General features: G+C 70.3%; 108 protein-coding genes and 1 pseudogene (2 of these 109 cut by a window edge). 52 read left to right on the forward strand and 57 right to left on the reverse strand.

Features of this window, described 5'->3' with window-relative positions; translation table 11 throughout:
* The 7 genes from ccrA to pssA all read left to right on the forward strand — a co-directional run.
* On the forward strand, positions 1 to 57 hold the end of the coding sequence (ccrA, locus tag QOM21_RS07745) for a crotonyl-CoA carboxylase/reductase (RefSeq protein WP_407549003.1). The gene continues 1,281 nt to the left of window position 1, outside the view; the window shows 57 of its 1,338 coding nt (coding positions 1,282-1,338); its start codon lies beyond the left edge, outside the window; its stop codon occupies positions 55 to 57.
* A 31-nt stretch (positions 58 to 88) separates the two neighbouring features.
* A complete protein-coding gene (locus QOM21_RS07750; RefSeq protein WP_407549004.1) occupies positions 89 to 2,101 on the forward strand; it encodes a protein meaA in 2,013 nt (670 codons plus the stop codon).
* A complete protein-coding gene (locus QOM21_RS07755; RefSeq protein WP_407549005.1) occupies positions 2,098 to 3,063 on the forward strand; it encodes an HpcH/HpaI aldolase/citrate lyase family protein in 966 nt (321 codons plus the stop codon). Before QOM21_RS07750 ends, QOM21_RS07755 begins: the two co-directional genes overlap by 4 nt.
* Positions 3,064 to 3,068: 5 nt before the next feature.
* Entirely contained in the window at positions 3,069 to 3,593 is a 525-nt protein-coding gene (locus QOM21_RS07760) for a MaoC family dehydratase (RefSeq protein ID WP_407555604.1), read from the forward strand.
* Between the two features lie 2 nt (positions 3,594 to 3,595).
* The gene (locus tag QOM21_RS07765; RefSeq protein ID WP_393891777.1) at positions 3,596 to 4,801 is read left to right on the forward strand and encodes an acyl-CoA dehydrogenase family protein; all 1,206 of its coding nucleotides are present in this window, start codon (positions 3,596 to 3,598) and stop codon (positions 4,799 to 4,801) included.
* 170 nt (positions 4,802 to 4,971) lie between these two features.
* Entirely contained in the window at positions 4,972 to 5,619 is a 648-nt protein-coding gene (locus QOM21_RS07770; protein WP_407549006.1) for a phosphatidylserine decarboxylase, read from the forward strand.
* Complete coding sequence (gene pssA / locus QOM21_RS07775) at positions 5,606 to 6,451, forward strand: CDP-diacylglycerol--serine O-phosphatidyltransferase (RefSeq protein ID WP_393891778.1); 846 nt, start codon at positions 5,606 to 5,608, stop codon at positions 6,449 to 6,451. Before QOM21_RS07770 ends, pssA begins: the two co-directional genes overlap by 14 nt.
* Positions 6,452 to 6,759: 308 nt before the next feature.
* Here pssA and QOM21_RS07780 read toward each other — a convergent pair whose 3' ends face one another.
* Positions 6,760 to 7,884, reverse strand: coding sequence for a glycerate kinase (locus tag QOM21_RS07780; protein ID WP_407555605.1), 1,125 nt, complete (start codon positions 7,882 to 7,884; stop codon positions 6,760 to 6,762).
* Positions 7,885 to 8,068: 184 nt separating this feature from the next.
* Between QOM21_RS07780 and QOM21_RS07785 the strand changes: the two genes are divergently transcribed.
* A complete protein-coding gene (locus tag QOM21_RS07785; protein ID WP_407549007.1) occupies positions 8,069 to 8,581 on the forward strand; it encodes an NUDIX domain-containing protein in 513 nt (170 codons plus the stop codon).
* A 90-nt stretch (positions 8,582 to 8,671) separates the two neighbouring features.
* Here QOM21_RS07785 and QOM21_RS07790 read toward each other — a convergent pair whose 3' ends face one another.
* From QOM21_RS07790 to QOM21_RS07805, 4 genes are all read right to left on the reverse strand, one after another.
* Positions 8,672 to 9,280 (reverse strand): methylated-DNA--[protein]-cysteine S-methyltransferase, encoded by a 609-nt coding sequence (locus QOM21_RS07790; protein ID WP_407549008.1) that lies wholly within the window; start codon positions 9,278 to 9,280, stop codon positions 8,672 to 8,674.
* Positions 9,281 to 9,291: 11 nt separating this feature from the next.
* Positions 9,292 to 10,764 (reverse strand): AlkA N-terminal domain-containing protein, encoded by a 1,473-nt coding sequence (locus tag QOM21_RS07795; protein WP_407549009.1) that lies wholly within the window; start codon positions 10,762 to 10,764, stop codon positions 9,292 to 9,294.
* A gap of 104 nt (positions 10,765 to 10,868) precedes the next feature.
* Entirely contained in the window at positions 10,869 to 11,831 is a 963-nt protein-coding gene (gene pip, locus QOM21_RS07800; protein WP_407549010.1) for a prolyl aminopeptidase, read from the reverse strand.
* An 81-nt stretch (positions 11,832 to 11,912) separates the two neighbouring features.
* Positions 11,913 to 12,431, reverse strand: a complete 519-nt coding sequence (locus QOM21_RS07805; protein ID WP_407549011.1) for a GNAT family N-acetyltransferase — start codon at positions 12,429 to 12,431, stop codon at positions 11,913 to 11,915.
* 197 nt (positions 12,432 to 12,628) lie between these two features.
* Here QOM21_RS07805 and QOM21_RS07810 point away from each other — a divergent pair, with 197 nt between their 5' ends.
* From QOM21_RS07810 to QOM21_RS07835, 6 genes are all read left to right on the forward strand, one after another.
* Positions 12,629 to 12,853, forward strand: a complete 225-nt coding sequence (locus tag QOM21_RS07810; protein ID WP_407549012.1) for a hypothetical protein — start codon at positions 12,629 to 12,631, stop codon at positions 12,851 to 12,853.
* A gap of 316 nt (positions 12,854 to 13,169) precedes the next feature.
* A complete protein-coding gene (locus QOM21_RS07815) occupies positions 13,170 to 13,397 on the forward strand; it encodes a ferredoxin family protein (RefSeq protein ID WP_393891784.1) in 228 nt (75 codons plus the stop codon).
* Between the two features lie 14 nt (positions 13,398 to 13,411).
* On the forward strand, positions 13,412 to 14,806 hold the full coding sequence (locus tag QOM21_RS07820) for an ABC transporter substrate-binding protein (protein WP_407549013.1): 1,395 nt from the start codon (positions 13,412 to 13,414) through the stop codon (positions 14,804 to 14,806).
* The gene (locus tag QOM21_RS07825; RefSeq protein WP_407549014.1) at positions 14,803 to 15,732 is read left to right on the forward strand and encodes an ABC transporter permease; all 930 of its coding nucleotides are present in this window, start codon (positions 14,803 to 14,805) and stop codon (positions 15,730 to 15,732) included. Before QOM21_RS07820 ends, QOM21_RS07825 begins: the two co-directional genes overlap by 4 nt.
* Positions 15,729 to 16,511 carry an ABC transporter ATP-binding protein gene (locus QOM21_RS07830; protein ID WP_407549015.1) on the forward strand — a complete coding sequence of 261 codons (783 nt, stop codon included), beginning with the start codon at positions 15,729 to 15,731 and terminating at the stop codon, positions 16,509 to 16,511. Before QOM21_RS07825 ends, QOM21_RS07830 begins: the two co-directional genes overlap by 4 nt.
* 235 nt (positions 16,512 to 16,746) lie before the next feature.
* A complete protein-coding gene (locus QOM21_RS07835) occupies positions 16,747 to 19,503 on the forward strand; it encodes a fumarate reductase/succinate dehydrogenase flavoprotein subunit (RefSeq protein ID WP_407549016.1) in 2,757 nt (918 codons plus the stop codon).
* Positions 19,504 to 19,561: 58 nt separating this feature from the next.
* Here the strand turns inward: QOM21_RS07835 and QOM21_RS07840 are convergent, their stop codons facing one another.
* From QOM21_RS07840 to QOM21_RS07860, 5 genes are all read right to left on the reverse strand, one after another.
* On the reverse strand, positions 19,562 to 19,774 hold the full coding sequence (locus QOM21_RS07840) for a hypothetical protein (protein WP_407549017.1): 213 nt from the start codon (positions 19,772 to 19,774) through the stop codon (positions 19,562 to 19,564).
* A gap of 162 nt (positions 19,775 to 19,936) precedes the next feature.
* Positions 19,937 to 20,476: an O-acetyl-ADP-ribose deacetylase gene (locus tag QOM21_RS07845; RefSeq protein ID WP_407549018.1), complete on the reverse strand. Its 540-nt coding sequence runs from the start codon at positions 20,474 to 20,476 to the stop codon at positions 19,937 to 19,939.
* 76 nt (positions 20,477 to 20,552) lie between these two features.
* The gene (locus tag QOM21_RS07850) at positions 20,553 to 21,974 is read right to left on the reverse strand and encodes a phytoene desaturase family protein (protein ID WP_407549019.1); all 1,422 of its coding nucleotides are present in this window, start codon (positions 21,972 to 21,974) and stop codon (positions 20,553 to 20,555) included.
* 40 nt (positions 21,975 to 22,014) lie between these two features.
* Positions 22,015 to 22,944, reverse strand: coding sequence for an inositol monophosphatase family protein (locus QOM21_RS07855; protein WP_407549020.1), 930 nt, complete (start codon positions 22,942 to 22,944; stop codon positions 22,015 to 22,017).
* 150 nt (positions 22,945 to 23,094) lie between these two features.
* Positions 23,095 to 24,933: a gamma-glutamyltransferase family protein gene (locus QOM21_RS07860; RefSeq protein WP_407549021.1), complete on the reverse strand. Its 1,839-nt coding sequence runs from the start codon at positions 24,931 to 24,933 to the stop codon at positions 23,095 to 23,097.
* A gap of 341 nt (positions 24,934 to 25,274) precedes the next feature.
* On the opposite strand from QOM21_RS07860, the gene QOM21_RS07865 reads away from it, so the two are divergent.
* Complete coding sequence (locus QOM21_RS07865; RefSeq protein WP_407549022.1) at positions 25,275 to 26,045, forward strand: SIR2 family NAD-dependent protein deacylase; 771 nt, start codon at positions 25,275 to 25,277, stop codon at positions 26,043 to 26,045.
* 107 nt (positions 26,046 to 26,152) lie between these two features.
* On the opposite strand, the gene QOM21_RS07870 is transcribed toward QOM21_RS07865, so the two are convergent.
* From QOM21_RS07870 to hydA, 3 genes are all read right to left on the reverse strand, one after another.
* Positions 26,153 to 27,727 (reverse strand): NCS1 family nucleobase:cation symporter-1, encoded by a 1,575-nt coding sequence (locus tag QOM21_RS07870; protein WP_407549023.1) that lies wholly within the window; start codon positions 27,725 to 27,727, stop codon positions 26,153 to 26,155.
* Between the two features lie 123 nt (positions 27,728 to 27,850).
* Entirely contained in the window at positions 27,851 to 28,852 is a 1,002-nt protein-coding gene (locus tag QOM21_RS07875) for a TIGR03842 family LLM class F420-dependent oxidoreductase (protein ID WP_407549024.1), read from the reverse strand.
* An 11-nt stretch (positions 28,853 to 28,863) separates the two neighbouring features.
* Complete coding sequence (hydA, locus tag QOM21_RS07880; protein WP_407549025.1) at positions 28,864 to 30,270, reverse strand: dihydropyrimidinase; 1,407 nt, start codon at positions 30,268 to 30,270, stop codon at positions 28,864 to 28,866.
* A gap of 505 nt (positions 30,271 to 30,775) precedes the next feature.
* On the opposite strand from hydA, the gene QOM21_RS07885 reads away from it, so the two are divergent.
* A complete protein-coding gene (locus QOM21_RS07885; protein ID WP_407549026.1) occupies positions 30,776 to 31,660 on the forward strand; it encodes an ABC transporter substrate-binding protein in 885 nt (294 codons plus the stop codon).
* Between the two features lie 112 nt (positions 31,661 to 31,772).
* On the opposite strand, the gene QOM21_RS07890 is transcribed toward QOM21_RS07885, so the two are convergent.
* The 3 genes from QOM21_RS07890 to QOM21_RS07900 all read right to left on the reverse strand — a co-directional run bounded on the left by QOM21_RS07890 (position 31,773) and on the right by QOM21_RS07900 (position 35,537).
* Complete coding sequence (locus QOM21_RS07890) at positions 31,773 to 33,086, reverse strand: aspartate aminotransferase family protein (RefSeq protein WP_407549027.1); 1,314 nt, start codon at positions 33,084 to 33,086, stop codon at positions 31,773 to 31,775.
* Positions 33,083 to 33,925, reverse strand: coding sequence for a nitrilase-related carbon-nitrogen hydrolase (locus tag QOM21_RS07895; RefSeq protein WP_407549028.1), 843 nt, complete (start codon positions 33,923 to 33,925; stop codon positions 33,083 to 33,085). The genes QOM21_RS07890 and QOM21_RS07895 overlap by 4 nt, the downstream gene beginning before the upstream one ends.
* A 127-nt stretch (positions 33,926 to 34,052) precedes the next feature.
* A complete protein-coding gene (locus QOM21_RS07900) occupies positions 34,053 to 35,537 on the reverse strand; it encodes a hypothetical protein (RefSeq protein WP_407549029.1) in 1,485 nt (494 codons plus the stop codon).
* A 157-nt stretch (positions 35,538 to 35,694) separates the two neighbouring features.
* On the opposite strand from QOM21_RS07900, the gene QOM21_RS07905 reads away from it, so the two are divergent.
* Together QOM21_RS07905 and QOM21_RS07910 are read left to right on the forward strand one after the other, a co-directional pair.
* Entirely contained in the window at positions 35,695 to 36,126 is a 432-nt protein-coding gene (locus tag QOM21_RS07905; RefSeq protein ID WP_407549030.1) for a MarR family winged helix-turn-helix transcriptional regulator, read from the forward strand.
* 100 nt (positions 36,127 to 36,226) lie between these two features.
* Complete coding sequence (locus QOM21_RS07910) at positions 36,227 to 36,787, forward strand: isochorismatase family protein (protein ID WP_407549031.1); 561 nt, start codon at positions 36,227 to 36,229, stop codon at positions 36,785 to 36,787.
* A 56-nt stretch (positions 36,788 to 36,843) separates the two neighbouring features.
* Here QOM21_RS07910 and QOM21_RS07915 read toward each other — a convergent pair whose 3' ends face one another.
* Positions 36,844 to 38,307, reverse strand: coding sequence for an amidase (locus tag QOM21_RS07915; protein ID WP_407549032.1), 1,464 nt, complete (start codon positions 38,305 to 38,307; stop codon positions 36,844 to 36,846).
* Between the two features lie 149 nt (positions 38,308 to 38,456).
* Positions 38,457 to 40,289, reverse strand: a complete 1,833-nt coding sequence (gene ggt, locus QOM21_RS07920; protein ID WP_407549033.1) for a gamma-glutamyltransferase — start codon at positions 40,287 to 40,289, stop codon at positions 38,457 to 38,459.
* 210 nt (positions 40,290 to 40,499) lie between these two features.
* Here ggt and QOM21_RS07925 point away from each other — a divergent pair, with 210 nt between their 5' ends.
* Positions 40,500 to 41,243 carry a hypothetical protein gene (locus QOM21_RS07925; protein WP_407549034.1) on the forward strand — a complete coding sequence of 248 codons (744 nt, stop codon included), beginning with the start codon at positions 40,500 to 40,502 and terminating at the stop codon, positions 41,241 to 41,243.
* 193 nt (positions 41,244 to 41,436) lie between these two features.
* The gene (locus tag QOM21_RS07930) at positions 41,437 to 41,754 is read left to right on the forward strand and encodes an STAS domain-containing protein (RefSeq protein WP_407549035.1); all 318 of its coding nucleotides are present in this window, start codon (positions 41,437 to 41,439) and stop codon (positions 41,752 to 41,754) included.
* 350 nt (positions 41,755 to 42,104) lie between these two features.
* Here QOM21_RS07930 and QOM21_RS07935 read toward each other — a convergent pair whose 3' ends face one another.
* Positions 42,105 to 42,842, reverse strand: coding sequence for an SDR family NAD(P)-dependent oxidoreductase (locus QOM21_RS07935; protein ID WP_407549036.1), 738 nt, complete (start codon positions 42,840 to 42,842; stop codon positions 42,105 to 42,107).
* A 399-nt stretch (positions 42,843 to 43,241) separates the two neighbouring features.
* On the opposite strand from QOM21_RS07935, the gene QOM21_RS07940 reads away from it, so the two are divergent.
* Positions 43,242 to 45,533 (forward strand): MMPL family transporter, encoded by a 2,292-nt coding sequence (locus QOM21_RS07940; protein ID WP_407549037.1) that lies wholly within the window; start codon positions 43,242 to 43,244, stop codon positions 45,531 to 45,533.
* Between the two features lie 82 nt (positions 45,534 to 45,615).
* Complete coding sequence (gene ligD / locus QOM21_RS07945) at positions 45,616 to 46,587, forward strand: non-homologous end-joining DNA ligase (protein ID WP_407549038.1); 972 nt, start codon at positions 45,616 to 45,618, stop codon at positions 46,585 to 46,587.
* A gap of 93 nt (positions 46,588 to 46,680) precedes the next feature.
* Here ligD and QOM21_RS07950 read toward each other — a convergent pair whose 3' ends face one another.
* Positions 46,681 to 47,682, reverse strand: a complete 1,002-nt coding sequence (locus QOM21_RS07950) for a hypothetical protein (RefSeq protein ID WP_407549039.1) — start codon at positions 47,680 to 47,682, stop codon at positions 46,681 to 46,683.
* Positions 47,683 to 47,946: 264 nt separating this feature from the next.
* Here QOM21_RS07950 and QOM21_RS07955 point away from each other — a divergent pair, with 264 nt between their 5' ends.
* Together QOM21_RS07955 and QOM21_RS07960 are read left to right on the forward strand one after the other, a co-directional pair.
* A complete protein-coding gene (locus QOM21_RS07955; RefSeq protein ID WP_407549040.1) occupies positions 47,947 to 48,984 on the forward strand; it encodes a glutathione S-transferase family protein in 1,038 nt (345 codons plus the stop codon).
* A gap of 180 nt (positions 48,985 to 49,164) precedes the next feature.
* Positions 49,165 to 49,464 (forward strand): hypothetical protein, encoded by a 300-nt coding sequence (locus QOM21_RS07960; protein WP_407549041.1) that lies wholly within the window; start codon positions 49,165 to 49,167, stop codon positions 49,462 to 49,464.
* Between the two features lie 208 nt (positions 49,465 to 49,672).
* Here the strand turns inward: QOM21_RS07960 and QOM21_RS07965 are convergent, their stop codons facing one another.
* Genes QOM21_RS07965 through QOM21_RS07975 form a run of 3 tightly spaced genes read right to left on the reverse strand, consistent with a single transcriptional unit; the run spans position 49,673 to position 50,730 of the window.
* Positions 49,673 to 49,933 carry a DUF4235 domain-containing protein gene (locus tag QOM21_RS07965; protein WP_407549042.1) on the reverse strand — a complete coding sequence of 87 codons (261 nt, stop codon included), beginning with the start codon at positions 49,931 to 49,933 and terminating at the stop codon, positions 49,673 to 49,675.
* A 3-nt stretch (positions 49,934 to 49,936) separates the two neighbouring features.
* Positions 49,937 to 50,314 (reverse strand): DUF3618 domain-containing protein, encoded by a 378-nt coding sequence (locus QOM21_RS07970; RefSeq protein WP_407549043.1) that lies wholly within the window; start codon positions 50,312 to 50,314, stop codon positions 49,937 to 49,939.
* Positions 50,311 to 50,730, reverse strand: a complete 420-nt coding sequence (locus QOM21_RS07975; protein ID WP_407549044.1) for a phage holin family protein — start codon at positions 50,728 to 50,730, stop codon at positions 50,311 to 50,313. The genes QOM21_RS07970 and QOM21_RS07975 overlap by 4 nt, the downstream gene beginning before the upstream one ends.
* Positions 50,731 to 51,328: 598 nt before the next feature.
* On the opposite strand from QOM21_RS07975, the gene QOM21_RS07980 reads away from it, so the two are divergent.
* The gene (locus QOM21_RS07980) at positions 51,329 to 51,718 is read left to right on the forward strand and encodes a DUF2267 domain-containing protein (protein ID WP_407555606.1); all 390 of its coding nucleotides are present in this window, start codon (positions 51,329 to 51,331) and stop codon (positions 51,716 to 51,718) included.
* A 93-nt stretch (positions 51,719 to 51,811) separates the two neighbouring features.
* Here the strand turns inward: QOM21_RS07980 and QOM21_RS07985 are convergent, their stop codons facing one another.
* The gene (locus QOM21_RS07985) at positions 51,812 to 52,627 is read right to left on the reverse strand and encodes a class I SAM-dependent methyltransferase (protein WP_407549045.1); all 816 of its coding nucleotides are present in this window, start codon (positions 52,625 to 52,627) and stop codon (positions 51,812 to 51,814) included.
* Positions 52,628 to 52,929: 302 nt separating this feature from the next.
* On the opposite strand from QOM21_RS07985, the gene QOM21_RS07990 reads away from it, so the two are divergent.
* Positions 52,930 to 54,534 (forward strand): alpha/beta fold hydrolase, encoded by a 1,605-nt coding sequence (locus QOM21_RS07990; RefSeq protein ID WP_407549046.1) that lies wholly within the window; start codon positions 52,930 to 52,932, stop codon positions 54,532 to 54,534.
* 76 nt (positions 54,535 to 54,610) lie between these two features.
* Here QOM21_RS07990 and QOM21_RS07995 read toward each other — a convergent pair whose 3' ends face one another.
* The 5 genes from QOM21_RS07995 to QOM21_RS08015 all read right to left on the reverse strand — a co-directional run bounded on the left by QOM21_RS07995 (position 54,611) and on the right by QOM21_RS08015 (position 58,477).
* Entirely contained in the window at positions 54,611 to 55,477 is an 867-nt protein-coding gene (locus QOM21_RS07995; RefSeq protein ID WP_407549047.1) for an amino acid ABC transporter permease, read from the reverse strand.
* On the reverse strand, positions 55,474 to 56,118 hold the full coding sequence (locus QOM21_RS08000; RefSeq protein ID WP_407549048.1) for an amino acid ABC transporter permease: 645 nt from the start codon (positions 56,116 to 56,118) through the stop codon (positions 55,474 to 55,476). Before QOM21_RS08000 ends, QOM21_RS07995 begins: the two co-directional genes overlap by 4 nt.
* 18 nt (positions 56,119 to 56,136) lie before the next feature.
* Positions 56,137 to 57,069: a glutamate ABC transporter substrate-binding protein gene (locus QOM21_RS08005; RefSeq protein WP_407549049.1), complete on the reverse strand. Its 933-nt coding sequence runs from the start codon at positions 57,067 to 57,069 to the stop codon at positions 56,137 to 56,139.
* A gap of 14 nt (positions 57,070 to 57,083) precedes the next feature.
* On the reverse strand, positions 57,084 to 57,827 hold the full coding sequence (locus QOM21_RS08010) for an amino acid ABC transporter ATP-binding protein (protein WP_407549050.1): 744 nt from the start codon (positions 57,825 to 57,827) through the stop codon (positions 57,084 to 57,086).
* A gap of 209 nt (positions 57,828 to 58,036) precedes the next feature.
* Entirely contained in the window at positions 58,037 to 58,477 is a 441-nt protein-coding gene (locus QOM21_RS08015) for a DUF6278 family protein (protein WP_407549051.1), read from the reverse strand.
* Between the two features lie 214 nt (positions 58,478 to 58,691).
* Here QOM21_RS08015 and QOM21_RS08020 point away from each other — a divergent pair, with 214 nt between their 5' ends.
* Positions 58,692 to 60,509, forward strand: a complete 1,818-nt coding sequence (locus QOM21_RS08020) for an SGNH/GDSL hydrolase family protein (RefSeq protein ID WP_407549052.1) — start codon at positions 58,692 to 58,694, stop codon at positions 60,507 to 60,509.
* Between the two features lie 74 nt (positions 60,510 to 60,583).
* Here the strand turns inward: QOM21_RS08020 and QOM21_RS08025 are convergent, their stop codons facing one another.
* The 3 genes from QOM21_RS08025 to QOM21_RS08035 form a co-directional block, all read right to left on the reverse strand.
* Complete coding sequence (locus QOM21_RS08025; RefSeq protein ID WP_407549053.1) at positions 60,584 to 61,000, reverse strand: VOC family protein; 417 nt, start codon at positions 60,998 to 61,000, stop codon at positions 60,584 to 60,586.
* Between the two features lie 443 nt (positions 61,001 to 61,443).
* The gene (locus tag QOM21_RS08030; protein ID WP_407549054.1) at positions 61,444 to 62,223 is read right to left on the reverse strand and encodes an exodeoxyribonuclease III; all 780 of its coding nucleotides are present in this window, start codon (positions 62,221 to 62,223) and stop codon (positions 61,444 to 61,446) included.
* 29 nt (positions 62,224 to 62,252) lie between these two features.
* Positions 62,253 to 62,891 (reverse strand): MBL fold metallo-hydrolase, encoded by a 639-nt coding sequence (locus tag QOM21_RS08035; RefSeq protein ID WP_407549055.1) that lies wholly within the window; start codon positions 62,889 to 62,891, stop codon positions 62,253 to 62,255.
* Between the two features lie 174 nt (positions 62,892 to 63,065).
* Between QOM21_RS08035 and QOM21_RS08040 the strand changes: the two genes are divergently transcribed.
* A complete protein-coding gene (locus tag QOM21_RS08040; protein WP_407549056.1) occupies positions 63,066 to 63,443 on the forward strand; it encodes an antibiotic biosynthesis monooxygenase family protein in 378 nt (125 codons plus the stop codon).
* A 14-nt stretch (positions 63,444 to 63,457) separates the two neighbouring features.
* On the opposite strand, the gene pcaC is transcribed toward QOM21_RS08040, so the two are convergent.
* The gene (gene pcaC, locus QOM21_RS08045; protein ID WP_407549057.1) at positions 63,458 to 64,741 is read right to left on the reverse strand and encodes a 4-carboxymuconolactone decarboxylase; all 1,284 of its coding nucleotides are present in this window, start codon (positions 64,739 to 64,741) and stop codon (positions 63,458 to 63,460) included.
* A gap of 163 nt (positions 64,742 to 64,904) precedes the next feature.
* Between pcaC and QOM21_RS08050 the strand changes: the two genes are divergently transcribed.
* From QOM21_RS08050 to QOM21_RS08090, 9 genes are all read left to right on the forward strand, one after another.
* Positions 64,905 to 65,627 carry a DUF317 domain-containing protein gene (locus QOM21_RS08050; RefSeq protein ID WP_407549058.1) on the forward strand — a complete coding sequence of 241 codons (723 nt, stop codon included), beginning with the start codon at positions 64,905 to 64,907 and terminating at the stop codon, positions 65,625 to 65,627.
* A 28-nt stretch (positions 65,628 to 65,655) separates the two neighbouring features.
* Complete coding sequence (locus QOM21_RS08055) at positions 65,656 to 66,003, forward strand: hypothetical protein (RefSeq protein ID WP_407549059.1); 348 nt, start codon at positions 65,656 to 65,658, stop codon at positions 66,001 to 66,003.
* On the forward strand, positions 66,003 to 66,809 hold the full coding sequence (locus tag QOM21_RS08060; protein ID WP_407549060.1) for a DUF317 domain-containing protein: 807 nt from the start codon (positions 66,003 to 66,005) through the stop codon (positions 66,807 to 66,809). Before QOM21_RS08055 ends, QOM21_RS08060 begins: the two co-directional genes overlap by 1 nt.
* Positions 66,810 to 66,878: 69 nt before the next feature.
* Positions 66,879 to 67,460 (forward strand): hypothetical protein, encoded by a 582-nt coding sequence (locus QOM21_RS08065; protein ID WP_407549061.1) that lies wholly within the window; start codon positions 66,879 to 66,881, stop codon positions 67,458 to 67,460.
* 163 nt (positions 67,461 to 67,623) lie between these two features.
* Complete coding sequence (locus QOM21_RS08070; RefSeq protein WP_407549062.1) at positions 67,624 to 69,420, forward strand: type IV secretory system conjugative DNA transfer family protein; 1,797 nt, start codon at positions 67,624 to 67,626, stop codon at positions 69,418 to 69,420.
* A gap of 55 nt (positions 69,421 to 69,475) precedes the next feature.
* Entirely contained in the window at positions 69,476 to 70,084 is a 609-nt protein-coding gene (locus tag QOM21_RS08075) for a hypothetical protein (protein ID WP_407549063.1), read from the forward strand.
* Positions 70,085 to 70,137: 53 nt separating this feature from the next.
* Positions 70,138 to 70,458, forward strand: coding sequence for a hypothetical protein (locus tag QOM21_RS08080; protein ID WP_407549064.1), 321 nt, complete (start codon positions 70,138 to 70,140; stop codon positions 70,456 to 70,458).
* Positions 70,455 to 70,751 carry a hypothetical protein gene (locus QOM21_RS08085; protein ID WP_407549065.1) on the forward strand — a complete coding sequence of 99 codons (297 nt, stop codon included), beginning with the start codon at positions 70,455 to 70,457 and terminating at the stop codon, positions 70,749 to 70,751. Before QOM21_RS08080 ends, QOM21_RS08085 begins: the two co-directional genes overlap by 4 nt.
* Before the next feature lie 72 nt (positions 70,752 to 70,823).
* Positions 70,824 to 71,405 carry a DUF317 domain-containing protein gene (locus tag QOM21_RS08090; protein ID WP_407549066.1) on the forward strand — a complete coding sequence of 194 codons (582 nt, stop codon included), beginning with the start codon at positions 70,824 to 70,826 and terminating at the stop codon, positions 71,403 to 71,405.
* Between the two features lie 146 nt (positions 71,406 to 71,551).
* On the opposite strand, the gene QOM21_RS08095 is transcribed toward QOM21_RS08090, so the two are convergent.
* Positions 71,552 to 72,010, reverse strand: coding sequence for a hypothetical protein (locus QOM21_RS08095; protein ID WP_407549067.1), 459 nt, complete (start codon positions 72,008 to 72,010; stop codon positions 71,552 to 71,554).
* 949 nt (positions 72,011 to 72,959) lie between these two features.
* Between QOM21_RS08095 and QOM21_RS08100 the strand changes: the two genes are divergently transcribed.
* The 7 genes from QOM21_RS08100 (at position 72,960) to QOM21_RS08130 (ending at position 78,379) form a co-directional block, all read left to right on the forward strand.
* A complete protein-coding gene (locus tag QOM21_RS08100) occupies positions 72,960 to 73,220 on the forward strand; it encodes a hypothetical protein (protein ID WP_407549068.1) in 261 nt (86 codons plus the stop codon).
* 173 nt (positions 73,221 to 73,393) lie between these two features.
* Entirely contained in the window at positions 73,394 to 73,795 is a 402-nt protein-coding gene (locus QOM21_RS08105) for a hypothetical protein (RefSeq protein WP_407549069.1), read from the forward strand.
* Positions 73,796 to 73,831: 36 nt separating this feature from the next.
* On the forward strand, positions 73,832 to 74,629 hold the full coding sequence (trpA, locus tag QOM21_RS08110) for a tryptophan synthase subunit alpha (protein WP_407555607.1): 798 nt from the start codon (positions 73,832 to 73,834) through the stop codon (positions 74,627 to 74,629).
* Entirely contained in the window at positions 74,622 to 75,089 is a 468-nt protein-coding gene (locus QOM21_RS08115; RefSeq protein ID WP_407549070.1) for a hypothetical protein, read from the forward strand. The genes trpA and QOM21_RS08115 overlap by 8 nt, the downstream gene beginning before the upstream one ends.
* Before the next feature lie 67 nt (positions 75,090 to 75,156).
* Complete coding sequence (locus QOM21_RS08120) at positions 75,157 to 76,047, forward strand: hypothetical protein (protein ID WP_407555608.1); 891 nt, start codon at positions 75,157 to 75,159, stop codon at positions 76,045 to 76,047.
* A complete protein-coding gene (locus QOM21_RS08125; RefSeq protein WP_407549071.1) occupies positions 76,044 to 77,273 on the forward strand; it encodes a DNA cytosine methyltransferase in 1,230 nt (409 codons plus the stop codon). The genes QOM21_RS08120 and QOM21_RS08125 overlap by 4 nt, the downstream gene beginning before the upstream one ends.
* Complete coding sequence (locus QOM21_RS08130) at positions 77,273 to 78,379, forward strand: DnaB-like helicase N-terminal domain-containing protein (protein ID WP_407549072.1); 1,107 nt, start codon at positions 77,273 to 77,275, stop codon at positions 78,377 to 78,379. The genes QOM21_RS08125 and QOM21_RS08130 overlap by 1 nt, the downstream gene beginning before the upstream one ends.
* 181 nt (positions 78,380 to 78,560) lie before the next feature.
* On the opposite strand, the gene QOM21_RS08135 is transcribed toward QOM21_RS08130, so the two are convergent.
* The 4 genes from QOM21_RS08135 to QOM21_RS08150 all read right to left on the reverse strand — a co-directional run bounded on the left by QOM21_RS08135 (position 78,561) and on the right by QOM21_RS08150 (position 81,245).
* Entirely contained in the window at positions 78,561 to 79,106 is a 546-nt protein-coding gene (locus tag QOM21_RS08135) for a GNAT family N-acetyltransferase (protein ID WP_407549073.1), read from the reverse strand.
* Between the two features lie 40 nt (positions 79,107 to 79,146).
* Positions 79,147 to 79,365, reverse strand: coding sequence for a hypothetical protein (locus QOM21_RS08140; protein WP_407549074.1), 219 nt, complete (start codon positions 79,363 to 79,365; stop codon positions 79,147 to 79,149).
* Positions 79,366 to 79,703: 338 nt separating this feature from the next.
* Positions 79,704 to 80,156 (reverse strand): hypothetical protein, encoded by a 453-nt coding sequence (locus tag QOM21_RS08145; protein ID WP_407549075.1) that lies wholly within the window; start codon positions 80,154 to 80,156, stop codon positions 79,704 to 79,706.
* Between the two features lie 201 nt (positions 80,157 to 80,357).
* Positions 80,358 to 81,245: a transporter gene (locus QOM21_RS08150; protein ID WP_407549076.1), complete on the reverse strand. Its 888-nt coding sequence runs from the start codon at positions 81,243 to 81,245 to the stop codon at positions 80,358 to 80,360.
* Between the two features lie 2,049 nt (positions 81,246 to 83,294).
* On the opposite strand from QOM21_RS08150, the gene QOM21_RS08155 reads away from it, so the two are divergent.
* Entirely contained in the window at positions 83,295 to 83,531 is a 237-nt protein-coding gene (locus QOM21_RS08155) for a DUF397 domain-containing protein (protein WP_407549077.1), read from the forward strand.
* 86 nt (positions 83,532 to 83,617) lie between these two features.
* On the forward strand, positions 83,618 to 84,568 hold the full coding sequence (locus tag QOM21_RS08160) for a helix-turn-helix domain-containing protein (protein ID WP_407549078.1): 951 nt from the start codon (positions 83,618 to 83,620) through the stop codon (positions 84,566 to 84,568).
* An 8-nt stretch (positions 84,569 to 84,576) separates the two neighbouring features.
* Here the strand turns inward: QOM21_RS08160 and QOM21_RS08165 are convergent, their stop codons facing one another.
* From QOM21_RS08165 to QOM21_RS08175, 3 genes are all read right to left on the reverse strand, one after another.
* Entirely contained in the window at positions 84,577 to 85,419 is an 843-nt protein-coding gene (locus QOM21_RS08165; protein ID WP_407549079.1) for an SAM-dependent methyltransferase, read from the reverse strand.
* Positions 85,420 to 85,578: 159 nt separating this feature from the next.
* A complete protein-coding gene (locus tag QOM21_RS08170; protein WP_407549080.1) occupies positions 85,579 to 86,055 on the reverse strand; it encodes a hypothetical protein in 477 nt (158 codons plus the stop codon).
* Positions 86,056 to 86,244: 189 nt separating this feature from the next.
* Entirely contained in the window at positions 86,245 to 86,517 is a 273-nt protein-coding gene (locus tag QOM21_RS08175) for a hypothetical protein (protein WP_407549081.1), read from the reverse strand.
* Positions 86,518 to 87,581: 1,064 nt separating this feature from the next.
* Here QOM21_RS08175 and QOM21_RS08180 point away from each other — a divergent pair.
* The 3 genes from QOM21_RS08180 (at position 87,582) to QOM21_RS08190 (ending at position 89,647) form a co-directional block, all read left to right on the forward strand.
* The gene (locus QOM21_RS08180; protein ID WP_407549082.1) at positions 87,582 to 87,785 is read left to right on the forward strand and encodes a hypothetical protein; all 204 of its coding nucleotides are present in this window, start codon (positions 87,582 to 87,584) and stop codon (positions 87,783 to 87,785) included.
* Positions 87,786 to 88,103: 318 nt separating this feature from the next.
* Complete coding sequence (locus tag QOM21_RS08185; RefSeq protein ID WP_407549083.1) at positions 88,104 to 88,760, forward strand: HNH endonuclease family protein; 657 nt, start codon at positions 88,104 to 88,106, stop codon at positions 88,758 to 88,760.
* 245 nt (positions 88,761 to 89,005) lie between these two features.
* Positions 89,006 to 89,647 carry a DUF1524 domain-containing protein gene (locus QOM21_RS08190; RefSeq protein ID WP_407549084.1) on the forward strand — a complete coding sequence of 214 codons (642 nt, stop codon included), beginning with the start codon at positions 89,006 to 89,008 and terminating at the stop codon, positions 89,645 to 89,647.
* A 663-nt stretch (positions 89,648 to 90,310) separates the two neighbouring features.
* Here the strand turns inward: QOM21_RS08190 and QOM21_RS08195 are convergent.
* Positions 90,311 to 90,856, reverse strand: coding sequence for a hypothetical protein (locus QOM21_RS08195; RefSeq protein WP_407549085.1), 546 nt, complete (start codon positions 90,854 to 90,856; stop codon positions 90,311 to 90,313).
* A 493-nt stretch (positions 90,857 to 91,349) separates the two neighbouring features.
* On the opposite strand from QOM21_RS08195, the gene QOM21_RS08200 reads away from it, so the two are divergent.
* Both QOM21_RS08200 and QOM21_RS08205 read left to right on the forward strand, forming a co-directional pair.
* Positions 91,350 to 92,006, forward strand: coding sequence for an HNH endonuclease family protein (locus QOM21_RS08200; RefSeq protein ID WP_407549086.1), 657 nt, complete (start codon positions 91,350 to 91,352; stop codon positions 92,004 to 92,006).
* A gap of 298 nt (positions 92,007 to 92,304) precedes the next feature.
* Positions 92,305 to 92,472 (forward strand): hypothetical protein, encoded by a 168-nt coding sequence (locus tag QOM21_RS08205; RefSeq protein ID WP_407549087.1) that lies wholly within the window; start codon positions 92,305 to 92,307, stop codon positions 92,470 to 92,472.
* Between the two features lie 63 nt (positions 92,473 to 92,535).
* On the opposite strand, the gene QOM21_RS08210 is transcribed toward QOM21_RS08205, so the two are convergent.
* The 15 genes and pseudogenes from QOM21_RS08210 to QOM21_RS08280 all read right to left on the reverse strand — a co-directional run bounded on the left by QOM21_RS08210 (position 92,536) and on the right by QOM21_RS08280 (position 111,220).
* Positions 92,536 to 93,114: a hypothetical protein gene (locus QOM21_RS08210; protein WP_407549088.1), complete on the reverse strand. Its 579-nt coding sequence runs from the start codon at positions 93,112 to 93,114 to the stop codon at positions 92,536 to 92,538.
* A 216-nt stretch (positions 93,115 to 93,330) separates the two neighbouring features.
* Positions 93,331 to 93,987, reverse strand: a complete 657-nt coding sequence (locus QOM21_RS08215) for a DCL family protein (protein WP_407549089.1) — start codon at positions 93,985 to 93,987, stop codon at positions 93,331 to 93,333.
* A gap of 263 nt (positions 93,988 to 94,250) precedes the next feature.
* Positions 94,251 to 95,711 (reverse strand): hypothetical protein, encoded by a 1,461-nt coding sequence (locus tag QOM21_RS08220; protein ID WP_407549090.1) that lies wholly within the window; start codon positions 95,709 to 95,711, stop codon positions 94,251 to 94,253.
* A gap of 804 nt (positions 95,712 to 96,515) precedes the next feature.
* Positions 96,516 to 96,851 carry a tyrosine-type recombinase/integrase gene (locus QOM21_RS08225; protein WP_407555609.1) on the reverse strand — a complete coding sequence of 112 codons (336 nt, stop codon included), beginning with the start codon at positions 96,849 to 96,851 and terminating at the stop codon, positions 96,516 to 96,518.
* Positions 96,840 to 97,001 (reverse strand): annotated as a pseudogene (locus tag QOM21_RS08230) (transcriptional regulator); the annotation flags it as partial. The gene QOM21_RS08225 and the pseudogene QOM21_RS08230, both read right to left, overlap by 12 nt.
* A 518-nt stretch (positions 97,002 to 97,519) precedes the next feature.
* Positions 97,520 to 98,371: an immunity 49 family protein gene (locus QOM21_RS08235; protein ID WP_407549091.1), complete on the reverse strand. Its 852-nt coding sequence runs from the start codon at positions 98,369 to 98,371 to the stop codon at positions 97,520 to 97,522.
* Positions 98,372 to 98,382: 11 nt separating this feature from the next.
* On the reverse strand, positions 98,383 to 101,196 hold the full coding sequence (locus tag QOM21_RS08240; RefSeq protein WP_407549092.1) for a hypothetical protein: 2,814 nt from the start codon (positions 101,194 to 101,196) through the stop codon (positions 98,383 to 98,385).
* Positions 101,193 to 101,627 (reverse strand): DUF6507 family protein, encoded by a 435-nt coding sequence (locus tag QOM21_RS08245; RefSeq protein ID WP_407549093.1) that lies wholly within the window; start codon positions 101,625 to 101,627, stop codon positions 101,193 to 101,195. The genes QOM21_RS08240 and QOM21_RS08245 overlap by 4 nt, the downstream gene beginning before the upstream one ends.
* A 120-nt stretch (positions 101,628 to 101,747) precedes the next feature.
* Positions 101,748 to 102,059 carry a pore-forming ESAT-6 family protein gene (locus QOM21_RS08250; protein WP_407549094.1) on the reverse strand — a complete coding sequence of 104 codons (312 nt, stop codon included), beginning with the start codon at positions 102,057 to 102,059 and terminating at the stop codon, positions 101,748 to 101,750.
* A gap of 46 nt (positions 102,060 to 102,105) precedes the next feature.
* Complete coding sequence (locus tag QOM21_RS08255; protein ID WP_407549095.1) at positions 102,106 to 102,438, reverse strand: hypothetical protein; 333 nt, start codon at positions 102,436 to 102,438, stop codon at positions 102,106 to 102,108.
* A 197-nt stretch (positions 102,439 to 102,635) separates the two neighbouring features.
* Positions 102,636 to 104,054: a DUF6177 family protein gene (locus tag QOM21_RS08260; protein WP_407549096.1), complete on the reverse strand. Its 1,419-nt coding sequence runs from the start codon at positions 104,052 to 104,054 to the stop codon at positions 102,636 to 102,638.
* A 102-nt stretch (positions 104,055 to 104,156) separates the two neighbouring features.
* The gene (gene eccCa / locus QOM21_RS08265; protein WP_407549097.1) at positions 104,157 to 108,131 is read right to left on the reverse strand and encodes a type VII secretion protein EccCa; all 3,975 of its coding nucleotides are present in this window, start codon (positions 108,129 to 108,131) and stop codon (positions 104,157 to 104,159) included.
* A gap of 39 nt (positions 108,132 to 108,170) precedes the next feature.
* On the reverse strand, positions 108,171 to 109,364 hold the full coding sequence (locus QOM21_RS08270; RefSeq protein WP_407549098.1) for a MinD/ParA family protein: 1,194 nt from the start codon (positions 109,362 to 109,364) through the stop codon (positions 108,171 to 108,173).
* A gap of 56 nt (positions 109,365 to 109,420) precedes the next feature.
* Positions 109,421 to 110,776, reverse strand: a complete 1,356-nt coding sequence (gene eccD / locus QOM21_RS08275; protein WP_407549099.1) for a type VII secretion integral membrane protein EccD — start codon at positions 110,774 to 110,776, stop codon at positions 109,421 to 109,423.
* Between the two features lie 165 nt (positions 110,777 to 110,941).
* Positions 110,942 to 111,220: a hypothetical protein gene (locus QOM21_RS08280; RefSeq protein WP_407549100.1), complete on the reverse strand. Its 279-nt coding sequence runs from the start codon at positions 111,218 to 111,220 to the stop codon at positions 110,942 to 110,944.
* A 1,578-nt stretch (positions 111,221 to 112,798) separates the two neighbouring features.
* On the opposite strand from QOM21_RS08280, the gene casA reads away from it, so the two are divergent.
* On the forward strand, positions 112,799 to 114,215 hold the 5' portion of the coding sequence (gene casA / locus QOM21_RS08285; protein WP_407549101.1) for a type I-E CRISPR-associated protein Cse1/CasA. Its footprint extends 3,251 nt past the window's final position; only the first 1,417 of its 4,668 coding nucleotides appear in the window; it begins with the start codon at positions 112,799 to 112,801; the stop codon falls past the right edge of the window.

Raw genomic sequence — 114,215 nt, forward strand, 5'->3', positions numbered from 1 at the left:
GACGAGGAGATGCGCGCCAAGCACCTCGACGCCATCAACCGGTTCCGGAACGTCTGAAGCGTCTGAACCACGAAGATACGGGTCGCAAATGACTGAGCGTCAGAAGGATCGTCCGTGGCTGATGCGGACGTACGCCGGACACTCCACCGCCGAGGCGTCCAACGAGCTGTACCGGCGCAACCTCGCCAAGGGCCAGACCGGTCTGTCGGTCGCGTTCGATCTTCCGACGCAGACCGGTTACGACCCCGACCACATTCTCGCCCGCGGCGAGGTCGGCCGGGTCGGGGTTCCGGTGTCCCATCTCGGTGACATGCGGCGGCTGTTCCAGGACATCCCGCTGGACCAGATGAACACCTCGATGACCATCAACGCCACGGCCATGTGGCTGCTGGCGATGTACGAGGTGGTGGCCGAGGAGCAGGGCGCCGACATCTCCAAGCTGTCGGGGACGACGCAGAACGACATCGTCAAGGAGTACCTGTCGCGGGGGACGCACGTCTTCCCGCCGGGCCCCAGCCTGCGCCTGACCACCGACATGATCACGTACACGGTGGCCCACATCCCCAAGTGGAACCCGATCAACATCTGCAGCTACCACCTGCAGGAAGCGGGCGCCACGCCGGTCCAGGAGATCGCGTACGCGATGAGCACCGCGATCGCGGTGCTGGACGCGGTACGCGACTCCGGGCAGGTGCCGGCGGAGAAGTTCGGCGATGTCGTCGCCCGGATCTCCTTCTTCGTCAACGCCGGCGTCCGCTTCGTCGAGGAGATGTGCAAGATGCGCGCCTTCGGCCGCATCTGGGACCGCATCACGCGTGAGCGCTACGGCATCGAGAACGACAAGCAGCGCCGCTTCCGCTACGGCGTGCAGGTCAACTCGCTCGGCCTGACAGAGGCGCAGCCGGAGAACAACGTCCAGCGCATCGTGCTGGAGATGCTCGCCGTCACGCTCTCCAAGGACGCCCGCGCCCGCGCCGTCCAGCTCCCCGCCTGGAACGAGGCGCTGGGACTGCCGCGGCCGTGGGACCAGCAGTGGTCGCTGCGCATCCAGCAGGTGCTGGCCCATGAGAGCGACCTGCTGGAGTACGAGGACATCTTCGCCGGCTCGCACGTCATCGAGGCCAAGGTCGACGCCCTGGTCGACGAGTGCCTGACCGAGATCGAGCGGATCCAGGAGATGGGCGGCGCGATGGCCGCCGTGGAGTCCGGCTACCTCAAGTCGCAGCTGGTCTCCGCGCACGCCGAGCGGCGGGCCAGGATCGAGGCCGGCGAGGAGAAGATCGTCGGCGTCAACTGCTACGAGTCGACCGAGCCCAACCCGCTCACCGCGGACCTCGACACCGCGATCATGACCGTCGACCCCGCCAACGAGGCGCGCGTCGTCAAGGCCCTGCACGACTGGCGGGACAACCGCGACGAGGCACGCGCCCAGGAGGCGCTGTCGACGCTCAAGAAGACCGCGGCGGGCGACGGCAACCTCTTCGCGGCCACCCTGGAGTGCGCCCGCGCCGGCGTCACGACCGGCGAGTGGGCCTGGGCGCTGCGGGACGTGTTCGGCGAGTTCCGGGCCCCCACGGGCGTCTCCAGCGCGCCGGTGGCGGTCGCCGCCGAGACGGGCACCCCGCTCGCGGCCGTCCGCGAGAAGGTCGCCAGGACCGCCGAGGACCTCGGCAGCGGCAAGCTGCGCCTGCTGGTCGGCAAGCCCGGCCTGGACGGGCACAGCAACGGCGCCGAGCAGATCGCCGTACGGGCCCGTGACGCGGGCTTCGAGGTGATCTACCAAGGCATCCGGCTCACGCCGGAGCAGATCGTCTCGGCGGCGGTCGCCGAGGACGTGCACTGCGTCGGGCTGTCGATCCTCTCCGGCTCGCACGCCGAGCTGGTGCCGGACGTACTGGCCCGGCTGCACCGCACCGGCGTCGACGACATGCCGGTCATCGTCGGCGGGATCATCCCGTCCGCCGACGCCACCGCCCTCCGCGAAGCCGGAGTCGCGGCGGTATTCACACCCAAGGACTTCGGTATCACGGAGATCATCGGCCGTATCGTCGACGAGATCCGGAAGGCGAACAAGCTCGACCCCCTGGAGGTCCCCGCATGAGCACCCCCGTCAACCGTCTGCGCCCGCGCCGCTCCTGCCTCGCGGTCCCCGGCAGCAACCCCCGTTTCCTGGAGAAGGCCCAGGGCCTGCCGGCCGACCAGGTCTTCCTGGACCTGGAGGACGCCTGCGCGCCGCTCGCCAAGGAAGGCGCCCGCCACACCATCGTGGACGCGCTGAACAACGGTGACTGGACCGGCAAGACGCGGGTCGTGCGGGTCAACGACTGGACCACGCACTGGACGTACCGGGACGTCATCACGGTCGTCGAGGGCGCGGGCCCCAACCTCGACTGCATCATGCTGCCGAAGGTCCAGGACGCCCAGCAGATCGTCGCGCTCGACCTGCTGCTGACGCAGATCGAGAAGACCATGGGCTTCGAGGTCGGCAAGATCGGCATCGAGGCGCAGATCGAGAACGCCAAGGGCCTGGTGAACGTCGACGCGATCGCCGGCGCCTCGCCGCGCCTGGAGACCATCATCTTCGGCCCGGCCGACTTCATGGCCTCCATCAACATGAAGTCCCTGGTGGTCGGCGAGCAGCCGCCCGGCTACGGCGCCGACGCCTACCACTACATTCTGATGCGCATTCTGATGGCCGCCCGCACCTACGATCTGCAGGCTATCGATGGCCCCTACCTTCAGATCAAGAATGTTGACGGGTACCGCGAGGTCGCCGGCCGCGCCGCCGCGCTCGGCTTCGACGGCAAGTGGGTGCTGCACCCCGGCCAGGTCGACGCCGCGAACGAGGTCTTCTCCCCCTCCCAGGAGGACTACGACCACGCCGAGCTGATCCTGGACGCCTACGAGTGGCACACCTCCGAGGCGGGCGGCGCCAAGGGTTCGGCGATGCTCGGCGACGAGATGATCGACGAGGCGAGCCGCAAGATGGCGCTGGTCATCTCCGGCAAGGGCCGGGCCGCCGGCATGACCCGCACGTCCAAGTTCGAGGCCCCGGAGGCGTGAGCGCGATGCAGTTCGGCCGTACCTACGAAGAGTTCACCGTCGGCGATGTCTACAAGCACTGGCCGGGGAAAACCGTCACGGAATACGACGACCACCTCTTCTGTCTGCTGACGATGAACCATCACCCGCTGCACATGGACAGCAACTACGCGGAGAAGACCACCGACTTCGGAAAGAATGTCGTGGTCGGCAATTACATCTACTCCCTGCTGCTGGGCATGTCGGTGCCGGACGTCTCCGGAAAGGCCATCGCCAACCTGGAGATCGAGTCCCTCAAGCACGTCGCGCCGACCTTCCACGGCGACACGATCTACGGCGAGACGACGGTGCTGGACAAGACGCCGTCGAAGTCCAAGACGGACCGCGGCATCGTGTACGTCGAGACCAAGGGCTACAAGCAGGACGGCACCCTGGTCTGCGTCTTCCGGCGCAAGGTGATGGTCCCCACCGAGACCTACATCAAGGAGCGCGGCGGCGAGCAGCCCGGCCGCCCCGAGCTGCAGGCCCCTCCGGCAAAGAAGGAGAAGTAGCGATGAGCCGTCTTTCGCAGACCGAGGGCCTGACCGACATTCAGCGGGAAATCCTCTCCACCGTCCGCGATTTCGTGGACAAGGAGATCATTCCGGTCGCCACGGAGCTGGAGCACCGGGACGAGTACCCCACGCAGATCGTCGAGGGCCTCAAGGAACTCGGTGTCTTCGGCCTGATGATTCCCGAGGAGTACGGCGGCCTCGGGGAGTCCCTGCTCACCTACGCGCTGACGGTCGAGGAGATCGCGCGCGGCTGGATGAGCGTCTCGGGCATCATCAACACCCACTTCATCGTGGCGTACATGCTCAAGCAGCACGGCACGCAGGAGCAGAAGGACCACTTCCTGCCGAAGATGGCGGCGGGCGAAATCCGCGGCGCCTTCTCGATGTCGGAGCCGGCACTGGGCTCGGACGTCTCGGCGATTTCCTCCAAGGGCGTGCGGGACGGCGACGAGTACGTCCTCAACGGCCAGAAGATGTGGCTCACCAACGGTGGCACGTCCACCCTCGTCGCGGTGCTGTGCAAGACGGACGAGGGCCACCCGGAGGGCACCGCGCCGCACAAGTCGATGACGACCTTCCTGGTGGAGAAGGAGCCGGGCTTCGGCGAGGTGCGGCCCGGCCTGACCATTCCGGGCAAGATCGACAAGATGGGCTACAAGGGGGTCGACACCACCGAGCTGATCATGGACGGCCTGCGGATCCCGGCCGACCGGGTGCTCGGCGGCGAGACCGGACGTGGCTTCTATCACATGATGGACGGCGTCGAGGTCGGCCGCGTGAATGTGGCCGCGCGCGGCTGCGGTGTCGCGCAGCGCGCCTTCGAGCTGGGGGTTTCCTACGCCCAGCAGCGACACACCTTCGGCAAGCCCATCGCCCAGCATCAGGCCATCCAGTTCAAACTGGCCGAAATGGCCACAAAGGTCGAAGCGGCCCATGCAATGATGGTGAACGCCGCTCGCAAGAAGGACTCGGGTCAGCGCAACGACCTCGAGGCGGGCATGGCGAAGTACCTGGCCTCCGAGTACTGCAAGGAGGTCGTCGAAGACGCCTTCCGCATCCACGGCGGCTACGGCTTCTCCAAGGAGTACGAGATCGAGCGTCTCTACCGCGAGGCCCCGATGCTCCTGATCGGTGAAGGTACCGCCGAGATCCAGAAAATGATCATTGGTCGCCGGCTACTGGAGGAGTACCGAATCCAGGGGTGAACGCCCTGTTTGGGGCGCTTTCGTCTTGACGAAGATCACACCCCGTCATCGTTCTTCGGCCATGGATTGGCTCTGGCTCTTGGCCAGTTGCCGCCCGCAACCGATAGCATCCCCGGAAAGCCGCCGTCCCCCGTACCCCTACGCGGCATCCTCCGCTACGAAGGTCATCCATGCCCCACAGCCAATCCTCTGCACAACGCGGTCGTGTCCGCCTCGCGCGCGGAGCGTCGCCGTGGCTCCTGCCGACCGTCGCCACGGCAGCGGTCAGCCTCGCCCGGTCCCGCCGGTCGGGCCGCTGGGCTGCTGTCGCCGTGCCCACCACCGCGCTGGCGGCGGGCATGCTGTGGTTCTTCCGCGACCCGGAGCGGGAGATCGCTCAGGGCCGCGTCATCTCCCCGGCCGACGGCGTGGTGCAGAGCATCATGCCGTGGAAGGACGGACGCACCCGCGTCGCGATCTTCATGAGCCCGTTGAACGTGCATGTCAACCGCGCGCCGCTGGCCGGCACGGTGACGTCCGTGGAGCACATCCCCGGTGGATTCGTTCCGGCGTTCAACAAGGAGAGCGAGAACAACGAGCGGGTCGTCTGGCACTTCGACACCGAGCTCGGCGACATCGAGATGGTGCAGATCGCCGGCGCGGTCGCGCGCCGCATCGTCCCGTACGTGCCCCAGGGCACCAAGGTCGAGCAGGGCGACCGCATCGGCTTGATCCGCTTCGGCTCGCGGGTCGACGTCTACCTCCCGGAGGGCGTCGAGGCCGCGGTCGAGGTCGGCCAGACCACCACCGCGGGGGTGACTCGTCTTGACCGTGATTGATCCCGAGACGCAGGCGGGCTGGGCACCCGAGACCGAGGAAGAGGACGACATGCCGCTGTCCACGCGGCTGTCAATAGCGGACACCCTCACCCTCGGCAACGCGATCTGCGGCTTCATGGCCGTGTACTTCACGACCACCGGCGTCCTCATCCCGCACCTGACGGGGACCGAGGACGGCGGCATGGCCCGGCACAGCGCGGCCATGGCCGTGATCCTGATGCTGCTCGCTTCGGTGTTCGACCTCTTCGACGGACTGGTGGCCCGCAAGCTGCGCAGCTCCGCGATGGGGGCCGAGCTGGACAACCTCTCCGACCTGATCAGCTTCGGCCTCGCACCCGCCTACTTCGTCGTGACCTGGGGCATGGTCGCCCAGGACGCGCACCAGCGGGTGTCGGTGGTCGCGGCGGTCGTGGTGCTGCTGGCGGTGGTGCTGCGGCTCGCGCGGTTCTCCTGCGTCACGCTGCGCGACGGAATCTTCCAGGGCATGCCGAGTCCGTTCGGCGCCCTGACCGTCGTCGCCATCGTGCTGCTGGAGCTGCCGTTCCTGCCGACGCTGCTGGCGATCATCGGGGTGGCCTGGCTGATGGTGAGCCGGGTCGAGTACCCCAAGCCGCGGGGGCGGCTCGCGGTGGCGATGCTCAGCTGGATCGTGCTCAGCATGGGCATGCTCGCTGCCTGGGCGCTGGACGCCCCCGGCGGCCAGCTGCTGCTGCAGACCGGCTGCGCCCTGCAGGTGGTGATGGGCGCGATGATCCCGCTGTTCGCCACTGCCCGGCGGGTCAACACCTTCCGCGACAACCGTCGCGAGGCGCGTGCCGCGCAGCTTCCGTAGCGCACACGCACCACAACGCCGAGAGCCCCGAGCGCATCCGCGCTCGGGGCTCTCGCGTTTCATTCAGGATCCTGTGGGCCTGTGGCAGCCCGTGTGTGGGCGGAGAGGGCCTTGTGGGGCCCTGAGCCGTGTGCGGGGCTGCGCGAGCCTCTGCGGGCGCCTGGAGAGGCCCGCGCAGGCAAGTCCCTGAAGGCTTCTCCCGGCCGAGGAGTTCGGGGAGGCCGGTGCCCGGCTCTTCCCGTCCACAAGGAGCAGGGAGGGCCGGTGCCGGGCGAAGGCGCCCGGTGCCGGCCCTCCCTGCCGCTCGCTCAGAGCAGGAAGTCGCGGGCCAGGCTCTCCGCCGCCCGCTCCAGCAGCGGGCCGGCCTCGGCCATGCAGCGCGCGGGGTCGGGCTCCAGCTCCGTCAGCGCGTAGGCGCGCCGGATGCCTGCCGCGACCAGCGCGTCCTGGGACAGCGCGAGCCGGCCGCAGACCGCGACCACGTCGATGCCCGCGGCCCGCGCGGCGGCGGCCACCCCCGCGGGCGCCTTGCCGTGCAGCGTCTGCTGGTCGAGCGAGCCCTCGCCGGTGATGACGAAGGTGGCGCGGGCCAGGGCGGGCGCGAAGCCCAGCACATCGAGCATGACGTCGATACCCGGGCGGAACGCCGCGTCGAGGCCGACCAGCGCGCCGTACCCGATACCGCCCGCCGCGCCCGCTCCGGGCGCCAGGGCGTGCTCCGCGGCCTTGGTGCCGACGGCGCGCTCCAGTACCTCGGCGTAGTGCGCGAGGGCGGCGTCCAGCGCCGCGACGTCCTCCTCGCTCGCGCCCTTCTGCGGGCCGTAGACCGCGGGCGCGCCCTTCGGGCCGGTGAGCGGGTTGTCGACGTCGCTGGCGAGCACGATCTCGGTGTGCTCCAGCCGGGGGTCGAGGCCCGACAGATCCGCCGTGGCGAGATCCTTGAGCGGGCCGCCGCCGGGCGCCACCGGCACGCCGTCCGCGTCCAGGAACCGGGCGCCGAGCGCCGCGAGCATCCCCGCGCCGCCATCGGTCGTGGCGCTGCCGCCGACGCCGAAGACGATCGAGGTCGCGCCCGCGTCGAGCGCCGCGAGGAGCAGCTCGCCGGTGCCGAACGTGGTCGCCGTGAGGGGGGCGAAGACGCCCTCCGGGAGGTGTTGCAGTCCGGATGCCTCCGCCATCTCCACCACCGCGGTGCCGTCGGCGCGCAGCGCGAAGGTGGCCGTCACCGGACTTCCGGTGGGGCCGGTGACCCGGGCCTGGTGCCGGGTGAAGCCGGCCGCCAGCGCCGCGGCGACCGTGCCGTCGCCGCCGTCCGCGACCGGGATGGCCGCCACGTCCAACGTGGGGATCACGCGTCGCAGACCGGCCGTGACGTGCTCGGCGACCTCGACGGCCGTGAGCGAACCCTTGAACTTGTCCGCGGCGATCAGCACATGTGCTGTGTTGGTCCTTGCTGCGTCCGCCACCGTGTTTCCCCTTGCTTTCGAACTGGCAGTCGCGCCGCTGTGACCTTATCCGGGTTGCGGCCCGGCGAACAGGGCACACCGGTCCCGGGCGAGGTCGGACGCGTCCTCGTGCGCGCTCGAAGATCCGTCGGACACGCTCTAGGCTCGCGCCGTGACGACCTTGGATTACGCCACTTACCTCGCCGGACTGCCCCGTGTGCTCGCGGGTGCGGGCGCCGTCTTCCGGGATGCGGAGGGCCGCATCCTGCTGGTGGAGCCCAACTATCGCGACACCTGGCTCGTGCCGGGCGGGACCGTCGAGTCGGACGCCGGGGAGTCGCCCCGGCAGGCCGCCCGCCGCGAGACCGCCGAGGAGATCGGCCTGGACGTCGAGCTGGGCGCGCTGCTCACCGTCGACTGGGTCCGGGGGGAGGGCCGGCCGCCGCTGGTGTCGTACCTCTTCGACGGTGGGGTGCTGGACGCGGACCGGCTCGCCGCCGTCCGGCTCCAGGAGGAGGAGCTGCTGTCCTGGCGGCTGGTGCACTTCGACGAGGCGCAGACCCTCGTGAGCGCGCAGATGGCGCTGCGCCTCGGTGTCGCCCTCAAGGTCCTCGCGGAGGGCGGCGGCCCCGCGGAGCTGGAGGACGGCGTGCCGCCCGCGGGTGCTTCCGGCGCGTCGGCGTGAGGTGCGCTGTTCCGCGGCCGCTGCGCGCAGGGGCCGCGGAGCCCTTTCGCCGCGGGGCGTAACGCGGCTCGGGCTCCCGGCTGCCCGGCCTCAGCCGCAGGTCTCCGCGGGGAACAGGCCACTGTCCTCGCGCTCGAAGTCGAGCAGGCGGCGCTTGCGGTCCAGGCCGCCGCCGTAACCGGTGAGGCTGCCGTTGGCGCCGACGACGCGGTGGCAGGGGACGATGATCCCCACCGGGTTGCGTCCGTTGGCCAGCCCTACCGCGCGGGCTGCCGACGGGGCGCCGAGACGTGCGGCGAGCTGTCCGTAGCTGAGCGTCTCGCCGTACGGGATGGTGCACAGGGCCGCCCAGACGCGCCGCTGGAACGGGGTGCCGCGCAGCGCCAGGGGCAGGTCGAAGGTGGTCAACTCACCGCGGAAATATGCCGTGAGCTGGGCGATGGTCGCGGCGTAGGGCTCCTCGCGGGGGTCCGCGGGGAGACCGAAGTTCTCCTGGGGCGGGCGGTGGCGCTGGTCGGTCATGTAGAGGCCGGTGAGGGCGGAGCCTTCGGCGACGAGGGTCAGCGGGCCCACCGGTGTGTCGTCCACGACGGTGTGGGTGCGGGCCTGATCGCCTGCGCTCCGATCGGGGTCCTCGGGGCGATGGGATGGCTCGGGGTGCCCGTCGAGGTCGGAGTGCCGGGGCATGGGAAGGGTCATGGCAGCGGGTCTCAGTTCGTGGGGAGACGGTTGATGGGGTGGTCGTCCGTGGCCCAGAGGTACTGGACGGCGTAGGCACGCCAGGGACTCCAGATCGCGGAGTGCTTGACGAGGGCCGCGGGGGTGTCGGGCAGACCGAGCCGTGCGGCGGCGCGGCGCAGACCGAGGTCGGTGGGGGTGAAGGCGTCGGGATCGCCGAGGGCGCGCATCGCGATGCATTCGACGGTCCACGGCCCGACGCCCGGCAGCTCCGCGAGCCGGGCGCGGGCCTCCTCCCGGTCACTGCCCACACCGAGGTGCAGGCCGCCGGAGGCCAGGCCCGCGATGACGCCGGTGAGCGTGGCGCGGCGGGTGCGGGGCATGGCCAGGGACTCCGGATCCAGCTCGGCGAGTGCCGCGGCGGACGGGAAGAGGTGGCTGAGGCCGCCGCTCGCGTCGTCGATCCTCTCGCCGTGGGCGAGGACCAGCCGGGCCGCGTGGGTGCGGGCGGCCGCGGTGGAGACCTGCTGGCCGAGGACGGCGCGGACCGCGAACTCGTCGGCGTCGACGGTGCGCGGGACGCGCCGGCCCGGCGCCTTGTTGACGAGCGGGGCCAGCTGCGGATCCTCGCGCAGCAGCCCGTCGACGGCCTCCGGGTCCGCGTCGAGGTCGAGCATCCGGCGGCAGCGGGCGATGGCGCCCGCCAGGTCGCGCAGATCGGTGAGGGACAGCCGGCAGTCGATGTGGTCGGGGCGGGGCGAGAGGGCGACGATGCCGTGGCCGTAGGGCAGCGCCAGGGTGCGGCGGTAGGCGCCGTCCCGCCACTCCTCGACGCCGGGGACTGCGGTGGCCGCGAGATGCCCGAAGAGGTTGTCGGGGTTCAGCGGCTGTCGAAAGGGGAGCCGCAGTGCGAGCGTGCCGGGGGCGGCGGTGCGCGGGCCGGGCCTGGCCCGCTCGCGCAGCGCGGTCGGGGCGAGCGCGAAGACCTCGCGCACGGTCTCGTTGAAGGTACGGATGCTGGCGAAGCCGGCGGCGAAGGCGATTTCGGCCATCGGCAGTGCGGTGGTTTCCACCAGCAGCCGGGCGGTCTGGGCGCGCTGGGCGCGGGCCAGGGCGAGTGGTCCCGCGCCGAGTTCGGCGAGGAGCTGGCGCTCTATCTGGCGGGGGCTGTAGCCGAGCCTGCCGGCCAGGCCCGGGACGCCCTCGCGGTCGACGACACCGTCCGCGATCAGCCGCATGGCGCGGGCGACGAGGTCGGCCCGCTCGTCCCACTGCGGCGAGCCGGGGCTGGCGTCCGGGCGGCAGCGCTTGCAGGCACGGAACCCGGCCTGCTGGGCGGCGGCGGCGCTCGGGTAGAAGCTCATGTTCTCGGGCTTGGGCGGCACCACCGGGCAGCTGGGGCGGCAGTAGATACGGGTCGTGAGCACGGCGGTGTAGAACCAGCCGTCGAAGCGGGCGTCCTTGGACTGCACGGCGCGCACGCAGCGCTCGGTGTCGGTGTGCATGACCTCAGGATTCCTCAGTCGCCACCTCTCCGGCTGGCGAGAATCCGACATCGAGGTCGCGGTGCCGGAGACCGGACGCACCCGCCCCCGGGGCGCCCGGCGGGTCAGGTCCCGGCATACCGGTCGAGCGCCGCGATCACCTGCGCCTGCGTGGTGTCGCTCCCCTTGTGCCCGGCGTCGTCGAGGACGATCAGCCGGGCGTCGGGCCAGGCCCGGGACAGCTCCCAGGCGGTGCCGAGGGGGCCGGCCATGTCCTGACGGCCGTGGATGAGCATTCCGGGGATGCCGGCGAGCCGCCCGGCGCCGCGCAGCAGGGCGCCTTCCTCCAGCCATGCGCCGTGGGAGAAGTAGTGCGAGCAGATCCGGACCAGCGCCATCCGGGCCGCGGACGGCCGGTCGCCGTACGGATGGGCGCTGCCGGACGGCTCCAGGGAGAGGACCGCGTCCTCCCAGGCGCACCAGTCGGCGGTCGCCCGCTCCCGGACGGCGGGGTCGGGGTCGGCCACCAGGCGGGCGTACGCCCCGAGGAGGTCGCCGTCGCGGGGCGCGCCGCGGGCGCCGGCGGCGAAGCGCTCCCACTCCTCGGGGAAGAACCGGCCGACGCCCCGGTAGAGCCAGTCGATCTCCGAGCGCCGGGTCGTCGTGACGCCGGGGATGACGATCTCCGACACGCGGTGCGGGTGGCGCTCCGCGTACGCCAGGAGCAGGGTCGAACCCCACGAACCGCCGAACAGCAGCCAGCGTTCGATACCGAGGTGCTCCCGCAGCCGCTCCATGTCGGCGAGCAGATGGCCGGTGGTGTTGTACCGCATGTCGGTGGCCGGGTCGCTCGCGTGCGGGGTGCTCCGTCCGCAGCCTCGTTGGTCGAACAGGACGGTGCGGTAGCGGCCGGGGTCGAAGTGCCGGCGTGCGCCGGCCGTGCAGCCGGACCCCGGTCCGCCGTGGACGACCAGGGCGGGCTTGCCGCCGGGATTGCCGCAGACCTCCCAGTACACGAGGTTGCCGTCGCCGACGTCGAGCATCCCCGTGTCGTACGGCTCGATCGCCGGATAGCGCTGCTCGGTCACCTTCGCTTCTCCTCCCGCTCAACGGACCGGTCGACCGCTGACGTCCCGGCGCCGGCTGCCGACCCCGCTCCGCCGATGTGCCTACCGCTGACCACTGGTATCGAACAACAGCCAGACGTCCGGAGGAAGTTCGGGGTGGCCGAGGACCGGACGCCGTTCCTCGTGCCAGGCCGGGCCGACGGCCGCGGTGGCTACCTTCCGCCAGAACGGCGCGGCCGCCGGGTTGTCCTCCTGAAAGGCGATCGCCCAGGGGCCGGGCTGCCGGCGCAGCAGTTCCAGGGCGGCCCGATGCCCGACCCGGCGCCGGCGCAGGGCCCGGACGACGAAGAACGCGCTGAGGGAGGTGGCGGCGTCGAGGCGCCGGGTCAGCGCGAATCCGGCGAGCCGGGAGCCGTGGTGGATGAGGTGGGCGGCGCGGCCCGGCCCGGTGAAGAACAGGGGCAGCTCGCCGACGTGGAACCGGCCGTCGGCGTACGGCCCGGTCCCTCGGAATTCGGACAGGTCATGGCGCTCCAACTGCGCCAGCCGTTCCACCACGGGCTGCAGGTCGCCGGTGGCGGCGCGAACGGTGACCTCGGCGGAGTCCTCGACGGCGTTCACCCTGCCATCGTGACAGCCGTGCAGCTGGTTCGGCCGCTGCCCGCGCACCGCCGCGGTGGCCCGCCCGATGCGGCGCAAGTGGCAGATCTTGCCGTCGGCACGGCAAAGCAGCAGGTCAAAGGGGTGACCGGGGAACGTCAGGTGGCGCAACACTTCAGCAACACCATGTGCGCCCTCGCGTCGGTATGGTCCACCGCATGCCAGCCGAACGCATCCGCCAGCACACGAGCCAGGTCCCGGCCACCCGCCGTGGCCGGCTCCGCGCCGACCGCGCCCGGCAGCTCGCCGACCCGGCGCCGCGCGGGCGCCTGGCCGGGTGTACCGGCAGCCGGCCGCCGTACGGCTGTCCCGACGCGGGCGCGCAGCAGGGACCCTGCCGACCTGCCCGCAGGCTCGAACTCCGCACTCCCCCAAGGCCGTAGGGACAAGCGAGCAACCCGCAAGGGGCCGGGAGAGGGGTCGGGAGAGCAGGGCCCCGGTAGGGGGACCGCAGTACCACCCGGGAACGCGCCGATTCGCACCCGAGTCCTGCCGACGAAGCGCGCCCGCCGATGGTGGACAGCGCGCTGCTTTCGCCCTGTCCGCTCCCGACTCACCGCCGGTCCGCCGGTCTTCGCCGCACCCGCCGCCGCTCCGGATTGCTCCGGACCGCTCCGGACTGTTCCGCCCTGTTGTGCCCCGCTGCGCCCACTCGCAGCACTCTCATCCGCCCACCCGCACCGTGTTCTGGAGACCGCCATGCCTCTCGCACCCCAACGCGCCGACGTGCCCGTGACCATCGACGAGTCCAAGTGCATCGACGGCTGCACGCTCTGCGTCGACATGTGTCCGCTCGACTCGCTCGCCATCGACCCGGCAAGCGACAAGGCGTACATGCACGTCGACGAGTGCTGGTACTGCGGCCCGTGCGCCGCCCGCTGCCCGACCGGCGCGGTCACGGTCAACATGCCCTACCTGTTGCGATGAAAGGTCTCCCGCTCATGCTGCCGCCCCCGTCCGCGCCCCCGCGGGCCGGCCGCCCGGCCCGCCGTGCCGCGCTCGCCGCCGCCCTGTCCACGGCCCTGCTGTCCTCGCTGACCGCCTGTGGCACCGCAGCGGACGCCTCGGACGGCAACACGGTGACCGTGACCGTCGGCTACCAGTCCAAGACCATCAACACCGTCACCGCCGGCACCCTGCTGCGCTCCCTCGGCTCCTTCGAACGCGAGCTGCGCGCCCAGGGCCGCCGCGACGGCAAGACGTACAAGGTCGTCTGGCAGGACTACGCCACCGGTGCGCCGATCACGGCGCAGATGGTCGCGGGGAAGGTCGACATCGGTTCGATGGGCGACTTCCCGCTGCTGCTCAACGCGGCCCGCGGCAAGCAGCTGGACTCCCCCACCAGGCTGATCTCCACCACCGGCTACAACCTGCGCGGCGCGCTCAACACCGTCGTCACCGCGCCCGGCTCCCGGCTGCGCTCGCTCGCGGACCTGCGCGGCAAGAAGGTCTCCACCAGCGTCGGTTCGGCCGCCGACGGCACCCTCGTACGGGCTCTCCAGCAGGCCGGGATCGACCCCGAGCGCGGTATCCACAAGCTCAACCAGCAGCCGGCGGTGGGTGCTTCGGCCCTGCAGTCGGGCAGCGCGGACGCCCTCTCGCAGTTCGTGGCCTGGCCGGGCCTGCTCGCCTTCCAGGGCAAGGCGAAGGCGCTGTACGACGGTGGCGCGCTGAAGCTGCCCACGTTCCACGGCGTCACCGTGCGCGACGCGTTCGCCGACCAGCGGCCTGCCGTGGTCAAGGCGTTCCTGACGGCGCAGCGTGCGGCGACGCGGTATCTGCAGGACCATCCCGTCGATGCCGCCCAGCGGGTGGCGAAGTCCACCGGACTGCCGCCCGAGGTGGTCTACCTCTACAACGGCGCGGGCGGCATCGCGACCTTCGACCCCACCCTCAAGCCGGCCCTCGTCGCGGCCCTGAAGAAGGACGTCGCGGTGCTCCGGGCGGCCAAGCTGACCGGCCCCGTCGACGTGGACGCGTTCGTCGACGACCAGTACGTCAAGCAGTCGTACGGCAGCGGCTACGCCAAGGCGCGGCGCTCCACCGCCCATCCGTCGGCGCACGAGGTGTGGTTGCGCGGCGAGGACCGGACGCACTCCTTCGCCTCGCCGGCGGACCTGCTGCGGTTCGCCGCCGCGCACCCGGGCCGGGTCCGGGCCGCGTACGTCGCCGACGCGACGACCGGCACCCGCTGGTTCGCGAACCGGTCGGTCTGGGTCCGCGACGGCGAGCGGCTTCTGCCCTTCGCCACCGGTGCGGCCGCCCGGCACTGGGTGGAGGGCCATCCGGGCGCCCGCACCGTCACTTACGCCGCCGCGCTGGAGCGTGCCGAGTGAGCGCCCCGGCCGAGCAGGCGGCACCCGTGGCGGGTGCCCCGAAGACCGGCGCTCCGGCCCGGAACGGGCGGCGCAGGCCCTGGGGCCGCCACGCCCGCCGCGCCGCCTCGATCCTCACCGCACTGGCCCTGTGGCAGCTACTCACACACTTCGGTGTCAACGGGTGGCTGCGCTTCTCGCAGCTGCCGACCGTCACCGAGACCGCCCACGAGTTCGGCCTGCGGCTCGCCCGTGCCACCTACTGGCAGGACCTCACCGACAGCCTCACACGCATCCTCAGCGGCTTCGCCCTCGCGGCGGCCCTCGGCATCGCCGTCGGCACCGCCGTCGCCCGGTCGCCGCTCGCCGCCGATCTGCTCGGCCCGCTGCTCGAAGTCCTGCGCCCCATACCGGCGATCGCGCTGGTGCCGGTCGCGATCCTGCTCTTCCCCGGCAATGAGCAGGGCATCGTCTTCATCACCTTCGCCGCCGCGTTCTTCCCGGTCACCGTCTCCACCCGGCACGCCGTACGGGCCCTGACGCCGGTCTGGGAGGAAGCGGTGCGCACCATGGGCGGCGGGCGGTGGCGCGTCCTGTGGTCGGTGGTGCTGCCCGGTGCTCTGCCCGGCATCCTCGGCGGACTCTCGGTGGGCATCGGCGTCGCCTGGATCTGTGTGATCTCCGCCGAGATGATCTCCGGCGAGTACGGCGTGGGCTACCGCACCTGGCAGGACTACACGATCGTCGACTATCCGGGCGTCTTCGTCGGCATGGCCACCATCGGTCTGCTCGGCTGGCTCACCTCCACGGCGGTGGAGGTGCTGGGCCGCCGGGTGACCCGCTGGCTGCCGCGCACCACCGCCGCCCGTCCCGAGCCGTCCACCGGCAGCGCCCGGTGGCGGCCCGGCCGCGCCGCCCCTACCCGTGGAGAGCGAGCACCGTCGTGACCAGTACCGACGTCACCACTTCCGTCCCCTCCCCGGCGCCGGTCCGCGGCGTGCGGCTGACGCTCCGTGACGCCGCACTCGGCCGCCCCGGCAGTCCCGTACTGCGCGGCCTGGACCTCGATGTCGCCCCCGGCGAGATCCTGACCGTCGTCGGACCGTCCGGCTGCGGCAAGTCCACCCTGCTGCGGACCCTCGCCGGTCTGCTGCCGCCGCTCGGCGGGCAGGTCGGGCAGGAGGGGGAGCCGATCGACCGGCCCGCCGCCGACCGGGCGCTGGTCTTCCAGGAGGACGCGCTGCTGCCCTGGCGCAGCCTGCGGGCCAACGTCGTCCTGCCGCTGGCCATCCGGGGCGTACCGCGCGCGGAGCGCCGTGCGCGGGCGGACGACTGGCTGGGGCGGGTAGGGCTCGCCGAGCACGCCGGCCGGCTGCCGCACCAAGTATCCGGCGGTCAGCGGCAACGCGCGCAGCTCGCCCGCGCCCTGGCGGGGGATCCGCGTGCCGTCCTGATGGACGAGCCGTTCGGCGCCCTCGACGCGCAAACCCGCGCCGGGATGCAGGAGTTGCTGGTGTCGGTGCTGCGCGGCACGCACTCCACCGTCGTCTTCGTCACCCATGACGTGGACGAGGCGCTGTTCCTCGGCGACCGGGTCGCGCTGCTCGGCACCGGGCGGATGCGGGCGGTCCCCCGGCCACGGGAGCGCGCCGCACACCGTGACGCCGCGACGGTCGCGCTGCGCCGCGAGATCCTCGCCTCGCTCGGCGACCGTACGACGGACTGAACGGCGCACCCGACCGGCGCGCCACGGACGCCCCCACCGGCATGCCCGCCGGCACCGGCCTCGGCCGCCTCGCGGCCGGGCCGGTGGACGGTACGGCCCCTGCCCCGCCACCGACCTGCCCCCTTGACGGCCCGTCAACGGCTCACCACCTCCGCCACCCGGCTCCCGCGCCCGTCAACGGGCCGGCTCGTCACTCCCCCTGACCGGCGTGACACGGCAACTGAAAGGCACCGCCATGGAGATCCCCGCCCTCGAAAGCGCCGAGGAACTGTCCTGTGACGTCCTCGTCATCGGCGGTGGCACCGCCGGCACCATGGCGGCCCTCACCGCCGCCGAACACGGCTCGTCCGTACTGCTGTTGGAGAAGGCACACGTCCGCCACTCCGGCGCGCTGGCCATGGGCATGGACGGCGTCAACAACGCGGTCATCCCCGGCCGTGCCGAGCCGGACGACTACGTCGCGGAGATCACCCGCGCCAACGACGGCATCGTCGACCAGTCCACCGTCCGGCAGACCGCGACCCGCGGCTTCGCGATGGTGCAGCGGCTGGAGTCGTACGGCGTGAAGTTCGAGAAGGACGAGCACGGCGAGTACGCGGTGCGCCAGGTGCACCGCTCCGGGTCGTACGTCCTGCCCATGCCCGAGGGCAAGGACGTCAAGAAGGTCCTCTACCGGCAGCTGCGCCGCCGCGAGATGCGCGAGCGGATCCGCATCGAGAACCGCGTCATGCCGGTACGGGTGCTGACCGCCGGCGGCCGGGCGGTGGGCGCGGCGGGATTCAACACCCGCACCGGACAGTTCGTCACCGTCCGCGCGGGCGCGGTGATCCTCGCGACCGGCGCCTGCGGACGGCTCGGCCTGCCCGCCAGCGGATACCTCTACGGCACCTACGAGAACCCCACGAACGCCGGCGACGGCTACGCCATGGCCTACCACGCGGGGGCCGATCTCACCGGCATCGAGTGCTTCCAGATCAACCCGCTGATCAAGGACTACAACGGCCCGGCCTGCGCCTACGTCGCCAATCCCTTCGGCGGCTACCAGGTCAACCGGCACGGCGAGCGGTTCGTCGACTCCGACTACTGGTCGGGCCGGATGATGGCCGAGTTCGCCGCCGAGGTCGCCTCCGAACGCGGCCCGGTCTACCTCAAGCTCAGCCACCTCCCGGAGGAATCCGTCGCGGCTCTCGAAGGGATCCTGCACACCACCGAACGCCCCACCCGGGGCACGTTCCACTCCGGGCGCGGGCACGACTACCGCACCCACGACATCGAGATGCACATCTCCGAGATCGGGCTGTGCGGCGGGCATTCGGCCTCCGGCGTACGCGTCGACGAGCACGCCCGCACCACGGTGCCCGGTCTGTACGCGGCGGGCGACCTGGCCTGCGTGCCGCACAACTACATGATCGGCGCCTTCGTCTTCGGTGACCTGGCGGGCGCCGACGCGGCCCGGTGCACGCCGTACGAGGGCGCGTTGCCCGCCGGCCAGCTGCGCGCCGCCCACGAGCTGATCTACCGTCCGCTGCGCCACCCCGACGGCCCGCCGCAGCCGCAGGTCGAGTACAAGCTCCGCCGCTTCGTCAACGACTACGTCGCACCGCCCAAGAGCGGCGCCCGGCTGTCGCTCGCCGTCGAGCACTTCGAGCGGATGCGGGACGACATCGACGGCATGGGCGCCCGCACACCGCACGAGCTGATGCGGTGCGCCGAGGTCAGCTTCATCCGCGACTGCGCCGAGATGGCCGCGCGGTCGTCCCTGGCACGTACCGAGTCCCGCTGGGGCCTCTACCACGAGCGCACCGACCACCCGCACAGCGACGACACCGACTGGCTGCACCACCTGGACCTGCGCAAGTCGGCGTCAGGAGCCATGGAGTTCACCGCGCGGCCGGTCGATCCCTACCTCGTCCCGGTCGAGGAGTACACCCCGGTGGGCGGCGCCGCCCGTTTCATCGGCGAGGTCCACCCCGAACAGGTCGCCACCGCCGGGCGCCGCGACATCCCTCCGGTGGGATCCGGCGCGCGGACGCCCGGCGATTCCGGCACAGCGGCGCCGGGCGGCGACGCGGGACCTCCGGCAGGCGCGGACGGCGAGATCGAGGCGGCGCACGTCCCCGGCCGCTCGCCGCGCATCCTGGAGCTGCTCGCCCTCACCGAGGAGCAGCCCGGTCTCGCGGCGCTGCGCGGCTACCTCGACGACGCCGACCCGGCGGTCCGCCGGGCCGCCGTCGCCGCACTGACCGAGAGCCTCCCGGACGGCACAGGGCCGGTGCTGGCCGCGCTCCTCGCCGACGCCGATCCGGCGGTCCGCGCAGCCGCCGCCGCGTCCCTGCGGGAGCTGGTGGAGGTGCTGCCGGCGGAGGCGGCGCTGCGCGAACCGCTCGCCGCCGCCCTCGGCCGGGACGACCCGCGCGTCAGCTCGGCGGCTCTTGAGGTGCTGCGCGCCCTGCGCCTCGGCGACGCGGCCCTCTTCACGACCGCGCTCGACGACCCCGCCGTGGAGGTGCGCGTCCAGGCCGTGCGCGCCCTGGTCTCCGTCGACGCGGCCGGCGCCCTGGCCCGCGCAGCCGCCGACCCCGCACGCGAGGTACGGGTGGCCGTGGCCCACGGTCTTGGCACCCTCGGCGGGCCGGAGGGGCTGAAGGATCTGGTGGGCGACGGCGACATCCTCGTACGGGCCGCGGCCCTCACCGCCCTGGCGACCACCGGCTGCCCGCCGCCCTTCGACGCGGCCGCGGTGACCGCGCTCGGCGACCCGGCCTGGCAGGTCCGCACGGGTGCGGCCACCGCCCTGGCGGCCGCGGACGCCGACCCGGCCGTGCCCGCGCTGCTGTCCGCGCTGACGGACCGGCACGCCGACGTGCGCAAGGCCGCGGTACGCGCCCTCGCGGCCCACGCCGGGCGGCCGGGCGTGCGCGAGGCCCTCGCGGGGATGGCGTCCGACGCGGACGCGGACGTCCGCGCCTACGCGCTGCGGGCGGCCGGCTGACGGATGCGGGGCGGGGCCGTGTGGGGCGGGGCGGAGCGAGCGGTTCGCCCACGCCCCGTCACCTGGCCGTGCCCTTCCCCAGGTTGCCGCTGATGGTTTCCAGCTGGGCCCGGATGCCGGTCAGCTCGCGCAGCATCTCCCGCTGGTGGAGCGCCTGGGCGATCTGCGTCAGCGCCGCCGCCTTCGCCCCCGGGTCCGTGATCTTGGCCGCCAGTTCCTTGGCGTCGTCGAGCAACTCGCTGGTCTCCGCGCTCCAGTGCTGTTCGGACATGTCGCTCTCCTGCCGTTGCGGATCTTCGGCCCGTTGCGGATCTTCTGCGTCACCTCTGCCCACCCCTTGGGCCGCGGAACCACGACGGGGCCCCGCCCCTTGGATTCGGACCGCATCGGACCAGGGCGCCACGGCGCGGGCCGGCGAGGGACACGTCCGGCGTCAGCGCACCTGCGTGGCGAAAGCCGCGTACGCGCGCTCGTCGAAGAGGACGAAGCGCACCTCCTCCACCGCCGTCCTCGCGGCCCGCACGGTTTCCACCGCGATCCGGGCGGCGTCGTCCAGCGGCCAGCCGTAGATGCCCGCGGAGATGGCGGGGAAGGCGACGGTGCGGGCGCTCAGCTTGTCGGCGACGCGTAGCGACTCGCGGTAGCAGGAGGCCAGCAGGTCGCTGCGGTCCTCGGAGGCCGCGTACACCGGGCCCACGGTGTGGATCACCCAGCGGGCCGGGAGCCGGCCGGCGGTGGTGGCGACGGCCGCGCCGGTGGCCAGGCCGCGGCCGTAGTGGGAGGCGCGCAGGGCACGGCAGGCGGCGAGGATCTCGGGACCGCCGCGGCGGTGGATCGCGCCGTCCACTCCCCCGCCGCCCAGGAGGGAGGAGTTGGCGGCGTTGACCACGGCGTCCACGGTCTGTTCGGTGATGTCACCCTGGACGAGGGTGAGGGCGACGGCGGAGTCGTGACCGGAGTCGGAGGCGCTCATGTGCCGAGCCTAGGGCGTGTCCCGCGGAGTTGCCGGTGGACGACGCGGGCCGGGCCGACGACCCGGCCCGCCGCGTCTACCGGCCCGCCGCACGCAGGCGGCGCCACACCGCCTTGGCGGCGTGGTGCCCCGACATGCCATGGACCCCGGGGCCGGGCGGTACGGCCTGCGAGCAGAGGAACACGGCGGGGTGGGCGGTCTCGTAGGGGACCCGGGTCAGCTTGGGCCGGACGAGCAGGCGCAGGCCGGCCGCGGAGCCGGTGGCGGTGTCGCCGCCGACGTAGTTGGCGTTGCGGGAGGCGAGTTGGGGCGGCCCGGCGACCGCGCGGGCCAGGACGAGGTCGCGGAAGCCCGGGGCGAAGCGCTCGATCTGCCGCTCGACGACGGCCGTGGCGTCGCCTTCCCAGCCGTTGGGGACATGGCCGTAGGCCCAGAAGACGTGCTTGCCCTCGGGGGCGCGGGTGGCGTCGGTCAGGCTGGGCTGAGCGGTGATCAGGAACGGCACGGACGGGTCCCGGCCCTGGGTGGCGGCGTCCAGCGCGGCGCCGATCTCCCCGCTGGTGGGGCCGATGTGGACGGTGCCGGCCCGGTGGGCGTCCTTCGCCGTCCACGGCACGGGACCCGAAAGCGCGTAGTCGATCTTGAAGACACTGGCGCCGTACTGCACGTCGCGGTAGGCGTTGCCCAGGCCGGCGATCCTGGCGAGGGCGGTCGGCGAGGTGTCGAAGACATAGGCGCGGGCCGGCGGCAGATCGTCGAGCCGCTTGACCTCGAAGTCGGTGTGCACCACACCGCCGTGGGCGCGCAGCAGACCGGCGAGCGCGTCGGAGATGGCCTGGGAGCCGCCGCGCGGGATCGGCCAGCCGTGCGAGTGCGCGGCGAGCGCGAACATCAGGGCGATGCCGGAGGTGCCGAGACCGCCGAGCGGAGCCATGGAGTGCGCCGCGAGGCCGGCCAGCAGGCCGCGCGCCTTCTCGTCGTGGAAGCGGCGGTTGAGGAGCGGGACCGGCTGCATCGCGACCAGCCCGAAGCGGGCGTAGGTCAGCGGGTCGCCGGGGAGGCCGAGCCACTGGGTGCGCAGGAAGTCGCGCGCCATGGCGTCCCACTTGCCGATGAACGGCGCGACGAGCCTGCGGTAGGTCCCGGCGTCGCGCGGGCCGAAGGACATCGCGGTCTCGCCCACCGACCGGCTCAGTATGGCGGCCGTGCCGTCCGGGAACGGGTGGGCCATCGGGAGGTCGGGCTGCAGCCACTCCAGGCCGTAGCGCTCCAGCGGCATGGTGGCGAAGGCGGGCGAGCCCAGCCCGAGCGGGTGCACGGCCGAGCAGGGGTCGTGGCGGAAACCGGGGAGGGTCAGCTCCTCGGTGCGGGCTCCGCCGCCGATGGTGTCGCGGGCCTCGAAGACTTCGACGGACATTCCGCGGCGGGCCAGTTCGACCGCCGCCGTCAGCCCGTTGGGCCCCGCCCCGATCACCACGGCATCGAGCATCCTCGGCACCTGCGCCACTCCCCTCACGTCCGGCCCTCGCCGTCGAGGGTCAGTTGGCGGCTGCCAGCAGTCCGAGGATACGCCGCGCGGTCTCCTCGTCCCTCGCCGCGGTGAAGGGCAGCGCGTTGTCGCCCTCGATGCGGAACGGCTCACCGGCGACCGTGCCGCTCGCGCCGCCGGCCTCGTGCACCAGGAGCAGCCCGGCGGCGTGGTCCCAGCAGTTCTCCCAGCTGAAGGCGGTGGCGTCGATCTCGCCGCGGGCGACGTGCAGATACTCCAGGCCGGCCGAACCGCAGGGGCGCGGGGCGATGCCGCCGGTGTCCAGGGCGGCGAGCACCCGCTTCTGGTCGTCGTCGGTGAAGTCGTAGTGGGAGATGGCCACATCGAGGACCGCGCCGGAGGCGGCGGTGCCGGTGCGCAGCGGGACGCCGTTCAGCTCGGCGCCGGCGCCGAGGCGGGCGATGGCCATCAACTCCAGTGCGGGGGCGTACGTCCACGAGGCCAGCACCTCACCGCGGTGGGCGAGGGCGACCAGCGTCGCGAAGCCGGGGTCGCCGTGGACGAACTGGCGGGTGCCGTCGACGGGGTCGACGATCCAGACCGGGGCGTCGCCGTGCAGCGCCTGGAGGACGGTGGGGTCGGCGTGGACCGACTCCTCGCCGACGACCAGGGAACCGGGGAGCAGAGCGGTCAGCGCGGCGGTGAGGTGCTCCTCCGCCAGCCGGTCGGCGCTGGTGACCAGGTCATGCGGGCCGTTCTTCTCGACGATGTCGTCGGCGGCGAGCCGCCGGAAGCGCGGCATGATCTCGTCGGCCGCGGCCCGGCGGATCGCGGTCTCCACGGCGGCGAAATCGAGCGCCGAAAGGTCGGGGGCGGCGGACCGGGGAACGGCGGGACCGGCGGCGGTCGGGGTGACGGCGGCCACATCGGCGGTATTCGCGGTTTCTCCCGAAGGTTGGGTACGAAGTGCATCGATCATGTATCCATCGAACCACGCCCCACTGACACGAGGGCTGGACGGCAGGTGAACTCCGGATGCCGCGGACGGCACGGCCGGACGCCGCCGGGGCCCGCAGGGCGGGGCGTGCCACCGACCGCCCCGGCCCCCTTTACCCGCTTCCGTTCCTGGTCAGCGCCCCACCGCGTACCCCTGCATGCCCCGCGGATTCGCCCCGGCGGAGAGCACGCCCGTCTCCGGATCCCTCAGCACGGCGCACAGCCGCCCTTCCGACCAGGCGTCACCGACCGTCACGAGGTGACCACGCCGGCGCAGCGCCTCGATGGCCGGCACGCCGATGCGGGACTCCACGGTGACGCTGCCGGGCCGCATGGCGCGGGGGAAGAAGGAGCCGGGGAAGGAGTCGTTGTGCCAGTTCGGGGCGTCGATGGCGCCTTGCAGGTCGAGGCCGCCGCGGACCTCGCGGCGGAGTACGGCGGCCAGGAAGAAGTGCACCTGCCACTGGTCCTGCTGGTCGCCGCCGGGTGTGCCGAAGGCCATGACCGGGATCCCGTCACGCAGCGCGAGGGAGGGTGTGAGGGTGGTGCGGGGGCGGCGCCCAGGGGTGAGGGAGTTCGGCAGCCCGTCCTCCAGCCAGGCCATCTGCAGCCGGGTGCCGAGAGGGAAGCCCAGGGCCGGGATGACCGGGTTGGACTGGAGCCAGCCGCCGGAGGGCGTCGCGGAGACGAGGTTGCCCCAGCGGTCCACGACGTCGATGTGGCAGGTGTCACCGCGGGTGGCGCCGTCCCGGTCGATCTCAGGGGCCACCTCGGAGGGCACGCCGCGGGCGACGGTCGGCTCCCCCGCCCCGCTGCCGGCGGCCCCCGTGGCGTCGAACGCGTCCTCGCCCGCCGCGACCGCCAGCGCGTGCTTGCTCAGCCTGGGGGTACGGCCGTCGGGGCTGCCCGGCCGCAGCGCGTACGAGGCGCGCTCACCGATAAGGGCTCGGCGGGCGGCGTTGTAGTCGGCGCCGAGCAGGGTGTCGAGCGGCACGTCGTCGGCGTCGCCGTACCAGGCCTCGCGGTCGGCCATCGCGAGCTTGGTGCCCTCGATCAGCAGATGGACGTAGTCGGGGCTGCCGTACTCGGGCAACTCATCGGGCAGCAGGGCGAGTTGCTGGAGGAAGGACGGGCCCTGGGACCAGCCGCCGGCCTTGGCGACGGTCCAGCCGTTCCAGTCGTGGGTGACGGGCTCCTCGTAGGTGGCGGAGAAGGCGGCCAGGTCGTCGCCGGAGAGGGTGCCCGCGTGGCGTTCCCCCGAGGTGTCCTTGGCCGGCCGGGCGGCGAAGTCGGCGAGGGCCTCGCCGATGAAGCCCTCGCGCCATACCCGGCGGGCGGCGTCGATCTGCGCCTCACGGGCCGCCGAAGCCGCCTCCGCCTCGGCGATCAGCCGGCGCCAGGTCGCGGCCATCGGCCGGTTCCTCAGCAGGCCGCCCGGGGCGACGGACCTGCCACCCGGGAGGTAGATCTCCGCGGAGGTGGTCCACTCCGTCTCGAACAGCTCGCGGACCGTCTCGACCGTCTCACCGATGCGTTCGACGGCGGGGTGCCCGTGCTCGGCGTAGCCGATCGCGTACCGCAGCACCTCGGCGAGGGTCTTGGTGCCGTGGTCGCGCAGCAGCAGCATCCAGGCGTCGAAGGCGCCGGGCACGGCGGCGGCGAGCGGCCCGGTGCCGGGGACGAGGTCCAGGCCGAGTGCCGTGTAGTGCGCCACGCTCGCCCCGGCCGGGGCCGGGCCCTGGCCGCACAGCACCCGCACCGGTCCGCCGACCGGTGCCAGGATGATCGGCACCTCGCCCGCCGGCCCGTTCAGATGCGGCTCCACGACGTGCAGCACGAACCCCGCGGCGACCGCGGCGTCGTAGGCGTTGCCGCCGTCCTCCAGGACGGCCATCGCGGACTGGGACGCCAGCCAGTGCGTCGTGGAGGCCATCCCGAAGGTGCCTTGGAGAGTCGGGCGGGTGGTGAACACGGGGCTCCTCGTTCTGTGTGCGGGCGGGCGGGTCGGGCGGTCACCGTGCGCGGGGGCGGTCGCGGAGAGCGGCGGGGAGGGTGGCCGTCGGGCCGCCCGCACCCCCGTCGGCCACCTCCCCGGGACGGCCGGATCGTATGCACGCCGACGAGTCGCTGACGCCCTGCACCGGGCCCGGCGCCGTGGTTCGGCGGTGGGCACCTCCCCGAAGATCCGCCCGGCGTCGGACGGTGGACCCGCCGCAACCGGCCCCGCCGCTCCCCCCTCCCGGGCGTCCACGACACCGAGGAGCGAGCAGAAGTGACAGGACGGCAGGCGCACCGGCTGCGTACGCTCGCGGCATGACCGGCACCGACCCGACTCCCGACCAGCCGTCGTCCCCGCAGCCGTCCCACCGCCCGCTGGTGGCGATCCTGAGCGGGGCGGGCATCTCCACCGACTCCGGGATCCCCGACTACCGCGGCCCGAACGGGGTGTGGCGCCGGGACCCGGAGGCGGAGAAGCTCGTCACCTACGACGCGTACATGGCCGATCCGGAGATCCGCCGCCGCTCCTGGCGGATGCGGCAGGACAGCCCGGCGTTCCGGGCGCGGCCGAACGCCGGCCACGAGGCCGTCGCCCGGCTGGAGCGGTCCGGGACGCCGGTGCGTGTCCTCACCCAGAACGTCGACGGGCTGCACCAGCTGGCGGGGGTGCCCCCGCGCAAGGTCCTGGAGCTGCACGGCACCATCCGTGCCGTGACCTGTACCCGCTGCCATGCCCGGTCCTCGATGGAGGAGGCGCTGGCCCGGGTGGCGGCGGGCGATCCCGACCCCGCGTGCCTGGTGTGCGGCGGCATCCTGAAGTCGGCGACGGTGATGTTCGGCGAGCATCTCGACCCGCAGGTGCTGGGCACGGCGCTGGGCGTGGCGAAGGCCGCCGATGTATTCCTGGCGGTCGGCACGACGCTCCAGGTGCAGCCCGCGGCCTCCCTGGCCGGGGTGGCGGCCGAGCACGGCGCCCGGCTGATCATCATCAACGCCGAGCCGACGCCGTACGACGCACTCGCCGACGAGGTGGTCCGCGAGCCGATCGGCAGCGCGCTCCCGGAGCTGCTGGCGGACCTCGCCTGACGCGGCCCGCCCGGCTCCGTCGCCCGGCACGGCGGCGCGGCGGTACGGCGGCGTGACCCGCCGCACCGCCGCGCCCGTTGCGGGCGCGGGCGTGTGCGCCGGGCGGCTCAGTGCGGCCCGGCGGTCCGCGTGGCCGGCCTGCGGTGGGCGCGCGCCGTGGGCAGCATCAGCAGGGTGTAGAGGAGCAGCGAGGCGGTCAGCCCCACGGCCCAGCCGTAGTCGGCGAGCGGCTTGAGGACGGGGACGAGCCCGTCGGCCGGGAAAGGCCCCTTCCCCGGCTGGGAGTACGAGCCGCCGACGGCGAGCAGCCCGCCGACGCCGAAGGCGGCAACCGCCCGCCAGTTCCAGCCGTGCGCGTACCAGTAGCGGCCGTCGGGCCGGTAGAGGTCGGCGAGGTCGAGCAGGGTGCGGCGGACGATCCAGTAGTCGGCGATGAGGATGCCGGCGACGGCGCCGAGCAGACCGCCGACCACACCGAGCCACAGGAAGATGTACAGCTCGGGGGTGGCGGTGAGCTTCCACGGAAGGATGAGGACGCCGACGACGCCGGTGATCAGGGCGCCCCGGCGGAAGGTGAGGAAGCGCGGGGCGAGATGGGCGAGGTCGTAGGCGGGCGAGACGACGTTGGCCGCGATGTTCACCGAGATCGTCGCGATGAGGACGGTCACCAGTGCGAAGACCAGGCCGAAGACGTTGTCGGTCTTGCCGGCCAGGGCGACCGGGTCCCAGATCGGGGCGCCGTAGACGGCCTGCGAGCCGGAGGTGACGAAGACCGACAGCAGCGCGAAGGCGGTCATGGTGGTGGGCAGGCCGAGCGTCTGGCCCCAGATCTGGGCCCGCTGCCCGGCGCCGAAGCGGGTGAAGTCCGGGATGTTGAGGGAGAGCGTCGCCCAGAAGCCGATCATGCCCATCAGGGACGGGAAGAAGACCGGCCAGAAGTCGCGGTCCCAGCCGAGGGTGCCGGGCTGATCCAGGAGCGGGCCGAGGCCGCCGGCCTTGCCGGCCATCCAGATCAGCAGCACCACGGCGCCGATGAGGACGAAGGGGGCCGCCCAGTTCTCGAAGCGCCGGAGGGTCTCCATCCCCCGGTGGATGATGGCGAGTTCGAGGGCCCAGAAGGCGAGGAAGCAGAGCCACAGTGTCCACGGGTAGCCACCGATGACCGCCGCGTCGGCCCAGCTCCCGCCGGTTATCTTGCCCAGCAGGATGTAGATGCCCTGACCGCCGATCCAGGTCTGGATGCCGAACCAGCAGCAGGCGACCGCCGCCCGGATCAGTGCCGGGAGGTTGGCGCCGCGCAGTCCGAACGACGCACGGGCCAGAACGGGGAACGGTATGCCGTACTTCGGCCCGGCGTGGCCGGTGAGCAGCATCGGCCCGAGGACGACGACATTGGCCAGCGCGATCGTGAAGACGGCCTGCTTCCAGTCCATGCCGAGCGCGACCAGGCCGGAGGCGAGCGTCCAGGACGGGATGTTGTGGGCCATCCCGATCCAGAGGGCCGCGAAGTTGTAGGTGGTCCAGCGGCGTTCGGCCAGGGGCACCGGGCGCAGGTCGGCGTTGACGTACCGGCCGTGCGGCTCGATCGCGCCGGGCGACGGCTCGACGCGGCCGTCCGCGGTGCGCGGGTGGGTGGACGGCTCGGGGACTTCCGGCGGGACGGGTGGCGAGGTGGCGGTCATGCGGAGACCTTTCGTCCGGACACGGGCCGCCGGCCGCCGGGCGCGGCGGCCCTGCGCGCGACGGCCGGGGTCTCCCCGGCCACCGCGGCGCAGTTCCGCAACTGCCCCCGGTCCAGCGCCTGTTCAGTCGGCGAGTGCGGGAATGATCCGTTCTCCGTACGCGTCGAGGGTGGATTCCTTGGCGTCGTGCATGGCGTAGACCGCGAACTGGTCCACGCCCAGATCCTTCAGCGCCCGGAGCTTGTCGATGTGCGCCTCGGGCGGGCCCAGCAGGCAGAACCGGTCGATGATCGCGTCCGGGACGAAGGCGGTGTCCGGGTTGCCCGCCCTGCCGTGGTGGGAGTAGTCGTAGCCCGCGCGGGCCTTGATGTAGTCGGTCAGCTCCTCGGGCACCATGCCGGAGTGCTCGCCGTAGCGGCTGACGAGATCGGCGACGTGGTTGCCGACCATCCCGCCGAACCAGCGGCACTGCTCGCGGGCGTGCGCGAGATCGTCGCCGACGTAGGCGGGCGCGGCCACGCAGATGGTGACGTCGGCGGGGTCGCGTCCGGCGTCCGCGGCGGCCTTGCGGACCGCTTTGATCATCCATTCGGTGAGGAAGGGGTCGGCGAGCTGGAGGATGAAGCCGTCCGCCAGCCGGCCGGTCATCTCCAGGGCCTTGGGGCCGTAGGCGCCCATCCAGACCGGCAGTTTGCCGTCCTTGATCCAGGGGATCCGGATCCGGTGCCCGCCCACCTCCGCCTCCCGGCCCTCGGCCAGGTCGCGGATGACGCCGATCGCCTCGCCGAGCCGGGCGAGGGTGTTCGGTGGCCGGCCGGCCACCCGCATCGCGGAGTCGCCACGCCCGATGCCGCAGACGGTGCGGTTGCCGTACATCTCGTTGAGGGTGGCGAAGGTGGAGGCGGTGACCTCCGGGGCCCGGGTGGAGGGGTTGGTGACCATGGGGCCGACGATCAGGCGCTCGGTGTGTTCCAGGATGCGGCTGTAGATGACGAACGGCTCCTGCCACAGCACCACCGAGTCGAAGGTCCAGCCGTAGCGGAAGCCGTTACGCTCGGCGCGGCGCATCAGGGAGACGACAGCGGATGCGGGCGGGTCGGCCTGCAGGACAACTCCGAAGTCCACGGCGGCGCTCCTTAGATGAGGTACTGGCAGGTGCCGCGCGGGATGTACTGCCCGTGTCCCGCGCGCCCGGCGAACTCTCGGCGGTCGATGACGAGTTCACCGCGTGAGAGGACCGACTCGACCTGTCCGGTGAGGTGCTTGCCCTCGTAGGCGGAGTAGTCGACGTTCATGTGATGGGTGTCGACGGAGAGGGTCTGTTCGGCCGTGGGGTCGTAGATGACGATGTCGGCGTCGGTGCCGGGGGCGATGGTGCCCTTCTTCGGATAGAGGCCGAACATCCGGGCCGGGGTGGCGCAGGCGATCTCGATCCAGCGGCGGCGGCTGATCCGGCCCTCCACCACGCCCTGGTGGAGGAGGTCCATGCGGTGCTCCACGCCGGGCATACCGTTGGGGATCTTGGAGAAGTCTCCGCGGCCGAGTTCCTTCTGCCCCTGGAAGCAGAAGGGGCAGTGGTCGGTGGAGACGACCTGGAGGTCGTTGGTACGCAGTCCCCGCCACAGCGCCGCCTGGTGCTCCCGGGGCCGCAGCGGCGTGCTGCACACGTACTTGGCGCCCTCGAAGTCCGGTTCCGCGAGATTGTCCGTCGACAGGAACAGGTACTGCGGGCAGGTCTCGCCGAAGACGTTCAGCCCCTTGTCCCGGGCCTGGGCGATCTCCGCGAGGGCTTCCTCCGCGGAGACGTGCACGACGTACAGCGGCGCGTCGGCGACCCGCGCCAGCTGGATCGTGCGGTGGGTGGCCTCGGCCTCCAGCAGCACTCGCCGGACCTCGCCGTGGTAGCGCGGATCGGTCTTGCCCGCGGCCAGCGCCTGTTCGACGAGCACGTCGATGGCGATGCCGTTCTCGGCATGCATCATGATCAGCCCGCCGTTTCCCGCGGCGCGTTGCATCGCGCGCAGGATCTGGCCGTCGTCGCTGTAGAAGACGCCGGGGTAGGCGGTGAACAGCTTGAAGGACGTGACGCCCTCGGCGACGAGCAGGTCCATCTCCTTGAGCGTGTGCTCGTTCACGTCGGAGAGGATCATGTGGAAGCCGTAGTCGATGGCGCACTGCGCGTCCGACTTGGCGTGCCAGAGATCCAGGCCCTCACGCAGCGCCTGGCCGCGGGACTGGACGGCGAAGTCGACGAGGGTGGTCGTACCGCCCCACGCCGCGGCCCGGGTGCCGGTCTCGAAGGTGTCCGAGGAGAACGTCCCGCCGAAGGGGAAGTCGAGGTGGGTGTGGGCGTCGACGCCGCCCGGGATGACGTATCTGCCCGTGGCGTCGATGTGGCGGTCCGCGGACTCCCGCCAGCTCTCGGCCGCCGCGCTGCCCTCGGCCGCGAGGGCGGCGACCCGGCCGTCCTCCACCAGGACGTCGGCGTGGACCTCGTCGGCGGCGGTGATGACCAGACCACCGCTGATGACCGTACGGCTCACAATCCCTGCTCCCTTCCACACGAGCAACATCGGCGGCACCGGGAGGCGAAGCTCGACGCGCACCATCCCCTCGGCATGCCTGCTCCGCTGACGCCGCGCCACAACCGGTCTACACCCGTAGATTCCGGTCGAGAAGGAGACCGTAGAAGCATGTCACCCACGGTGGCAATACCGTGACCGTTAATCAGCGGAGACGTTCGTGTTGCCCGGATGATCGGCTGGACGGTTGAACCGCGCGCGGGGCGGGACGTGCCGGCCGGGCGCCCCCGGGCCGTCCGCGGAGGGGTGCGAGGGCGCCGCACTGGGCAGGTAATCGCCGAAGCCGGCCGAGCCCTCGACGGGAGCGGGGATCGACGGACGGCACCGGCGGGCGCGAGTGGCGCCGCACCACCGGGCCCACGGCCGCGCGACGGGGGCCGGCGCCGGCAGCACGGACCGAGCCGGCCGACGGCGCCGGGGAGGTCTTCGGGACGAGGACCACAGGACGTCAGAGAGGCGACACGTCATGGAGCAGAGCACACCGTGGGAGTTCTCCGACGACCGCGGGCGCCTGGCGGTGGCCGGCGAGCGACCGTTACGGATCGTGGCGTACATACAGGCGGGGGCGACGCTGTGGGACCACGGCATCCGCCCCGTGGGGCTGTTCGGGTCCCAGCACGACGGCGCCGCCCCCGATCCCGCCAAGGGCGGAGAGCTGCCGCTGGCGGAGATCCCCTACCTCGGATCGGGCGGCGCGCTGCATCCGGACACCCTGCTGGAGGCGGAACCCGACCTCGTGGTGGCCGTCACCTACGACGGCGACCAGGTCTACGGGCTGGAGCAGAAGACCGCGCTGGAGCTGGAGACGCATGTCCCGGTGGCCTGCGTCGCGGTGGGCCCGGGGCGCGGGCTCGCCGAGGTGCGCGAGCGGTTCGCCGCGCTCGCCGGCTCCCTGGGGCAGGGTGAACCGATGCCGGTGGCAAGGGAGTTGGACGCGTCGGAGGACGACCTCCGGCAGGTCTGCGCAGGCCCGGTGCGGCCGCGGGTGGTGGCACTCTCCCCCGCGGGCCCGGATCGCGTGCACCTGGCAAGGCCCGGCGCCTGGCCGGACCTGCGGGCGCTCACCGAGCACGGCGTCGGCCTGGTGGAGCCGGCGGCCGGGTCGGGCGCGAACTGGTCCACGGTCGGCTGGGCGGAGGCCGCGGCGATGGACCCCGACATCGTGCTGATGGACGTCCGGGTCAACGCCGCCCGCCCCGAGCAGCTGCGGACCGACGCGCACTGGAGGGCGATCGAGGCCAGGGCCCGGGTCCTGCCGTGGAACCCCGAGGCACCGTGCAGCCGGCGCGCGCACACCCGGTTCTTCACCCTGGTGGCGGAGACCGTGCGGGAAGCGGCCGGCACGGCGTGAGACCGCCGGCGGTCCCTGGCGGGCCGTCAGCCGACGGTTCGTGGGACGGTTCCCGGCCGCGGCCGCGGCCAGGACAACTCCCTCGCCCCGGCCGCGGTCACGCCCCGCACCGCTACGACGCGGTCGACTTCACCTGCGCCTCCTGCAACGCCTCGGCGAGCAGCTCCGCGCCCTCCTCGGCCTCGGCGACGTTCAGCGACATCGGGGGCGCGATCCGGAGCGACGCCCCGCCCTGACCGCCCTTGCCGATGAGCAGGCCGCGCTCCCTGGCTGCCTCCAGCGCCAGGTTCGCCGCCTCCGGCGACCGCTCGTCGGTGCCCGGCCGGACCATCTCGACGCCGATCATCAGACCCCGGCCGCGCACCTCCCGTACGACGTCGAGCCGGGCGGTGATCGCCCGCAGTCGTTCGATGAGGAGGCCGCCGACCCGCCGGGCGTTGCCCTGCAGGTCGTGCTCCAGGAGGTAGTTGAGGTTGGCGAGGCCGGCGGCCATGGTGACCGGGCTGCCGCCGAAGGTCGAGATGGAGTTCGCGCTGAGCGAGTCCATCACCTCGGCGCGGGCCACCACGCCGCCGATGGACATGCCGTTGCCGATGCCCTTCGCGAAGGTCAGCAGGTCGGGCGGGCCGTTGTCGGCGTGCGCCTGCCAGCCCCAGAAGTGCTCACCGGTGCGGCCCCAGCCGGTCTGCACCTCGTCGCTGATCCATAGGATGCCGCGCCGGGCGAGGACCTCGCGGAACGCCGCGTAGAGGCCGTCCGGCGGCGCGGTGAACCCGCCGACCCCCTGGATCGGTTCGGCGATCAGCGCGGCCACACCGCCCGCGGTCTGGTCGAGCATGTCCTCCAGGTCCGCGACGCAGGCGGCGATGTACTCGCCGTCGCCCAGGTGCGCGTACGGGCCGCGGCTGCGCACCCCGCCGTGGACGTAGAGCGTCTGCAGCGGCGAGAGGCTGGTCGGGGACCAACTGGCGTTGCCCGTGATGCCGATGGAGGAGAACGACCTGCCGTGATAGCTGTTGCGCATCGCCAGGATCTGGTTGGAGCGGCGGTGCGTGGTGGCCAGCAGCAGGGCCGCGTCGTTGGCCTCCGTACCGGAGGTGGTGAAGAAGACGCGGGCGTCGGGGATCCCGGAGAGCGCGGCGATCCGCTCCGCCAGGTCCACCATGGGGCGCGAGAGGTAGAGCGTCGAGGTGTGGATGATGCGGCCGGCCTGTTCGCTGACCGCCTTGGTGACCTCGGGCAGCGCGTGCGCCGTCATGGTGGTGAGGATGCCGCCGAAGAAGTCGAGGTAGCGGTTGCCCTCGGCGTCCCAGACGTAGCGGCCCTCGCCGTGGGTGATCTCCAGGGGCCGCTCGTAGTAGAGGCTGAGCCAGGAGGGCAGCACGGCGCGGTGCCTGCTGTGCAGGGTCGGGGAGTCGTGCGTCACGGCTGCACCAGTCCTTCGTACGCGTCGGGGCGGCGATCGCGGTAGAACGCCCATTGCCTGCGCACCTCGTCGATCAGCGAGAAGTCGAGGTCGCGGACGATCAGCTCCTCCTTGGAGTCGCTGGCCACCTCGCCGACGAACTGACCGCGCGGGTCGACGAAGTAGCTGCTCCCGTAGAAGTCGTTGTCGCCGTACTCCTCCACACCGACCCGGTTGATCGCCGCGATGAAGTATTCGTTGGCGACCGCGGCGGCGGGCTGCTCCAGCTGCCACAGATAGGCCGACAGACCGCGGGAGGTGGCGGAGGGGTTGTAGACGAGCTGGGCGCCGTTGAGACCCAACTGGCGCCAGCCCTCGGGGAAATGGCGGTCGTAGCAGATGTAGACGCCGACCTTGCCGACGGCGGTGTCGAAGACCGGCCAGCCGGCGTTCCCCGGCTTGAAGTAGAACTTCTCCCAGAAGCCCTTGACCTGCGGGATGTGGTGTTTGCGGTACGTCCCGAGGACGGTGCCGTCGGCGTCGATGACGGCCGCGGTGTTGTAGTAGAAGCCGGCCTGCTCGATCTCGAAGACCGGGACCACGATCACCATGCCGGTCTCCCGGGCGAGGTCCTGCATCCTGCGTACGGTCGGCCCGTCCGGCACCGGCTCGGCCCAGCGGTAGTGCTCCGGATCCTGCACCTGGCAGAAGTACGGAGCGTTGAAGACCTCTTGGAAGCCGATCACCTTCGCGCCCTGCGCGGCCGCCGCCCGGGCGTACTCCTCGTGCTTCGCGATCATCGATTCGGTGTCGCCGGTCCAGGTCGCCTGGACCAGTGCGGCACGCACAACATCGGCCATGAGCTGCTCCTTTGTCGGTGCGTCAGCCTGCAGGCCACGCGGGTCTACGCGTGTGGAGGTGACCGTAAGCCCCGTCACGCACGGTGGCAAGACCATCTCTCGCTGCGGCGCGTCCGCGGTGGCGCGGTCAGGCGGGGCCGTCGTGACCCGTCGCGCGCAGCGCGTGCGCGATATCGCTGTGCCGGTGCGGCGAGACGTCGGTGGCCGCGTCCAGGAGCAGGGGCCCGAGTGTGTCGGGGGCGACCGCGGCCATGGCGGCGGACTCCTCGGGCGTACGGGCACGGACGAGCGCGGCGAGCAGTTCGCGGGCCTGTGCCGTGCGGTTCCGTGCCAGCAGTTCCAGCGCAGCCCTGCCCACCTCGGCGACGGGGCGGGCCACCCCTTGCCGGAGCAGCTTCGCGCTGTCCTCCGTGCGGCCCGCGCCGGCCAGCGCGTCGGCTGCGGCGGCGAGCCCGTCGGGCGGCAGGCACGCCGCTTCCCAGAGCAGGGTGGGCACGTCGGAGCCGAGGCCGGCGCGCTCCAGTTCGCCGATGAGGTGCGGGAGTTCGCGGGCCGGGCGGTTCGCGGCGGCGCACAGTTCGGCGTGCGCGAGGCCGCCGTCGCCGGCCGCGCGCAGGTGCGCGAGGCGCGCCACGGCGTCGGCGGCGGCCCGGTGCGCGACGGGATCGACGACGGCGGGGGCGGCATCCTCGGCCGGGGGGACATCGTCGTAGGCACCGGCGAACCGGGCTCCGCGCGGGGTGGCGGCAGCGGGCACGCCCTGCCGGTCATCCGCCGCGTCCGGCGCCGGTACCGGCGGGGTGAACGGGCCGATGGCCGGGAGCAGCGGCGCGGCGTCCGCCGCATCCGCCGCATCCTCGGTCGGCTCCAGCCCCGCAAAGCGTGCGCCACGAGGCCGTCCTGCCCCCTTGCCCTTGGGGGGCTTCTTCCCCTTGCCCTTGGCCTTGGTCCGCGCGCCCCGCTCGGGCGCCTGCTGCGGTGCGGCCTCCACGGCGGCGCCCGCGGAAGCCGCCACGGCGGTCTCCGCTGCCGCGACCGGCCCCACCGCCCGCAGCGGAGCCGGGAACTCCGTCGGCAGGGCCGTAGCGTCCGTCGTCTCCGCCTCGGCCCTGCCGAGCGCCTCCAGCCGGGCGCCGAGCTCGCGGACCCGCACGCCCGCGCGGGTGCAGTCGTCCTCGGCCCAGGCCAGTTCCTCGGCCAGCCGCTCGCCTTCCGGCGTACCCGTCGCCGCCCACACCGCTCCCTGGAGTTCGCGGGCGCGGAGGGCCGCCTGCTGGTGCTCGGCCCGCATGATGTCCAGCCGCTCGCGCAGCGCGTACCGGCCGCCCGGCGTGGCGTCATGGTCCGCGACCGCCCGTGCGTGCAGCTGCCGGGCCCTCGGTACCGCGTCCCCCAGGGGCTGGTCGCCACGCGGCCCGGCAAGGTCGTGCAGCATCGACTCCACCACGTCCCACGGGGGCACGTCGCGGCCCTCCAGGCAGGCGCGCATGCCCTCCGGGTCACGGTGCACGAAGACTCCGTACCATCCGGCCGCCGGGTCGAGCCGATGCGCGAGATCGGTCAGAAAGTGCGCGAACTCCGCCACCGGCCGACGGAGTTGAGTCTCCGACATGCCTGCACCCCTCCCCTGCGACCGGACTCCCCCATCCGCCCGCATTCGACACCAGGGATGTTTCCGCGAGGGTGACCGCCGTGCTACAGGGAGTTTTCCTGCGCCGCACACAGCAGCCAGCCTAAAAGTTCAACTGTTGAACTTTTAGGCTGGCGGCATGCCGGAAAACGAGCCGGAAGAGCTTGCCGCCGACCTGGGCGCCACCGTGGCCCAGCTGATGCGGCATCTTCGCGCTGCGTCCCCCCAGGGCGAGTTCACCCCCACCCAGCGCTCGGTCCTCTCCCGCATCGACACCCGGGGGCCGGCCACCACCGCGGCGCTCGCCCGCGCGGAGCTGGTCCGCCCGCAGTCGATGCGGGTGACCCTCGCTGCGCTGGAGGAGCGCGGTGTTCTCGCCCGCAGCCCGCACCCGACCGACGGACGGCAGGTCGTCTTCTCCCTCACCGACGAGGGCCGCCGGACGCTCGCCGCCGTACGGCGGGCCAAGCACGACTGGCTGACCGTGGCCATCACCGACCGGCTGACCGCGGAGGAACGCCGCACACTCGCCGCGGCGGCCGGGCTGATGCGCCGGCTGACACAGGGTTGACCGCCCGCCGTCGCCCACGCCCCACGGACCGGCCCGCCGGTCCGGGAGGCTGACCGACGGGGGCTGTTCCGCGCCGCCCCCACCCCTACGAGGAGCCACCATGCCCGCCACCACGCTCGATGCCACGTCCGCGCTGGTCCTGATAGACCTGCAGAAGGGCATCGCCGCGTTGCCCACCGTCCACCCCGCCGACGAGGTCATCGCACGCGGCGCCCGGCTGGCCGCCGCCTTCCGCGCGCAGGGGCTGCCCGTCGTCCTGGTGAACGTCACCGGCGGCGCCCCGGGCCGTACGGAGACGGCGGCGCGCGGCGGCACCCCGCCGGCCGACTGGGCCGAGCTGGTCGACGCACTCGACCGCCGGCCCGAGGACATCCTGGTCACCAAGAAGCAGTGGGGCGCCTTCCACGGCACCGGCCTCGACCTGGAGCTGCGCCGCCGCGGCGTGACGCAGGTGGTGTTCGCCGGCATCGCCACCAGCATCGGAGTGGAGTCCAGCGCCCGCGCCGCCCACGAGCACGGCTACCACGTCACCGTCGCCACCGACGCGGTCACCGACCTGGACGAGGGCTCACACCGCCACGCCCTGGAGAAGATCTTCCCCCGGCTGGGCGAGACCGACACGACGGACGCGATCCTCGCCCTCCTCGACGGCGACCGATGAGGCGCTGAGGCTGCCGGCCCGACGGCGGATCAGCGCCGTCCGGCGGTGCACCCGCGTCACCGCGCCGGATGCACCGCCGGACGGCGCTCGTGCCAGCGCATGTCGTCCTGGAGCTGCGCGGCCAGGGAGATCAGGTGCGGTTCACTGTGCGCGGGACCGAGCAGTTGCGCGCCCAGGGGCAGCCCGTCCGCGCTGAACCCGGCGGGCACGCTCATGCCCGGCCAGCCCAGGACGTTCCACGGCCAGGCGTACGGGCACGCCGCGATCATGGCCTGGTCCGTACGCCATCCGCTGAGCTTGGCGAGGGTGCCGATGCGCGGCGGCGGCGTGGCGGTGGTCGGCGTCAGCAAAACGTCGTAGGACCCGAACAGGGCGCCGATACGCCCCTGTTGACGCCTCTCCACGGCCCGCGCCCGGCGCAGCACCGGCCCGCCGAGCAGCCGCCCCAGGCGCACCGCACCGCGGGTGCGCCGGTCGAGCAGGGAGCGGTCGGGAACCCTGGCTGCCCACTCCCCCACGCCGGCCGTGGCGCGGGGGACGAACGCCAGGCCCACCAGCCCGTAGTCCGGTTCGGCCTCCTCGACGAAGTGGCCGAGCCGGGCCAGGGTGCGCGCCAGCGCGGTGACCGCCGTCCGGACGTCGGGGTGCAGCGGCTTGGGTGTTCCGGTGAAGGCCGGCTTCCAGGACAGCGCGATGCGCAGCCGCCCCGGGTCCCGGCCGGCGGCCTCACGGGCCGCGACCGCGGGCGGCCGGTGCAGATCGCCGTCGTGGTTGCCGCTCGCCGCGTCGAGCAGCAGGGCCGCGTCCTCGACCGTGCGGGCCAGCGGGCCGATGCCCGTGATGCCCTGGAACGCCTCCGCGTCCGGCCAGGTGGAGATGCGGCCGCGCTGCGGCTTGATGCCGACCAGATGGGACCAGGCGGCGGGGATACGGACCGAGCCGGCGCCGTCGGTGCCCAGCGCGGCGGGCACCAGACCCGCGGCGACCGCGGCGGCCGAGCCGCCGGAGGAGCCTCCCGGTGTGTGGCCGAGGTTCCACGGGTTGCGCGTCTCGCCGAAGGCCGGGCCCTCGGTGAACGGCCACTGGCCCAGCTCGCAGGCGTTGGTCTTGCCGACGATGACCGCGCCGGCGGCACGCAGCCGCCGGACCACCTCGGCGTCCCGCTGCTTGGGCGGGAACTCCCCGGCACAGCCGAACGCGGTCGGCTCACCCGCCACATCGGTGTCGTCCTTGACCGCGACCGGCACGCCGAGCAGCGGCAGCCGCTCGCCGGCCGCGAGCCGGCGGTCGGCCTCCTCGGCCTCCGCCATCGCCTCCTCGGCCCGTACCCGCCGGAAGGCGTTGACGCTGCCCTGGGTGGCCTCGATGCGGTCCAGTGACCGCAGGACCAGCGCGGCCGAACTCACCTGACCGTCGGCCAGGGCCCGCGCCTGCTCGGCGAGGCCCTCGCACTCCCCGGCCCGCGGTGGGCCCGCCGACGCTGCTCCGGCCTTGCTGTCACGGCTGTCGTCAACGCTCACGGTGCGTGCCCTCCCTGGGACCGTCGCTGTTCGAACGAACGGTCCCAGGAGGCTAGTCGCCGCGGTGAGGGCCAGCAATGACGCCGCGCGGCGGGTACGTCGACGACACACGGACGCCGCACACGGTGTGCGGGAGGAGCACTTTCCGGCTACGACGCGCGGACCACCATGGCCGATCCGCCGCCGCGCCGCACCTTCTCGGCCGCGGCCAGCCAACGGCCGTCGGGCAGTCGCTGGACACCGGTCGCCGCGCCGATCTCCGGATTCTGCTTGAACGCGTGCCCGAGCGCTTCGAGTTGGCCGCGCACCTTGCTGTTCCACAGGCCCGGTTCGACTTCGGTGGCCGCGGCGTTGCGCTGGCTGGCACGCGGTGCGGCGATGGCGTCGACCAGCGGCATTCCGCGGTCCAGGTGGTTGAGGAGGGTCTGCAGGACCGTGGTGATGATGGTCGCGCCGCCCGGCGAGCCGAGGGCCACCACCGGCCGGCCGTCGCGCAGCACGATCGTCGGCGACATCGACGAGCGGGGCCGCTTGCCGGGGCCGGGCAGGTTGGGGTCGTGCACGGCGGGGCTCGCGGGCGCGAAGGAGAAGTCCGTGAGTTCGTTGTTGAGCAGGAAGCCGCGGCCGGGAACGACCATGCCGCTGCCGCCGGTCTGCTCGATGGTCAGCGTGTAGGCGACGACGTTGCCCCACTTGTCGGCGACGGTCAGATGCGTGGTGTTCTCGCCCTCGTACGTCGTCGGCGCGGCCTCGCCCGCGCTGCCGCAACGCGCGGGGTGACGCGGGTCGCCGGGTGCGAGCGGGCTGGTCAGCGCCTTGCCGTCGTCGATCAGGCACTCCCGCGAGTCGGCGAACCGCTGCCCGGTGAGGCCCTTGGTCGGCACATCCTCGTGCGCCGGGTCGCCGACCCAGCGGCCGCGGTCGGCGAACGCGATCCGGCCGGCCTCGATGTACCGGTGCAGATACTGCTTCTCGCTCAGCCGCGAAACGTCGCTCCGCTCCAGGATGTTGAGCGCCTCGGCGACGCTGGTGCCGCCCGAGGAGGACGGCGCCATGCCGTATACGTCCAGGCCGCGGTAGCCGGTGCGGGTCGGCGCCTGGCTGAGTGCCTCGTAGGTCCGCAGGTCGTTCGCGGTCAGGTCGCCGGGCCGCACCGTGCGCTCGGCGCCGTCCCGTACCGGGGGCTTCCGGACGGTCCGCACGACGTCCTTGCCGAGCTCTCCCTCGTAGAGCGCTTCGACGCCACGGTGCGCCAACTGTCCGTAGGTGCGGGCCAGATCGGGGTTCTTGAGAGTCGAGCCGACCACCGGCAGTTCGCCGCCGGGGAGGAAGAGGCCGGCGCTGGCGGGGAAGTCGCGGAAGCGGTCCTCGTTGTCCGCGGTCTGCCGCCGGAAGGTCTCATCGACGGTGAATCCCTGCCGGGCCAACTTCTGCGCCGGCCGCAGCACCTGGCCGAGGGAGCGGCTGCCCCACTTGTCCAGGGCGGCGTCCCAGGTGGCCGGGGTGCCCGGCGTGCCGACGCCCAGGCCGCTGGTGACCGCGTCGTCGAACGGGATGGGCTTGCCGTTCTCCAGGAAGAGGTCCTTGCCCGCCGAGCGCGGCGCGGTCTCCCGCCCGTCGATGGTCCGTACGCCGCGCGACTTCGCGTCGTAGTAGACCAGGTAGCCACCGCCGCCGACGCCCGCGGAGTAGGGCTCGGTGACGCCGAGGGCGGCCGCCGTGGCGACCGCCGCGTCCACGGCGTTGCCGCCCTTCTCCAGCACCTCGATGCCGGCGGCCGAGGCGTCCGGGTCGACGCTGGACACCGCCCCGCCGCGGCCGACGGCGACCGGGGTCTTCGCCGGTGTGGCGGTGGTGGAGCGGTCGGACGCCGAGGGGCCGGGGTGCGGGGACACCGTCCGGGCACTGGCCGGAACCGCGACCAGGGAGCCGGCCAGCGCTGCGGCCGCTCCAAGGACGGTGAGACGACGGGCTTTCGCCATACCGGAATGTCCTCCAGGGCGCGAGCGCGGCGGCGGCAGGGGCCGGAGCCTACTCGCGGGAACTGCGCGACGACAGAGGGCATCGCGGCGCCCGTTCCGCAGGCGCGTACGGATATGCCCGCATGGATCAGGACAAGGCAACCCAGGGCCCTCCCCGCAGTCCGCCCCACCCTCGAACACACACCCGTACAGCCGCTACGCTCCCCCGCCATGGACGACACCCTGCTGCTCCTGACCGCGGCCGGCGTGGCCCTCATCGTGGGCCTCGCGGCCGGCTGGGCCGCGCAATCGGCGGCGGCCCGCCGGAAGCTGACCCGCGAGCAGAGCTTCTTCGGACTGCCGTCCGGTTCGGAGTGTGTGCTGGTCACCCACCGGGACAGCACCTCGGCCCACTGGAGCATCCCGCGGCACGACGCGCTGGCGCTGCTGGGCCTGGCCGCGGTCATCGAGAACTGCGGGGCGCACCCGGAGGTCGCCCCGCACGACACCGGACTGCAGGGCTTCGGTGCGCGCACCGAGTTCTGCGTCGGGGACCCGACGGCGCACCGCCGGCTGGCGGCCCACCTCGCGAACCTGCTGCCGGGCGTCGCGGTGCAGCCGGGCGAGGAGTCCGGCACCGACCGCGGCACCTTCGCCATCGGCGGCTCGACGTACCGGATGGAGCCCGGCGCGGTCGAATACGTCCTGCTGGCGCGGCTGAGGGCGGGCGAGGGGGACCGACCGGTGTTCCTGGCGGCCGGCCAGCGCCCGGTCACCCACCGGGCCGCGGTCCGCCACCTGGTGCGCAACCGGGCCCGGCTGGCCCGGAAGCACGGGGCCGACGGCCAGTTCTGCCTGCTGCTGAAGGTGGTCAACTCCCAGGCGTACGGACCCGATGTCGTCGAGCTGGTCGCGGACGTCACCAAGGCCGCGCTCACGCCGGTGGAGTCGAAGGGCCACCGGGCCGGGTCCTGAGACAAGGGCGGCGGCGCCGGGCGCCGGCCACGCGTCGGCCGGGCGCGCCCCTTCGCCTCACCCATCCCAGCGAGAATGTCATCTATGTCTCTTTTGGCCTGATTTACTTCTGTCTGTCCGCTCGGCCGCTCTAGGCTGGTGATCCAGCGGCACCACCACCCACGGTGCCCGGAGCAGGACGGAAGGACACCCCTTGACCGCCACCCCCGTGAACCACGACGGCCCGGCCATCGTCACGCTGGAGGGGGAGCAGGATGTCCTCACCGCCCCGCGCGTCTGCGCGACCCTCGCCGCGGCCACCGCCACCCGGGACCGCATCCTGGTCGACCTGCGCGACGTGACCTTCATGGACACCACCGGCCTCGACCCGCTGGTCACGACCGCCCGTCGACTGCTGGCGACCGGCGGCAGCGTCACCCTCGTGATCACCGACCAGCGGCTGCGCAGGCTCCTGAGCCAGACCCGCGTCGAGAACCTCTTCCGCCAGGTGAGCTCACCGGCCCAGGCCTGACGGCGGCGCGAGCGGCGCCCCGGGAGGGGCCACCCCCTTCGGCCCGCCCGCCTCCGCGTGAGAGGGGCCACCCCCTTCGCTGGAGCGCCGCTCAATGGTTTATCGTTCAATTGGAAGCGGGTGCCGTAACGCCGGTACCTATGGGCCGCACCGTTCCCCCGCGGTATGCCGGCCCGCAGGGCCTCCACCCCGAGGCCACCGCGACAGCGCCCGCACCCCGGGAACCGCCCCGGCCGAATTCCCCCGTTCGGCCGGGGCTTCCCCTTTTTTCCCGTGTCCCCGTGTCCCCGTGTCCCCGTGTCCCCGTGTCCCGGTGTTCCGACTTCCGGTGTCCGGTCCTCCCGCCGCCGTCACCTCAGGTGGGACGCCCCGTTGACGTCGAGGACCGTCCCGGAGGACCAGACCGCTTCGGGCGAGGCGAGGTAGTGCACGGCGGCCGCCACGTCCCCGGGGGAGGCCACCCGTCCGAACGGGCTCTGCTGCCGGACCCCGTCCGTGATGCGGTCCGCCACCCGCTCCGTCGCGACGAACCCGGGGGCCACCGACGCGACCGCGATGCCGTGCGGCGCGAGATGGACCGCCAACGACTGGCCCATGGCGTGCAGCGCCGCCTTGGTCGCGCCGTAGGCCGGGTGATCCGGCTCGCCGCGATACGCGCCGCGCGACCCGATGTGGATGATCCGGCCCTCGACCGCGCGCTCGATCATGTTGCGGGCCGCCCCGTAGCTCACGTGGGCCGCGCCCAGCAGATTGACGTCCACGATCTGCCGCCAGGCGAGCTGCCAGTCCTCGAAGGACGTCCGGTCCAAGGGGTGCGCCACATTCATGGCGGCGTTGTTGACCAGCACGTCGATCCCGCCGAGACCGGTCACGGCCGCCTCGACGACGGCCGCCGCACCCTCCGGGGTTCCCACGTCGCCCTGAACCAGGACGTGTCCGCTCCCCTCCAGCGCGGCGAAGGCCTCCTCCGCCGCCTCGCGCCGGGAGCCGTAGTGCAGCGCGACCCGGTCGCCGTGCGCGGCGAACCGCTCGGCGACCGCCCGTCCGATGCCGCGCGAGGCACCGGTCACCAGCACCGCCCGGCTCACAGGACGACCTCCGGCCCACCGTAGGAAGCGTGTCGATAGCTCACGAATATGCCTGCCTCACGTCGCGTCAGATCATCCGGTGCCGCCTCATGCCGCGGGCGCACGCGCTGAGCGGCTCCCCCCGAGGCGATCCCCATGATCGTAAGGAACCGTGGAAAGGCCGCGGCGACCGAGGCCCAGGGGCAGGAAGACCGGGCTGTGTTCGGGCGCGGACCGGCCCGCCGCCCGGCGGGGCACCACCACCCGTCTCACCGCGTGGGCGTGCCGCGCACCCCGAACGGGCTTTGAATGCAGAGTGTCCGATGCGCTCATGCCGGACGCTCCCACCCGGGAGGCGCCCGCACGAGCACCACCAGACCGCGGCGGCCCGTCGAGCGCCGGTCCTCGTCGGGAGCCCCCATGCCGTTGCCGCAGACTCCGACCAGCCCCACACCGCCCGGCGGCGCGCGCTCCGGGGGCCGACTGCGACGCCTGGGCGAGTGGTGTGCGCGGCACTGCGTGATCGTCATCGCGCTGTGGCTGGCCGCCCTGGCCGGGCTTCAGATTCTCCAGCACGCCTACGGGGGCGGCTACTCCGACAACTTCACGCTCCCCGGCACCCAGTCGGAAAAGGGCCTGGACGTACTCCAGGCGCACGACCCCAAGGCCGGCGGCTACAACAGCCAGGTCGTGCTGCACGACACCGCGCAGCCGCTCACCGCCTTCAGCAGCCAGATCTCCGGCGCGGTCACCTCCTTGGGCAAACTGCCGGACGTCCTGTCGGCGCAGAGCCCGCTGCCCCCGCCCGGCACCAAGCCGCCGGCGCTGCCGCCCGGCACGCCGAACGTCGGCCCGCTCTCCTCGGACGGCAAAACCGGCTACATCACCGTCCGATTCGACAAACAGCCCTCCACCCTGGGATCCGGCTACCTCGACGGCGTCGACCGGGCCGTGCAGCCGCTGCGCTCCGCCGGTGTCGACGTGGAGTACGGCGGAACGCTGGGCGAACTGGCCCGCCCGAAGGCCAACGACCGGATCAGCGAGCTGATCGGCTTCGCGGTGGCGATCCTGGTCCTGCTGATCGGCTTCGGCAGTGTCCTCGCCGCCGCGGTACCCCTGGTGACCGCGCTGCTCAGCGTCGTCTGCGGGCTGGGGGCGCTGGGACTGGTGGCCGCCGCGTTCACCTTCGCCACCGTCTCGCCGACCCTGGCCACGATGATCGGCCTCGGCGTGGGCATCGACTACGCGCTGTTCCTGATCACCCGGTACCGGCAGCACGTCATCGACGGCGTCGATCCGGTCGGCGCCGCCGGACGGGCGGTCTCCACCAGCGGCCGGGCCGTCCTGGTCTCCGGCTGCACGGTCATCGTCGCGCTGGCCGGTCTTTCGGTCTCCGGCGTCAGCTTCATCTCCAAGCTGGGTGTGGCGGCGGCCGTGACCGTCATCTCCGCGGTGCTCGGCGCGCTCACCCTGGTGCCTGCGCTGCTCGGGCTGATCGGCCGGCACATCGACAGCCTCCGGGTCCGCAGGCCCGTCGCGGAGACGGGGACCGCGGCGGGCGCCCCCGAGAGCGGCACCTGGCACCGCTACGCGCAGCGGGTGGAGCGGCGCCCGTGGTGGTTCCTGGCGGGCGGGGTGGCCGTCGTGGCCGTCCTGGCCATTCCGCTCTTCTCCATCCAGCTGGGCCACATCGGCGACGGCGCCGATCCGAAGTCGTTCACCGACCGCCGGGCCTTCGACCTGATGTCGTCCGCCTTCGGCCCCGGCTCCAACGGGCCGCTGACGCTGGTCATCGACCAGTCCGGGGTGCCGCAGGCGGACCGTGCCGCGCTGGCGACGCAGGCCGGCAAGGCGCTCACGAACGTGCCGGGTGCGGACACCATCACCCCGCTCAAGGCGACCCCTGACGGCGACGCGCTCGTCGGGACCGCGTACTCCACGCAGGCGCCGCAGGACGAGACGACCACCCACCTGACCAACCACCTGGTCGACGACGTACTGCCGCAGGCCGTGCGGGGCACCGACGCGCACGGCTATGTGACCGGCACGACCGCGGCCCAGGTGGACTTCCTGGACATCGTCTCCAGCAGGCTCCCGCTGATCATCGCCGTGGTCGTCGCCCTCGCCTTCCTCATCATCCTGATCGTCTTCCGCGGTCTGCTGGTCGCCCTGAAGGCGGCGGTGCTCAACGTCCTGTCGATCGCCGCCTCGTACGGGGTGGTCGTGGCCGTCTTCCAGTGGGGCTGGGGCGGACCCGAACTCGGGGTCTCCGGGACGGTGCCGATCGAGAGCTACGTCCCGATGATGATGTTCGCGATCGTCTTCGGGCTGAGCATGGACTACGAGATCTTCCTGCTGTCGCGGGTGCACGAGGCGTGGCTGCGTACCGGCGACGCGAAGGCGAGCGTGGCCCATGCCCTGGAGATCACCGCGCGGGTCATCACCTGCGCCGCGCTGATCATGGTGAGCGTCTTCGCGGCCTTCATCATCAGCGAGAACATCGTGGTGAAGATGCTGGGTCTGGGCCTGGCAGTGAGCGTGCTGATCGACGCCACCGTGGTCCGGCTGCTGATGGTCCCCGCGGTGATGACGCTGCTCGGCCGGGCCGCGTGGTGGACCCCCCGCACGCTGGACCGGATCCTGCCGCACATCAACACCGAGGGCGAGGAGGCCCACGCGCCGGCCGCCGGGAAGCGCACCGGCGAGCGATGAGCCGCGGGCCTCCCGAACCGGGGGCGTCCCGACCGGCTTCCGCCGAACTGCGCCCGCCCGTGCCGCGCCCGATCATGGAAATATGGCTCCGACCGCCGAGGGTGGTTTTGCCCCCTACCCCGTGATCCGGCCGATGCTGGCCACCGTCGCGCCGCTGCCGGCCGGGAGCGAGGAGGCGGCCTGGGCGTTCGAGGCCAAATGGGACGGCGCCCGCTGCGTCGTCAACACCCCCGGAGACGGCACGGTGCGGCTGGTCACCCGCGCGGGCAACGACGCGACCTCGACCTATCCCGAGCTGGGGCCCCTCGGCGCACAGCTGCGCGGGCGCCCCGCGGTGCTCGACGGCGAGGTGGTGGTGCTGGACGCCCGGGGACGCCCCGACTTCGGGCTGCTGCAGCGCCGGATGGGCGTGGTCAACCCGCGCCGTACCGCCCGGCTGGCGATGGAGCACCCCGTGCATCTGGTGCTGTTCGACATCATGTACCTGGGCGGGTCGCTGCTCGGCGCGCCGTACCACGAGCGCCGCGCCGTGCTGTCCGGGCTGGGGCTTCGCGGCAAGAACTGGTCGGTGCCCGCCCACGTCGTGGGACGCGGGCAGGAGGCGTGGGAGGCGTCGCTGCGGGGCGGCATCGAGGGCGTGGTGGCGAAGCGGCTGACGTCCCTCTACTCACCGGGGGTCCGCTCACCCGACTGGCGCAAGACCAAGCATGTGATGACGCTCGATGTGGTCATCGGCGGCTGGGTGGCGGGCCACGGCGCCCTCGGCGGGCTGCCGGGCGCGGTGCTGGCCGGCGTCGAGGAGCCGACCGGACTGCGCTACGTGGGGTCCGTCGGATCGGGCATGTCCGACCGGGAACGGCGGGACCTCGCGGACTATCTGGGTGTCCTCGCGCGTCCCCGCTCGCCCTTCGGCAACTCCGTCGACCTGCCGGACGCGCACTGGGTCGAGCCCCGGCTCGTCGCCGAGATCACCCTGTCGGGCTGGACATCGGCCGGCCGGCTGCGGCACCCGGTCTGGCACCGGCTGCGCCCCGATCTGACCCGTCTCGGCTGAGGCGGGCGGCGGCACGGGCCGAGTCGTGCGCACAGGTGCCGGCGCGCACGCGCAGCCGTGAGGCAGGGACGGCTGCCCCTCGGCTGCTCCGGCTCACGGGCGGCAGAACGCCGTGGAGGTGAGCGATCCCCCGTCGTTCTCGTCATCGGTGCCGAGGATCCCCTCGCGGGACCGGGGCAGGCAGAGCACCGCCTCGATCTTGTGCCCGGGGAAGGTGGCGAGCCGGTGCGGCGCGGCGGACAGCGACAGGCGGACGTCGCCGTGACGGCCGACCAGGACCCGGCCGGCGTCGTAGAGCGCGGAGTCGTACGGTCCGTCGTCGCCCGGGTCGGAGGCCGAGGAGACCGTCAGCGCGCCGGAGCCGGATACCTTCACATCGGAAATGTGCCGGACGTCCTTGGTGGGGTAGGGCACCCGGAATTCCTTGGAATCCCGCTTCCCGAATGTGTGGGTAGTCGGATTCCATTCGGCCGCCGTGAGTTTACCGGGGCGGTCATCCTGCCCGCGATCCGCCCAGACCGCGGCAATAGTGCCCTGTACGGCGATCAGGGCGAATCCCTCGTAATTGTCGTCCGCGGCGACGCCGGGCAGACGGGTCGCGCGCAGCACGCGCACCGTGTCACCTTCCGCGCCTTCCCCTCGGATTTCCCGTTGGATGTGATACGCCGTACCGCTGCTGGAGACGGCGACATAGGAACCGTCGTGGCCCGGTACCGCGTCGATCGCCTCCAGGTCCACCGGCTGCTCACCGCGCCAGGTCACCTCGTGCACCCGCGGCTTCGCGTCCGGGCTGTACCGCACGGCCACCAGGCGGTTCTCGCCGGGCTTCTTGTTGTCGCGCACGGCGAGCGTGTCGACGGCGGCGCCGTGCCGCCCGGCTGCCGCCAGGCCACTGATTCCCGCGGTGATCCCGTCACCCACGCGCTGCCATTTCGCGTCCTGCGAAGCGGCCTTCGACCGGGCCGGACTTTCGGCTGACGGAATTCCGGATGCCGGAATGCCGGAGGGTCCGGGGTTGGCGGTTGCCGTAACACTCACGGCCGGTATGAGGAGCGCGGCGCCGGCGAGGGCCGCACCGAATACTTTCTTGATCATCGGTCGATTGTAGGGCCGCCCGCGCGGTTACCGGCCGGTGGCGATTATTGCCTTCGTAAAGACTCGCGTCCGGCGCCCACCGCGCCCGGAAATGCCGCGGCGATATCCCGCGCTGCGGGCACATCCCCGTCCCCGCGGAGCCGCACCCCGCCGTCGGCCCGGTGGCATACCCCCGCGTGTCCGGGAAGGCTCACAGGGAACAGCTCACGAGGAACACGTCCCGCAGCACGCGTCGAGCATCCGCACTCGGGAAAGGAGCGGGCGATGGGCCGGCCCACCGACAGCGACACCAGGACGGACGGCAACACGGAGTACGGCCGCAAGCCGTTCAAGCGGTCCAAGAGCCACTTCGCCGACCGCGTCACCGCTGACGGCCGCGACGGCTGGCCGGTCGAGGCGGGGCGCTACCGGCTGGCGGTCAGCCGCGCCTGCCCCTGGGCGAGCCGCGCCGTCATCTCCCGGCGGCTGCTCGGCCTGGAGGACGCCCTCTCCCTCGCCATCGCCGACCCGGTCCAGGACGACCGCAGCTGGCGCTTCACCCTGGACCCGGACGGCCGGGACCCGGTCCTCGGCATCCGCTTCCTGAGCGAGGCGTACGCCGCGCGCGAGAAGGACTATCCGGGCGGGGTCAGTGTGCCCGCCCTCGTGGACGTCCCCAGCGGGAAACTGGTCACCAACGACTACCACCGGATGACCCTGGACTTCGCGACCGAATGGACGGCCCTGCACCGGCCGGGGGCGCCCGACCTGTATCCGGAGCCGCTGCGCGAGGAGATCGACGAGGTCATGGCCGGGGTCTACCGGGACGTCAACAACGGGGTGTACCGCGCCGGGTTCGCCACCGGGCAGAGCGAGTACGAGGAAGCCTGCCGGGAGGTGTTCACGCGCCTTGAACTGCTCTCCGACCGGCTGGCGCAGCGCCGTTACCTGGTGGGCGACACCATCACCGAGGCCGACATCCGGCTGTTCACCACGCTGGTCCGCTTCGACGCGGTCTACCACGGCCACTTCAAGTGCAACCGCTTCAAGCTGGCCGAGGACCCGGTGCTGTGGGCGTACACCAAGGACCTGTACCAGACGCCGGGATTCGGCGACACGGTCGACTTCCACCACATCAAGCAGCACTACTACCGGGTGCACACCGGCATCAATCCGAACGGCCTCGTCCCTCTCGGGCCGGACATGTACGGCTGGCTGACCCCGCACTACCGCGAGGAGTTGGGCGGCAGGCCCTTCGGCGACGGCACTCCCCCCGGCCCGGTGCCGGCGGGCGAGGAGGTCCCGCCGTCGGGACGCCCCTGACCCCGATCACCTCCCCGGCGCCCGCGCGGAACGCCGCGGGAGGAGCGGCCAGGGCGGGCGGAGGATTATCCGGCGCGTCCGGGCCGTGAGATCCTGGGACTGGTGCGACCGGTCCCTTCCCGCGAGCGCGCCGAGCGCCCCGAGCTCCGGTTGACCGCGACTGCGCGAGGAGTGAGCTCGATGAGGATGGTTCTCAAAGCGCGGATACCGACCGATGCGGGCAATGAAGCGATCAAGGGCGGCAATCTCCAGAAGGTCCTGGAGTCCGCCTTGGCCGCGCTCAACCCGGAGGCGGCCTATTTCACCGTCGACGACGGCGACCGCTCCGCGTACTTCTACTTCGACATGCAGGAGGCGTCGCAGATGCCGGTCCTGCTCGAATCGTTCTTCATGGAGCTGAACGCGAAGATCTCGCTCCAGCCGGTGATGAACGTCGAGGATCTGCGCTCGGGTCTGCGGAACCTGATGAGCGGCAGCTGACTCCCGCGCCCACCGCCGCACACCCCACTCACCGCCGCCGGACCTCAACCGCCCTGTCCCGCCGACCACTTCGACGCGTCGCACGGCCGCCCCGGCGGGCCCGGCGGGCCCGAACCGGGCCCTGTACGGGAACTGCCGATGCCCCGGCGACAGAGCACGTCGCCGGGGCATCGGCAGTTTCGCCGGTTATCTCGCCCGCGTTCGCGCGTCAGCCCGGCCAGGTGCCCGTCACCCGGCGCACGCCCACGGCACCCCCGCGGCCCACGGCGGCCTTCACCGCGGCGAAGATCGCGCCTTGCAGCGCGGCCGCCGCCAGCACCTCGCGCCATCGGCGGTCCTCGTCGGTGGCGTCCGGCGCGTCGTCCTCACCGGCCACGAGCTTCCACACCTGCTTGAAGACGGCGCCCGCCGCCACACCACCGAGCACCCCGAACAGCAGGGAGAACGGTTTGTACAGCAGCTTCACCATGGATCAGCACCTCTTCCCGCCGCGGTGCCCCCGCAGCCACAGGAACGCCACCAGGACCGCCGCACCTGCCGCGAGGGCCGCCGAGGACCTGCGTGGCCCCGTGCGCTCGGCGGCCACCCGCACCTGCTCCGGAGTCTTCTCCTGGACGGTCTGCGAGACGTGCGCGGTCTTCTCCTGGACCGCATGCGCGGCCCGGGACGCCTTCTGCTGCACCCGGTCCCGCACCTCCGCGGCCTTGTGCTTGGCCTGACCGGCCACATCCGCCTTGGCGGCCAGCTCCTCGACCGTGTCGCCGAGATGTTCCCGGGTGCGTTGCACCTGCTCGCGCAGTTCCTCCGGGCTCCGCGCGTCGGGACCGCCTGAGTCAGGAGTGCTCGTCATCGTCGTGCCCTTCCCTTGATCTCCTCGACATCGGCTTTCACACTGCTCATCGCCTGCTTCGGAGTCGGCGGAACCGCCCGGCCGACCTCCTTCTTGCCTGCCAGCGCAAGGACGCCCGCCACGACGAGCAGAGCCCCGGCAACGATCAGAGCGGCGCCCCACACCGGCACCACCAGCGCGAGGCCCGCGATGGCGGCAGCTGCCAGCGCCTGCAGCGCAACGAAGCCGACCACTCCCGCGCCGCCGAGCATGCCGCCGCCGATCCCGGCGCGCTTGCCCTTCTGCGTCAGCTCGGCCTGCGCCAGCCGCATTTCCTGGCGGACGAGGGTGGAGAGCTGCTCGGAGGCTTGCTGGACCAACTCACCCACTGAGTGCGTACCTGTGCCGTTCGGGTGGTGGTGAGTGGAGTGGCTCACGGTTCTCACCTCTCTACCGTTCCTGGGAAACACCCGAGTACCCGTAATCGGGCCGGTAACCCCGCGCCCGGCAGGGATCGTCACCTGCCCGCTGCCGCGGCAAGCCCTCGGCACGAGGGTCTCCCGCCGCGTCCGCACCGGCCAGCGCACCCGGCCGGTTCCCGGTGCGCGGGTCGGCGCTCCCACCGGTCCCGACGGGCCCGCGGCCGTCCGGGTGGCTACGGCCGAACGGGTGGACGCGCACGCCACGGCCACCTTGGGTCGACACTTGTCAACTCTGCCGGGGAGAGTTGTCCACGTGGTCGCCATGTGCATCGCGCATCCGCGAGGGGGTGACCGATGCTGCGCACGCGAGCCGAGCCCTTCGGCGAACTCGACCGGCTGACGCCGCGGATGCCGGGCTCCGCCGCGAGACCTGCGGCCGGAAGCTGATTACAGAGCGCCCCGGGGTTCGATCGCCCGCTCTTCCTCGGCCGGCCTTGGGGCCCGGGCGCGACGACCCCGGCCGGCCGGGCAACGGCGCCCGCCGCCTGCCACGGGCCGGCACGCCCCCTCGCACCGTGCAGTGTCCGCAAGACCAAGGGGAGCCGAGATGGTGATGAAGTGGGAAGCGTTCCTGTCGGCCGTCCAGGAGCGCGGCGAATACCCCTCACAGCAGGAGGCCGAGCGGGCGGCCCGCGTGGTCATCGCGCTCCTGGGAGCGCATGTGGTGGGTTCCGAGAGGTCCGAGCTCGCCGCCCGGCTCCCGGAGACCTGCACCCCGATACTGCTCGACCCGCTGCCGGCCGCCGAGCCGCTCGACGCACGAGGGTTCGTGCGGGCGACGGCCGCGTGGGTCGACGGAGCCACCGAGGAGACGGCCGAGTGGGATGTCGGCGCGGTGCTGAGCGTCGTGGCCGACGCCGCGGACGAGGAGCTGATGGGGCGCCTTCTGCTCCAGCTCCCACCGGGCTACGACCTGCTCTTCGGCCGGCCGGAACCGACCTGACCGCGGCCGCGCGCGCCACCGCGCGACGACGGCGTCCGGGGGGCATCTCGCCCCCGGCCAACACCTCCGCCGCCAACACCTCCGCGGTGTCCGTCAGCGCACCCGCCCGGAGGCCAGCAGCGCCGCGTGCGGCAGCACCAGACGGCCGTCGGGCCCGGTGAACTCGCGGCTCAGGTCGACCAAGTGGCCTCTGATCCGCTCGATCACCTCCGGCCGCTGAGCGGTCACGATCCTGCCGATCGTCGCCACACCCGCGGCCGGCCCGCGCCACCACTCCTCCGGCGTGACGTGGTGGTCCCAGCGCAGCGGAAGGCAGTGCACGTCGGTGAGGCCCGCGGCGCGCAGCAGCCGGGCGAAGCCGTCGGCGGTGCGCGGGAAGTCGTCCTCGGCTGCCAGGGCGGGCAGGTCCGGCGGGCGGGTCACCCCGGCCGCTTGCAGGGCGCGGCCGAGCAGCGCCTGCCCCGGTGCGCCCGGGGCGGCCCAGATGGTCAGTGCGATCCGGCCGCCCGGCCGCGTCACCCGCCGCAGTTCGCCGAGGGCCGCCAAGGGGCGCCCTACGTGATTGAGGACGAAATTGCCCACCGCGGCCCCGAACACGCCGTCCCGGAAAGGCAGCTGGGGCAGGGCGGCGACCAAGGCCGCGGCCTCCGGGAGCGCATGCGCGACGCCGGCGGCCATGCCGGGCTCCGCGTCCACCGCGGTCACCCGCGCGCCGCGGGCACCGGCCGCCTCCGCAGCGGTCCCGGTGCCCGTCCCGATGTCCAGCAGGCGGGTCCCGGCGACGATCCCCGCTGCGTCCAGCAGCCGCGGCACCGGGTGGGCGCAGAGCCTGCCGAACCCGGCCGCGTACGCCTCGGCGCTGCCCGCCCAGATGCGGCGCTCACTGTCGTCGAACGGCGTCTGCGGCACCGCTCCCCCTTCCGGCCGCCCCTGGTCCCTTGCCCCAGGGAGGATGAGCGGGCAGCCGGCCCGGTTCCGCCGAAGCCCTCAGCCGCCGACGGAGCGCGGCGCCAACTCGGCGCGTCATGACCTCACTCGCGGGCCGACAGCGCCGACTCACCCTCGCCGCAACGACGTTACCCACCCGTAACCTACCGACGGGTTACCTCGGGTAAGGGGCGGACTTTACTCTCCATTCACATCGAGTTGACGGATGCCCCTCCTGTCTCCGGACAGCGTCCGGCGATTCGCATCGAGATCTGGAGCAGAAGATGACGCCCTCCCGCACGACTCTGCGCGCCGCCGTCGGCACCGTCTCCGCGGCAGTGCTCGCCACCACGGTGCTCACCACGGCGCCCGCGACCGCCGACACGGCGACGGTGGCGTCGGCACCCGCCTCCGCCGCGTCAGCCGCCACCTCGTCCGTGAAGTTCGTCGACATCACGGGTGACGGCGGCACCACCCTCAAGGCCAATGTCTTCACGCCGGCCGGTGCGGACGGCACCCGGCGCTACCCGGTCATCGTGCTGCCCACCAGCTGGGCGATGCCGCAGGTCGAATACATGGCGCAGGCCAAGAAGCTGGCGGACGCCGGCTATGTGGTCGTCGGATACAACTCACGCGGGTTCTGGCAGTCCGGTGGAAAGATCGAGACGGCCGGGCCGCAGGACATCGCCGACGCCTCTAAGGTCATCGACTGGGCGCTGGCCAACACTCCGGCCGACCCGCAGAAGGTCGGCATGGGCGGGGTCTCCTACGGCGCCGGGATAAGCCTGCTGGCCGCCGCGTTCGACAAGCGCATCAAGGCGGTCGCGGCCCTCAGCGGCTGGGCCGACCTGATCGGCTCCATCTACAGCGGCCGTACCCAGCACCTCCAGGCCACCGCGATGCTCGGCGGCGCCGGCGCGCTCACCGGGCGTCCCAGCGAGGAACTCCAGACCGTCCTCAAGGACTTCCTGGCCTCCCGCCTCGACAAGGAAGAGGACATGATCGCGTGGGGGAAGAAGCGCTCCCCCGCCACCTACCTCGACCGCCTCAACGACAACGGCGCCGCCATCATGATGGGCAACGCCTGGGGCGACTCGCTCTTCCCGCCCAACCAGTACGCCGACTTCTTCGAGAAGCTCAAGGGACCCAAGCGGCTGGAGTTCCGCCCGGGGGACCACGCCACCGCGGAGGGACTCGGCCTGCTGGGGCTGCCCAACGACACCTGGACCAACACCAAGCGCTGGTTCGACCACTACCTCAAGGGCGCGGACAACGGCATCGACCGGGAGTCGCCGGTGCTGCTCAAGTCCCGCTCGACCGGGGCGTACGAGGGCTACCCGAGCTGGAAGGAGGTACCGTCGGCGCAGCGGAGGATCGAGCTGAACGGCACCAAGCGGATCAGCGCCAACCTCGACTCCGGCGCCAACGGCGGGCTGATCTTCCTGTCCAGCATGCTGGATCAGTTCCTCAAGCTGCCGCCGATGGCGTCGATCCCGCTGCTGCCCCGCTCGCTCGCCGCGGTCTGGCAGTCCGATCGCTACGAGAGCGAGCAGCGGGTGCGCGGGACCACGAAGCTGCACACCACCGTGTCCAGCACCGCGGAGAGCGGCACCGGCATCGCCTACCTCTACGACGTCGGCCCGCTCGGCGTCGGCAAGCTGGTCACGCACGCGCCGTTCACCTTCCACGGCGAGACCCCGAACCAGCCCTTCGGCGTCGACCTGGAGCTGTTCTCCACCGCGTACGACGTGCCGGCCGGGCACCGGCTCGCGGTCGTCGTGGACACCGTCGACCCGCTCTACATCGAGCACAACCCGAGCGGCGCCCGGCTGTCGTTCTCCTCCCCGGCGAGCGACCCGTCGTATGTGACGGTGCCGGTTCGCGGCTGACCGCGCCGCGCCTGCCCTCCGACGAGTGCCGGCCCCGACCTCTGCGGTCGGGGCCGGCACTCGCGCGTGCGGCGTCTCAGGCGGCGGGCCGCTTGTGGCCGCCCGGCAGCAGCGAGCCCGGCTCCGGCGCGCCCACGTCGGTGCCCTCCACCTTCGGGTTGCGCTTCTGCCGCCTGGAGACCCAGTTGGCGAGCCAGGAGAGCAGCATGCACATGCCGATGTAGATCGGCGAGATGATCATGACGACCGGGATGAACGGCAGGTCGTAGTCGAGATTGGAGGCGATGAGCTTGCCGGCGTGCAGGAACTCCTCGTAGGTGATCAGGAATCCGAGCGAGGTGTCCTTCAGGGCCACCACCAGCTGACTGATGATCGTCGGCAGCATCGCCCGCACCGCCTGCGGCACCAGGACGTGCGTCATGACCTGGGTCTTGCGCATACCCAGCGCGTAGGACGCCTCGTGCTGGCCGCGGTCGACTGAGTTGACGCCGGTGCGGAAGACCTCGGCGAGCACCGAGCCGTTGTAGAGGGTCAGTCCGGCGACCAGCGCGGGCAGCGGCTCGACCTTCAGCGCCACATAGACGAAGAAGATCATGACCAGTACCGGCATCGCGCGGAAGAACTCCACCAGCAGGGTGCACACCCAGCGCAGGGCCCGGTGCTCGGAGAGCCGGCCGGCCGCGAGAACCGCGCCGAGGGCCAGCGACAGCACCGCCGCGAGGCCGAACGCCTTGAGCGTATTGGCCAGGCCCTTGAGCAGCAGGTCCTGAATTCCCTTGTAGGTGAAGGGAGTCCACTTCTCGGCGACGAACTGGCCGGTGTCGAAGAGAAGGTAGATGATCCAGCCGATGAGGGCGAGGATCACCACGGTCGACGCGAGACCGTAGAACAGGTGCCGCCGCTTGGTCCTCGGCCCCGGGACGTCGTAGAGGGCAGTGGTCATCGGGCGACTCCGAAGCGCTTCTCCAGCACGTTGAACAGCGCGCTGATGGTCAGGGTCACGATCAGATAGCCGACGGCGATCCAGATGAAGGTCCAGATGATGCTGTATCCCAGCTCGTTGAGCGGCTTGTAGACGCCGAGCAGCTCGACGACGCTGAACGATCCGGCGATCGCCGAGTTCTTCGCCAGCGCGATGAGGGTGGAGCCGATGGGCGGGATGACCGACCGGAACGCCTGCGGGAGCACCACCTCCCCGAGGGTCTGCGGAAAGGTCATGCCCAGGCTGCGGGCCGCCTCGCCCTGTCCGACCGGCACGGTGTTGATGCCGGAGCGCACCGCCTCGCAGATGAAGGCCGAGGTGTAGCAGCCCAGCGCGAGGATGGCGAACAGCTTGAAGGGCAGCACCAGCCCGAAGCGCGGCAGGCCCAGCACCACCGCGAAGAACAGCAGCGTCAGCGGCGTGTTGCGCAGCACCGTCACCCACGCCGTGCCGAAGACCCGCAGCGAGCCGACGGGCGCGACGCGGAAGGCCGCCATGAGGAAGCCGAGGACGAGCGCGAGCAGGGAGGCGAAGACGGTGAGTTCGACGGTGCCCAGCAGGCCCTCCCCGTAGAGGGACCAATTGTCGAAGAGAACGTTCATCGGTTAGGTCCTTGCTCCTCAGCTCGCCGGGTAGCGGTCGACCGGCGGCGGCTTCGGTGCGGGAACCCCGGACAGCCCCAGAGTCGCGTCGTACGCCTTGTTCCAGTCGCCGTTCTTCTCGGACGCGACGAGCGCGTCGTCCAGGGCGAACCGCAGCGCGTTGTCGCCGCGCGGGACCCCGATGCCGTAGGGCTCCTCCGAGAAGGGCTTTCCGACCACCTTCAGTTCGTCGGGCACCTTGGCGGCGTAGCCCAGCAGGATGGCGTCGTCGGTGGTGACCGCGTCGACCTGGAAGGTCAGCAGGTTGTCCACACACACCGAGTAGGTGTCGTAGGCGATCAGATCGGCCCGGGGGTAGTCGGCCTGGATGCGCTGGTACGGGGTCGAGCCGGCCGCCGAGCAGACCCGTTTGCCGGCCAGGTCCTGCGGCCCCTTGATGTCGTTCTCGTCCGTACGGACCAGCAGCGACTGCCCGGCCATGTAGTAGGGGCCGGCGAAGCCCACCAGCTTCTTGCGCATGTCGTTGATGGTGTAGGTGCCGACGTAGAAGTCGATCTGGCCGTTCTGCAGGGCCGTTTCGCGGTTGGCGGAGGCGATCGTCTTGAACTCGATCGTCTTCGGAGGGAAGCCGAGGGCCGCGGACATCATCTTGGCGATCTCGATGTCGAAGCCGGTGTAGAGGCCGGAGGCGGGGTCCTTCTCCCCCATGTACGGCTGGTCCTCCTTGGCGCCGATGACGAGGTGGCCACGGCGCTTGGCCTTCTCCCAGGTCGGGGAATCGGGCAACTGGAAGTTCTTCGCGACCTTGTACTGGGGCAGTTCGCTGCCCTCGGGGCCCTTGACCGGCGGGCTGCCTTCCTTGCCGCAGGCGCCGGTGGCCAGCGCGAGGGCGGTGAGCGCCACCGCGGCCAGGGCGCGGCGCAGGCGCGGTCGCAGGGAGTGGATGTGCATCGCAGCGCCCCCGTTCAGTGCTTGAGGATCTTGGAGAGGAAGTCCTTCGCCCGGTCGCTCTCGGGCGCGGTGAAGAACGCTTCGGGGGTGCGGTCCTCGACGATGCGGCCGTCGTCCATGAACACCACGCGGTTGGCCGCGGAGCGGGCGAAGCCCATCTCGTGGGTGACGACCACCATCGTCATGCCGTCCCGGGCGAGCTGCCGCATGACCTCCAGCACCTCGTTGATCATCTCCGGGTCCAGCGCCGAGGTCGGCTCGTCGAAGAGCAGCGCCTTGGGGTCCATGGCGAGCGCGCGGGCGATGGCGACGCGCTGCTGCTGGCCGCCGGAGAGCTGCGCCGGATACTTGTCGGCCTGGGAGGCGAGACCGACCCGGTCGAGGAGTTCGCGGGCCCGTGCGGCGGCCTCGTCCTTGCCCTTCCTGCGGACCTTGATCGGCGCCAGCATCACATTGGCCAGCACCGTCTTGTGCGCGAAGAGGTTGAAGGACTGGAAGACCATACCGACTTCGGCGCGCAATTGGGCCAGCGCGCGGCCTTCCTCGGGCAGCGCCGTACCGTCCAGCGTGATGCTGCCCGACTCGATCGGCTCCAGGCGGTTGATGACCCGGCACAGGGTGGACTTCCCGGACCCGGAGGGCCCGATGACCACCACCACCTCCCCGCGGCCGACGGTGAGGTCGATGTCCCGGAGGACATGCAGTTTCCCGAAGTGTTTGTTGACCCCGCGCAGCTCAATCAGCGCATCACCGGCCATATGCAGACCTGCCCACTCTCATCCGTACAGCGGAGAGCCCGCAACCTACCGGGATGAAAGGGGCGTTTTCCTACTGACACGCACGGAGGAGCGGAGACAGGGGGAGAAACCAGGGCGACGAATGAACCTGTTGGGGCGGATGGACGACCGGTCCGGTGCCTGGACGTACGCACCACGCCCGCCGCACCGCCGCCGCCCCCCGGCGCGGCTCAGCTCTCCGCGACCTCGGCATAGACCTGGGACAGCTCGGGCGCCCCGACATCGGCCCACGCGTGCCCCGTCGCCACCACATCGATCTCCCGCCCCGACGCCAGCCGGACCACCGGCTGCCCGTCCGACCGCACCTCCCAGACCGCGCCGTGCACCGTGCGCACGAGGACGGTGCCGAGGTAGAGGCCGGCGTCGTTGCCGAGCCAGGGCACCACCTCCGGATCGTCCCGCCAGACCGGCTGCAGCTGGTCGAGCGCTTCCAACGACCCCGCGGAGTCGTCCAGTTCCACCCCCGCGCTGTCGGCCTGGGCACGCAGCAGCTCGCACTCGGACAGCAGCTCGACCACGCTGCCCGGGTCGGCGCGCACCGAGTCGGCGAGGGGCACCGGATGCTCCACGTGCAGGCGCTTGCGCCACTTGTCCAGGAAAGACATGTTCATGGTCTGCAGGGTCCCACCGCCACAGGGGCCCCGGCCACAGGCGCGCGGCATGACAGTGACCTGACCGTCATCTTGACGCCCCCTCCCGGCCTCCCTACTTTCATGGCACTCGTATCGGATCAGCTGGATCCGCAGGAGTCCCCCTGCCCCTCGCGGAATGGCCGGATCGCACTACTGCATCTGCCTGTTGGCGCCACCCGGAGGGAACCCAGAGATGCGCGTACGACTATGGGGCACCGCCCTGACACTCCTGCTCACCGCGACCGCGCTGCCGGCCGGTACCGCCGTCGCCACGACGGCGGGGCGGGCACCACGGCCGCCCGCTCCTCTGCCGCTGGCGAGGCTCTTCGACAATACGGCGATCAGTGACAACTCCGGACCCGGCGAGGCCGACTTCGACGGGGCGGGGCACTCCCTGTCCGCACAGGACCTGGCCGCGGCCGGCTGGCCGCCCGGGAGCGCCCTGACGATCGACGGCGCACGGCTGGAGTGGCCGCGCGGGACGTCCGGGGCCGCGGACAACGTGATCGCGGACGGCCAGACGGTGTCGCTGCGCGGACGCGGTGACGCACTCACCTTCCTGGTCGCCGGCACCGGCGGGAACGGCGAGGGCGTCACCGGCAACGGGACCGTCCGCTACCGCGACGGATCACGCAGCGGCTTCGAACTCACCGCGCCCGACTGGCGGTCGGGCCTGCTGAGCACCAAGGTGGTCGCGCTGCCGCACATCAACGGCCCGGACGGACAGCTGGGCGGGCCGGCGCGGCTGTACGCGGTGAGCGTGCCGCTGCGGGCCGGCCAGGAGGTCGCCTCGGTGGTGCTGCCGCGGCGCGCCGAGGGGGCCGGCGCCCTCCATGTGTTCGCGGTGTCCGTGCGGGACACCGGGCAGGGCAGGACCGGCAGTTGGGCGGCGAGCACCGCCGGCTACCGGGCCGTCGGACCGTGGCAGGACCGTACGCTGCGGCTCGTGGTGCACGCCGGCGCCGGTGGGCCCAGGGCCCGGATACGGCTGGCGAACACCTTCGCGGCGGCCCCGGTGGACATAGGCGCGGCGAGCGTGGCGGTGCGGGGCTCGGGCGCCGCGGCGGATGCCGCGCCGGTGCCGCTGACCTTCCGCCGCGGGCACACCGGGACGCGGATACCGGCCGGGGCGGAGGCCTTCAGCGACCCGGTGGACTTCACCGTGCCGGCCGACACCGACCTGCTGGTGAGCATCCACCTTCCGGGGACGGTGGCGGCTGCTCCGGTGCACCAGGAAGCCACCCAGCAGTCCTATCTGAGCGCGCCGGGCAGCGGGAATCTGACCGGGGACCGGGACGGCGGCGCCTTCCCGGGGACCATGAGCATCTGGCCGTTCCTGACGGGCGTCGATGTCGGCTCGGGGCCCGGATCGATCGTGGCGCTGGGCGACTCGATCACCGACGGGGTCAAGTCGACGAGCGGCACCAACCGGCGGTGGCCCGATGTGCTCGCCCGGCGCTTCCAGGCGCAGGACCGGTATCCCCGCTACGGCGTGATCAACCACGGCATCTCCGCGAACCGCATCGTCACCGACCGCTATCAGGGCGACGGGGTCAGCACGGACACCGGAGGTGTGAGTGCCCAGCACCGGCTGGAGCGCGATGTGCTGGCGCAGCCGTCGGCGCGCACGGTCGTGGTGTTCGAGGGCATCAACGATGTGCGCTGGGGCACCTCGGCGGACGAGGTGATCGCGGGGCTGCGGGCGATCGCCCGCCGGGCGCACGAGCGCGGCCTGCAGGTCGTCGCGGCCACCATCGCCCCGTGCGAGGGCTACACCGACTGCTTGCCGGCGGTCGACGAGCGGCGGCAGGCCGTCAACGCCTTCCTGCGCGGTCACGACGGGGTCTTCGACGCCGTACTGGACTTCGACGCCGTACTCCGCGATCCGCAACGACCGCAGCGGATGCTGCCGGTCTACGACAGCGGCGACCATCTCCACCCCGGCGACGCGGGACTGAAGGCGCTGGGCGACTCGGTGGATCTCGCCGCGCTGGTGCCCGTACGGCGCTGAGGCGGGGCGGGCAGCCGGGGGCTCGTCCGGCGGATTTCGCGGGACGGGCCCCGGGCCTGTCGCCGACGTCCGGATCAGGTCTGCTGCTCGCTGATGTTGACCATCCACGTGATGCCGAACCTGTCCGTGCACATGCCGAACACGTCGCCCCACATCTGTCTTTCCAGCGGGACGGAGACGGTGCCGGCGTCGGACAGCTTGCTCCAGTAGCCACGCAGCTCGTCCGCGTCGTCGCCGCTCAGGCTCACCGCGAAGTTGTTCCCGGCATCGTGCTCGGTTCCGGGCGGGTTGTCGGCGCACATCAGGGTGAAGCCGCTCGCGGATTCGAGCTGGCCGTGCATGACCTTGTCGGCGAATCCGGGGGGCGCCTCGCTGCCGAAGTCGCCGTAGGTGTTGACGTTGAGCGTGCCGCCCAGGACCTCCTTGTAGAACTCCAGGGCTTGCTTGGCTTCCCCGGAAAAGGTGATGTACGGGTTGAGGCGAGAGGCCACAATCTTCTCCTTTCGTGACGAATGGTCAGCGCGGGCAGCCTACGCGCGGAAAGGGTGAAGTCGGATGAACCGAGGGTGGTGGTCGCTCGCCCGGCCGGATGCGGGCGTGAGCCGCGCCCTTCCTGTCGGGACCTGGGCCCCCCTGGCCGGGGCGTCTTGCGGGAGCCCTCACCGGCCAGGTCCGGCGGCGTCCCTGCCGACCGGGGGATTCCCGCTCGTCAGGCCCGGCCCGGGAACGCCGTGACGGCCTCGTCCGGGCAGGGGATCCGGCCTGGCCCTCATCCGGCCCGGCCCCTCATCCGGGCCGGGCGGGAGAAGCGGGGGGGGCCGATCCGGGCCGGGCGGGGTGGAGTGCGGCGGGCGAGCCCAGGCGGACCCGGGCCGGTGCGGTGCGGCGCAGGCCGGACCCAGCCCAGCCCAGGCAAGCCGCGCGGTGGCAGGCCCTAGACGTCCAGGTCCACGACGACCGGCGCATGGTCCGACGCGCCCTTGCCCTTGCGCTCCTCGCGGTCGACATGGGCGTCCGAGACGGCCTTGGCGAACGGGGCGTTGCCGTAGACCAGGTCGATCCGCATACCGCGGTTCTTGGGGAACGCTAGCTGCCGGTAGTCCCAGTAGGTGTACGGCCGGTCGTACTTCAGGGGGCGCGGCACGATGTCGGACAGGCCCGCCTCACGCAGCCCGGCCAGCGCCGCACGCTCGGCCGGCGTGACATGGGTCGCGCCCTCGAAGGCGGTGGTGTCCCAGACGTCCTCGTCGGTCGGTGCGACGTTGTAGTCGCCGAGGATCGCGAAGGGGCGGTCCCCCGCCGCGTCCTCGGCGACCGCCGCCTTCAGCGCCTCGAACCAGCTGAGCTTGTAGGCGTAGTGCGCATGATCGACTTCCCGGCCGTTGGGGACGTACACCGACCAGACGCGGGCCGGGCCGCAGGTCGCGGAGATGGCACGGGGCTCCTGAACGCCCTCGTACCCGGGGCCGCCGGTGAGGCCCATGACGACGTCCTCCAGGCCCACCTTCGACAACAGGGCCACGCCGTTCCACCGGCCGTCGGCGTTGACCGCCGACTCGTATCCGAGGTCGCGCAGGGCCTCGCTCGGAAACTGCTCGGCCGAGCACTTGGTCTCCTGGATGCACAGCACGTCCGTGCCGGTGCGCTCCAGCCAGGCCAGCAGCCTCGGGAGGCGGGCGGTGATCGAATTGACGTTCCAGGTCGCGATGCGCATATCCGTAACCTACAGCGAGGCACTGACAGTCAGACCGGACCGGTGCGGGCGCCAGGGGTGAGGCGGCCGTGGTCGGTGCCGCCCAGCTTGTCGATCATGGAATCGTAGATCGGCCTGGCGTGGTCCTGGAGCAGGCTGTCGTGGATGTCGATGGCCCGCCGGGGCGCGACCTCGCGCAGATAGTCGATGATCTCGGCGACCTTGTTCCAGGGGGCGTGCACCGGCAGCAGCAGCGTGTCGACGCTGCGGCCGTGCGGCACGGTCAGCGCGTCTCCGGGGTGGAAGACCGAGCCGTCCAGCAGGAAGCCGACGTTGGTGACGCGCGGGATCTCGGGGTGGATGACGGCGTGCAGCTGCCCGTGCACCTCCACGTCGAAGCCGGCGGCCGAGAAGGCGTCGCCCTCCCCCACCGTGTGCACCCGGCCTGGGAAGGCGGCGGACAGCTGGTCGGCGACGCTCGCCAGGGTCCAGATCTCGGCCGCGGGGTTGGCTTCCATGCCCGCCCGCAGCCGGCCCTCGTGGAAGTGGTCCGGATGCTCATGGGTGACCATGATCGCGTCCGCGCCGACGGCCGCGTCCTCCTCGCTGAACACACCGGGGTCGATGACCAGCGTCCGCCCGTCCTTCTCCAGCCGGACACAGGCATGAGTCTTCTTCGTGAGTTCCATACCTGCCATCTTGCCGCGCACGGCTGCCGGACCGCCTGCCGACAGCTCGGCCCGTCCTCGACTCCCCGTGCGGACCCGGACCGCCCGGGGAGGGGACGTCGCCGGCCCTTCGCGGCAGGTCACCCAACTACCCCCAGCCGGTGCGCAGTTGCCCGTCGCCTATAGGCTCGTGGCATGGTCACAGACAGCCGTCCGGCGACCCCGGAGAACTCGTCCGTCACATTCATCAACGTCTTCGAAGTAGCCGCGGAACACGTCGACGCGTTCGTCGCCCGGTGGGAGCGGCGGGCCGCGCTCATGAGCACCAAGCCCGGCTTCCTCGACACCCGGCTGCACCGCGCGCGTGCGTCGGACAGCCGGTTCCAGCTCGTCAACGTCGCCCACTGGGAGAGCCAGGAGGCGTGGGAGGCCGCCACCGCGGACCCCGATTTCCGCGAGCGCACCCGCGCGGCGCGGGAGGACGAGCGGCTGCCGGTCACGGCGAGCCCGAGCCTGTACGACGTCGCCGTCGAGTTCGTCGCCGAAGCAGGCGGTCCGGGCCGGCGGACCTAGGCCGCCTCCGCGGCCTAGCCCTCCGGCGTGGTCTCTTCCCGAATCACCTGCTGGGCGACCCGGAAGGCGGAATTCGCGGCCGGCACGCCGCAGTAGACGGCGGTGTGCAGCAGCACTTCCTTGATCTCCGACGGGGTGAGGCCGTTGCGCAGCGCGGCGCGGGTGTGCAGCGCCACCTCGTCCTGATGGCCGCGGGCGACCAGCGCGGTGAGCGTGATGACGCTGCGGGTGCGTCGGTCGAGGCCCGGTCTGCTCCAGGTCTCACCCCAGGCGTAGCGGGTGAGGAGGTCCTGGAAGTCGCCGGTGAAGTCGTCGGTCGCGGCTTCGACCCGGTCGACGTGCGCGTCGCCGAGCACCTCGCGGCGGACCTTGATGCCCTGCTCGTACGTACCGCCGCGGACCTGGGCCGGCTGGGCGAGGCCGGACTCTATCGCCGCGGGCGGCGCCATCGGCGGCGGCGGGGGCGCTATCTGCGGCTTGGGGGCGGCGGCACCTATCGCGGCCTGACCTGCGGCGCTCGGCTTGTCGTGCCAGGCGGTGGTGAAGTGCCGGATGAGCAGGTCGGTGACGGCCGCGGGCTGCTCGACGGGCGCGAGGTGGGAGGTGCCGGGCACCAGCGCGAGGCTCGCGTCGGGTATGCCTGCGACCAGCGTGCGGGCGTCGGTGGTCGGCGTGACCTGGTCCTCGGAGCCCGCGACGACGAGCGTGGGCACCCCGACCCGGCTGAGGGAGGAGCGCACGTCGTAGGCGGCAAGGGCCTCGCAGGAGGCGATGTAGCAGCCGGGGTCGGTGGTGCGCACCATCTGGACGGCCCACTCGACGATGGCGGGCTGGGCGCCCGCGAAGCCGGCCGTGAACCAGTGCTCGGGGGCGGTGCGGGCGATCGGGTCGAGCCCGTTCGTCCGGATGACCACTCCGCGCTGGCGCCAGGCGTCGGCCGTGCCGTAGCGGGCGGAGGAGGACACCAGCGCGAGGGAGGTGACCCGGTGCGGGCGGGTGAGGGCCAGCTGGGTGCCGATCGCGCCGCCGATGGAACAGCCGGCATAGCCGAAGCGGTCCACTCCCAGGGCGTCGAGGGTGGCGACCAGGCGGTCGGCCAGCTCGGCGATGGAGGAGGCCGGGTGGGCGGGCGAGCCGCCGTGACCGGGCAGGTCGAAACGGATGACGCGCCAGTGGCGGGTCAGTTCGGGGATCTGCCGGTCCCACATGTGCCATGTGGTACCAAGCGAGGCACCCAGGACGAGTACGGGGGCGTCGTCGGGACCATCAATCCGGTGCTGCAGGGTCTTCTCGCTCACCGGGCCACGCTATCGAACTCGCTGACGCGGTCCTGACACCCGGGTCAGGAAGAGTCGTCGGAGTGTGCCCGCCAACCACGCCCGAAGCGGAGTTTGCGCAGGTCAGGACCTCGCCGTCTAGACGACGCAGACAACCCGATGACCCGGCTCGTCGTAGCTCACCATGAGCCGCTGGTACGGACGCGGGTGCCTTGCACGTGATCACGACGGGGATGGCTTCTGGCCCGTCAAAGCGGCCTTGCAGGGTGTGTCGATATCTCACTCACCCCCTTCACGCTCTCAGATCTCACCATTCATCCAGCCCGGCGGGTGGATGATCCGGGGCGAGGCCGCGAAAGGGCAGCCGGCCTGGCACGTGACCCTGGGCCGTCAGACCCCGGTGGAAATCGTCGCCGGATTCACCGACGCCGTCGCCCAACCCCGCTCCGCCCACGCGCCCAACCCCTGGGCTCCCCTCCAGCAGCAAGGCTGGCAAACCAAGCAAAGCAAGCACCCCACCGCAACCAGTCCGGACAGCAGCAGCTGGATGCAGTTCCACCAGACCGCCCCCGGCGAGGCGTACTGGTGGGCCGGAGCCCGCACCGAACACGGCACAACGTGGCAGGCCCACTTCGCCCCCACCACACCCATGCATCTCGTCCAGGCGTTCACCACCGCCCTGGCTGATCCGCAGCCGGTAATGCGCCCTCTCGGAAACGTTCCGCCCTCCCGCCGAATCCGCACCACCTCCGTCTCCGTCCTGCCCTCCCAGCTCAGCGCCTGGCAGCAGACCCGCATCACCGCCGCCCGCGCCGCCACCTGGGCCCGCAACACCGCCCGAAGCGCCCGGCCCGGCGCCACGGCCCGCCCTCACGCCCACGCGGGCGGCACCCACACCCGCCGCTGACCCCGACGCCCACCACCCGAGGAGCCCTGTGCCCGCTCTCACCCCGGACACCATCCGCACCGCGACCGAGACCCTCTCCCACCTCACCGACTACCTGCGCGACGACCCCGCGCCGGGCGAGGCACTCGCCCTCGTCGAGCCGCTGCTCGACGAGTACACGGGCCTCCCCGTCCAGATCGCCGACGCCCTACGCGCACTCGCCCGCGCCGTACAGGACCACCCCGACACCCCGCGCAGCGCCGAAGTCGACGTCCTGATCATGAAGTTGCGCACCGCCGCGTGGGAGCAGGCCGACCAGCACACCCTCCACTACGTCCTCGATGACCTCCGCGCCCTGTACGACAGCGCCTCTGGCACCGAATCGGGGTGCGACTGATGCCGGTGAGCGAACGGCAGCTCGCCGCCTTCGCCGACAAGCACGCCTGGCGGATCCCCTTCGACACCAGCCCCCGTCATCTCGCCGGCCCCGGTGACGCCCGCCACGTCACCCACGGACTCGCCACCGCCGGATGGACTCGTACATCCGACCCTCTCAGTCCCGAAATCGTCCTGCGCAGCCCAGGCCGCCGGCTCACCCTCCAGCTCGACCCGCAGTCCGCCACCTCCGCATGGTGGCGGCTGCGGGCCAAGCCCACCGACACCGAGCCGGGCTGGTACGCCGAATTCGGCGAACTCGTACCCGCAGAGGTTCTCGGCCACCTCACCGACGCGCTCATCGCCCCGCCACCCACCCAGCGACCAGGCCCCTTTCAGGTCCTGGAGTCGGCGGGATGGCTGCTCGGGGCAGCGACCGCGGCCCACTCCGCCGACGGTATGTGCCATGCAGAGCGGCGTGCCCGGGGTGGCTGGCACATCGAGACGGGCGAGCCGGGACACGGCTCACCGATGGGCCCCTGCATCTGGCACGCCTGGTTCGACGATCAGGCTCCCGACCACCTCGTGGGTGCCTTCATCACCGCACTCGCCGACCCCGCCCCGCTCCAGCGCGGCATGTTCGACCGCACCGCCCACCACAGCGTCGTTCAGCAACCGAGCCCGCTCGCTCCCGAGCAAGTCGTCGACGCACACACCTCCCGGCTCGACGCCCTCCGCGCGCAGGCCCGTGCCGCCCGCCGGCGGCCTACGGCTACCACCAAAGCTCCAGCCCCGCCGACGAGCACGACGGCGCCCCTGCGGCGCTGACCAACCGATCACCACCAGCCGAAGCCGACCACCGCATGGGCTGGTGAACTCCGCTCCGAAGGATGCTCTTTGCCCTCATCCCCCCAAGAGATCCACCGACATCGGCTGGGACAACTGGCCCTCTTCGTGCGTGAACGAGACCAGATCCTCGCCGACTGGGATGCCTACAGGGATCAGCACACCCACCTCGATGGCCTGCCCCACGACGTGGGCCACTACGTGCGGCGCGCCGGCCGCCGCGATGCCGACATCTGGCGGGCATTCAACCGGGTCCGGCCCGGTGCCAAGGACCTCGTCGCCACCGCCGAGACGCAACTGCAGCGCCTTCCGGCTCAAGCCATCCAGTCCCGGTGGGCCTGGCAGCTCGGTGTCCTGGGCACCGCTCTCGACCAACTCGCCGTCCTCCAGAAGGAATGGCTGGCCATCCGCGACATCCTGCACCCGTCCGCCCGCCCGGGAACCACGCAATACGAGGAAGAACGGTTCTACCGGAACGCCGAAGCCGGACATTACCTCGACGAGTGGGCAACCCATGGCTACGCGCTCCACGACATCAACTCCGCAGCGCTCCACTGTTCCTCGCCTCTGGCTCCGCCGCCGACCATGACCGCCGTGCCTGCGCCCGGCCGAACCGCCCCGGTGCGCAGGTGACCCTGCCCCGGCGCCCGAGACTCGAGGTCGGTTTCGCCGTGGAGCGCCGCGGCACAGCCCCCGCGAACCGGTTCACGCAATCAGTGTCCGCCCCGTGCCGACGAGCGCCCCGGCGCACCCGCTGACGCCAACCGCGCACACCGACACCCCTGGAATCCACCCTTTGCCCAACCCCACTTCCCCGTCACCGAGTCCGAACGACGGCTACGACATAGCCTTCAAGGTCCTCCTCGGCGTTCTCGCCATTGCCCTCCCCCTGTCTCATCTCGCCTGGCTCTGCGGCAACATCACCGCCTGCTTCGCCGGAGGCACCTGGGCGCCGTACCAGCCGACCGCCGCCCTGCTCCACCCCGAGCGGTTGTGGCCCGAGGCGGGGGAAACGTCCCTGCTGATCGGCACCCGCATCGTTCCCGTTCTCCTCCTGCTGGCCCTCGGGGCAGCGGCTGGTCTCCTGTGGGCCCGGTACAAGAACCGCAGCGGTGGCCGGATGAAGATCACCGACATGGCCAAGGCCCGGGACATCGAGCCACTGATGGCCAAGGCGATCACCGACAAGGCCCGTTCCCTGCGCCCGAGCCTGAAGGACGCCAAGCGCATCGACGCGAAGGACACCGGCATCCTGCTCGGCAACCTCCAAGGGTCTCGCCATGAGGTACGCATGGGGTTCGAGGACGTTGCTGTCGCGATCATGGCCCCCCGGTCCGGCAAGACCACATCGCTCGCCATCCCCTCCGTTCTCGCCGCGCCCGGCCCGGTCCTGCTGACCTCGAACAAGGCCGCTGGAGACGCCTTCACCACCGCCTACGACGCCCGGGCCGAGGTGGGGCAGGTGTGGACCATGGACCCGCAGCAGATCGCCCACGCTGCCCGCGAGATGTGGTGGAACCCCCTCGCCAGCGCGAAGACCTTGGACGGCGCGAACAGGCTGGCCGGGCACTTCCTGGCCGCGAGCGTCGACGCGAGCCAGCAGGGCGATTTCTGGTCCAAGGCCGGCAGCAACATCCTGAGCCAACTGCTCCTGGCCGCAGCCCTCGACGAGCGGCCGATCACCGACATCATGGCCTGGCTCGCCTTTCCGGCCGACCGCACCCCGCTCGACATCCTCCGCGACCATGACTTCGCCGCCGTCGCCGCCCAGCTCAAGGGGACCGTGGAGGGACCGCCGGAGACGAGGGACGGGATCTACGAGACCGCCCGCCAGTACGCCTCCGCCCTGCTCAACGCCGAGATCGCTGCATGGGTGACACCGCAGAAGGATGTCCCCGAGTTCCGGCCGGCGCAGTTCGTCACCTCCACCGACACGCTCTTCCTGCTCAGCAAGGACGGCGGCGGCGGAGCGAGCGCGCTCATCGCAGCGTGCGCGGATTCGGTGATGCGGGCCGCAACCGCACAGGCCGAGCGCGCGGGGGGACGTCTCGATCCGCCGATGCTGGCGATCTTGGACGAGGCCGCCAACGTGTGCAAAATCAGCGACCTGCCGGACCTGTACTCCCACCTCGGCAGCCGCGGCGTCATCCCGATCACGATCCTCCAGAGCTACCGCCAGGGCCAGAAAGTCTGGGGAGACGCGGGCATGGACGCCATGTGGTCGGCCTCCACCGTGAAGGTGATCGGGTCCGGCATCGACGACCCGGACTTCGCCGACAAACTGTCCCGCTTGATCGGCGACCACGACGTGCAGACCACGTCCACCTCGCACTCCGAGTCCGGCAAGTCCACTTCCGTCAGTATGCGGCAGGAGCGGATCCTGCCCGCCGACGCGATCCGCGCCCTCCCCAAGGGCACCGCCTTGTGCTTCGCCACCGGCATGCGCGCCGCGATGCTCGATCTAAGGCCCTGGTATCTGGAGCCCGGCGCCGACGAGCTGTCCGCTGCCTCGGCCCGCGCGTCGAAGGCCATCACCACCCGTGCCGTCGCCAAGTACGCTCCCCAGCCAGACGACTACGGCACCGCCGCATAGCCCTCTGCCCGCTCCCCCGCGTCATCCCGGCGCCTTCGCCCTTCCCCTTTCCCTCTTGGAGTTCGGATTGCAGTTCCTCGACCTGTCAGAGCAGACCCGCCTCCTCGGCCAGGTGGCGCCCACTTTGGAGTCGCTGCGAGCAGACGTGGAACAGGTCCATGCCGGAGAGATCTCCAAGCCTGTCCGCGAGCTGGCCCCGATCGCCGTCCGGGCCCAGGAGCTGGCAATGCGGTGCACGCAGCAGCTCGCGGATCTGTCCACCAGCCAGTACGCGTTCACGAAGGACGGACACGAGAACCTCGCCGAACTCGCCGAAGCCTCAGCCCAGGTGTCGCTCGCCGCCGCCATGTGCACCCTTGCCATCCATACCCGCACCGAAGTGCTGCTGTACGAGGACGCCGATGAGACCCCGAAGGCGAGCCGACGCGTCCTGAACGACGCCGCCGAGAGGATGGATGCCTCCGCCAAGGCGTACCGCGCGCTGGCACAGCGGCTCTCCCGTCGCCTGGCCTCCGCCGCCGCGCAACGTGAGGACAAGCAGCTCATCGACCGCGCCCTCGTCAGCCCCGGCATCACGACCACTTCAGCCGCAGCGGCCCCTACAGCGGTGCACGCACCGTGCCCGAGCCCCGCAACGCGCGCAGCTGCACCAAGGGCACGCTGACCGCGCCCGGTTCGACGCCTCCCCCCTTACCTCGCAGCCTCACCCGGAGAAGTATGTCCTTCGTGGATCTGCCCGATGTGTTCATCGGGTCGACGGACGACGCGCACACCTTCGTCGTTTTCAACCGCCCCCGTCGCGGCGCCGACCACATCCTGACCGTCGCGGGCTTCACTGCGCGCGAGCACAACGGCCGCACCATCTACCTGGTCCCTCCGGGGATGCCCCAGGACGCCAACGAACGAGCCGTTTGGGCCCTGCACGGGTTTCTGGTCGGCGACAAGGAGTTCGTCGACCTGTCCTGGACGACCCACAGGATCCCCACGGTCCCCTGGCCGGATCCCATCTCCGCTTCCGCTTCGCCGACGGCACCGTGACCGCAACCGCCGAGACAGACACGGCCCGATGGATCCTGGAACAGCACGGCTTCACCCCTTCCCCGGACGGCTCCTACCATCCGACGAGCGGGCTGGGCGAACTCGGCCTCCTGGACGCCGTCGAATTTGCACACCTGCACGCCTGCATCGAAGGGCTCGGCTCACGCGTCGACCTCGGCATCCCCACGCCCGACGCGATCCCGATCGCACCGCGCCAGAAGCCTGCCCGTGCCCAGGCAGCGTCGCCGGGCCCATTGCCCTCTCCCGGCAACGCAGGCAGGAGGCACCGTTGAACGGATTAGAGCGCTTCGCGCCGGGCCCGCACCAACAGCCACGGCGGTTGCGGTGACGCGGGAGGTGCGCCGATGAAGCCGTACGCACACGACGACCGGGTCATGGTTTCGCCTCGGTACATGGCCGGCGCCGGCGACCGGATCGCCGACGTCATCGGCCCCCTCATCCGCCTCTTCGAGTGGAACCATCAGCGCGATGCCGCTACCGGGCACGTCGCAATCGACAGCCCCGACAGCAGCCTGTTCGTCGACTTCGCCCCGCTGCACCCGCTCGGTCGGTGGCTCACCGTGGCCCACCACGAACCGTACTGGGAGGTGACGTTCAGCAGGCAAGCGCCCCTGGAGGCGGTCGCTGCCGTCACCCAGGCGCTACCCCAGCTGCTCGGCGATCCCCGTCACGCCGACCGCATCCCGATCACGGACATGCCGCTGGACCAGATCGCCGAGCTGAACGGCTGGTCCACCGAGGACAGCGCCCTCACCTCCCCGACCTGTACTGCCGACTGCAGCAATCGCCCGCCGAGGAGATCACCTGGCAGGTCGAGCACCTCTACTACGAGGGGGCACCGCTGGCACCTTCACGCAAGGCACCCCGGAGTGTGGCTCTGTTCACAAGAACGGGCAGCACTTCGACACCGGTTCGGGAGGCGGTAAGCCGTCGCGGGCTGGCCGGAATGTTCACGAGTTTCGACAGCACCGAGGCTTGCTGGAGGGTCCCCGTGACCCTGACGCGGGGCCGGTAGAAGCCCACGGCCGGTCCGCCTCAACACCTATGGCGCTGCCGGGTGCGAACCAGCCTGCTACCCGCAGTTGTCCGGCCGGAGCGAGTGGACCTTCGCCCGCGTGAGCGTGGTGCGCCTGAGTACCTGAGCCCGGATGAGCCGGACCGTGGGCGGGATCGGCAGAGTGACGGGGGCGCGGCTCCACCGAAGCCACAGCGCCAGGTGGCCAAGCTCGACGGCCTGGACGAGCTTCTCGAGGGACCACTCCTTCGTACCCCGATCCACCTCGATGCTGATCAGCCGTCCCTTACCCGAACGGTGCCGCAGTTGCAGGTCGAGGCGCCCGGTCCGGTTCTGCCGAGTGGCGGTGGGCAGCTTTACCTCCCGCTGGACTTCGTATCCCTGGTCGGTCGCCCAGTCGGCCACCGAGTCGGTGAAGAAGGCGGTCACCTCGGAGGTAGACAGGTCACTGAACTGCTGTCGATTGAGCCAGGCCCGCAGGGAGCGGGCGGCGGCGTCGAGCCCGGCTTCTGTCATGAGCGACAGTCTGCCCTGCGGGCCTGACAGCTCGTCACACCCCCCTCGCCCCGGCCATCCTGCGGATGGGTACACGAGGTGCCTCCCGTTCTCGTGAACATCAACCACGGCCCGGACGGTGCGCCTCCCGAAGCGGTGAACATCTGCTGCCAGAACTCGTGAACAAAACCACCGGAGTGCCTCGTCCGCAACTTCTCCTCCCACCTGGCCACGCCCATGGCGGTGGAGCGAGTCTTCGCCGACATCCCCCTCAGCACGCGCCATGAGCAGACCGCCTTGATCACACCGGTCCGCGGCGCCGCAGTAAATCCACACGTCCATCACGCCCTCGCACAGCTCGACCGCCCCGGCCGCCGTCGCTGACTCCCCACCTTCCCGGAGCCGCCCCTGACCGAGAAGACCGCCTCCCTTGAGCCCGCCGAGCAACTCCTCACGTTGGCAGCCGACTTCACTCGCTTCACCGACGCCCACCTGCGGCACTCGCTCAACGGGCCAACCCCCACCACCCTGCTGAACGCCCAGACGCAATCTGCACAACACCTGGCCCGGTCCGCGCTCACCATCGTGGACGCCCTCAACGCCCAGCCGATGCACCACAGCCCCGCGATCCACGCGGTGTACGCACGCGTGCGCCAACTCGCCCATCTCGCGTCCGACGCAGCCGACCATCTCATCGATGCCGTCGACATCCTCGACAACACCCGCGCGGGACTGCCCGTTGAGCTGGGCGACGGCTTCCTGGCGGTCGTGACCGACCAGGAGGCCCGCCGGGGAGTCGGCCGGTGCTTCAGCCTCGTTGCGAGCCTCACCGCACTGGGCGCCTCAGATGCCCTGGCGACCGCTGAACTCTTCGTTGCCGAACGCCGGCACCGGGGCTTCGTACCCGAATACCGGCCGCCCGCCCTGTCCCGCACCCAGGACTCCGCGCTGCGCGCGATAGCGCGGCGACGTGGCGATCACCAGCGGCAAGCCCTATCTGCGCCGCGAGGACCTCCGCGTCAGCATCAGCACCATCCGCGCCCTGGAGAGCCGCGGCCTGGTGATGCGCGAAGAATGCCCGGACTGGTTCCGCGACGAGCGCGTCCACCTCACCGCAGCCGGGCGCCGCGACCTCGCCGCCTCCTTCGCCCGGCCCCGCTCCACCGCACCCACCGCAACGCGACCACCAGCCCGACCAGCCGCGACCGCGGCACGAGCCGCGGCCCGCTGACCTCAACTCCCGGAGTTCCACGACGCCTTCCGACACCCCGACAGCACACGATCTGGCCCGGGCCCTCGCCGACCAGATATGCCCCGGCGCCGCACCCCGCGACGTGACCGTGCACTTCAGCGTCCGCCGACAGGCCCCAGCCGAGTACCGCCATCGCGGCCGAGGCGGGGCCCGTGACGGTCTTCGCCCAGGCACTGCATGCCGACCTCTTCGGCCTCCCCGCGGAGGACGAGCCGCTGCCCACCGCACTGGACGCGCTCCTGCAGGCCACGCACACCGCGACCGCACCCGAGCAGCAGACCGCGATCCTGCGGCAGGTCGTCGACCAGCTGCGCAACGGTGCCGAGATCATCCAGCGCTACCAGTACCGGGCCCAGTGGGATCGGCTCCCTGCCGACGTCGCCGGGCATCTGCGTGACGCTCACGACCAGGCCCAGCAGGTCGCCCAGAGCCTCGACCTCGTCGCACCCGCCCTCAGCATCCCTCCCGCCGCGCCCGAGCCGCCCGGCCCGCAACCGCGACACAGCGCAGGCCCGCCCGCGCCCCCGACTCCACCGGCAGGGCGCCGCCGCTGACCTCCGGCGACAGCCCTCGCCGGGAAAGGCCCCACCCTGACCACTGCCGATCCCCTCCACACCCTCCTCACCCAACCCCGTTGTTCGCTTGGCGTGTTCGTCCCGGCCGGCCTCCATCCGGTGACCGCCGAGCGCCGTCACCTCGACCAGCTCGCGCAGGCAGGTGCCGAGCTATTCGAGGTCGGCCTGGCCACCGAGGACGCCTTCCTCGACGGGCCCGTCATCCAGGCCGCCTACCACCGTGCCCTGCGAAGCGGAAACGTCCTCGATGCCGCCGTCCGCGCCGTCGGGCATGCCGCCGGCCTCCGGCAGACCGTCGTCATGACCTACTGGGAGCCCGTCCTCCGCCACGGGCCCGAGCACCTGGCCCGCCTGTTCGCCGACGCCGGTGCCGCCGGCGTGATGGTCGTCGACCTGCCCGCCGACCAGACGGGCCGGTGGCACGACGCCGCGGCGGAAGCGGGTCTTCGCACTCCACGCCTCATCCCGCGCACGACCCCCACCCCCGACCTCCCGACTGCGGTCGCCGGCGCGTCCGGATGGCTCTACGCACCCGCCAGCACGGGCACCACCGGCTACCGGGGCCCGCTCGACATCCCGGCACTCGCCGACTTCACCCAACGCCTTCGCGCCGCGAGCCCGCTGCCAGTGGTGGCGGGAGTGGGGATCTCCACCCCGGCCCTCGCCACACGCGTCGCCCCGCTGGTGGACGCCGTCGTCATCGGTACCCCCGTCGTCCGCGCACTGACCACCGACCCGGGCCAAGCCCCGTCCCTGACCGCCGCGTTCGCCCAAGCCCTGCGCACCAGCCACCTCGCGGAGATCCGTGCCTGATCACCCCACCCCGGCGCAGACCCTCGACCGGATCACGGCCGACGCCCTTGCCCTGCGCTTGGCCCTGCGCAGCCACGATGGCGATCACTCGCAGGCGCTGGCTGCGCGGATCATCGACGCCCAGGCTCTTGCCGGCAGTTGTCTGGGGCTCATCCGCGACCTCGCCTCGCACACGCCGCGCACCACGTCCGCGGACCTGATGCTCCTCGACCGCGTCGCGCACATCGCCAAGGCCGCCCAGGACGCGGGCGCCGAACTGGCCGCAGCCCTTGCCCGAGCCGTGGAGAACCAACGCCGCCGAGCCGACGCCACATCCAAGCCGGTCGTCTTCATCGGCCCCTCACCGCAGCAGTTCATCGAGTCGGCCTCCGACCTCCTCGACCGCATCCCCGCCCTCTCCCACGCGATACACCGCGACCAGCTGCTGCCGCCAACCCCGCGCACACACCAGCCGCATTGAGGGCGTGCCCCGTTTCCCCATCCCAGGACATGCCATTTCAGACCAGCCCCGATTCCGCGCCCTTTCTCTGGGCGCGGGAGTCCAGTCCAGCACTCTCCTCGCCCTGTCAGCCGAGGGAATCCTCTCGAAGGTCGACTACGCGATATTCGCCGAAACCGGCTGGGAACCCGAAGCCGTTTACGCCCACCTGGACCGTCTGGAACAGGAGATCGCCAAGCCCGCCGGAATACCGGTCCTCCGCGTCGCTGCCGGAAACATCCGCAACGACGCCCTGAACCCGGACCACCGCTTCGCCTCCATGCCCCTCCACATCCTGAACAAGGACGGGCGCCCTGGAATGACCCGCAGGCAGTGCACCGGCGAATACAAGGTAAAGCCGATCAAGCAGAAGGTCCGCGAGCTGCTCGGACACCCGTACCCATCGCGCGTCCCCGAGGGGGTGTTCGTCGAGCAGTGGGTGGGAATCTCCACCGATGAGTTCCACCGGGCCAAGGACGCCGACGTGCAGTACATGCGCAATCGGCACCCTCTTTTGGACCTGGGGTGGAGCAGGTCCGACTGCCTTCGGTACCTGACCTCGCTCGGGCTGGCCGAAACACCGAAATCGAGCTGCCTGGGCTGCCCGTTCCACGGAAATGCGCAGTGGAGGCACATCAGGGACACATCCCCATCCGAGTGGGCGGACGTCATCGAATTCGACGCGGCCATCCGGCAAGGCAATGCCCGCGCCAACGCATCCGGTAACCACCTGCTCGGCGAGGCGTTCTTGCACCGCTCCCGCGTCCCGCTCAGCCAGGCGCCGATCGACCACGTCACCGCTGCCGAACGGGCAGCCATGCGCATCGGCGCGGGCGAGGCCGACGAGCTGGAGAACGGCGTCGCGGACGGCTGCTCGCCCTGGGCATGCCGCGGCGATACGGACGCGCCGACGCAGGACGACTTCGGACTGGCCACGTGATACTCGACCTCTTCGCGGGACCAGGCGGCTGGAGCAGGGCACTGAGCGTCCTCGGCATACGCGACGTCGGCCTGGAATGGGACGCGTGGGCCTGCAAAACCCGTGCTGCCGCTGGCCAGTTGACGATTCGCACCGACGCGGCGCTTTATCCGACATGGCCCTTCGTCGGCCGGACGCGCGGGCTGATCGCGTCCCCTCCGTGCCAGGCATGGTCGATGGCCGGCAAACGCCTCGGGCTGATCGACCAGCCCCTGGTCCACCAGGCGGTCTCAGACCTCGCCGCTGGTCGCGACACCCGCGAAGCGCTCCTCGGCGCCTGCCGGGATGTGCGTTCCTTGTTGGCCGCCGAGCCCATGCGCTACCTCCACGACCTCAATTCGGTCGGAGAACCGGAGTGGGTCGCCATGGAGGAAGTGCCGGACGTCCTCCCGCTGTGGAAGCAGTACGCGGTGATCCTGCGCCGCTGGGGGTTCTCCGTCTGGACCGGCATCCTTAACGCCGCGGACTACGGGGTGCCTCAGACAAGGAGGCGAGCAATCCTCCTCGCCTCCCGGATCCGCATGGCCCAACCACCCGCGCCGACGCACGCCCAAGTGGCCGAGCCCGAGTCACTGTTCGGGCCGGGCCGCGCCCGCTGGGTCAGCATGGCCCAGGCGCTGGGCTGGGGTGCCACCGACCGGCCCGTCCCCACCGTCTGCGCCGGCGGCGGGCCCGGCGGCGGACCCGAACCGTTTCCGTCCGGCTCCCGGAAAACTCTCGTCAACGCCCGCGACCGCGGTACGTGGACACCTCGGCCGGGCGGTGTCGCCCTGCTGGACGACCGTGAGAACCGAGCGGCCTCCGCCCCTCAGCTCACCGCCAATGCACACCGCTGGTCTTGGTCCCTGCGGAGCAACAACCAGGCCAACGCCACCGTCAGATCCATCCAGGAGCCAGCGGGGACTCTGTTCTTCGGGCACCGCTCGAATGAATGCACCTGGGTCGCCGAACCCGCCGCCACACCGCCGGAGAACGCGGAGCCACCGGCCGTCCCGGAGCCCATCCGGATCACCGCCCGCGAGGCCGGCCTCCTCCAGACCTTCCCCGCCAACTACCCCTGGGCCGGCAACAAAGGCCAGCAGTTCTCCCAGATCGGCAACGCCGTCCCCCCACTGCTCGCCGGCCACCTCCTCGCCCCACACCTCGGCGTTTCCCTCAACCCCAACGACTTCACCCTGGCCGCCTGATGCCCCGCACCCCCGACGACGACCTCGACACCGTCCCGCCACCGCAACCGGTGTTCCACGTCGAGCAGGCCCTCCTCGGCGCTCTCCTCCTCGAACCACATCGCCTCAGCGACGTCACCGGGATTGCCTCCGAGGCGTTCTCCACCGCCGAGCACGCCGCGCTGTTCGCCTCGATCCGCTCCCTGCCCGCCCCCGACCCACTCCAGCACACGAAGAACACAAAGTGGCTCGACAAGGTACTCGCAGCCGCCCGCGAACAGGCACGCGGGCTGTCCGCCCCCTACCTGCACCACCTGATTCAGGTCTGCCCGTGGCCCCGGCACGCCCCCGCGTACGCCCGAATGATCGAGGCAGAACACTCACGGCGCCGACTGTGCGCCGCCGCCCAGCGGCTCACGCAAACCGCGCGCGACACCTTGCTCCCCCAGCGCGTGACCACCACCCTCGCCGAAGCCGAGGCCCTCGCCACCGTGGTGGACGACATCGCCGCCCGTTTCCCACCGCACTCCGGCTCCCTGCCCCGCACCCCTGCTCCATCACCAGCCACACCCCACGACGAGGAAGCGGTCGACGAGGAACGGCTGCTGCTCGCGACCGCGACCGCGCATCCCAGCAGCGTCGAGCACATGCGGTGGCTGACCCCCGACGACTTCACTCACCCACTGCACGCCGGGCTGTGGCAGTGCCTGATCACCCTGACGCGGCGCGGCACCCCCGTCGACCCCGTGACGGTTCTCTGGGAGGCACAGCACCGTGGCCTCCTCGGCGCCGTGGCCGAGCCGCGAGAGCTGCTGGACCTCCTCGCCAGACCGGTCGGCTCCCCGGAGTCCTGGGGCGAGCGCATCCTCCAGCGCTCCCTCCTCCAGATCGCCCACCACATCGGCCGGCGCATCGAGGCGTTCACCGAGGATCCGGCCACCACGCCGTACCAGCTCGTCGTCGGCAGCCGCCGCGCGCTCTCCGACCTGTCCGCCGTGCGTACCCGGTGGCAGCACGCCACCTCACCCGCGCCCGAGAGCAGGCCCACGCCAAACAGGGCCCCGGCGGCGCCCCGAGCCGTTCCACCGCAGACCACGGCTCCGCCCGCGGCACGCATCTCCCGCTGACCCAAGCCTGCCGGTGTCCGGCCCTTGGGCCCGGACACCGGCAGAAAGAGCACTCCTTGGTCGACCAGCGCGGCTACATCTTCCACGGCACCGTCACGGTTGCCTCGATCCGACTTTGGCTCCGCCTGAGACCTTCGAACGTACTGGTGCCACCGCTCCCGCCTAGGACTTGTCCGGGCGATCACGAAGGAGCTGTCGTCGGCAGGTTCTTCATGAGAACGACGCTGTCGTAATTGGTGACGTCCCACCGCCACGTGCCGATCGGTGCGTAGCCACGTCGGCGGTACCAGTCGACGAGGTCTGCCGCCTGTGCGGAGGTATCGATGATGACCTGTGTCGATCCGAGAGCAGCGATACGTGACTCTGCCAATGCCAGCAGTCGCTGTCCGAGGCCAGTGCCTCGTTGCGATGGCTCGACAGCCAGTTGCCAGAACGAGCCCCCTCCTGCCGGCGCCGGATATCCAAGCGGAGTGGTGTGAGGAGCTGACACGGTAACGGTGCCGACCAGTGCGTTCCCGTTCATCGCGACCCAGCACTCGCCTTTGCTCAGGCGGTGCTGTGTGTCCTGCGGACTTTGGTAGGAGGCGAAGAAGACCCGCCCGGCAGCGGTGTGGTCTGCGTAGGCGCGGTGGAGCAAGAAAGTCAGCTGTTCCACCGAATCACCAGTGCGGAAACGCCTGACCTGCACGGTTTCAGACGGACTTACTTCTGCCGAGTTGATGTTCATCTGCGCAGTCAAGCGCACTTCTGGGATCTGTCCAGATCAGTCAGGTGACTTGCCTTTGGGATGGGACGTTGTTCCGGGTATGGGGCGGGGTGATCTGACGGATGCCGAGTGGGAACGGCTGCGGCCATTCCTGCCGGTCAGCAACAGGCGTTGCGGCAGCGACGCTACGGACCTCCGCTCGCCGGAGTTCGCCGGACGCGAAGAGCACATCCTGGCCTGGCTCCAGTACCGTGCCGAAGAAGGCGCGGACTTCATCCATAACTCCTCCTCCTTTCAGCGGCCAGTGGGGCGCCAGAAGGTTGCCCCCGCACATCGGCCAACAGGAGGCCCCCACTGGATGGCTTCACGGCCGCGCTCCTGCCTCAGAGAGTCTCTGAACTGGGGTTCCAGTGGAGCCGCATTGGTGACACGACCGAGACCTGCGCATTGCGAGTTGTCGGGTCTTGGTCCAGGCTCGTCCACACTCGTACGGAGGCGCAGGGCAGCGGCGGCTTTGGATCGTTAGGGAGCGATGCGGACAACTGCGGAAAATCGGCAACCGAGACCACGAGCGAGACCTGCTCAACCACCTGGCGTCGGAGCACCTTGGCTTCGGAGCTACGAGCCTTCACGCTGGCTCGGAACGGCGATGTGTAGCTGCTGGAGACCGTACATAGCAGCGTGGAACGCAGCCCCGATCTCGCGCGCCCTCTTCTCGGTCTCGATCGGCCACATGGAGATGTAGTCAGCCCCAATGTTGGCCTGCTCCACGGTTCCATCCAATACCAACGCTTCAGCTGCGGACTGCAGGACTGTCATCGTTTGGTCCGGGACGTAGGGCTTGCTGCTGGCCATAGCGTCAAGCTCTACCTTCCAGCGGCGCCCATGGCGAGCGATGCAAACAAAGATCGCGTCGTTGGCCTTGGCGCTTCTATAGGCCGCACGGTGGGCTTCCAGCTCGGTGCAGTCGGGGATGAGTGCAGCTTGGAGAGGCATTCCAGGCATCGGCATGCTCACATGATCGCAGGCACTCACGCCGTTAATCAGGCGAACAGCCATCATCACAGCCAACCCCGCATCGCCTGCCAGAGCACGTTGTCATCACCTAGAGCGTGAGGTGCCCGCCAGGAGGGCGAGGCGGGCGATGGGGCATGCCCTGCCCGCCGGCCACGCACGAAACGGCCGAAGTTCGTGCGCGCGTACAGTCAATGAAGGGACCGCCGAGACAGGCGGGGTCTTCGACCCATATGCACTTGATCGACCGGACGGCCCCTAGGCCGCGGCATAGCTGAGGCGGAACAGCTCCTGGGCCATCTCCAGATCGTGCTCGTCCCGCAGCTGCACCTCCAGGCCGCCCGTGCCGTGGTGGCCGATGCCTGTCACATCCCGGGTGAAACCGGGGACAAGGTCGATTCCCTTCGGGTCGGCCTTGAGGTAGACGAGGAGCTTGGTCTGCTGCGGCGGGCAGACGCACGCGAAGTTCCGCAGCCGCTGGTAAGCGCGGTACTGCTTGCGCTGGACCCGGGTGATGCCGTCCCCGAGGCCGAGCAATGCCTCGTCGACCGCCGCAGCCAGCTCCGTCAGCGCTCCATCCTGCCTCCGCATGCTCGGCACCCCGGCCGCGCGACGGCGGGCCGCCGCGGGGGCAGTCTTCTGTCCGGTGTACGAAGCCACGGTCTCAAGGCCGATGTGGTCGTCGCCGAAGAGGCGGTAGCGGACCAGGTCGATGCTGCGCCGGTGCTCGCGCACGGCGTGGATGTCGTAGCGGGTGAAGTCACCGGCCACGCAGATCAGCCTCGGTGCACTCCACAACACCTGGGACGCGGCCGTCGCCCCGATCCGATCGCGGACCAGGTGCCCGAACTCAGCCCGGTGATCCACCAACCAGGACAGGTAGAAGAGCCCCTGGTTGATCACGCCTGCATCGGTGCCGCGCTTGTACTCCACGACGACGGGTGCCCCGTTCTCGTCGATGCCCAGCGAGTCGATGCGCCCGCCGTGGACGGGCCCGGTGCTGTACTCGCTCGCCAGGAACCGGACTCCCAACATCGTCTCCATGTGCGCCTCAATGAGGCCCTGCACGTCCGCCTCGACCTCAGCAAGACACGGCACGACCTCAGTCACGCCGCCCTTCGTGTTGAACAGCTTCAGACCCGACACCTCCCCTCCTCGACTCTGCAGTCCGCAACACCGAGGAGAGCAAGATTGTTTCCGCGAAGGTCTTCGGTCCTGAGGATGGTGTGAGAGGCCACGCACAGCTCGCCGAGGGCGCCCGCCTCCCACGGCCACCAGGAATCGCGCATCCCACTCCTCAGTCGGACCAGCACTGGGAAGCCGCGTTATAGGTCAGCCCCGTAGCTCAGGGGATGGAGCAGGCCCTTCTAAGCGCCCACTTCGCCCACACGTCGCAGGGGGCACTGATGCCCGGCGCGGTGTGATGGGCCCTTGAGCGAACCCATGAAGTCCCGTCATATGGCAGCGGATTCATAGCGGCTGCCGAGCCGGGTGCAGCGGTAGGTGCGGTGCAGGGCGGACCACAGGCCAGATGTGCAGTATGGCGTCATCCCAGCGGCCGGCGGTTAGCCAGGTGTCCGCCGGGGGCGGCGTCGTGATGGTGGCGGTTAGTTCGCGGGCAACCACATCCCGGTCGAAGGTGATGACGGTGGTTGCTTCGCAGCGACGCAACATAGCCCGGGATCGCCGGTTAGCCAAACCGGCGATCCCGCGGATCATTAATAGTCCACCGCCACTTCTTGACCACGCGTCGAAGCGACACCATTCGCACACCGGAGAACCCGAAATGCACGAACAAACAAACGAGGCGCAAGGTGCTCGGTATAGCCCTACGAGCATCCGCGCCACCTGGGACGGAACGGGAAGCGTGGAGGACGCTTCCAGAGCGTTGGGGTTCTCGCGTGCGAAGGGGTACGACCTGGCTCGTCGCGGGGAGTTCCCATGCCGTGTGCTGCGTATCGGCCGTAGCACACGTGTCGTCACCGCATCCCTGCTCCGCGTCCTCGAAAGCGGGGAGCCGGAGTACAACAGTGCCCGAGCTGACACTGCACCGTCCTAGTCGGTGCCAGCGTCCTGTCTGACGACGCTGCGGAGCCGCTGGTTCGCCGGTCGATTCGCACCACGAGTGGGTCGGGCGTCTCGACGGAGTGAGGTTCCCCTCCCATCATCCGTTCGTGAGGTGCAACATCCCGGCATGGGCCGCGCGGTTGCAGAGACTTGCCGCCAGGTTCAGGTATCCGCACATGCTGACCGAGCCAGCGCAGCATGAACTCGATCAGTTCATCGCTCAATTGCAGTCTCTCGGTGTCACGGTCACGCGTCCGGACACGGTCGAGCACGGACGGTGCTTCGGCACGCCAGACTGGTCCTCACGCGGGTTTTGCAACGCCTGCCCGCGTGAGAGCACGGACGTGAAGGGCCACCGCTACCGCCTCCCGCCACTGCCGCAAGAGTGTGCCGGCAGCACTTGGACGCTGAAGGATCCCGCTCACCCCACCGACTGATTGCACAGCCCTGCTGCGCGGGGCGCCCCATCTCGGCGAGAGTGATCAAGGGAACTGACAGGACGGTCTGCCCGACGGGCATCGGGCGAGGGCCAATTCGACGCCTTCGCCGCCCAGCATCCGACCCACGACCTCCTCACCTGGACCGTCTGGGCCGGTCCGAGTCTCGACCCACGTGGTCCGCCACAGCGTCCCCGCACATCCAGCTCGCTGCTGGCCGCCCTCTCTGAAATCCTCACCTACCGGGCCGGCGCCCGCCAGCCCCGGGCTACTGCCCCTCAGCACCATGCCGTCGGCTCTCGCGGCGGCCAAGACCCGCCCCGCAGTCAGTCGCACGCGCTGATTACCGGCACGTCGGGCAACACGGGAACCTCACAGATGGACCACACCAATAGTCCACAGGGGATTTCGCGGGAATGTGCAAGCATCCCACCTCGGGGATCCGGACGTATGAGCGATCTTCAGCCATTCGGAGAGCGTCAAATTGATGCACCGTTAGTCATATTGATGTTTTCCTTCCTTTTGAGAATACCCATTCGAGGGACGCCGGGGGCGGTGTTCGCCGTCTAGGATTTCACCCGTTCTCACGGCTCATGCAAATTGCAAGGCGACGTGAAAACGGGATGAGGGAGGCGGGCAGTGACGGATCGCGGCTTGCCGGCAGGGTCAGCAACAGGAAGGTGGGTTCGCGATGATGGGGGTTCACAACGGCATGGCGGCCGGTTCGGTGCCGGACGCACAGTGGGTAAAGGCGTCCGCGTGTGACGCGATCAACTCCTGCGTGGAGGTTGCAAGGGTTGGTGAGAACGAGATCGCGATGCAGAACTCGCGATTCCCCGACGGCCCCGCGCTCGTGTTCACGCGCGACGAGATTGTGGCATTCTTCGGCGGGGTCGTGCAGGGCGACTTCCACAGCATGACTGTCTGAAAAACGTCGGCCAAGGTTTGCCTGTGGCCAGCGGAGTGCTATTTCCTGGCGCGGGCGGGAGATTCCCGTCCGCGCTAGGAGTGTTCATGTCAGGTCGAATTTTGGCGCTGGTGGGTGGGCATGGGCAAGCGCCCCCGTCCACCCCGGAGGCCGCGGCGAAGCTCGTCGGTGCCCTCCTGCGGCACCTGCGGGACGAGAAGAAGCTCGATCAGCGCGAGGTCGTCGAGGCAGTCCCGGAGTTCAATTCGATCTCCACGCTCAGCCGCTACGAGAACGCCAAAACCCCGCTCAAGCCGGAGAACGTCAACGCGCTCCTTCGCTTCTACCGGGCATCGGAAGACGTTTTCGAAGACGCGGAGGCACTTCTGCAGTGGCGTGCGGAACAGCGCTGGTGGTCGGCGTTCTCCGACGTCGCAGACCACACCCTGACATCCCTGTTCGCGCTGGAATCCACGTCCAAGGTGGTCCAGGTGTACCAGGAGAACAACGTCCCCGGGATGCTCCAGACCGCGGGCTACGCCCGGGCTCTGATGGATGACTACGCCAAAGTGCAGTTCGACCCCGAGAAGCGGCGTGAGGCTTACGCGGCCATCGAGCGGCGCCTGCAGATGCGGATGCGCCGACAGCATCTCCTCGACCAGCCCCACGCTCCCGTCTTCCGGGCCCTGGTCGCGGAATGTGTACTGGACAAGCAGTTGGGCGGCGTAATGGTCATGCGGGAGCAGCTGAGGTCCCTGCTGAACGTGGCGGAGAACAAGCCTGACGTGCACATCAGGATCCTGCCCGGGAGCGCTCTGCGGACCGGCTCACCGCTGCACCCCGCGATAACCCTGTTCAAGCCACACGAGGGGGCGGAGAACCGCTCCGTTTACCTGGAGAACAAGAACGTCAGCGGCGAACTCCTCACCGACGTGGCGCAGATCGAGACGTTCATGGCGTCGATGGACTACTGGTGGCAGCAGGCTCTGCCCAAGTCCGCCACAATGGAGCGTATCCAGCACTACATCGACAAGCTCGCCAACGAGGCATCCGAATAGTCTTAAGGTCACCCGATGCGGGCGACGCCACCAAACTCGATCCACTCCTCGGATCGCTGCCGTGGGGCGATGTCGCTGTCGGGGTGCCAGCGCGAGACTTCAACCGGCTCCGGTTCCTCCAATAGCTCCAGGTCCTCGAAGAAGCGCTTGATCTCGCTCTTCGAGCGGACCTGCCCCCAGGAGTTGTTGGTGATTTCACTCATGAAGTCGGTGATACTTTTGCGGAGTTCCGCGTCGTCGCTGGCGAGTTGTGAGATGACCAGATAGCTGCCGCGCGGTAGCTGCTCGATGACGTTCCGCACGAGGCGCCAGGGGCCATCCTCGTCGGGAATGCAGTGGAGGACCGAGACGAAGAGGGCTGCAACCGGCTTGTCATCGCGCAGCAGTCGCCGGACCGCGCGGCTGTCGAAGATGCCGGCGGTGTCGCGCATGTCGGCTTGCAGGACGGCCGTGGTGGTCGGATCCTCCGCCAGCATCATCTCCCCGTGGGCCAGGACGATGGGGTCGTTGTCGATGTACACGACCTCGCTGCTGGGATCGACCTGCTGGGCGACCTGGTGCACGTTGGGCCGTGTCGGCAGCCCCGATCCGTGGTCGAGGAATCGGCGCACTCCGTGCTCCTGTGCGAGATAGCGCACGGCTCTCACCAGAAATGCACGGTTGACGAGCGCGAGTTCACGGGTGCTGGGTGCGAGCTGGAGTAGTTCCGCACAGGCGTCCCGGTCGACTTGGTAGTTGTCCGTGCCGCCGAGAAGGTGATCGTACATTCTGGCAACGCTGGGCTTGCTGAGATCGATGATGAGCCGCTCCCCACACTCTCGGACGCAAACGTCCCCGTAGACGCTGCGCATCTCCGACAGCAGGGGCCCCATGCTAGGAGGGCCGGTCGACGCAGGGCTACCCGCATCCACCAACGGGGCACGCCATTTGATGGCATTTCAAGCAGAGGTGTGACCCATCGAACTTGCCGCACATGGTGCCTCTGACCAGGGCATTCGCCAGCAGCATATTCACCTGGCGAGACTGGGGAGCAGGGCGAGCAGGGCGCGGTGTCGGAGCATCTCGAAGTCGGCCGGCATCATGCCCATCGCGTGGCCTGCTTCCAGGGGTGAGAGACCGAGCTTGTACCGCAGAACCAGCGCGTCGGCCTCGTTGCGAGCGAGCAAGCGATGCAGTCCGCTCTCTGGGCGGCGCTCGCAGACTCGGCGGGAGAGAAGATTCCAGGCGTAGGCTGCAGGAGAGCAAGTGCGCAGTGCGGCGTCCCATCGGCCGCCAAGGTCGTGCAGCACTGCCCGGGCGATGGTGGTGCCGACGCGGGCGGATCCCACCGTGAAAGCGGAGAAACTCTGGTAGACGGCCCATTGGTCGCGGCAGAAGGCGGAGTAGGAGACCGGCAGCCCCCGCGGCAGTGGCGGGCCACTGTGGAAGGGGTCGCGCTGGTCGTCGAGTTCGGCGTCAGCGCGCAGCCCGCATGGACCGTTGCGCATCAGCATGCTCTGCTCCTCGCTGAGTTGAGGATTGGGCAAGGAAGTGCAGACGCGGGCAGCCAGCCTTAAGACCAATGCACAACAGCACTTCGGCTGCTGTCCGCCCTCGGGAATGCCGGATCGGCGCGTCGGCGGGTAGGCCCTCGCCCGCGTTGGCGGGCGAGGGCGATGTTTCGGGCAGCGACGGCCTCAGACGGTGCGGCGGCGTACCTTCAGGTAGACGATGCAGCTGCGGTCGGAGACGGTGACGGCCGCCATGCCGACGAGCGCTTCCACCGGAAGAGGCTCCTGGCGGACCGCAGCAGCCGCGAGAACGCCGATCAGCAGAACGGAACTGAACCGGAGCGTCAGCAAGAGAATGCTGGAAATCCCGGTTTGTACGACGGCGGACAGCGGAATGCTAATCTCTGGCCCCGCCGGAAGGACACTTGCGAGCTTCCGGCGGACGACGTGCTGAATCAATGTTCGCGCTCCTCGGTGCGTAGTTGAGAAGGCACGAGGGAGAGGGCCTCGAGTTGGTTGACGTCAGCCTCGGGGTCCTCTTTCGTGCCGCCTCGGACGCTAGTCGCACAATCCACTTGCCGGCGCCCTTGACCGCCGTGAAAACGGAGTCGGGCACTCCTGATCGTACGGTGGCGAATCGTGGCGTTGACAGCGATTAGGCACATGAGTAACCACGCCTCGAAGCTGGTGCGTCACATTCTCAACGAGGTCGATCGAAATTGATCAGCGCATCCTGCAAACCGCTCGCGCAGCATGCGAGTCGCACCACTCGTTTGGGTGAATAAGGCTTTCTCAGGCCGGACTCCCTTGCAATCCGCAGCCCGCGCGCTGCTTAACCCTGGTCCTGGATAATGCCCCTGGCCACGCCGGGCGGCGCCTCCGGCAGCCGTCGATGCGGCTGCAGGGAGCGTTCAGTCCCTCAGATAGTGCGATGAATCAGGACGATCGCCGAGGCATCATCGCGGTGTGCATCGTCGTCGTGCCAGCCGCGTCCACCAGGGCGCTAACCAGGGTCTGTGGATCCGCTGCTCGTCCTGACCTGCATGGGCACAGCAGAACAAGGCGAGGGAGACCTGGGCACCGCCGGGGCCCCTCCATAACCGGCCTCTCACCCAGCAGGAGAAGCTGTCGTCGCTCAACGGCCCCAATAGCTACCGTCGATCAACTTGCAGTTCTCACCCTGCCGCGGCTTCTTCACCGCCTCCGCAACGAGGACCTCCCGGCGCCTGTCGCAGCCGTCACGATCGGCGTCAACCCATAGATGAACCTCCCGCTCATAGCCGGAGCGCGACTCGGCCGCCGTCTGGAGCCGGGCCACCCCGGCAGCCAGGCGGCGGGTTCGGTTCTCAGCTCCCCAGGTCTACCCGCGGTGCCAGGGACACCAACACGCGGGAGCTGCCAGCTACACCCGGTGGGATACACGTCGCGCTCGTCTCGCCTGGTTGCCAGCGCCCGCAGCAGGACGACAACGCCCATATAGAAAACGAGCGTGACCAAGGGGAAAGCGAGGCGTTGGGCCGTCCATGAGTGACATGGACGATCGACTGCTGGCTCTGGTGGACGGTGTGGTCGACTCTGACGAGGCGCGTCTGCCGCTACTGACCCTGCGGGAAGCTCGAGCTGCCGTGGAGCTGCTTCAGCGGTTGGCCGCCCACGAGGGAGACGGAGCCTACGCAGCCCGGCACCTGGCCGGCAACCTGGCACGCAGACTGCCGGCAGAGAGCTGAACTGGCGCCGCCGTCCTCTGCGTTCCCGGGCTTGGTCGTCGTGCGGCGGTACCCCTCGGCGGGCGATGGCTCTCCAGCGACCCTCCGCCCCTTGCACACTCCCGGACCGCACGGCGTCACCGTCCGCGCCTACGCGGACCTGCGCCGCCCACCCCTGATCGGCGGCAGCTTCGGTCCCGGCACCGACCCACCAGGCACCGCGCATAGCGCGATCCGCCGCGTGAGGTTTGGCGGCCCCGGTACGACTAGCCACTCCCCCGAGTGACCGTCCCACGCATTCCTGCGCGGCCAGGGGCGGTGCGGCGCTATCAACACACCATGATCAAGACGACTGTCCGCGCCTTTGCGATCGCGGCCCTCGCCCTGCTGCCCCTCACCGCAGCTACCACTACACCAGCACACGCCGAGGAGACGCTCAGTCTTCACGACGCCATCGAAGCCCTCCCCCAAGCCGCCGAGTCCCGCGAAGGCTACGAGCGCACCAAGTTCAAGCACTGGATCGACGAAGACAAGGACGGCTGCAATACCCGGGCCGAAGTCCTTCTGGCCGAAGCCGTCACCGAACCCACCATCAACGCAGGCTGCAAACTCACCGGCGGCACCTGGCTCAGCTACTACGACGAGACCGTCGTCGAAGGACCCTCCGGTCTCGACATCGACCACATGGTCCCGCTTGCCGAAGCCTGGGACTCCGGCGCCTCCCAGTGGACTCCAGAGCGCCGCCAGGCCTACGCCAACGACCTCGGCGCCGAGCGTTCCCTGGTAGCCGTCACCGCCAAGACCAACCGGTCCAAGTCCGACCAGGATCCCGCCGAGTGGATGCCACCGGCCCCGGCCGCACGGTGCACGTACCTGTCCGACTGGGTGGGCACCAAACTGCGCTGGCTGCTGACCGTCGACCGCAGCGAGCGCGACACCCTGCGCGAACTCGCCGCCCCCTGCGAGGACACCGACGTGGAGTACGAGCAGGCGTAACAAACCGCCGACGCGGCGGGAGGATCTGGCAACGCTGCGCCAACAGGGCCGCAGCCATGACGGCAACGGACCGTGCATCCGATCCCCCGCCGCCCACCCAGCTACTGCTGCTCGCCCGCGTGACTGCCCATCATTACCTTGCGATTCACCGATATTTCACCGCGCAACATCTACCCGCATAGATGCCCTCACGCCACTATGAGCCCGCACCCCCCTCATCACCCCTTGAGTACGGGAGTCGACTCATGCGCACCCACCCTCGCCGCAGCCTCCTCGTCACCACGGTGGCGGCAGCCACCGCCGCCCTCACGCTCCTCGGCACCACCCCCGCCCAGGCCGCCCTCCCCACCCCCGTGAGCGCCAGCACCGCACGGTCCTACCTGGCCTCCCTCACCGTCGCCAGCGAGCACTCCAGAACCGGCTACAGCCGCGACCTCTTCCCCCACTGGATCACCATCAGCGGCGCCTGCAACACCCGCGAGACCATCCTCAAACGCGACGGCTCCGGCGTCACCACCGACTCTTCCTGCGCCGCCACCAGCGGCAGCTGGTACTCCCCCTACGACGGCGCCACCTGGAGTGCCGCCTCCGACGTCGACATCGACCACCTCATCCCCCTCGCCGAAGCCTGGGACTCCGGCGCCTACAACTGGACCACCAGCAAGCGCCAGGCCCTCGCCAACGACCTCACCCGCCCCCAACTCCTCGCCGTCACCGACAACGTCAACCAGTCCAAAGGCGACCAAGACCCCGGCACCTGGTGGCCCTCACGCACCACCTACCGCTGCACCTACGCACGCGCCTGGGTCCAGGTAAAGCACTACTACGCCATGACCATCGACACAGCAGAGAAGAGCGCCCTCTCCTCTGTGCTCAACGGCTGCTGACCGCCGGCCGCCCAGCTCAGCATCGGAGCTGGGCGGCCCCACCGAACCGCGCCCCGCACCAGGCACTACGGCGAAACAGTCCACGCATCTGCGAGTGAGCGAGAAGAGTGCCAGGGAGCGGCCCGTCCCCAGTCCAGGGCTCGCCCCCCTTCCCCAGGCTCACCCCCTCCCACGACGGACTCCGGTATCGGAGGTGCCCGTAGGCTCACCAGCCGCCCCCAGAGCAGTCGAGGAAGTGGCCCCATCAGCGCCTCGGACTGCTCCTCTGATGCTGCTGGTCAGGGAGCCCCGCTCCTGCTCGTCGACGACGTCTTCACCAGCGGATCGCAGCTCCAGCACGTCGCGCTCCGACTCCGGGAGTCTGGAGCCGCGGACGTCCGCGGACTCGTCCTCGCGCGCGTTCCTTGGAGCGGATGAGCCCGAAGTCCGACATCGACGCCCCGGGTCGTCTACCTGGCCGGATACGCCGGTGAGGGCCGGGCCGTCGGCCACCTAGGGCAGACGGCCCCGACGGGCACCGTGCCCTCCGGCTGATCTGGTAGCCGACCGGGGACCTGCTCGCCCTCCTAGACGCATCGGTCCGATCCGTGCAATGGCGCCCGCTGAAGCGGCTGGCGTTGCACGCCACGGTCAGGTCCATGTCGCGCGCGGCGGTCGTCGTGATCAGTCCGATTTGGCGGCCAGGGCATTGAACGCTGTTACGTACTTGTTGGCCTTACCCACTGCCGGACCTGGTTTGACGGTGTAGCTCTTGGCCGTACCGTCCGCGAAGGTGATGTTGATGGCTGCGGCGCCCTTATTCTTGCGACCGAACGGCAGGGACAGGCCGCTGCTTGCCACGCCGCCGATGAGCCGGGTAGCGGTCCACGCCTTGTGTGCGTCGGCGAAAAAGAACTCCGCGTGTGCGCCCTTGATCGGCGTGCCGTTGCTGAGAACACCGTCGTGGAGCTTCGGCCACCGGTGCCCCGTGGCGGCCATGTTCAATGCCATCTCACTGATCATCGCTTTCGCCACGGCCAGCTGAGGCTCAGCGCGCTCCCTGTGCGCTTCTCGTTTGGCGCGGCGTGCGGCGCGCTTCGGGTTACTCAGGGCCTGCTCCGCACGCCGACGGAGGATGAACTCTGGGGTACCGGCAGCGGTCCTGGCTCGCTCGACCTCGATGGCTTCGGCCAGGTCACGGTCGTCGTCGCGGGCGCCTTTCATGATCATTCGCATCTCCGAGGGCCACGCGTATCTGCCTTCGCCAGCCTCAGCGACCCCTACATCCAGGCTACGCCGCAGCGTCAAGGGCGTCCGCCCGGTGGCCACGGTGCGTTTGGCTTGAGGAGCTTCGCCGAGGCCCGGTGCATCGCCACGATGCCCGGCGGCTGGTTCGAGGTGACTCGCCGCTGTTACCAGTGCACCTCATGGGCGACGCCGGCCCTGCGCACGGACTGGAACTGCACCGAATGCCGCACCTGGCACGGGCCGACGCACTGCCTCACCGCGGAGGGCCTTCCCATCGAGGGACTGACCCCTCGGGGGTGAGGTGACCTCGTAAGGGCCGTTGACGCTCGGTGACCCTCGAGCGCGCCCGATGGTGAGGGGCCCGTTGCCCTGGGTAGACGCGATGCATATACGTCGCCTCACCCGAACACCACGGAGCTGTATGCGCCCCGCTCACCGCCTCACCACCCTGGCATGCCCACTCCTGCTGCTGTCGATGGCCGCATGCACTGGCGATGCTTCAGCAACCTACGACCCCAAGCCGCCCTCGGCGACGGCGCCCACAGCGTCCGCCCCCGCCGGCGGAAGCCTGCGACTGTCCGACGCCATCGGGCAGTTGAAAGTCGCGGACGAATCTCGCACCGGATACGAGCGGGACAAGTTCCATCTGTGGATCGATGCAGACCACGACGGCTGCGACACCCGCAAGGAAGTCCTTCTGTCGGAAGCCGTGACCAAGCCCCGCCAAGGCGAGAGCTGCAAACTGACCGGCGGCACCTGGCGCTCCTACTACGACGACAAAACCGTCACTGATGCCTCCCGCCTCGACATCGACCACCTCGTCCCCCTCGCCGAAGCATGGGACTCCGGCGCCTCCAATTGGTCGGACGAACGCCGTGAGAAGTACGCCAACGACCTCGACGCCCAACGCAGCCTCGTAGCCGTCAGCTCCGGCCCCAACCGCTCCAAAGGCGACCAAGACCCCGCCGAATGGATGCCACCCGCCAAGGACGCCTCCTGCACCTACGCAACCGACTGGGTAACCGCCAAACTCCGCTGGAATCTCACCATCGACCACGCCGAAAACCGGGCCCTGGCCAAGCTCGCCGCCAGCTGCACCGAAGCCACCGTGAAGGTCACGCCCGCCCTCTGACCGCGAACGCCCGGCGGCGAACTGTCCATGGCCTCCGGGCGAGGCCCGCTACGAGTGGTAGCCACCAGCAGACTGGGCTGTGCGTTCTCGTGGACAAGCCACCGCCCTCTGGACCTCGCTCTTCCTGACGCTCCCCGGAGGGTAGTGACCTCCTGAGCGGACTCAGAATGATGCGGTCTATAGACCCGGCACATCAATTCGCCGTGGCGCCCGTGCGCATGCCGGGGCTCTCGTTGTGTCGTTGAGCAGCTGGACAACGACACCTAGAGAGAGGGATCTCGTGCTTCGTCGCATCGCAATGACGTTCGCTGCCGCTGCCGGGCTGATGGCAACCAGCCCGGCAGCGGCACTCGCCCCTGGAGACGGCGAAGACCCGCACGGTGTTACATACAGCGGCGCCACGGACTCGGGATACAAGACGGGTGCGTCCTACCACCACAACCGCTGGTTCGACCTCGACGACTGAGCGCCTGTGCACGCCCGGTCTCGTCGCCATGTCGCAGGAATTGCACTCGTGCCCGTGGTGGTCTCAGCGCCGGAGGCTGTAATGGGTCAGACGTGACCGGACGTCCTTCTCGCTGAGCCCGAGGGCCTTACCGATCACGGCCCCGGACAGCTCTTCGGCCTCCGCGGCATAGACGGCTTCCCGTCCGATGCGCCCGGTGACGCGTTCCAGGGCCGCCACCGCCTTCAGTGCCGCCAGTGGCGCTTCGGTGGTGAGGGCGTCGAGCTGGTTCGTCAGCCGCTCCAGTAGGTCGTTCAGTTCGCTGGGGAGCGGTAGGAAGCGTGCTTCGACGTCGACGATGTGCTGGGCCCAGTCGTCGCGTGGGCCGGAGGTGTCGAGATCGTGGAGGCCGTCGTAGTCCCGCTGGGTCCAGTCGATGGGGTAGCGGGTCGTGCCGCGCCAGCCGCACGAACACGACCCCCGTACCTCCTCCGCCCGTGGCCGGCTCAGCTTGCCGTCGTAGGCCCACCACTCGGTGGTCTGGTGCATGTGACCACCGCTCCCGGTGTCCAGAAACACCGGCTTGGGTTCGCTACCGTCGGCGAGCACGGCCCCTGCCAACCCTTCGTGCGACGACCCGAACTCCTCAGTCCGCCAACCCATTGCTGTTCCTCCCCGAACGTCACAAAGGCCTGTCCCTGCCGACAATGCCCAAGTAGCCGCTCGACGACGGCAATTCCTCAAAACCGTCACTCACGGGAGTGGTGATGAGGCGCCAGTGAAGCGGGCGCTGGGCGCCAGCGACGGGCATGGCTTCCCGCTGGTAGCGAGCCAGCGGCGACCGCTGCCGTACCCCTGGCATCACCGAGGTCCGAGCGCTTAGTGCGCGCGGCGAAGGTTCTCCTGCGGAGTCAGCAGCCCGAGCACCGCGTGGTCCTTGCGGTGCTCACGCCACCGCTGGGCCAGTGCACGATCCGCGAACATCCCATGCCCGGCAGCTGACGACGAGTTCAGCTCGATCGCGTCCCACCCGCCGACCTCATTGGCGAATGCCGTGGCGATGTCGACGAACGCAGGGCCCTGGAAGTAGCTGACGTGGGCACCTGCGACGTCCAGCGGCGTGCCGGACAGGTCGGATTTCAGGGAGTTGGCCGCCACCCGGGAGTTGAAGTAGTCGGTGATGTCCTCCACGGCCTCGGCGCGCATCGCGCTGAGAACCTGCTGGCGATAGCTCGGCGGTGCCAGGCAGGCGTGGAAGGAGAAGTCCTCATCAGACCCGTCGGTCCGCACGATTCTGAAGCCCGAGTGCTTGCCCTGCAGGGGCTTGTCGATGACGAAGGCCTCGATGCCGCAGCCGATCTTTTCGTCGGCTTCCGCATGAAGGTCCAGGAGATCCCGCAGCAGCTCCTGGTCCTCTAGTCGGTCGACTGTCTGCCCGACCGAATACCGGTCCCGCACGGCGATCACTGCTTCGCGCGCAGCCTTCTTCGTGGGGTACCGGCGCTGTCCAATTAAGAATCCAGGCACGCTGCTCACTCTTCCCCTCGGTCTTCCCGGACGCCTCGGCGAGACTGACCACGACGGCCGGGCCGCGTACGAATCACCAATGATGTCTCCGCTGCGATGTCCCGACCGCATGGCTCACCGCCGCCTGCCCGCTCGCGCACCGTGCGAGCGGCGATCACCACACCGAGTGGAACCCTGGCTGCGTCATGTGCGTACTGGCTATCCACCTCATCTAACCATCCTGCACCCACGCCGATGTTGGGCCACCCGCCTGGCTGCGCATTCCCGTCGTCTTACAACTTCTCCGACCGCGTCTGAGGGTCGGCGCTGGCGACAGCGTCGATCTCGGTGAGAGCGTCCCGCCATGCTTGGCGCCATGCCTCCCGGCTGAGGTCTTCGACCATGGCCGCATCGACGCCTATATCCCCGTCCAAGGGCCACAACGGAGTATCGCTGGCGGCGAGGCAGACTCGGGCAAGCAGGCTGCGGCGAACGAGGTCTCGCAACCGTTCAACGGCGTATGCGATCGCTGTTCCATCGGGCAGGCCATTGGGAACGGTCGAGATCTTTCGAACCTCCTTGAGGAGAGCTTTCTCCCTCATGGCACCGCCGTGGACGAGTGCGGATCTGAGCCCGTAGATCACGCCCACGTCTTTGAAGATCTGCTCTGCTGGATCAAGGTGGGTGGAAAGCAGCGTCGACGCGCGGACCTTCAACCGCAGCGTGACGTCGTCCTTCTCCTTTCCGGACAACGTCGCTTCGAAGGCGGTCGCCAGGTCAACGATCTGCTCGGACCAGCCGTACGCGTGGAACGACAGAAGGAACTTCTCCAGCGCCATTCCAAACGAGGTGAACGCCATACCTGTTCGCGGTTGCTCTGCAGCAGCAAGCAGCCGTCCGAGGCCGTCGACACGGCAGACATCCTCCGCGCCGAGGGTGATCACGTGGGCGGCCCGTTGCGTTGGAGATCCGAACCCGGGCCCCGCACCTCGGAAGCGGAGCACCATGGGCTTGAACTCACGAACCGTGTGAGTTGCCCCTTGAACCTCTGCCATCGACTCGCTGGTGCCCGGCTTCAACAGCCGTACCAACAACATGAACCGCTCGATCCTTCGCGATAGCGGCTTCGCCAGATCAAAGGGCTCTGCGCTGCTGCTTCGCACGGTGATCACGCTCTCCGGGGGTGCAAAATCATGCAGTTGGTCTCCGCCGAAGGCGCTCGCCGCCCCCGGAATTGTCGTCGATATGATCCGCTGCAGCTCGCGCTCGTGATCGGCTGCTTGCGCGTTAACCGGCTCAACACGGACGTTGGTGAACTCGACTGGATTACCGTCCGAGGTGGTCAGGTGGGAGACCCTTCGGCAGCACGCCACCTCGAAGGTGTCTGCGTGAACTGCCCCGATCAGGTCATTGAGTGACTGCTCGGCGACTGGTGCGTCAGGAGAAAACTCCTCCTGCGCATGAGTCAGCCGCGCGATGAAGGTCTCGAGGAAGCTGAATATCAACCCACCGGGGAACTTGCGCTCATGCAGTGGCTGGTCAGCACCGAACCGAGGATGAGAAGCGGCGATCGCATCTTCAAGCACTCTGTACTCGGTCAGATGCATGACAGAGTCGCCGAAGTAGTCACGCCCGACCACCAGGTAGGGGCGAAAGGCTGGCGGCGGAACTACCCGCTCCTCCAGAAGCCGGTCCCATGCCGCAGCCAGGAATGCTCGCCCGGCGTCTTTGAGGCGGTTGTCGGTGTCGTCCACTCACCTAGCATGGACCACCGCTCAACCGTCTGCACTGCTGTTTCGCCTCGGCCCCCGAGCCTCCCCTCGCGCCAGAGCCGCGCTCTGGTACCTCTCACGGCGTCAGGGCCGTACTCCCCGTGCGAGCCGCACCATCCCCCCGTCTGTTGGCTCCGCTGAAGCTCTGCTGTACCCGGCGGCAAACCAGACCTCTCCTTCCGTCCTCCCGCGCGGCCCGACGTTCCGTGGGCGGACAGGTGCTGACGAACTTGCTTGGTCCACTCCGTGATTTCCTTGGAGGAAGGCACCATCCTGTTTGGCACAGCGCCGTGGTGGAGATCGTGTCAGGGGGCACACCGCTCGCCGCCGCGCCCTGTGCCGCCGCGGCCCTGAGCGCAACCGGCCGGCCCCGCCCTGACCGCCTGCTCCGGCTCGGATGCCACCGGCACGAAGCCCGCGGGCCACACGGCCGGCGAGTCCAGCGCCGCGGGATCCGCCGCCGGAGTTCAGAGCTCCGCTGCCAAGGCGGGCACCGGCGCGAAGGCCGACACCAAGGTGGATGCCGGGGCAAGCAGTCGGGCGGCACGCAGTCCGCCACGACCAATGCGGCATCCCCGGTCCGCACCCAGACCCTGGGGACGGCAGCACGGCCAAGATCTACCTCAGCTCCTAGCGCTACCGCGCCAAGATCGGCAGCCACGGATCGGCTCCGCCCTGTTCTGGGTACACAGCGCCTTCGCAGATCACTCTAGGTAACGAAAGGGCGTAGCGCCTTGTCGCCTACACCAACCCAGCGACACGTTCACGAGCACCAGACTTCAGCACTCAGGCCGCGGTGTCGTACCCGTGGGGGCCCTGCGGAGCCTCGGGTCGCATGGCCTTCTGCATGATGGCGCGGCAGCGGTCCCACGCCTCCGGGACGAGGTGGCCATCGATGTCGACCGTGGTCTTGATCGACTTGTGGCCGAGCCAGCGGGAGACCTCGTGGATCGGGACACCGTTCGCCAGCGCGGTGGAGGCGAAGAAGTGACGGAGGCTGTGCGGGATGTACTTCGCTGATCCATCCGGGTGGACCAGGCCGGCCGCCTTGCACGCCTTCCGGAAGTGGCACCCGTAGGTGTTTTGCCGTGGGCATGATGCGCTTGCCCCGACCGCAGGCACCGACCGGTGCGGGTTGAGTCGTTCGGAGAACTCCTTCAGCCGGTCCAGTGCCCGCACCGAGCTGACCTTATCTTCGAGCAGCTCGGACCCGTAGTTCGCGGCACCAAGTACTCCGTCCAGGTCGTTACCAGCGAGTCGGGCCTCGGCCAGGCCGCCTGGCACCACGAAATTCCCGGCAACCTGCCACCCCCGCATTGCCAGCAGACCATCTGACCAGTGACAAACGGCGCCTGATACCCAGTCAAAACCAGTGTCACGAGCGTCATTTCAGCGTCAAGGTATCGCCCGTATCGCTCACACCGCACATAATGCGCATCGACAAAACAGCAGGTCAGGCGCCCTTCGAGGTCCGTCCAAGGATCGCGACGCACTCCACATGGTGGGTCCTCGGGGAAACGGTCGAATGCCTGCTCCGGCCGCGAGGCGCACCCGCCGTCTCGGCGAAGTACTTCAGGTGCCGCTTCCGGATCACCCGCAAAGCGGGCTTGCAGCGCCATGAGAGCAGTGCTGAACGAGAAGTCGATCGCGTCCGCGGACCTCTCCAGGCGGTCGACTCTAGCGGCCGCTTGTTCGCTGAGCCGCTCGGCGAACCGCCCCGGTGTCGAGGCTCGTATTGTTGACTGTGTCGCCGCCCGGGAGATCGCGGCCGTCGCTGATGGTCTACCTGCTTACGTGGGGAACTCGCCGCACCAGTTGCGCCCCAGGAGGGTAGCGGGCAGGTATTCAGACTCAACCTCGATGGGGATGCCCGCGTCGTGCGCGAGGCAGGCCATGGCTAGCGGGGCGAGGGCGACGAGTCCCGAAGCCTGGAACGCCCGTGTCTCTTCGCTCCAGTATTCCTTGTGCCACTGGAGGGCGTTGGTGAGCGCCCTGTTGAAGCCGGCGTTGTCCTTGCGAATGATGCGATGGAACATCTCCATCGGCGGGTACAGCAGCTTGCCCACCGTCTCCGGATCCGAGACGACTTGCGGCTCGGTGCCGTCGACCGCGGCAACCAGCTTAGGGCCGAGGTCGGGGCCGCCGAGCCAGTACGTCTGGAGCGTGTCGATCCAGGCGTAGTGGTACTCCTGGAATTGCGAACCGTTCTCCCGAAGCAGGGACAGAGGCACTTGGCACAGAGCGGTGATCCTATTCCGCTCTCGGCAGACCAAGGCCAGGTAGAAGGCGCTGATCCAGGAGCCCGGGTTCACGTACCACTGCGGGCCCGTGGCCTCAAGTATGCGGTCCTTGTGCGCGATGCGGCACTGCACATGGTCCTCGGTCGTGGTCGCGGCGGCAAACACAGCGGAACCGACCTGCATAGCGTTGACCCAGGCATCCCATGTAGGGAAGATCGATGCCCGTGGGTCCAACAGGCAGCGCGACTGGGCCAGGGTGAGTGTGATGCGCTGGGTGTCGCCCAGCCTCGTGGAGCGTTCCTCCAGACCGTCGATTAGCTCCTGCGAGTTCTCCTGGAGCACGGCGAGTCCCTCTTCCGCATTCTCCGTGGGCAAGGGAGGGCGGGGGATGATCGAGACCAACGCGTTTCTCCTTAGAAGAGCTTGAAGTGCTTGAGCTCGGCCCCAGCATAACTACCGGTGTTTTCATTAGCATGGACGAGGACGTACTGCAAAGTCTTGTTGTCGATGGCAGCTCGGATTTCCTTGGCGTACTTGGCGTCTTTTGGCGAGAAGACGGCGCGTTCGTCCATGTCGGCCAGGATTGTACGGACGTACTCGATGGTTCCCTGCTTCACCATGGTGCCGCTGTCCTGTGCACCGTTGCCCTGACGCCAGTCGAGCCTCGCGTTGGGGCCCTTCGCCTCGACGATGATGGGGCTGCCGTCCTTGTCACGCCAGAGCTGGTCGAATCTCTTCGATCCGTTGGCCGTCTCCGGAAGGTCGGTGATCTCCCGAGCCCCATCGAACTCCTGCTGCAGTAGCAGGTGCCGGCGTGCGGCCTCCTCGCCGAGGGCCTCGCCGAGCTTGCTGTTGTTGGAGACACCCTCACCGACCGTCGCGTTGAAGTGCTGCTGTGCGTCGGCGAGCGCCTTCGCTGTGTCATCGGTCGGGGTGGCCTCGTAGGCCCTCTCGGCGTTGGCCAGGTCCATGCCTGCCGCGCGCCTGGCCGAGACGTCATCGAGGTGATTGAGGTCAGGGGGGCCAACCGTCTCCCGGCCCCGCTCCAAGGGAGTGAGGTGGAACTGCTCCGGGTTGGCGTACGGCAGGTTGTCGGCGGCCATCCAGCCGCCGCCCGGCTTCTCGACGAGCTTCGGCAGAAGCTGACCATCGACCATGGCGTCGGCGCTGTTGCGATAGCCGGGCCCCCACTTGTCATAGTGCTGCGCGCGCCAGACCGGATCCTCGTTGGCAAGCCGGACATGTTCCCGGGTGATTGCCTCTCGTTCTGCGGGTCTCCGCTCGCTGGCTGGCTTGTCACGGGCTGCCTCGTACTCCGCTCTGCGGGCTGCGTCGTCGACGCCGTGGGCCGTGCCATCCAGGCCGTCTGAGTGGGCGCCGCCCGTCGGCGGGGTCTCTGGGTGGCTGCCGCCCGGGACGCCATCGCCCGTGGAGGAGCCCCCCGGGGTGGTATGGCCGTGCGTAGAGCCACCAGGTACGTCGCGGCCGCTGCCTGCCGACGGAGCGTCCGTGGGGCCCACGCCGCCCCTGGAGTTGTTGCCGCCCGTATGACCGGTGCCGCCTGCTCCGCTGTCCAGGTCGTTCGTTGGCATGTGGTTGCCCGCGTGGCCGCCCGGGGCGTCCCCCGCGGTGCCGCCCAGAGTCGTGTCACCGCGGCCGAGCGGCAGGTCGTCCGCGGCACGGCCCGGATCGGGTATGTCCGAGCCAGCGCGTGTGACGTCGTCGCCTCGCCCGCCGACGCCAGCCAGGACCGGCTGTTCCTGGCGGGCCGGGGCCTCGATCCGAGGGCTGTCCGCGCCCGTCGTCGGGGTCGGGGTCTTCTCGGTCTTGGCCTGGTCGCCCTTCTGCAGGAGACTCCCGTCCTCCTTGTAGAGGGAGCCTTCGCCGTCCATGTACTTCCCCGGGCCATCGAACGGCGACTTCACCGTGTTCGGCGGCAGCGTGACCGTGCCCTTGGGCAGCTTGATGCTGCCGTCGGGGAGTTTGATCGCGCCGTCCGGGACAGCGGCGCCCTTGGGCAACTGCACCGTGCCGTCCGGCATCTTGACGGCGCCCTCGGGCAGGCTGAAGGCACCCTCGGAGATCTTCGGGACCTCGATGTGGCCGAGGCCCTTGAGGGCGGCCATCACGTCGCGGATCTTCGACACACCCGCGGCTGCGCCCTTGAAGGCATAGGTCATCGGATCGATGGCCTGGCCCACCTTGCCTGCGAAGGACACTGCCCTGGCCGCCGCGCCGGCCTTGCCCGCGCCCGACACGGCCGCGCCACCGCCACGGGTGAAGATGGCGGTGATGACGTTGAAAGTGACTGCGCCGGCGGCTCGGGAGCCGTTCGACTCCCACTGGTCCCAGGCCACGAGCGCCTTGCCGGTGTCCTTCATCGCGGTACGCGAGTCCCGCAGCCAGGAGGGGAGCTTGTCCCCCGGTGCCGTCAGGTAGGCGGGGCCCAAGACGGGCAGGGTGCTGATCGTTATTCCGGTGGAGAGCTTGGCCAGACCGGCCCATGCCTGGCCGGCGGCGTCCCCGCCGTCGAACCCGAGCAAGGTCCCCAAGCCCTCGATGGTGCCCCATACACCGTCGACGATGACGCCCTTGCCGAAGTCGTAGGCGTGCTCCCACACCTGCCACCAAGGCACCGATTCCTCGACCGCGTCGCCCCAGGGCAGGCTCTTGGAGTGCTTGAGCGCTTCGGCGTCGTAGCCGTAGCCGTTCTTGTGAGCACCGTCGACCGTATGGAGTGCCTTGCCGCCCACCAGCGCGACGATCTTGGCGTGGCAGTCGCGTTCAGCTTCCTGGAACGCCGCCCAGACTTCAGCGATCTTGTTGCGGCGATTGAGGTTCTCCTCGACGAGGTCGCCGTCTTCGCTCCAATCGTCTTCGGCGGCGTCGTTGCTACTGAAATCGGCAGCGTCCTGCTTCAGCTGCTTCAGCTGGTGGATCAGCGGCCTGACCTCATGGGCGTAGCTGCCCAGCGCCCTGGAGATGACACGCATGTCCTCGCTGAGGTCGTGCGCCTTGTCCGCCACCGGCTTGGTGACGCCGAACAGTTGCTCCGCCTCGGGCGCCTTGTAGAAGGCGGCCAGTCCGCCGAAAGACTTGTGGACGTCCGAGCCGATGGTTTCGACCTGGGAGCCGCCGCGGGACAGCGCCTTGACCTTGGTTTCGAGTAAGTCCAGATCGCCGGTGAAGACGGGTACCTCGGCCGGATCGACCGGTGCGTCGCTCACTTCGTCTTCCCCTCGACATCCCTGAGAGCACTCAGCCGCACGACTCGGGCGGCGTTCTGGGCGTTCCTGGCTGCCTCGAGATCGCCCTCGACGTACTCATTGGTGGCTTTGACCGCCCCCAGGACCGCGGCCTGGCACCGATCGGCCATCGCCTTGAAGTCCGTACCGCGCTTTTTCGCGTACTCGGCCAGCGCCGCACCTACCGGTCCCGTCGACCTTTGTGCCGACCACGACGGAGCCTTCTGCGGCATCACCGGCCCGTGCGGTAGCGTCAGGGCCTGCGAGCCCGGCACGGCCGTACCCGCCGCCTGAGCAGCCTCTTTCATGTCTGCGAGCAGAGTGTTGAGGGCCTCTCCCAGATCTTCGGCGTGCGTGCCGACGACCTTCAACTGTCCCTGCACTCCCTGCGGCTGGATGTCCCATGACGTCATGAACGCCCCCCTGCGTACACACTTCTTGCACCGCCGCCGAGACCCTCACGGCGCCGCACGGCCGACAGTTTGTCGGCGCACTCCGAAGGACGGGTCCTTCACCCGGTGCGCCGGCCGGACTCAGCCGATGTTGTCGACCGCTGTCTTGGCTCGAGCGAGCGTCTGGTGCGCGGTTCCGTCGTTCTTCTCCAGTGTCGTCTTCAGCAACTGGATGATGTTCTTGACCTCTTGAGACGCGCGGTTCCAGCGCAGTTCCTTGCCGTGGTACTCGTCCGCGACACCGTCCGCCGCGAAGTCGGACATCGCCGCCTTCACCTGCGAATCGCGCGCCGCGATGACCTGCTCCAGACGCGCGATCACCGCCTGGATGTTGCCCTGCGCCTCCGCCGACGCAGCCGTGTCGTACGAACGACGGTCACTACCAGCAGCCATCACAATCACTCCCCCTGAGATTTGGACACGTTGCCGCGAGCCGGCGTCAGCGGCCCGAGAAGCGGGCGGCGTCGAAGTTCGCCGCGGACATCTGCGACCGCGCGGTATCGGCCTGCTCCTGGTCACCCGAGCTGAATGCCGATTCCATACCGGACTGACCGCCCACGATCGCGGCCAGCGCACTGTTCAACTCCGCCGCGATCTCGTCCGAGTGGGACTTGAACGAGTCGAAGGCCGCCTTGCCCGCCCCGTTGAACTTGCTCTCCAACGGTTGGGCTGCCTGCACGAGCTGGCGGATCAAGGTCCCCAGTTCCGCGCTCGACCCCTGCGACTGCGACCTCAGGGTCGAGAGCGTCTGCGCCCCCATGTCGAACTTCATCGGGCTCCCCCTTGCCAGACTTGACGATCGTATGTGCGGTCATGCCTATCAACCGGGGCGTGACCAGTGCAATTCACATTCCCGATGCTACGGGCACGGTCTGACAATGGCTCAAAGCGAGCAGGTGGCCACCCACCACTGCCTGCTGTGTGCTGGGCGTGGGGGTCCACGCCGCAGCTCAGCCGGTCCGGGCGCTCTCACACGCCTTTCAGATGCCGCATCAGGCGCTCGAAGTCCTGCCAGCCCGACAGGTTCGAGGGGTCTCCGGGCAACGGGTAGTACAGCGCGGGGCGGGTCTTCGGGCCGAGGGGGACCGGCTGCTCGGACAGCGGCGTGCGCCGGGCACGGTCACCGGGCATCTGGCGGACCTCCTCCGCGCCGAGGACGAAGGCGAGTGGGACGCCGGGGCCCTCGAAGCGGGGCGGCACCGCCAGGCCACGGCGGGCTTTGCGGAGCTGTACGAGCATCGACTGGAGGTGGTGGCGGGTGGCGAGCAGCTCCGCGGCCTGGGGCAGGGAGGCGACCGGGGGCTCCTCGTCAGGGCCGTAGCCGAACATCAGCGTGACGTGTTCTTCCACGCCCGCCTTCGTACGGCTGATGCGCATGGTGGCGAGGCCGGGCCGGTCCGGGGTACCGACCACCACGGTCCAAGTCGGCTCGGGCGCCCTCTCGTAGGCGAGGTCGGTGATCTGGCGCGGTGACCAGGGGAGGTTGGCGGGCTCCGCGGTTCCCCAGCCCGCCGGGGGTGCGCCGGTGAGTTCGCGCCATATCGACTCCAGGGCGCCGCCGAGCACCAGACGCTCGTCTGCGGGGTGGACGGTGCGGAACGTGATAGCAAGCTGACGGTCGTCGGTGGGTGTGACCTCCTGGTAGGAGGCGGCCACCGGGGTGCGGGGGGCGTCGGCTGTCGCGTCGGCGGCGGCTACCGGGGCGAACATGCCTTCCTGCCATCGCAGTACGGCTCCGGACAGTCCGTCGTAGTAGCCGTCCCGCTCGTCGCGCACGACCCAGCGGGACGGCCAGCTGCTGAGGCTGTCGCGTACGGCCGGGGAGAGCATGATTCCTGACGGGGTGACGATCTGGAGGCCCAGCTCAGCGTTGGCAGCCACCCGGAGTGCGTGCGAGAGCCAGGCCGTCATAGCGACCACCGGACGGTCCTGGATGACGACAGCAACCTTGTCGGTGAGGACGTCGACGGCGGGCTGCTCCGCGGCGGGCGTGGGTGCGACACTCACGCCTTCGGTCTTCACCACAGCCAGGGAGTGCGCGGCCTCGGGCGGCCAGGCGGAGCCCTCGCCCAGAGCCGCCAGCCGGGCTGCGAAGGTGCCCGCGAGACACTCGGCATCATCGACGCCGGTGGTGGCCCGGGCCTCCGTCCACCAGTACGGAACCGGCGGAGGGGTAGCTCCGAGCAGCCGCTCGGCCTCACCGGGAACCTGTATGAGCAGCGGGGCCTCGACGGAGACGAGCGGTCGGCCCTCACTGTCACAGAGGCGCATGACGGCGCCCTCACCCGCCGTGTCCACCAGCTTGTCGGGGCCTCCGGAGAGCAGGCCCGCGAGCATGCTCCACGGGTCGGGCATGCGCTGGGTGAGGGCGATGACGTCCTTGGTCATGCGATCGTCCGGTCCTTCGTCGTTCGTGGCATGGATGCCGTGTGTCTCGCGGCCGGAGTGCGCGGAAGAACTCGCTTGTGGTGCGGGAAGCTCCCCGGGCTGTCACGCGGGCGAGTACACGGTCTGGATCAGGCGGTTGGACTGTCCCCTGCGCATGAGTACCCCGCGTCCCGCTGGCTGCTGGGAGGCGTATACGCCGGGGAACAGCTGGCCCTCACTGCGGTCCCCCGCCATGAGGAGGGCTGAGGATCCCGATTCGCGCAGGCCCTGGACGAGGGGCTCGTAGATGCCGCGTGAGGCGCCCGCGACGCGGCGCGTCAGGACGAAATGGAGGCCGATGTCCACCCCGGACGGGATGTACGGAAGGAACGGGGCCAGCGGTTCCTGGCCGGCGGTGGTGAGTACGTCGTAGTCGTCGATGAGGACCACGATCCGCGGACCACCGCCCCAGCTGCCGGGTTCCAGATCCTCGAGGTGCGCGCTGTCGTCGGGCAGCCGCTTGTCCAATACGGTGGCGATGCCGGCGGCGAGGCCGGCACACAGCTTGGGGTTGTAGGCGTAGCCGCCGTTGAATTCTTCGGGGACCGCGCCGCGCAGACTGCGCCTGGGGTCCATGACGGCGAAGACCAGCTCGTCCTCGCTGTAGCGCTCGATGAGGCCGCCGGCGATGGTTTTCAGCAGATTCGTCTTGCCGCACTCGCTGTCACCCATGACCAGCAGGTGCTGATCGTGCTGGAACAGGTCAAGCAGCACCGGTTCTAGCGCTGTCTGATCCAGGCCGATCGGTACCCGCTGGGGTTGCTCGACCGGGCCCGGCAGAAGCCGCGGCTCCAGAATGTGCGGCAGCACCCGTACCGGCTGGGCGACCTCACCGCTCCAGGTCGCGCGGATCGTCCGCGTCACTCGCTCCAGGACCGACCCCATGTCCGCGGTGTCGGCGAGTGAGTCCGTACGGGGCAGCGCGACCTGCGCGAAGAGCTTGCCGTCGGTGAGAACACGGCCGGGCTCGTCGGGCGAAAGCGTCGCGGCGAGCTTGTGGTCGATGCTGGACTCGCTGGGGTCGTTCAGCCGCAGTTCAACGCGGGTGCCGAAGTTCGACTGGACGGCGATGCGTGCGTCGTTCCAGCGGAGCATGCTGGCGACGACGTGGATGCCGTAACCGCCGCCGCGTTTGAGGATGTCGGCGATGTCGTCGTCCAGGTCCTCGAAGTCGTCGCGCAGCGCGCCGAAGCCGTCGATGACGAGCACGATCTCGGCGGAGGCCAGCTGGGGCAGCCGGCCCGCCGCGTGCAGGTCGCGCAGCTGTGAGAGGGAGTCGATGCCGTGCTCGCGAAAGAGGTTCTCCCGGGCCACGAGCATGGTGCGTACTTCTTCAACGGTTCGTGCCACGCGCTCGCGGTCGGCGCGGCCCGCGATGCCGCCGACGTGCGGCAGGCCGGACAGGGCCTGGAGGCCGCCGCCGACCAGGTCGATGCCGTAGATGCCGACCTCCCGCGGAGTGTGGGTCAACGCGAGCGAGAGGAGGAGGGTGCGCAGCAGCGTGGTCTTGCCGGACTGCGGTCCGCCGATGACCGCGGCGTGGCCGCCCGCCACCGTGAGGTCCAGGTACCACTGGCCCTGCCACTGCTTGGCCGGGTCATCGAGCAGGCCAAGCGGTACTTCAAGCGGCCCTCGGCGCTTGGCCAGTTGCATACCGCGCACACCGACATCCACCGGTCCGGCGACCGTGTCCAGGGCGATCGCGTCGGGCAGCGGGGGCAGCCAGATACGGCGCACCGCACCGGCGGCGTTCACCAGCTGCTCGACCATGACGCCCAGCTCGGTCGGCCCGGTTTCGCGACGCCTCATTGTTGGCTCCTGGGCGCCCGCGTCCTCCGTGCCTGAGCTGGTGTTGAAGGTCGAGTACGGAAGTGCGAGGGGGCCGGCGTCCTCTTCTTCCGAGCGCTGTACGGGGCCGCGGTAGGCGCCCGAGACATAGCTCGCCTTGAAGCGGTTGTAGTGGCTGGTGTCGACCTTGAGGTAGCCGAATCCGGGCAGCGGAGGCAGGTGGAAGGCGTCCGTGGTGTCCAGGACGGTGCGGGATTCGTCGGCGGAGAAGGTGCGCAGGCCGAGCCGGTAGGAGAGGTAGGTGTCCAGGCCCTTGAGTTTGCCGCCCTCGATGCGTTGGCTGGACAGCAGCAGGTGCACCCCGATGGAGCGGCCGATGCGGCCGATGGACAGAAACAGGTCGATGAAGTCCGGCTTGGCGGTGAGCAGTTCGCCGAACTCGTCGATGACGACGAACAGGTGCGGCAGCGCCTCCAGGTCGGGCCGCCGGTTGGCGCGCAGTGCGGCGTAGTGGCCGATGTCGGCTATGTTGCCCGCGTCCTTGAGGACCTGCTGGCGGCGTTTGACCTCGCCGGCGAGCGAGGCGTGGACGCGTTCGACGAGGCCGGCCTGGTTCTCCAGGTTGGTGATGACACCGGCGACGTGCGGCAGGTCCGCGAACGGCGCGAAAGTCGCACCGCCCTTGTAGTCGACGAGGACCAAGGCGAGGTCCTCCGGCGGGTGTGTGGCCACCAGAGCGAGAACGAGGGTGCGCAGGAGTTCCGACTTCCCGGAGCCGGTGGCACCGACGCACAGGCCGTGCGGGCCCATGCCGAGCTCGGAGGATTCCTTCAGGTCCAGGAGCACCGGCTCGCGGGAGTCGTTGACGCCGATGGGTACACGCAGGAAGGCACGCTCGCCGCGCGGCCCCCAAAGGCGCGACACATCGAGTTGTGCCACGTCGTCGATGCCGAGCAGGTCGGCGAAGTCAACGGGGCCGGACAGGGGCGCGTCGACGAGCGACTCGGCGGAAAGGCGCAGCGGCGCCTGCATCCGGGCCAGGCCCTCGGCGAACGGGATGCTGACGTCGTCCACGGTGCCGTGGGCACGGACCGGCTCGTGCTCGCGCAGGTCCTCGATGATCACCTGGTCCCCTTCTACGGTGATCCGGACGCCGACGTGTCCTGGCTCCTGGACTCGCTGCTGGAGCAGGTGCAGGACGGTGACGCCCATCTCCCGCAGGCCGACCGCCTCGTCGGGACGCGGCAGGTCGACGGCGTCCTGGCCGTGTCCGTCGGCGACGACGAGCAGCCGGGACGTCATCGACAGGGCGTCGTTGCCGGAAAGGCCGCGCCGCACCTCGGCCGCGTAGGAGGCGCGGCGGCGCAGTTCGGGGCCGAGCTGCCGGGCGAGCTGGGGTGCGGAGGGGGCGATACGGCGAGCGGCGACGGGGCCGTCGAACTGCTCGGTGTCGAGCAGATGCGGCATCCACTTGGCCCACTCCCAGTCGGCGAGCCGGTCACCGGGCACAGCGAGAGCCATCACCACATCATCGGGAGCATGCAGGGCGGCCGCCTGAACGAGCAGGGCGCGTGCCACACGGAGGCAGTCCTCGCGGGGGCCGATGATGCTGACGTTGCCGATGCGGTCGAGCGGGATGGTGAGAGGGAGTTCGGTGCCGGTGCGGAAGCGGGTCATCAGCGCCGACGCCTCGTTGAGCATGAAGCGGTCGGGCGGGGTGAGGGCTGAGGAGCCCTGCTGAGCGATCTGCAGATCGCGTACGGGCATCTCGCCGGTGCCGACGCGCACGCGCAGGAAGTCGGCGTCGACGCGGCGGCGCTCCCACATGCGGGCCGGGTCGCGCACGATGTCGTAGAGGGCGGGTGGCGGCGGGTTGAGGACGTCGGCGCGCTCGCGCCGCGTGCGCTCTTCGGCAGAGAGTTCCTCTCGCAGGTCCTCGAGATAGGCGAGGTATGCCTCGCGCTGTGTGCGCCGGGTGCGCTGGGCTTTGCCGCGTTGTGAGAGGACGAGCACGACGGAGCCGATGACGGTGACGACGAGGATGATCGCTCCGAGCGCGGCGAACTGGCTGTTGCGTACAACCGTCATCATCACCACGGACGACATGACGCCGGCGACGGGCAGCAGCGACATCGCGATGTTGCCCGACTTCCCCTCGGGGAGGTTGGGCGGCGCCTCGATGCTGCGCGCCTCAGAAGCCGCCGGGGGCCGGGTGGTCCTGGCAGGGCGGTGGATCAGTCGGGTACTCATCGTCGTCGTCCGTCATTCACAGTCGGGCTCGGCATCTGGTCAGTGACCCCGGGGGGAGAGGGAGAGCTGGAAGACGTCCGCGGCGATGCGGGCGGCGGCTTCCCTGGTCTGGTGAGCGAGCAGTTCGGTATGGATGGGGCCACCGGCTGCCAAGTGCCGGTCGTACGGCAGGACCTGGACTCTCGCCCCGGTGGACGTGAGTTGCCGAGCCGTCTGCTCAAGGTCGAGCCCCGCATGTGGCGCCAATTCGGTGAGCACCACGACCGTGCCCGCGATCACCTGCCGGGGCAGCCCTCGCATCCACCGGAGCACCGAGTAGGTGCTGGTGATCCCATCTGGTGTGGCGGGGGCGGTCAGCACACGGCCGTGGGCAGCGGCGAGTGCGACCCGGGCGACTTCGGCGGGCAGCGTCTCGCAGTCGATGACCATCACACCGAAGTAGCGGCGCAGCGCGACTACGGCTCGCTCGTACGCTCGGCTGTCCAGCATCACGCCGATCTGGCCCTGGCTCGCGGGCAGAAGCCAGGCGTTGTCGGGGAGTTGGATGAGATAGCCGGTGATGTCGAGCAGCGACATGTCCGGCTTGACGATGTCCGCGAGATCGCTGGTGGTCCAGCGAGACGACTTGGCACCGAGCCGCAGCGGCAGCGAGCCGAGTGCTGGGTCGGCCTCCAGGAAGAGGACAGGGTCCTGCCGGTAGTGCGCGTAGGTGGTGCCGAGCAGCGCGGCGACCGTGGACTTGCCGGATCCGCCCCGGATGGAGGTGATGGCGATCTGTCGGCCGGTCGTCACGGGCTGCTGGAGCATCGCCGCGGTGCGGGTGATCTCGGCGACCTCGCGCGCGGCGGACGAGGCCAGGGTGCGGCGCAGGGAGCGCAGGGCACGCGTGGCGAAGGGCTCGCCGTGCTGCGGCTTGCTGCGTAGGGCGGCGGCCAGGCCCTCGTCGACGACGGGGCGGGAGTCCGGACTGCGTTGGGGGTGGCTGTCCAGTGGGGAGGTGGCCGGTGCCGGTTCCTGCCGCTGAGACGGGTAGCCGGCTTCCAGTGGTGCGCCACTTCCAGGGCCGGTCTCGGGCTCCTGGGCGCCCCGCGCGGGGAGGACGGGGCCCGGTGCGGGAGCGCCGAATGTCTGACCAGCGGCGGCCTGCGAACCGGGGCCCTGCGCATCCAGCTGGGTGTCGCCTCTCAGGTCACGCAGCACATCACTCTGCCAGCTGCTTTCTCCGTTCGGCATGCCTGTTCCACTCCCCCTTCCTCTTGCTGCCCCGCCCAGAGCGCCTGCGGGTCCTCTCAGAACTGGTCGAGCAGCTGCCCGTACACGCCGAACACACCGAAGGCGAGCGGGAAGAGCCCCACCATGCCGACGGACTCGACCAGATCCGCGATGCGCCGCAACCGCACCTGCACATGCTCGGGCGGTTGCACCGCCAAGACAAGCAGCGGCAACACCGCGGCCGCACACAGCACCGCGAGCGCCCCGCCTCCCCCTGCATGCTGCATCCACAGCATCACGAGGCGCACAACGAGGCACGACGCCGCGGCGAAGAGCGCGACCACCTCGGCAACCAGTGGGTAGGCCCGCGCCCTCGACACGATCACCACAGCAACGAGTGAGGTCAGCGCCACCGTCCATACAGTGGGCTTCGGGGCCAGGGTGATCAGCCAGCCGGCCGAGGTTGCCGAGACCGCAGTGACAATCGTCGAGAGGGCGAGGCTGCGGTGCGTTGCCGAGAGTGCGGTGCCCACTTGGTGGCGGCTAACGGACTCGCCGCCCGAGCGCCGGTCGTCCAGTGCGGTGAGCCCCGACGACATTAGGGCAAGCCTTGGCAGGACACCGAGCAGCACCAGAGAGAACACGGCCATGACGGCGCCCAGCCGTGCCGGATCACTCTGCACGGCGGCGACGACCTCCCACACGGCGGCGATCGTGGCGGTGGCCACGGCGCCGACAAGCCCGCCCTTGCCGAGCGGCGAGAAGTATCCGAGGAAGACGAAGGTCAAGACCAGCGCGCCCGCGACGGCGGCGAGCCGCGCGGTGCCCGGCCAGTCGTACGCGTCGGCGGCGGTCCACGCGGTCAGAACGCCCAACCCGCCGGCGGCGAGCAGCAGCGCGGTCGCCAGCCCCCGGTTTCCCCGCCCGACCTTGGCGACAAGCGCCCCTGCCACCAGGAGCACGAGCGTGACGACCGAAAGACCACCAACCAGGGCTCCGAGCGGGAACTCACCGCGAGCGAGTAGCGCGGCAGTCGCCGTGAAGGCGACGGTCGCCACACCCGCGCTGGCCCGGCGTGCGGCAGGACGCCAGCGCCAAGCCCGAAGGTCGAGATCATCAGCCACAAGGTCGGTGACGTCGTGCACCACAGGGGCAGGCGGCGCAGAGTGCGTCCTGACGAGCCGGAGCACGGCGCCGTCGACAATTCCGGACGCCGCCAGCGTGCTGTCGTGCGACAGAACGGAACCGTCGGAGGTAATCAACTGCCGCGACACTGGGAGGGAGGCGGGCCGGTCGTCCAGCAACTCCAAGATATCCGGGAGAAGTTGCCCAATCGGTGTGTCGGCAAGCAGGACGATGTCGGCTCGGCGTCGCTCGCCGACCAATGTCACTCGACTCAGTTGCGCTTGGGAAGTCGCTGCTCTGCTCACCACTTACGGGAACCTATCATCGCGGCGTTGGCGCTTCCTGAGGCGACCGGCATACCTATCCGGCCCCGCCCAGCCCCCGCCTCAGGCAGCCCTTCTCCCATCGCGGGGAGCGCTTCGTGCGCTTTTCGAGAATGCAGCAAAATCTGTCCGAATCCGACCCATGGTCCTCTAGGATTTCGCCGGCCTCGCCGGCTGCTCGTACTGCTGCACCTGGCGCTGCTGCTTCTCCTGCTCCGCCTTCTGGTTCGCCAGGGTGTGCTGTAGGAAGGACCACCCGACGCACCCCGCGCACAGGACGGCCGTGACGGCGATCCCTGCGAATACCTTCCCGAGCCGCTCGTCCGCCGTGCGCCGCCCCCGCTGCGCGCCGAACAACAGGGCGTCGCGCATCCTGCGTCGCCGTACTGCCACCGACTCCAGCAGCTGACTGTCGTAATCCCGCGCCATTCCCTCGTCCGTCGTCTCAGTCGTCCGTCGCTTCACTCACGACCGTTGGTCGCTCGCCCATCGGCGGTCCGGCTCAGACCGCCATCTCCAAGGCGCTCCCGCATGACAGCACACTTCCGCATACGCCGCCGCGCAACCGGCATGGCCAGCCCGTTCGGTTGCCTGCCAGCGGCACTCCCTCACCGTGGCAGCGCTCATCCCGCGGTTGAGGGAGCACTTCAGACGACGTCCTGCGCACCGAGCGCGCTACGACAGCCACAAGTTCGGGCACCTACTTGTAGATCGTGGTGCGGGAGACGCCGAGCAGCTTCGCGATCGACCGGCGGCTATCCTCCCTGGGCGAACGCGAGAGCGCGAACACCGGGGGGCGGACGACCATGGGTACGGCAGGGCCGTCGGAGATTTTTTAGCCGCTTTAGGCCAACAGCCCGGCCCCGGTAGGGGCCTATGAGTTAGTGGCGCGGCTCCGGGCCGGCGGCTGGGGCAAGGTCTACGTGTCCTACACGCCGGCCGGTCGCCCCTTGGCCGTCAAGGTGATCAGGCCAGAGCTCGCCGACGCCCCTGAGTTCCGGCGGCGGTTCCGCCAGGAAGCGGCCGCCCGCACAATGGGTCCACGCTGTACGCGTCCACGGCTAGTTAGTGGAGGAAGACCCCCCGAGCGACAATGTCCCATGTTGCGTCACGAAGCGACCGTAGCCACTCCGGGGAGTGCCGTCTGGCGTGCACGGTGACGTAGTGGGGGCCGTTGAGCCTGGATCCGCTGCTCGGTTGAGCGCACGCCCGTATCCTGGCGCCAGGAACACATGCCCGCACACTCGGGCTTGGCCCCTCGATCAGGGACCGACGCGCAAGACAGCGTCCTTGCTCCCCGCCACTGCGGGGCTTCCCAGCCCTCGGCCCGTCGCCCGTACGCACAGGCGACGGGCCGAGGTCTCTCCGACCACTGGCTAGGGATGCGTTAACTCGATGAGGGACCGGCGAAGGCTGGCGGTTCTGAACATAAAGATGGGAAAAGCCTGCGGCAGCACCAGTTGGCCCCCTACGCTCGCCCAAGAGGTGACCGAGCCGGCCGCGATCCTTGCCCGGAAGCAGCCGGCTCAGCCTGGTTTCCTCTGCCATGTATCCACATGAGGAGGCGCGTAGATGTTATCGAAACCGTTAGGCCATAGGCACAGCGGCGTCGGCATGCCTGGAGCGATGGAGGTGCTGCTGGCGCTCATCGCTGCCGCAGGCAGTGCGCCCTCAGCCATCGACCTTTGGGTCCGGGGTACGGCACTGGTTGTGGTGATCTGGGTAGTTGTGGTCCAGGTGGCGCGACCTGGTCGTCCGTGGCCGACGTGGCGCGGATTGAATGCTCGCCGCCGGCGGCTGTGCATCCGGAGCGCGTGACGCTTAGCCGCCCGATATGCGGGCCGGGGATCCCTTCTGCGATTGCCGGCCCGCGCTCGCGGCGGGCGTCTACGCCGCGTGTAGATCGCCGCGGGGTGATCAACTGACTCCCTGAGTTGGTCCTCGCTCGATCGAGATCCGTGAACACCTGCCGGATTTTCGGACGGACCTCACAGACAGGGATTCGCTATGTTCAATACTGCAATGACGCCTGATCAACCAGACCCGGCTCAAGCCTTCAGAGAGTTATCCTTGCCCGCGAGAAAAGCCTGGGGCAAACATGATCGGAACACAGACGCCTGGCTCCCGCTGTGGCGGCACATGGCGGACAGCGCGGCGGTCGCAGGCAAGCTATGGGACGAGTGGCTACCAAGCAACGTCAAGCATCTGCTAGCCGAAGCCCTGCCTGGTGGCGCTGACGACGCCCGCCGACTCGTAGTCTGGCTCGCGGCTGGTCATGACATCGGCAAGGCCACGGTCGCCTTTTCTTGCCAGGTGGATTCGCTTGCCGAGAATATGCGGGACGCAGGTCTGAAGATGCCATACGAGGGGCAGCTCAGGGCAGAAAGGAAACGTGCTCCACACGGCCTAGCCGGGCAAATACTTCTCCAGGAATGGCTGGCCGATCGGTACGGGTGGTCTGGTCGCATTTCCGGACAGTTCGCGGTAGTGGCCGGTGGCCACCACGGCGTGCCCCCAGCACATCAGGACATCCATGATGTCGATCTCCATCCGGAATTGCTGCGGACTCCCGGAGCGAGCGAAAGCACCTGGCGCGCCGTGCAGTTTGAGCTGTTGGATGCCTGCGCTCGGGGGGCTGGCGTTGAAGACAGGCTTGGTGTCTGGAAGTCGGTCAAGCTGCCTCAGCCCGTACAGGTGGTATTGACTGCTGTGGTGATCCTTTCTGACTGGATCGCCAGCTCAACTGAACTGTTTCCATACGAAGCGGCCTCCTCGTCAGACAAAAGGAAGCAAGAGAGTAGCTCGCGCTTGGAAGCGGCCTGGCGGGGCCTTGACCTGCCGGGCCCTTGGGCACCTGATGAGCCGCAGGGGACGGCTGCTGAGCTGTTCGCCTCTCGGTTCGATCTCCCGCCGGGGGCGGGGATCCGATCAGTTCAGGAAGAGGCAGTGCGGATGGCTCGGGAGATGGCGGCTTCGGGGCTGCTGATCATCGAGGCGCCCATGGGCGAGGGGAAGACGGAGGCAGCCCTGGCCGCCGCGGAGGTGCTCGCCGCGCGGACGGGGGCGGGGGGGTGCCTCGTGGCACTGCCGACCCGCGCCACCGGTGATGCGATGTTCTCCCGGCTCTTGACCTGGCTTGATCACTTGCCGAGCGCTGAGGGGCGTTCCGTCTTCCTCGCCCACGCAAAGGCTGCCCTCAACGACGAGTGGTCAGGTCTCGTGCGGGCCGGAAGTCGCCCGATTGCGGCGATTGATCTCGACGGAGGGCAGTCCGTTCCGTCTCCCGGTTCGACAACTCGTCGAAGCCCCTGCAGTCTTCAGGCCCACCAGTGGCTGCGCGGTCGCAAGAAAGGGCTGCTGGCTTCCTTCACCGTCGGCACGATCGACCAGGTCCTGTTCGGAGGGCTCAAAAGCCGGCACCTCG

It is taken from the genome of Streptomyces sp. Pv4-95 (assembly GCF_045782725.1).
Lineage (GTDB): Bacteria > Actinomycetota > Actinomycetes > Streptomycetales > Streptomycetaceae > Streptomyces.

Coding starts and splice junctions, on each gene's coding strand:
- QOM21_RS07750 (WP_407549004.1), top strand. CDS start 89: ATGACTGAGCGTCAGAAGGATCGTCCGTGGCTGATGCGGACGTACGCC.
- QOM21_RS07755 (WP_407549005.1), top strand. CDS start 2,098: ATGAGCACCCCCGTCAACCGTCTGCGCCCGCGCCGCTCCTGCCTCGCG.
- QOM21_RS07760 (WP_407555604.1), top strand. CDS start 3,069: ATGCAGTTCGGCCGTACCTACGAAGAGTTCACCGTCGGCGATGTCTAC.
- QOM21_RS07765 (WP_393891777.1), top strand. CDS start 3,596: ATGAGCCGTCTTTCGCAGACCGAGGGCCTGACCGACATTCAGCGGGAA.
- QOM21_RS07770 (WP_407549006.1), top strand. CDS start 4,972: ATGCCCCACAGCCAATCCTCTGCACAACGCGGTCGTGTCCGCCTCGCG.
- QOM21_RS07790 (WP_407549008.1), bottom strand. CDS start 9,280: ATGACCCTTCCCATGCCCCGGCACTCCGACCTCGACGGGCACCCCGAG.
- QOM21_RS07795 (WP_407549009.1), bottom strand. CDS start 10,764: ATGCACACCGACACCGAGCGCTGCGTGCGCGCCGTGCAGTCCAAGGAC.
- QOM21_RS07810 (WP_407549012.1), top strand. CDS start 12,629: ATGCCAGCCGAACGCATCCGCCAGCACACGAGCCAGGTCCCGGCCACC.
- QOM21_RS07815 (WP_393891784.1), top strand. CDS start 13,170: ATGCCTCTCGCACCCCAACGCGCCGACGTGCCCGTGACCATCGACGAG.
- QOM21_RS07820 (WP_407549013.1), top strand. CDS start 13,412: ATGCTGCCGCCCCCGTCCGCGCCCCCGCGGGCCGGCCGCCCGGCCCGC.
- QOM21_RS07835 (WP_407549016.1), top strand. CDS start 16,747: ATGGAGATCCCCGCCCTCGAAAGCGCCGAGGAACTGTCCTGTGACGTC.
- QOM21_RS07840 (WP_407549017.1), bottom strand. CDS start 19,774: ATGTCCGAACAGCACTGGAGCGCGGAGACCAGCGAGTTGCTCGACGAC.
- QOM21_RS07845 (WP_407549018.1), bottom strand. CDS start 20,476: ATGAGCGCCTCCGACTCCGGTCACGACTCCGCCGTCGCCCTCACCCTC.
- QOM21_RS07855 (WP_407549020.1), bottom strand. CDS start 22,944: ATGATCGATGCACTTCGTACCCAACCTTCGGGAGAAACCGCGAATACC.
- QOM21_RS07865 (WP_407549022.1), top strand. CDS start 25,275: ATGACCGGCACCGACCCGACTCCCGACCAGCCGTCGTCCCCGCAGCCG.
- QOM21_RS07870 (WP_407549023.1), bottom strand. CDS start 27,727: ATGACCGCCACCTCGCCACCCGTCCCGCCGGAAGTCCCCGAGCCGTCC.
- QOM21_RS07885 (WP_407549026.1), top strand. CDS start 30,776: ATGGAGCAGAGCACACCGTGGGAGTTCTCCGACGACCGCGGGCGCCTG.
- QOM21_RS07895 (WP_407549028.1), bottom strand. CDS start 33,925: ATGGCCGATGTTGTGCGTGCCGCACTGGTCCAGGCGACCTGGACCGGC.
- QOM21_RS07900 (WP_407549029.1), bottom strand. CDS start 35,537: ATGTCGGAGACTCAACTCCGTCGGCCGGTGGCGGAGTTCGCGCACTTT.
- QOM21_RS07905 (WP_407549030.1), top strand. CDS start 35,695: ATGCCGGAAAACGAGCCGGAAGAGCTTGCCGCCGACCTGGGCGCCACC.
- QOM21_RS07910 (WP_407549031.1), top strand. CDS start 36,227: ATGCCCGCCACCACGCTCGATGCCACGTCCGCGCTGGTCCTGATAGAC.
- ggt (WP_407549033.1), bottom strand. CDS start 40,289: ATGGCGAAAGCCCGTCGTCTCACCGTCCTTGGAGCGGCCGCAGCGCTG.
- QOM21_RS07925 (WP_407549034.1), top strand. CDS start 40,500: ATGGACGACACCCTGCTGCTCCTGACCGCGGCCGGCGTGGCCCTCATC.
- QOM21_RS07940 (WP_407549037.1), top strand. CDS start 43,242: ATGCCGTTGCCGCAGACTCCGACCAGCCCCACACCGCCCGGCGGCGCG.
- ligD (WP_407549038.1), top strand. CDS start 45,616: ATGGCTCCGACCGCCGAGGGTGGTTTTGCCCCCTACCCCGTGATCCGG.
- QOM21_RS07950 (WP_407549039.1), bottom strand. CDS start 47,682: ATGATCAAGAAAGTATTCGGTGCGGCCCTCGCCGGCGCCGCGCTCCTC.
- QOM21_RS07955 (WP_407549040.1), top strand. CDS start 47,947: ATGGGCCGGCCCACCGACAGCGACACCAGGACGGACGGCAACACGGAG.
- QOM21_RS07960 (WP_407549041.1), top strand. CDS start 49,165: ATGAGGATGGTTCTCAAAGCGCGGATACCGACCGATGCGGGCAATGAA.
- QOM21_RS07965 (WP_407549042.1), bottom strand. CDS start 49,933: ATGGTGAAGCTGCTGTACAAACCGTTCTCCCTGCTGTTCGGGGTGCTC.
- QOM21_RS07970 (WP_407549043.1), bottom strand. CDS start 50,314: ATGACGAGCACTCCTGACTCAGGCGGTCCCGACGCGCGGAGCCCGGAG.
- QOM21_RS07980 (WP_407555606.1), top strand. CDS start 51,329: ATGAAGTGGGAAGCGTTCCTGTCGGCCGTCCAGGAGCGCGGCGAATAC.
- QOM21_RS07990 (WP_407549046.1), top strand. CDS start 52,930: ATGACGCCCTCCCGCACGACTCTGCGCGCCGCCGTCGGCACCGTCTCC.
- QOM21_RS07995 (WP_407549047.1), bottom strand. CDS start 55,477: ATGACCACTGCCCTCTACGACGTCCCGGGGCCGAGGACCAAGCGGCGG.
- QOM21_RS08000 (WP_407549048.1), bottom strand. CDS start 56,118: ATGAACGTTCTCTTCGACAATTGGTCCCTCTACGGGGAGGGCCTGCTG.
- QOM21_RS08005 (WP_407549049.1), bottom strand. CDS start 57,069: ATGCACATCCACTCCCTGCGACCGCGCCTGCGCCGCGCCCTGGCCGCG.
- QOM21_RS08010 (WP_407549050.1), bottom strand. CDS start 57,827: ATGGCCGGTGATGCGCTGATTGAGCTGCGCGGGGTCAACAAACACTTC.
- QOM21_RS08015 (WP_407549051.1), bottom strand. CDS start 58,477: ATGAACATGTCTTTCCTGGACAAGTGGCGCAAGCGCCTGCACGTGGAG.
- QOM21_RS08020 (WP_407549052.1), top strand. CDS start 58,692: ATGCGCGTACGACTATGGGGCACCGCCCTGACACTCCTGCTCACCGCG.
- QOM21_RS08030 (WP_407549054.1), bottom strand. CDS start 62,223: ATGCGCATCGCGACCTGGAACGTCAATTCGATCACCGCCCGCCTCCCG.
- QOM21_RS08035 (WP_407549055.1), bottom strand. CDS start 62,891: ATGGAACTCACGAAGAAGACTCATGCCTGTGTCCGGCTGGAGAAGGAC.
- QOM21_RS08040 (WP_407549056.1), top strand. CDS start 63,066: ATGGTCACAGACAGCCGTCCGGCGACCCCGGAGAACTCGTCCGTCACA.
- QOM21_RS08050 (WP_407549058.1), top strand. CDS start 64,905: ATGAGCCGCTGGTACGGACGCGGGTGCCTTGCACGTGATCACGACGGG.
- QOM21_RS08060 (WP_407549060.1), top strand. CDS start 66,003: ATGCCGGTGAGCGAACGGCAGCTCGCCGCCTTCGCCGACAAGCACGCC.
- QOM21_RS08080 (WP_407549064.1), top strand. CDS start 70,138: ATGTCCTTCGTGGATCTGCCCGATGTGTTCATCGGGTCGACGGACGAC.
- QOM21_RS08090 (WP_407549066.1), top strand. CDS start 70,824: ATGAAGCCGTACGCACACGACGACCGGGTCATGGTTTCGCCTCGGTAC.
- QOM21_RS08095 (WP_407549067.1), bottom strand. CDS start 72,010: ATGACAGAAGCCGGGCTCGACGCCGCCGCCCGCTCCCTGCGGGCCTGG.
- QOM21_RS08130 (WP_407549072.1), top strand. CDS start 77,273: ATGCCCCGCACCCCCGACGACGACCTCGACACCGTCCCGCCACCGCAA.
- QOM21_RS08135 (WP_407549073.1), bottom strand. CDS start 79,106: ATGAACATCAACTCGGCAGAAGTAAGTCCGTCTGAAACCGTGCAGGTC.
- QOM21_RS08140 (WP_407549074.1), bottom strand. CDS start 79,365: ATGGATGAAGTCCGCGCCTTCTTCGGCACGGTACTGGAGCCAGGCCAG.
- QOM21_RS08155 (WP_407549077.1), top strand. CDS start 83,295: ATGATGGGGGTTCACAACGGCATGGCGGCCGGTTCGGTGCCGGACGCA.
- QOM21_RS08160 (WP_407549078.1), top strand. CDS start 83,618: ATGTCAGGTCGAATTTTGGCGCTGGTGGGTGGGCATGGGCAAGCGCCC.
- QOM21_RS08165 (WP_407549079.1), bottom strand. CDS start 85,419: ATGCGCAGCGTCTACGGGGACGTTTGCGTCCGAGAGTGTGGGGAGCGG.
- QOM21_RS08170 (WP_407549080.1), bottom strand. CDS start 86,055: ATGCGCAACGGTCCATGCGGGCTGCGCGCTGACGCCGAACTCGACGAC.
- QOM21_RS08180 (WP_407549082.1), top strand. CDS start 87,582: ATGAGTGACATGGACGATCGACTGCTGGCTCTGGTGGACGGTGTGGTC.
- QOM21_RS08185 (WP_407549083.1), top strand. CDS start 88,104: ATGATCAAGACGACTGTCCGCGCCTTTGCGATCGCGGCCCTCGCCCTG.
- QOM21_RS08190 (WP_407549084.1), top strand. CDS start 89,006: ATGCGCACCCACCCTCGCCGCAGCCTCCTCGTCACCACGGTGGCGGCA.
- QOM21_RS08195 (WP_407549085.1), bottom strand. CDS start 90,856: ATGATCATGAAAGGCGCCCGCGACGACGACCGTGACCTGGCCGAAGCC.
- QOM21_RS08200 (WP_407549086.1), top strand. CDS start 91,350: ATGGCCGCATGCACTGGCGATGCTTCAGCAACCTACGACCCCAAGCCG.
- QOM21_RS08205 (WP_407549087.1), top strand. CDS start 92,305: ATGACGTTCGCTGCCGCTGCCGGGCTGATGGCAACCAGCCCGGCAGCG.
- QOM21_RS08210 (WP_407549088.1), bottom strand. CDS start 93,114: ATGGGTTGGCGGACTGAGGAGTTCGGGTCGTCGCACGAAGGGTTGGCA.
- QOM21_RS08245 (WP_407549093.1), bottom strand. CDS start 101,627: ATGACGTCATGGGACATCCAGCCGCAGGGAGTGCAGGGACAGTTGAAG.
- QOM21_RS08250 (WP_407549094.1), bottom strand. CDS start 102,059: ATGGCTGCTGGTAGTGACCGTCGTTCGTACGACACGGCTGCGTCGGCG.
- QOM21_RS08255 (WP_407549095.1), bottom strand. CDS start 102,438: ATGAAGTTCGACATGGGGGCGCAGACGCTCTCGACCCTGAGGTCGCAG.
- QOM21_RS08260 (WP_407549096.1), bottom strand. CDS start 104,054: ATGACCAAGGACGTCATCGCCCTCACCCAGCGCATGCCCGACCCGTGG.
- eccCa (WP_407549097.1), bottom strand. CDS start 108,131: ATGAGTACCCGACTGATCCACCGCCCTGCCAGGACCACCCGGCCCCCG.
- QOM21_RS08270 (WP_407549098.1), bottom strand. CDS start 109,364: ATGCCGAACGGAGAAAGCAGCTGGCAGAGTGATGTGCTGCGTGACCTG.
- QOM21_RS08280 (WP_407549100.1), bottom strand. CDS start 111,220: ATGGCGCGGGATTACGACAGTCAGCTGCTGGAGTCGGTGGCAGTACGG.